Below are 112,079 nucleotides of genomic sequence, written 5' to 3' on the forward strand. Positions count from 1 at the left end.
CCGGCTCGCCAAAGCGGATGAAAAGCTTATCCAGCGGCTTGTTGAATTCGCGCTCAACCACAGCGCGGGCATCCGCAGAGGGAAAGGCAGGAAGCCGGTCCTGCAAACCTTCGAGTTCGGTGGCGACATCAGCCCCGACCAGATCCGGGCGTGTCGCCAGTACCTGCCCCAGCTTGATATGGGCCGGGCCCAAACTCTCCAAGGCACGCGCCAAGCGATAGCCCGGCGTGGTGCCGTCCTTCACCCGGCCTGAACCCAGCACCCGGCGCAGGAAGCGCACGCGCGCGGGCATCAGCGCCATATACTCAGCCGGGAACAGCGCATCGTGGCGCGCCAGCGTGCGCGCGATCTTCCACACCCGGAACAGATTGGAGAGGCTTGAAGGCATAAAACGTCAAATCTTCCAGGCCGAATGCATGGCCGAAATGCCGCCGGAGAGATTGCGTACCTTCACCTGGGACAGCCCCGCCTCTTCGATCATGCGGGCAAATCTGGCCTGGTTCGGGAAACGGCGGATACTCTCCACGAGGTATTGATAGGACTCACGATCCTTGGCCACCCATTCCCCGATCGTAGGCAGGAGGTGGAAGGAGAATTTGTCGTAGAGCACATCGAGGCCGGGGACCACGACCTGGCTGAACTCGAGGCAGAGGAACCGCCCGCCCGGCTTTAAGACCCGCCGCGCCTCGGCAAGCGCGTTCTCGATATGGGTCACATTCCGGATACCGAAAGCGATGGTGTAGCTGTCGAAGCTGTTATCGGCGAAGGGCAGATGCTCGGCATTGCCTTCGACCCAGGTCAGCGCCGTCTCGCCCTTTTTCTCGGCCCGCACCTGGCCCTCGGCCAGCATGTCAGGGTTGATGTCGCAGACCGTTACATCCGGCTCGCCGCCGCGCTTACGGACAGCCCCCGCGATGCGGAAGGCGATGTCGCCCGTCCCGCCCGCCACATCCAGGCATTTCCAGCCCGGCTGGGGGTTCAGCCAGCCGACGAAAACGTCCTTCCAGAGCCGGTGGACGCCACCGCTCATCAGGTCGTTCATCAGGTCATAATTCTTGGCCACGGAGGAAAACACCCCGCGCACCAGCTTTTCCTTTTCGGCCTCGGGAACATCGCGGAAGCCAAAAGAGGCGGTATGATCGGTCAGAGATTCAGTCGACATGACCAGACCATAATGCCTGAGCTTCCCGAAGTCGAAACTGTTCGTACAGGACTGGCCCCCGCTTTTGAGGGGCGCAAACTGGTTAAGGTGGAGACCCGCCGGGGCGATCTGCGTCGCCCCTTCCCGAAGGATTTCGCCAAAAGGCTGACAGGGCGGCGGGTCATAGCCCTCAAGCGGCGGGCGAAATACATTCTGGCCGAGCTGGATAACGGGGAAACCCTGGTCATCCATCTCGGCATGAGCGGGCGTATGGCGGTCTATGCGGAGGGGCGGACGCGAAAACTGGGGGAGTTCGTCTATGAGGCCGCGCCGCCCGAGGCGGGGACCGGTAAGCACGATCACGTGATCTTCGAGACCGATGCCCCTGCCCGCATCGTCTTCACCGATCATCGCCGTTTCGGGCTGATGGATCTGATTTCCACAGAGCATCTGGAGGAAAGCGATCTCTTCCATGGGATGGGGGTGGAGCCGCTCTCCAACAGTTTTCACGAAGAGTATCTGGCCGCCGCGCTGAAAGGCAAAAAGACGCCAATCAAATCCGCCCTGCTCGACCAGCGGCTGATCGCGGGACTGGGCAATATCTATGTCTGCGAGGCGCTCTTCAGGGCGCATATCTCGCCCAAGCGGCTCGCGGGCAAGGTGACAGCGGCGTCCATTCCCCTTCTGACACGGGCTATCAAAGATGTTTTGACGGAAGCCATCGCGGCGGGCGGTTCTACCTTGCGCGATTACAAGAAGGCCGATGGCAATCTCGGCTATTTTCAGCACGCCTTCAAAGTCTATGGCCGCGAAGGCGAGGCTTGTGCTGATTGCGGAGGAACCATCAAGCGCATCGTGCAGGCGGGGCGCTCCACCTTCTATTGCCCGAAATGCCAAAAGTGAAAAGCTAAGCGGTCATACCCGCATGTCATCCCGGCCAAGCGCTGCGCATTGGCGGAAAAGTTGATGCACAGGAGATGGGACAGCGCGCAGAGCCGGGATCCACTCCAACATCGTCCAGATTTCCAAGTGGTTCCCGGATCGCGCCCTCATCCCAAACTTAAAAATCATCGCGGGCGCGTCCGGGATGACAATTTAAAGAAAAAGCCTGCCTAAAAGCGTTTTTGCGCGGAGGGTAGACTCCTCCCGTCTCGCTTTTGCAGGCGCGCTTTGAATATCACCGGCGAAAGAAAAGAAGGGGCCGGCCCTATCAAGGGTGAGGCGAAGAGGACCGGCCCATTCGACAGCTACGGTGATCTTTTAGAGATGGTGGCTACTTCGCCAGCTTCAAGGGTGGCGCTGCAAATTTCATCTTGCGAGAGAGCTCGCCTTAACGCGGAAATTTTGAAATAGACTGTCCCCATCATGGCTGGAATTCGTATCACCGATGAAATTGCCCTCGACGAACGCGAGGTTGAAGAGAGCTTTGTGCTCGCCTCGGGTCCCGGCGGGCAGAACGTCAACAAGGTCTCGAGCGCGGTGCAGCTGCGCTTTAATGTAGCGCTGTCCCTCAGCCTGCCCGAACCCGTCCGCTACCGGCTGATGACACAGTTAAAAAGCCGCCTGACCAATGGTGGCGAGCTGATCCTGGTGGGGCGCAAATTCCGCGACCAGAACCGCAACCGGGAGGATGTTCGGGCCCGGCTGGTGGAAATCATCAAGGCTGCGACCGTAGAGCCCAAGAAGCGCTTTAAGACTCGCCCGCCCCGGGGCGCGGTGGAAGACCGCCTGAAGGATAAGAAAAAGCAGGCCGCCAGGAAGCAAGGCCGGGGTAGATTTCGGGACGAATAGCCCCAAAAGGCCAGGAATCCCGCCACAGGACACGGAAACTGCCCGAGAAGGACAAATAGCCCCGTCTTCTGAATTGACCCGGGGCCCAGCACGGGCTATACGCCCCGCCTCTTGAATTCACGGAAGTGACCAATGCCGAATATCGCCTCTGCCAAGAAGCGCACCCGTACCACGGAGAAGCGCCAGGCCATCAACCACTCGCGCAAGACCCGCATCCGCAGCTTTGTGCGCAAGGTTGAGGAAGCGATCCTGTCCGGTGACTCCGCTGCCGCCCTCGCCGCCCTCAAGGCTGCCGAGCCAGAAATCATGCGCGGCGTCTCCAAGGGCGTGGTGCACAAAAATACCGGTGCACGGAAGGTTTCGCGCCTTTCCAAGCGCGTCGCCAAACTGTCAAAGTAATCTCGGCCCCGGCCTTCCGCCGCGCGAGATGAAATTTTTATGAAGACGGGCCCATGCTTGTTTTGGGCCCGTTTTTATTTGTCTTCGCCGCAATGGTGACACAATCTGCCGCAGTTTCTCCGATTGTTCCGTAACGTGTGTCAGAGCGTGACAGTTTGGTTTCGTTAACCCCCTGATTCGACAAAATTAACCACCTCACCCGCTTAATTCCGTATAAAGAACATATAGTTAGGAATGGGTCGTGGAATTTCTTCCGTCATAGAATCTTCGCATGTTCAACCTCCGTTCCCTTGAGTCGCGTCGGGGATTTTGCTTAAGGTTCTCCCTGCTCAAGGCGAGAGAACACAACAATGCCTAAGACAAAAAAAGAAAAGAGAAAGGCGTTGTGTGAGGCCCGAAGTCCAGTTCGGGTCCTTTCTCAGTAAACTTAAGTAAAAGCGTCTCCTATTATTTGAACCCGCGAGAACTTTCTCGCGCGTAAAGTCGTCTCTGCTTTGGAAGTTCTGTGATGGTTTTCCCCTCCTCCACCTCTGACTATGCCGGTGACGTGAGTGTCACGGAGGCTTGGGAGCTGATCTCCCAGGGGGCCGTGCTGGTGGATGTGCGCACCGCAGCGGAATGGGCCTTTGTCGGCCTGCCGGACCTTTCCTCTTTGGGGCGGACGGTCGCGCGCGTGGAATGGCAGAGCTTTCCGAGCGGGCAGCCGAACCCAGGTTTCCTTCCAGAGGTGGTGGCCGCGGTCGGCGAAGACAAGGACGCAAAGATACTTTTCCTCTGCCGGTCCGGCGCCCGGTCTCGGGCTGCGGCAATCGCCCTGACGGCGGCAGGCTATGAAAACTGTTTCAACGTGGCTGGCGGCTTTGAGGGGGACCTCGATCAGCACCGCCAGCGCGGCAAGATTAATGGCTGGAAGGCAGAAGGCCTTCCCTGGGCCCAAACATAAAGGGAGGACAACATGCTTAGGGGAGATGCGCTGCGGCGCGTTGGAGGGGTTTAGAGCCCAAGACCGGGTTCTTCGCAGGTTTGTACGAGTAAATGACGGATGGGGGCGCGCCGCCTGCTGCGGTGAGCCTAAGATGCGGGTGTGGGATATGGGACAAGTGACAAATAAGCCGACATCGAGGGATTGGCCTGCGCGCTGGGCATGCGTGCGTGAGCGCCTTCGCAAGGAACTGGGCGATCCGATTTTCGAGGCGTGGATTGCGCCTCTGACCCTGGAAAGCTGGGACAAGGACGAGCTGAAGATCGGCGCGGCCAAGCCCTTCGTGCGCAACTGGGTCATCAATCATTACGTCGCCCGTATCGAGCGCGCCTTCCGCGCCGAGCAGGCCGAACCCGCCGCCCTCAACGTCGTTGTGACCCAGGCCCAGCCCCAGGTCGCCGCTGCCGTCTCCAAGGCGCCGGTGGAGATCGTTCCGGCTGCCCCGCTTTCGCCGCCGCCCTCCAACGTCGCCTATATGCCGCATGTCTCTCCCGACGCTGCGGCGGGCGCCATGCAGGGGCTGTGGAGCCGCATGCTGCATCCGCAGCAGACCTTCGACAGCTTCATCGCCGGCCAAGCCAATGAATTCGGCCTGGGCGCCGCCAAGGCCTTCAGCGAAGGCGCGGGCGACATGCCCCTGCTCTTCATCCATGGCGGCTTCGGCTATGGCAAAACCCATCTTCTCAACGCCGCGGCGCTCGAGTTCCGCAAGCGCGGCAAGAAGGTGCTGTTCCTGCGCGCCGAAGACTTCATGCGCCACTTCCTGGGCGCGCTCTACCGCAAGGACACGCTCGCCTTCAAAGACGAGCTGCGCACCGCTGATGTGCTGATCATCGACGATCTGCAGCATATCTGCCGCTCCACCGCGACGGCCTCGGAGTTCCTCTACACCGTCAACGCGCTGGCCGATCTGCGCCGCCGCGTGGTGATCGCCGCCGACCGCGCCCCCTCTGCCCTCGAAGGCCTGGGCGCCGACGTGAAGAGCCGCATCTCGGGCGGCCTTGTCGTCCAGCTCGGCAAGCCGGATCGTGACACCCGCCTCGCCATCCTGAAGGCGCGCGCCGCCGACTTCGCCCGCCTGCGCCCCGAAGTGCGCATTCCCGAAGAGGTGCTGGACCGCATCGCCGATCTGGAAGATGCCTCCCCGCGCGATACCATCGCCATCTTCACCAAGCTTGCCACCTATGCCGACCTCACCAAGAAACCGGTGACGGCGGAGATGGCCGAGGAAGCCGTCGGCATGCGCGCCAGCGGCAGCCTTTCGCCCAAGACCTCCATCGAGGACATCCAGAAGAAGACCGCCGAGTTCTATAAGCTCGACGTGCGCGACTTCCATTCGCCCCAGCGCGCCCGCCGCGTCGCCCGCCCCCGTCAGGTGGCGATGTATCTGGCGCGCAAGCTGACGACCCGCTCACTGCCCGAGATCGGCCGCCGCTTCGGAGGCCGCGACCACACCACCGTGCTGCATGCCTGCCGCCGGGTGGAAGCGCTCTGCAATGAGGACGCCCTCTTCAAGCAAGAGGTCGATTTCTTGAGCCAGATGCTGTCGAAACTGAACTAGGACTTGGGAAAACTGCACTAAATCTTGGGGAGTACGGGTCTTTCCCCGGTTTAGCCAAGTAAAGGTGAATACTGCGAAGTAAAAGACGAAACAGTATTTGACCCCAACGGACCCAAGACCCGGGGTTGGTCATTAGACGGATCAAGTCATCCGTAAGCTGATAAACCTTCGGGCGAACCGCCCGCTCTTCGAGATCCGGAGAGCGGGCGTTTCTTTTACGGCCAAGCCCCCCCCTTCCCGCGCCCCACGCCCCGGCTTAAGCTTGGGCAAAGAGGCGCGCCATGCCCAACACCCTGCTGCACAAGGCCCAAGCGCTGCACCGCGCCGGAAATATCGCTGCGGCGCTTGAGGCCTATCGCGACGCGGCCCTCAGCGGCGATGCGGCCTGCCGGGCCCACTGCCTGCGCCACATCGGCGATCTTGCCCTAACGCTTGGCCTTGCCGCCGAGGCCGAGGCGGCGCTCAGCGAGGCCGAAACTCTTTACCGCAACACCGTGCCCAATAGCCTTGCTTTGGCCAATACACTGCGCCTGCGCGCCCTTCTGACCGGCGCCCCCGCGCAGTGGCGCGCGGCCAAAGCGGCCTATCACAGCGCCGCCGCGCAAACGGGTTTGGATTTGCGCGCCGCGTTCGACGAATGCGACGCCCATCTGGCGCCGGACGGGCAAGCCTCGAAAGACTAGCGCCGGGACGCCGGGGGAAGCCGAACGGACTGGCTGTAACCGGACAGATTATGTCCACACACGCACCGCCCCAGACCGATAATTGTTATGCCGCGCAGAGGGAGGGGGGAGTATCCTGCCCGTTCCTTTCACCTCCCCCTCGCTTGCCACGCCAAAGCCGAAGGCGACGGCGGGCGGGGAGGTCGGAAAACGCAGAGCGTTTTCCGGGTGGGGGGCTCCCCTTGAAAACCCCAAAACGCAAAACGCGAATTTAAATCCCGATTTTTCCGCGTAACCCTCTGGCGAGCAGCAACAATCGCCTTGCTACCAGCCTGCACCAGGCCGCCCAGAGCTGCGCGGACCATCACACCACCACACCCTGTCAAACAGCCCGGCGCGCGAAGCGCCAACTCCTAGAGATGGGAACCCAGCCCTCGCCCCACAAGCGGTGGCGGCGAGATGTAATGGCGCGGACAGAAAACGATCAGGCGGCGATGAGGCGCTTCAACTCGGTCTCGAAATCAAGACAGAGCTGCACGGCTTCCTCTTCCGGCAGCCAACGCGACATCTGGGTTCAACGTCCGATTTGCGGCGCAGCCCAGCCATTCTGGTTAGGGCCGTGATGCGCCAACACACGACATTCGACTGCAACGGCTAGGCGCGCCAGTCCACTGGCATTCCGTCGATGCTCGATCCGAAGAAGCGCTCTGCATATGCGACGACGGCTTCAGTCGGTGAAGCGAAGTTTTGAACCCCTATTACCTCAGATCTCATTACGCCGGATTCGGCTTTCCATGTAATTGAGCATGATCCGTCGGGGTTAGCCTCGATCAAGCCTCCGTCATAAGGGGCATCTCGGCCCCATTTGGGCGGAAACGTGCCTCGCTCTATTAGAACTGAAAGAATAGCCGAGCGAAGCAAACTTCCCGGCACCGGGTCGGCGCCAAAGGCTGCCCGCTCCGGCATGCTCAGGTGAAACGTGGACACTAACTTGCGTGCAAGTTCTTTGAGGTCGGAATTGTCAGTCACACGCCACGCCCTTTGCAGTCCATCGCGTCAATTTCAGTCATTATGAAAGAAGTTTACCCCCGATGCGGCGCGGCGTGAACTTCCGCTATTGGCGCATTCTGGGCGACTGGCCTACGTCCAAAGTTACACCGATTCCAGACTCTGCCCTGAAGGCTATCTTGCGCCAAAACCCACCATTTGGTCATTGCAAAACCGGAACCAGTTGAGGCCGTTATGCGCGGGCGTTAGTCTTCCATTCTGGAACGGGGAGCAAATATGGGGCAGAGGAACGAAGATGATCGAGCGCAAGCGTACAAGCTTGGGCTTTGGATGTTCACCCTGATCGGTGCCTTGATGATCGTTGTTACTGCTATTCCGGCGTACATCATGTTCGGGATGGCAATTGGCCCATCTATCTCTGCGCATCAGTTTTTTCCGCAGAATTGGTTCCAGATTCCAGCGTGGCTGCTCGAGATAGGAGGCATAACGATGCCGTTTGTGTTGCCTGCCGTGATTTTTGCTGCGTGGTCGTTCTACACGGAGCGAAAATACATGGCGCAGCGATGTACAATGGGAATCGGACTGCTGTGGCTAGCTCCGGGTGCTTTCGTCCTATTCGCTTTCATGAAGTGAATGAGCACGTCGCCTGTCGCTATGTCCGGATCTGGCGCAATCCGGGCGGCGCTTGGAGGGGATGACTATCTTGGGAGGTCGTCGAACTTCGGAGTATCTACCAATAGATCTTCCCAGGCTGCTCGACTGGAGAAGCAGATGTGTGCATTCGGGGAAATAACAATCTCGTCATCCAGGCTTCCCGCAGGCACTACGAGCAAAGTGCCCTCCATCTGCACACTCGGCAAAGCCGATCCGCATTCAGAACAGAAACTCTTCGCATGCCGCGTTGCAGGGATTTGATAGTGCCTGATTTTGTCTTGACCCGAGTGCCACACTACGGTCGCCGTTGATGAAAACAGGTTCGACGCATGCACGGACCCTGTATCCTTTCGACAGCGGCGGCAGTGGCAAAGGAAAAAGCTTTCGAAGTTTCCCCGGATTTCAAACCGAACTGCACCGCATTGACAGGAACCGGATGTCACGACCGTCATCTCTATGGACTCGCTTGGTTGGGTTTTGAATGGCGCGCGGGCCGGTTGCGGAACATGGGAATACGATAAAACCTCACCGCCCAAAAGGCGAACCCGGAAGGACCGCTTTTGGCGCAAGGTCGCCGTCAGGGCAAAGTCTGGAAACGGTGTAACTTCGGATCTAGGCGGGTTGCCCGGATTGCGCCAAATTTGGCCATGGCTCGCGACAGGTCTGCAATGAGTTTGTATGCTCTGTTCGCTGGTTGGTGGGGGTAAAGTGGATGGGGAACATTTGCTGGCGCAGGCTTGCCGTGCTCGCGATATGCATCGGCATGATGTCGGGTCCAAGCATGGCTTCGGATTGCGATCCGGATTCTTGGATGGCTCCCCCTCCTTTACCCGAAAATGGCCAGGAGGTTACCCCTTTACCGGCTTACCACGAATTCCAGATTCCGATCCAAAATGAGGGGCGTGCACTTGCACTTCTGTCTGCGCAATCAATAGTTTCCTTGGACAGAGAGACGCTCAGCCAACTGCTTCCGGATACGAAGTTCCCAGACGCGGGAGGAGTTCAGCCGTATCTAGTACGCGCGGTGGCGCTAGATGAGCCGCTGGGGAGTGTCCACGCGGGATTACTCGGTCAGGCACTCTTGATGGAATACAACGGTCCCATTGTTCGTGCGCGGTCCATTCATCGGGCCTTTGTGCTCTTCCTACGGGTGCCGCCCACCAAGGTGTACGTGATGATCAGACTATACGGATAACCACTGGATAGCCGTTTAGTACTGCCTGCAATGTCCGCAGGTGGCGCAACCTGGACTGATGCCACGGGCTTGAAACGACTGGAACGGAGGCAAAGCGGACCTCTGGAGCCGTGTCAAAGCGCCATCTCCTAGAGAGGGGTATCCAGCCCCTGCCCCACAGCGGCAACATGTTGTAATGGCGCGGACAGGAAATGATCCGGCGGCGTTTCAACTCGGTCTCAAAATCAAGGCGGTGCTGCGCGGCTTCGTCTCACGATGCGCCAAAGCTGAATATCGCTCACCCATGCTATTTACTTGAATGGAATTTTCTTGGGGGTGGGAGTGCACGCAAATTGGAAAGGAAATTTTGTCCGTCGCGATGGATTTCTTGAGGCGCCAGCGGCGGACCGCTCGCTTTTGCGCCTCATCCTATTCGTAGCGTTGTTCGTGGTGCTCGCGACCGCTGCCGGCTGGATTGCCATCCGCGCAGGCGCTCTGTTGGGAGCATTGTTGGATGCGCAGTTCACCGCGCCAAAAGGGCAGCTCGATTTCAAGCTCCTCTACGAGTCGCGACTGCACGGCTGGATGGTTTGGGGATCGGATTTGGGAGTGGTTGCCGATAACCTTCCAACATTTGCGTGGTATTTTGCCATCTCTGCTGTCTTTGCGCTCCTGCTCAGACGCCTTTACCGGCGCCCCCTCAAGACATGGATCACAGCATCGGCATCATTCCGCTGGCGGCTATTCTGGGCGGGGCTGATACTCTTTGGCGTGGTCTATTCGGCGGGACTTGCTTTGCAAGGAACACTAGCCCCCGCGGGGTATAAGCCTGCTTTAGGATGGCTCCGGGGCGAGCCTTGGAACGTCGCCATCTTTCTGGTCGCGATGTTTTTCATGGTGTCGTTTATGGCGGCGGCGGAAGAATTCCTCTTCCGGGGCTGGCTACTCAAGGAGCTGACCGCATTCGTTCCGAACTATTACTTTGTCTTTCTCGTAAGTAGTGCGGCGTTTGCCTTGGCTCACCGTCAATTCGAGTTCTATCGGATGGCGCAACTTTTCTTGGGCGGTATAGCCCTTGCCTGGGCCGCGGCGCGCCTGGAGGGGCTCGAGTTTGGCATCGGGCTGCACACCGCATGGAACATGTCGTTTGCACTCGTCGGGCAGGACCGGTCGGTTAAAATCGATTGGCATCCAGGTGAGCGATTTCTGCCAAAGATGATGGGTTCACCGCTATCTGCAGCCGAGTGGGCCGTGCTCATCGCGCTTTCATTAGCCGCGCTGGCCTTGGTCGAACTCGTGTTTCGTTGGCGCTTATTGCGCAGCTTACTTCGGTTGGATGCACAATAACTGCAGGCTGGCTGATTGCTGCTGAAGTGCTCAAAGCACGCAAGAGTGATCGAGACAGTAATAACACCTCAGCCTGCCCCCCTTCGTCTGGCATCGCTCGCGCGTCGCCAGACACTTCCCCCGCAAGCGGGGGCAGAAAAGAGGGGCGATGTGGGCGTTGAGGATTGAGGATCATCTCGAGCGCTTCCCCCTCACCCGGTCCGCCTAAGACTTAGCTGCGCTAAGCCTAAGGCGAACCTCCCTCTCCCCCGTTGGGGCGAGGGGAAATTCCGACGAGGCTGCGCGCCCGGCCTATCTTCGTCCCACATACTTAAACCTACTCTTCGCCCCCTAACCCCCTGTGGCCGCTGGATTCTTCGGGGGGCGGGTGCTATGGTACCGCACTTGAGTCTGGTTTTACCGATCTCAACAGAATCAAGGCCTTAACGGCGTCCTGGGGGCGGCTTGTGAAGGCGAATCGATAGTCCAATGCGAGGCGCCGAGGGGGGACCGTGTGACGCGGCCCATCGCCGTCCCGCCAATTCGCCCTAGAGGGGCCCTCGCGATCACCGCTTTAGCGGCCAGCGAGCCCAGGCGGGCCATAAGGGTGTGATACGGGCCATGAAGATCAACGTCGAACGCGGCGCCTTCCTCAAAGCACTGAGCCACGTCCAGAGCGTCGTCGAACGGCGCAATACCATTCCAATTCTCTCCAACGTCATGCTGGACGCCGCCAAGGGCCAGGTGAAGCTGACCGCGACCGATCTGGATATCGAGATCGTGGAGGCCCTGCCCGCCGATGTGCTGCGCAACGGCGCCGCCACCGCGCCCGCCCATATGCTGTATGACATCGTGCGCAAGCTCCCCGATGGCGCCATGGTGCAGGTCGAGCTGACGCCCGGCGATGCGGCGCGGCTGCAGGTCTCTGCCGGATCGGTGCGCTTCGAACTCGCCTGCCTGCCGAAGGAAGACTTCCCGCAGATGGCCGCGGGCGCCCTGCCCCACCGCTTCCGTCTGGCGGCGAATGATCTGAAGCGCATCATCGACAAGACCCGCTTCGCCATCTCCACCGAGGAGACGCGCTTCTATCTCAACGGTATTTACCTGCACGCCTTCAAGGACGGCAAAACCGCTGCCCTGCGCGCCGTGGCGACGGACGGGCATCGCCTCGCCCGCTATGAGCTGGAGCTGCCCGATGGCGCGGGCGATATCCCCGGCGTGATCGTGCCGCGCAAAACCGTGGCCGAGCTCCGCCGCCTTCTGGACGATAGCGATGGCGCCATCGAAATCGCGCTCTCGGACACCAAGGTGCAGTTCGCTTTCGGCGGCATCGATCTGACCTCCAAACTGATCGACGGCACCTTCCCCGATTATCAGCGCGTCATCCCGGCGGGCAACGACAAGGCCCTCAGCCTGGAAGCCAAGGAATTCGGCTTGGCGGTCGATCGCGTTTCCACCATCTCGGCGGATAAGACCCGCGCGGTGAAGCTGATGCTGGGCAAGGATATGGTGACGCTCTCGGTGGTGAACCCTGAAAGCGGCACGGCGACGGAAGAAGTCGGCGCCAATTACGCGGCGACGCCGATCGAGATCGGTTTCAACGCCAAATACCTCCTCGATGTGATGGGCCAGATGGAAGGCAAGCAAGTGCGCTTCCTGCTGTCGGATGCGGGCTCGCCCACCGTGATCGAAGACACCGACGATAACCGCACGCTGTACGTGCTCATGCCGATGCGGGTTTGAGGAAATACCCTGTCATCCCGGACGCGCCCGAGACGATGCGAAATTCTGGCACGCGGGCGCGATCCGGGACCCACTCGGAAATCTGACAGGTGCGCAAGTGGGTCCCGGCTCTGCGTCCTTCTTCGCGCGGCGCGCTTTGAAGGACTTGGCCGGGATGACAGTTAGGACGTGAATGGAAACTGAGCGTCAACCCGACGAAAGCGCGAAGGCCACCGCCCGGCTCGCCGTCACGCGGCTGCAGCTCACCAATTTCCGCTCTTATGCGAGTGCCGCGCTGAATGTCAGCGGCCGTCCCGTGGTGCTGGCGGGGCCCAATGGCGCGGGCAAAACCAATGTGCTGGATGCGCTCTCCCTGCTCTCCCCTGGGCGCGGGCTGCGTGGCGCCAAACTCTCCGACCATGTGCGGCGCGGGCCTTCTGCGCCGTCTGAAGCCTTGTGGGCGGTGGCGGCCAGCGTGACGCGCACGGGCGAAAGCTATGATATCGGCACCGGGCTGGCGGTGGGCCCTGGCGGCGGCGAAAAACGCATCGTGCGCCTGAACGGCGTGACCCAGACCAGCGCGGACCTCGGCGATGTCGTGCAGATGACCTGGCTGACGCCCGCCATGGACCGGCTTTTCACCGAAGCCGCATCCGGGCGGCGGCGCTTCATCGACCGGCTGGTGCTGGGCTTCGATCCCGCCCATGGGCGACGGGCGCTGCGCTATGAGACCGCCATGCGCGAACGGGCGCGCCTGCTCAAATACGGCCCGCGCGATCCGATGTGGCTGGACAGTCTGGAAGCGCAACTTGCCGAGAGCGGCACAGCGATGATGGCGGCGCGGGCCGAAACCGTGACGCGTCTGAACAGGATGCTGGCCGAGCGCGGCGAGAAAGGTGCCTTCCCTTGTGCGGAACTCGCCATGACCGGCGATGCCGATACCCTCTTCCTCGAATATGGCGCCGAAACCGAAGCCCGGCTGAAAGAGGCTTTCGCGCGCGCCCGCGTGATCGATGCAGAAGCGGGACAAACGACCTTCGGGCCGCATCGCTCTGACCTCGCCGTGCGCCATACCGTCAAGCGCGCCGACGCCAAGGAATGTTCCACCGGGGAACAGAAAGCGCTGCTGGTCTCGATCATCCTGGCCGATGCCTGGGAGCTGTCGCGGGCCCGTGATGGCCATGCCCCTTTGCTGCTCTTGGATGAGATCGCGGCGCATCTGGATGAGCGCCGCAGAGCCGCCCTTTTCGACGAAATCGTGGCCTTGGGCGCGCAAGCCTGGATGACCGGAACCGACCTTTCCCTGTTCGAACATCTGATCGGCCGGGCCGATATTTTCGCCGTTGACAATGGCCGTTTCGAGCTTAGGGAATAGCTATGCTTTCGGCCCATTCCTACCTCATCTACTGCACGCTTTACGCGATCTGCATTGCCGTGCCCGGGCCGGGCGTGGTGGCGATTGTGGCACGTGCGCTGGGCTCTGGATTCCGCTCCTCCATCGCGGCGGTTTTGGGCACGCTGGTGGGCGATTTGGTGTGGATGACGCTGTCTGCCTATGGCCTCGCGGCCGTCGCCACAGCAATGGGTGGATATTTCCTCCTCGTGAAATATGCGGGCGCGCTTTATCTCTGCTTTATGGGCTATAAGTACTGGCGCGCCGAGGTGAGCGAGATGCCGGAGCTGGTGCCCGCCTCGTCGCGGCAGAGTTTCTTTTCGCAGCTTTCGGTGACACTCGGTAATCCCAAGGCCATGGCCTTCTTTCTCGCCATCCTTCCCACGGTGGTGGATTTGAAAAAACTTTCGATCTTCGGCTATGGCCAGCTCGTGCTCGCCACCGCCGTTTTGATCCCCTCTATCATGCTCGCCTATGCCGCGCTGGCGGCGCAGGTGCGCATGTTCCTGACGAGCCGAAAGGCACGCAAAACTATTAATCGAACCGCAGCGGTCGTCATGTTCGGCGCCGGTGCAGGAGTTGCGGTAAGCTGATGAGCGAAGCGGAAAAACAGAACGACGCCGAGCGGCAGTTGGATGCCGATAAGGCCAGCGGCAATGCCGAGTATGGCGCAGACAGCATCAAGGTCCTCAAAGGCCTCGACGCGGTGCGCAAGCGCCCGGGCATGTATATCGGCGACACCGATGACGGTTCGGGCCTGCACCACATGGTCTATGAAGTCGTCGATAACGGTATCGACGAAGTGCTGGCGGGCTATGCCGACCGCGTGGATGTGATCCTGAATGCGGATGGCTCCTGCACGGTGCGCGACAATGGCCGCGGCATCCCCACCGCGATCCATCCCGAAGAAGGCGTCTCGGCGGCCGAGGTCATCATGACCCAGCTGCATGCGGGCGGTAAGTTCGAGAACAACGCCTATAAGGTTTCCGGCGGTCTGCACGGCGTCGGCGTGTCGGTGGTGAACGCGCTGTCGGAATGGCTGGATTTGCGCATCTGGCGCGACGACAAGGAACACTACATGCAGTTCCGCCATGGCGATGCCGTGGCCCCGCTGGCCGTTGTCGGCGATGCACCGGGCCGTCGCGGCACGGAAGTCACCTTCCTGCCCTCCTCCGCCACCTTCACCAAGACCGAATTCGATTTCGCCACGCTGGAACATCGCTTGCGCGAACTCGCCTTCCTCAACTCCGGCGTGGTGATCCATTTCACCGACAAGCGCGGCGTGGAGCCGAAGGAAATCAAGCTGCATTACGAAGGCGGGCTCGAGCAGTTCGTGAAGTTCCTCGATCGCGCCAAGAATTCGCTGATCTCTGCCCCGATCTGCACCAGCGGCGAGCGCGAAGGCATCAGCGTGGAAGTGGCCCTCACCTGGAACGACAGCTATCACGAAACGATGCTGTGCTTCACCAATAACATCCCGCAGCGCGATGGCGGCACGCATCTGGCCGGTTTCCGCGCCGCGCTGACCCGCGTGGTGACCAAATACGCCGACGAGATGGCATCGAAGAAAGACAAGGTGGCGTTGACCGGCGATGATTGCCGCGAAGGCCTCACCTGCGTGCTGTCGGTGAAGGTGCCGGACCCGAAATTCTCCTCGCAGACCAAAGACAAGCTCGTCTCCTCCGAAGTGCGCCCGGTGGTGGAAAGCATTGTGCTGGAAAAGCTCGGCCAATGGCTGGAAGAGCATCCAGCCGAAGCCAAGAACATCGTCGGCAAGGTGGTGGAAGCCGCCGCCGCGCGCGAAGCCGCCCGCAAGGCGCGCGAACTGACCCGCCGCAAAAGCGCGCTCGATGGCGCCTCCCTCCCCGGCAAGCTCGCCGATTGCCAGGAACGCGATCCCACCAAATGCGAACTCTTCATCGTCGAGGGTGAAAGCGCTGGCGGCTCTGCCAAACAGGGCCGCAACCGTTCCAATCAGGCGGTGCTGCCTTTGCGCGGCAAGATCTTGAATGTGGAGCGCGTGCGCTTCGACAAGATGCTGTCGAGCCAGGAAATCGCAACCCTGATCACGGTGCTCGGCACCGGCATCGGACGCGAGGAATTCAACCCCGACAAGCTGCGCTATCACAAGATCATCATCATGACCGATGCTGACGTGGACGGCGCGCATATCCGTACCCTGCTTCTGACCTTCTTCTATCGCCAGATGCCGCAGCTGATCGAACGCGGCCATATCTATATCGCCCAGCCGCCGCTCTATAAGGCGACGCGCGGCAAATCCGAGCGCTATCTGAAGGACGAGCGCGCGCTGGAAGATTATCTGATTGGCGAAGGCACCGCGAACGCCTCGCTCACCCTGCATGACGGCCAAGTGCTTACCGGTGCCGATCTGATCGCGATTGTCGACAAGGCGCGCTCCACCGTGAACACGCTGACCAGCTTCCCGCAACATTATCCGCGCTTCATGCTGGAACAGGCCGCGATCGCGGGCGCCATGGACCCCGATGCTATGGTCAACCCCGAACAGGCCGCGGCCCTTGCCGCGACCATCGCGGCCCGCCTCGACACGCTGTCGGAAGAGACCGAACGCGGCTGGCATGGCGAGACCACATCCGATGGCGGGCTCAAATTCTGGCGCGAAGTGCGTGGCGTGCGCGAGGCCATCGCGCTTGATGGCGGGCTGATCGGCTCGACCGATGCGCGCAAACTGCACCGCATGACGGAAGACCTGAAGACCATCTATCAAGAAGCCGCCGCCCTGACGCGCAAGGACGAAACCAAGGAAGTGCGTTCGGCGAGCGAACTTTTGAGCGCGGTCTATGAATGGGGCCGCAAGGGCCTTGCCCTGCAGCGCTACAAAGGCCTTGGCGAGATGAATGCCGAGCAGCTTTATGAGACGACGCTGGACGAAAACGCCCGCACCCTGCTGCGCGTGAAGGTCGAACATGCCGACAACGCCGACGATCTTTTCACCAAGCTTATGGGCGAAGTGGTGGAACCCCGCCGCGAGTTCATCCAGGACAACGCACTGAGTGCGAGCTTGGATGTGTGAGAGCGGGTGATATTGAAACGACGAAAAGCCGGGGCATACGCTCCGGCTTTTTTGTTGTGTTTAGAGCCCTTGGTGACGCGGCTAGGGGGTTTCCCTTAAGTTCAGCCTTCTCGCGACCGCAATGGCGCAACTATACGGTCTGAAATAGTAGTAGTTGAGCCATAAACACTGTACGTCCCACCCCGAACAAATGTGAGCGAAGAATAATAAGGGTTTAGCGTCCTCACGATGAGGTGCCCATCACCTTCCGATGCCATACGCGCAAATAAACCGTTTAGCTGCTCAGACCAGGAATACACCTCAACATCCCAACCCCGGCGCAGAGCGCGTCTAATTTGATTTGGAAAACTCGCATCTCGGTTATTTTCGCGACCATCGCCAGATGCGATTATGAGTGTTTGTGGCGCTTCGTAATCAAGGAGAGCATTTGCTATCCGAAAATGGAGCATCTCATCCACGGCCTGTTCAACAAGACGACCGTCGTCGGCCTCCACCCTCTTAAGAAGGTCTGTACTGTAATGCTGACGCCGAGCATATTCCCATAACTCATCATTGCCGGGCGGAACGGACCCGCCAAGGACTCGAGTTTCGACCTTGCGCCCCGCCTCTAAGAGGCTGAACAGATTTCGATAGTAAACCCTGATTGCGCACCATGGGATGCCTGGCTCAATTGTGGCTGCGGCGCGCTGCGCACCACCAAAAATATTACTGTTGTCGATAAAAACGTGAACAGCCATTCTCCCCTCCCCATTCCAGTAGGAATGCAGATTACCACATTTCGCAGAATAACCCCGAGCAGGATACACGCGAACGAAGCCCTCCCCCGTAGTTCCCCCTCGCCCCTTGTGGGAGAGGGCGCAAAATCTTGCGCTTAGCGGCGCACAAGATTGGCAGTGCGGCACGCCTCGCCGCTAAGCGTTAGATTTTGCGGGTGAGGGGTAATGTGCGCGAGGCCCCTCACCTGAAAAATCATCGGAGTTAGCGGCGCGCCATTCTTGCCCGCTTCACCAGCTTTGCGGCGCGCCACTAACCCCGTGATTTTTCTTCCTCTCCCACGTTGGGGAGAGGGATGAAATGCACAGATCTCGTTTCAAATAATGCTTGTCATCCCGGACGCGCCCAAACAGGTTTTGCCGTTTGGCATGAGGGCGTGATCCGGGATCTACTTGGAAGTTTGCACAGGCGTTGAAGTGGTTCCCGGATCGCGCCGCCGTGCCAGACGACGCGATCGCCGAGGCGCGTCCGGGATGACAGCGTTTGGATCGGAGAGGGATTCGTACGCCTCGACGCGCGGCCCCACTCCCCGCTAGAATGGCGCGTCACTTTACCGATGGCTTTGCCTTGCGCCGTAAATTCTCGCCCTTTCTTCTGATCGCCCTCCTTATCAGCGCCGTGGCCGGTGCTGTGGCGGTGTATCTGTTCCGCAAGACAGGGCGGCGCCGCAAAGACGAGAGCCTGATCGCGGAGACCTCGCTGGGGAAGGTGGAATATGCCGTGGCGGGCAAAGGCGCGCCGGTGCTGGTGCTGCATGGCGCGGGCGGCGGCTATGACCAAGCCCTGCACATGACCGCGGCGCTGGCGGAAAAAGGCTTCAAGCTGATCGCGCCGTCGCGCTTTGGCTATCTCTCCTCGCCCGCCCCCAAAGGCGCAACGCCGGGGATGCAAGCCGAAGCTTATGCGCGCCTCCTCGATCATCTCGGCATCAAGCAGGTGGCCGTGGTGGCGATCTCGGCGGGCGCGTGGTCGGGCTTACATTTCGCGCTGCGCTATCCTGAGCGTTGCCGCGCCCTGGTGCTGATGGTGCCCGCGACCGGATTGCCGCAAAGCGTGCGCCTCTATGGCTGGCTGATGGCGCAGACCATCTTCCGCTCCAATCTTCTCGGCGGGCTGGCACTGCGGATCGCGATGCTGTTCCCCCGCCTGGGCGCGGCGCTGATCGGCACGCCCACAGGCGCCCTGCCGCGCGAAGAAAAGCAGCGCATCCGTCAAATCCTGCGCGACGGGCTGCCGGTGCGCGAGCATCGCAAAGGCATGGTGCTGGATTTGACCACCGCCCATCCGCATGTCGGCTTTCCGATGCGCGGCATCACCGCGCCGGTCTTGACCATCAGCGCGGCCAATGACGGCTTCAAGACCGATACCCGCGCCAAGGAAATCGCCCGCACGGTGGCCAAAGGCCAAGCGCTGATCTTCCCCGATGGCGGACATCTTCTCGCCGGCCGCCATGAGGATGCGGTGCGCGAAGTGGCGGCGTTTTTGAAGGGGTAGCTATTCCCCTTCTTCCCCCTTCACCGCATTGGCGGGGGCGGCGCGCCAGAGGCGATCCAGCAGGGCTTTCACTTGCGGGGCCTGTTCGCCACGGCGCGAAATCACGAGAAGATCGGAAAATTCGGTAACGTCTTTGAGCGGGCGATAGACCACCGAACTTGTCTGCAGCGAACGCGCGCTTGAGGGCAAGAGCGCCATGCCCAAACCGCCGCCGACAAGGCCCATCCAGGAGGTCATTTCCGTCACCGCGATGGAGCGGCGCGGCAGAAAGCCATGGCGGGCGAAAATCTGCGCGATGGTGTGGGTGAGACCAGAGCCCGGCGGGTCTTCCGGCAAGAGCAGCGTCTCATCTTTCAGATCATCAAGCCCGATCATCTGACGATCGGCCAAAGCATGGCGCGCGGGCACCGCGATGAGGATCGGCCAGCGCGAGAAAAGCTTCACATCATAACCATCCGGGATGCCGGGTGCGGGGCCGCGCGCCACCGCGAGATCCTGATCCTCTTCCTGCATCGCCTCGATCTGCTCCGAGGTGGTGCGCAGAAGCAAATCCACCACCACATCAGGATGGGAGCGGCGGAAGGCGGCCAGCGCGGCAAGGAACTGCTCCTCGGCCAAAGCCGAAGACACATAGCCGATGCGCACCCGGCCGGTTTCGCCGCGCGCGGCGCGTTTGGCGGCGTGGCCCGCCATCTCGGCATGCTGGAGGGCGAGCTTCGCCTCGGTCAGGAAGGCGAGCCCCGCCGCCGTCAGGGTGATGCGACGGTTGGCGCGCTGGAAAAGCCGGGCGCCAACACGTTCTTCTATGGTTCGGATCATCTGGCTCAAGGCCGGTTGGGCGATGCCCAAACGCTCCGCCGCCCGCGCGACATGCAATTCCTCGGCGGTGACGACGAAATAGCGGAAGTGCCGGAAGTCCATAAAACCACATTCATAATAGAAATCTTATCAATTTTGCGCCTTTCATTGAATTGATTCAATGCGGCCAAAAGACGAGATTGTCCGGGCTGTACATGGTCCCATTTTTCTCTCCCCGGGACTTGTTGCGCAGACCGCGAGGCTTCCGCCCGGTCTGCCTGCTCCCAACTTGGCGGGCCGGTAACCCCGGTCCGCCAATTTTTTTGCCCTTTTCGGCGTTTTTTTGCCCCTGAGCCCGGCTGGAACAGCCCCTCGCCCCCGGCATTTCACCCCCGGAGGGTTTCCATGATCCAAAAGCTTTTGCCGCTGAGTCTGGCGATGATTCTGCTGTGCGGCTGCACCACGGTGCGGGCGACCAACCCGGCACGCACCGCGGCCGAGGAGTTGTTGATTTCCACTGCCGCCGACCGCGCTGCCGAAAAGTTGGCGCAAAGCGTGCCGGTGGGGCTGACCGCCTATTTCGACGGGCAATATATCGCGGGGACCGATGCGCCTTATGCCGCCGCCACCATGCGCGATCAGCTGTTGCGTCACGGGGTCAATCTGATCGACGACAAGAGCAAAGCCGAAGCGGTGATCACGCCGCGCATGGGCGCACTGGCATCGAATGAGATTTCCACCGTGCTGGGCCTGCCCGGCCTGCCGGTGCCTTCGCTGCTGATGCCGGGCGCCTCACTGACCACGCCCGAACTCAACCTCTTCAAACAGGAGGAGACCGACGGGCTCGCCAAATTCGCCGCCACAGTCACCGATACCAAAACTGGCAAGCTGATCGTGGCGACCGATCCGGCCTATGGCTATTCGCGACGCTCAAGCTGGGTGCTGCTGTTCTTCATCACCTGGCACGAAAGCGACCTCGGCAAGGGCGAGAAAAACCCCGATTACAGGATACTGCCTTAAGCGCGCGCTTCCACCAGCCAGATCGCGACTTTCGGCGTGTAGCCCTCTTCGCTGCGAAAGCTCTTCACCACCGGCGTGATGGCTTCGCGCACGCGCGCTTTGGCGGCGGGATCGAGTTCGCGGGTCTGGCGTGCGAGCGGTCCGAGATTGAGGGTTTGATCCAGCGCTTCTTCCAGCGTGGTGCCGAGCAGCGAAGTGGGCATCGCCTTTTCGATGCGGATATCGCGCCAGCCGGAATCGGAAAGGATTTTGCGGGTGCGGTCGCTATCGGCAAGACCGAAAGGCCCCGGCGCATTCGGCGGTGTGGGCTCAGCAGGCGGCAGGAAGGGCTCAGCGGCACGATAAGGCTCGATCAGCGAGGGCACCTCCACCATCGGGCACCAGCACGTAAAGGCGAGACGCCCGCCCGGCTTCAGCGCCTTGCGGATATTGGCAAAAGCCCGCCAGGGATCAGCAAAGAACATCAGCCCAAAGCGCGAGGTGACAAGATCGTACTCCGGCGTGAAGGGCGCATCGGCGGCATCGGCTTCGTGAAATTCAGCAAACGCGCCATAGCGTGCGCGGGCGGCTTCGATGAAAAGCGACGAGATGTCGAGCCCCACCGCTTTGCCAGGCGCGACACGTTTCGCGAGGACCGCCGTCAAAGCTCCTGCCCCGCAGCCGATATCGAGCACGTTCATGTCCGGTTCAGGCGCGACGAAGTCTAGTAGCGTTTCCGTAATTCCGGTGAAGCCACGTTCGAAATGATCGGCACGCGCGACCCAGCTTTCCGCCACGGGTCCGTTCCAGAATTCGCGCTGGGCGTCGTTTTCTGTGCTGGGTTCGGACATGACATCACCGGTTGAAAGGCGCCTGACCCTAGCCCCATCCACGATCGCGAGACAACAATGCAGCACCCTTTTGCGGAACAAAAATCGCCTTTATCATCGCAGGCCGTGAACTACACCCTGATCACCGCGAACCGCAATTATTCAAGCTGGTCCTTGCGCCCCTGGCTGCTGATGAAAGGCCTCGGCATCGCTTTCGAGGATCGCTTGGAACCTTTCACCAAACCGGTGAATTATGCGGAATTCCGCTCGTTTTCACCAACCGGCCAAGTGCCCGCGCTGATCGATGGCGAGCGCACGATCTGGGATTCCCTTGGCATTGCGATGTATCTCGCCGACCGGCATGAAGGTGTTTGGCCAAAGGATGAAGCGGCGCGTGCCTTTGCTCAATGCGCAACGGCGGAAATGCATGCGGGCTTTGCCACGCTGCGCAATGACTGCACCATGAATGTCGGCGTGCGGGTGCGCCCCAAGCCCATGTCCGAGGCGCTGCAAAAGAATGTGGCGCGGATCCAAGAGATTTTCGAATTCGGCCTTTCACGTTTCGGCGGGCCGTATCTGGCGGGCGCGGAATTCTCAGCGGTGGATGCGTTCTATGCGCCGGTGGCGTTTCGCATCCGCACCTATGGGCTGGATGTCGGTGACGGGCAGAAGTGGGTGGAGACGATGCTGAACCATCCAGCGATGCTGGAATGGGAAGCGGCCGCGCTGAAAGAGACATGGCGCGAAAAAAGCCACGAGGCAGAGCTTAAAGCGTGCGGCGATGTGATCGCGGATTATCGCGGCTAAAATAATTCCAGGAGATTTCCATGTATCGACGCACGTTTCTGACGGGCGCTGCCTTGCTGTGCGCCAGTGCTCAAGCTGGGATCGTCAGCGGCAAGCCACGCGAGGAGCTGATTGACAGCTTTGCCAGAAAAGAGAATTTCCAAGGCGTGGTGCTAATCGGCAAGGCGGGCAAACCCATCTATCTGCGGACGGTGGGGTTCGCCGATATCGAAGCGCAAAAACCGGCAAAACTTGAAACGCCCTATCCTATCGCGTCGATTTCGAAATGGCTGACCTCGCTGGCGCTGTTGAAGCTGCAAGAGGCCGGCCGCATCGATCTTGAAGCGCCGCTGACGCGCTATTTGAAGACCTATCGCGCCGATACGGGCGACAAGGTGCGCTTGCGCCATTTGATGACGAATATCTCAGGCATTCCCAACGGCTTTGCGCCGCTGCTGAAGACCAATCCGGGCGCCATGCAAATCGACATCAGCACCGGCGAAGCCGTGCAGCGCTATTGCTCGGGTGACCTGAAATTCGCGCCCGGTACCGCCTTCGATTACACCCCCACCAATTGGATGCTTTTGATTGCGGTGATCGAAGCGGTCACCGGTAAACCCTATGCCGCGGTGATGGCTGAGATGGTGAGCGGCCCTCTTGGCCTCAAGCACACAACCACAGTTCTGCCTGCGGACGCAGCGATTGGCTATCGCAGCATCTCCCCGCTCCAGCGACAAACGATGGAAGAGATAGCCCCCTATTTTATGGCGAGCGGCGGCTTTATCAGCACGGCGGGCGATCTCTTAAGCGCGGCGCATCAGGTCTTCGATGGCGGCTTTCTTGCGCCTGCGAGCAAGCGCGCGCTTATCACCGTCGGCTGGGCGGAGGAAAGCTATGCCTTGGGCGGGCGGGTGAAGAGCTTGTTCGTGGATGGCATGCCGCGGGTTTTTGCCTGGGAAACAGGGCGGACTTTTGGCTATCGCTCGGTGGTCGGCCACCGCTTCGACGATCAGACCACCGTGGTGGTGCTCAACAACACCTCGGTTTCGCAACGCGCGATGGACGAGTTCGCGTATAGTTTGTTTGGGCAGATGTGAGAGAGGGTGCGTGCATAGCTGTCATCCCGGGCGATCAGCCGTCGCGAAGCGATGGATGAGAGACCCGGGACCCACCCAGACAAAAGTCAGATTTCGAAGTGGGTCCCGGATCGCGCCAACGTGCCAGTTGATGAGATCACCGTGGCGCGTCCGGGATGACAGATAGTTTTACTTCCCCAGCTTCCTCTTGCGCATGGCGAGGGTGCGCAGGCGCAGGGCGTTGAGTTTGATGAAGCCTTGCGCATCCTTCTGATCATACGCGCCCATATCGTCTTCGAAGGTCACGAGGTCCTGCGAATAGAGCGAGGCGGGCGACGAGCGGCCGATGACGATGACATTGCCCTTATAGAGCTTGAGGCGGACGGTACCGCAGACATGCTCCTGGCTCTTGTCGATGGCGGCCTGCAGCATTTCACGCTCGGGCGAATACCAGAAGCCGTAATAGACGAGCTCGGCATATTTCGGCATCAGCTCATCTTTGAGATGGCCTGCGCCGCGATCCAGCGTGATGGATTCAATCGCGCGATGGGCAGCATAAAGAATGGTGCCGCCGGGCGTTTCATAGATGCCGCGCGACTTCATGCCGACGAAGCGGTTTTCGACGAGATCGACGCGGCCAATGCCGTTTTCCTTGCCGAGCGCGTTGAGCTTGGTGAGGATCGTCGCCGGGCTCATCGCCACGCCATCGATGGAGACCGCATCACCCTTCTCGAAACCGACTTCGATGATGGTGGGCTTATCGGGGGCGTCTTCCGGGGATACGGTACGCTGGAACACGTCGGTATGCGGTTCGATTGCGGGGTCTTCCAGAACCTTGCCTTCCGAGGAGGAGTGCAGAAGGTTGGCGTCGACCGAGAACGGCGCCTCGCCGCGCTTATCCTTGGCGATCGGAATCTGATGCTTTTCGGCGAACTCGATCAGCTTGGTGCGGCTGGTGAGCGACCATTCACGCCAGGGCGCGATCACTTTGATATCGGGCTTCAACGCATAATAGGTGAGCTCGAAACGGACCTGGTCGTTACCCTTGCCGGTGGCGCCATGGCAGACCGCATCGGCCCCGACGGCCTCGGCGATTTCAATCTGTCGCTTGCCGATCAAGGGGCGCGCGATGGAGGTGCCGAGGAGATAGATGCCCTCATACAGCGCATTGGCCCGGAACATCGGGAAGACGTAATCGCGGACGAATTCTTCGCGCAGATCCTCGATGAAGATGTTCTCGGGCTTGATGCCGAGGAGTTCGGCCTTCTTGCGGGCGGGTCCGAGTTCCTCACCCTGGCCGAGATCGGCGGTGAAGGTAACAACTTCCGCGCCATATTCCGTCTGTAGCCATTTCAGGATGACCGAGGTGTCCAGACCGCCCGAATAGGCCAGCACAACCTTCTTCACTGATTTTGGCTTTACCGAATGATCCGTCACAGTTCCTGTCCTTGAAAATAGAGGCCGGAATATACGGCCCACGCCCCAAATTGCCAGATGTTAACCCGTTAATCTAATAGGGTCTCGCGCCCCCTCCCCAGCCAATAGGCTTGTGCTAAGGTTATTGCGGGTGGGGGAATTTGGCATGTGTTTGAGTCAAATGCAGGCGAGAACAGGCTTGTTTCTGGCGGCGTTTCTGATGCTTGCGGCCCCCGCCGGGGCGGCACAGACCACCTGCGAAGAGCTGAGCGACGGGGTTGAATACCGCGCCTTTTTGCCCGACCAGAACCGCTACATCTATGCGGATATCAAAGCCCTGCCCGGCGTCTTCCCCTCGATTTTTGTGATCGTGGACAAGAACTATCTTTCCGGCGCCGGGGCCAATGATCCGGCCAATAAATGGTGGCTGGACCGATCGCGCCCGATGCAGTTCTCAACCGACAAGGTCAAAATAAGCTGGCCGAAAGAGAGCGGGATTTATGCCGTGGCCGGATGGTTCGGCAGTGCTGATCCGACTGAGATTACCCAGCCGATCCGAGGCCTCGCCAAATCGCCCACCGGCTTCGAGGGCAAGGGTTCGCGCGACACCAATGGCTTTGCCTTCCAGACCCGCCTGGAGATGCCCGGCTTCACCGGCGAGGAGTTCACCGTCGCCCTGCCGCAAATCTCGTTCGACGGGGTGACGCTGACGCCGCCTTTGGTGCGCTTCACCAAGGATGACAAGACCGCCACCGCGAAATGCGCCCCCTGACGGTCAGCAAGCTTTGCACAATCTTCACGGTAGCGACTGGAACACTTCGCGGAATGATGCGTAGTATAGGCGTCTCACGCTTCGGCGTGGACCTTAAGACGGTGAGCCCCCCTCCAGCCGTCTTAACGCCCCGCTCCGGCCGGCCCAGCCCCAGACCCCAACGGCCGGAGCGGGCCTTGCTTTCCCTGTCAGGAACGTTGACAGCTCCTGCTACGGAACCTGAAGAGGCGGGCCTAAGCTCCCGGTATAAAACAATATTTTCAGCGCACCTTTAAGGGCACGGATATTGCTGATCCCTCTCCCGAACACATAGGGAGAGGTTTGATGCGTCTTCTCATTGCGATTGCGCTGATCTTTGGCCTTGGCGCCGCACCGGCCCAAGCCACGCAACTTACGTTCGGATTATTCCTCAATGGCGCCAACGAGGCCACGCCCAATGCCTCGGCGGGCTTTGGCAATGGCTGGGCGTTCTACGACAGCGACCTGCACAGCCTCGACCTGCTCATATCCTTCGCGGATCTCACTGGCGACACGGTGGCGGCGCATATCCATTGCTGCACAACGACGTCATGGACCGGCACAGCGATGGTGGCAACCGAACTGCCGAGCTTCAGCAACCTGCCCTTGGGCGTCACCGATGGCACCTTCTCGCAGAGCTACGACCTGACCAATCCGGCGAGCTTCAATCAGGCCTTTATAACGGCTTCGGGCGGTTTAGCGGCGGCGGAGACCGCCCTCGTGATGGGTATGGAGAGCGGCCAAGCCTATCTCAATATCCACACCACCGCCTATCCGGGCGGCGAAATCCGCGACTTCTTCCACGAACTGATCGTGGACCCCGTGCCGGAACCGGCGAGCTTCGCCGTGCTGGGCACGGGCCTTCTTTTGGCGGGGTGGTCGATGCGGCGGAAAAGGCGCGTGAACGCCTGATCCGCGTAAAGGCTGGCGGTTAGTGGCGGGTCTTTTTGCGGGGCGCGGTTTCGACCGCCCCGGCAAGGCCCAAATCCACCGCCAGCTCGTCGGCCTCGATCATCTTGGCCATCAGCTCGCGTTCGAGCTTGGTGAAGACGTTTTCGCTGGGCTTCTTGGCCGCTTTCTTCACCGCCGTCTTCTTGGTGGGTTTCTTCGCGGCGGTCTTCTTCGCCACCGTCTTGATGGCTTTCTTCGCGGCAGGCTTCTTGGCAGCGCGCGTCACCTTGGTCGCGATCTTCTTGGCCGCGGGCTTCTTCTTGGCAGCCTTCTTCAGCGCCTTTTTGGTCGCCGCCACCGCCTTCACGTTCTTCGCCTTCTTGAGCGCCATCGCGGCCTCCTGGATTGATGTGTCGACTGATTTGCGGGCGAGAATAGCGGAAAGCGGGAATTTTCAATAACACTGAAAATCCGTCACCGCCTTGTCGAAGCGCAAGGCAGCGATCTCATCGGGGCGCATCGAGATGTAAAGGCAGCCGAGATCGCCCCACATCATGCCCACCTCTTCGACACTGCCGATCTGCAGCACCAGTCTTTCGCCCTCAGTTCCGCCCGATTGGATCACACTGCGATCCCCGCCCAGCTGCACGCCCTCTTCCGGCACCACCCACTCGCTCACCACATCCAAGATTTCTTCATCCTCGAAAACCGGAATGTCGGCGCGGTCGACATCCAGAGTGAGCACCACAGAGGGGCGAAGCGCGCGCTGCGCAAAAAGGACAATGCCCTCGGCCGCTTCCCGCCGTGTCAGCACAGCCGAAGGCGGGGTGTAGAGCAGCGCAGCGGGGTTATCCCAATCCTCGTCATTGCGGAAACAGGAGATGAGGCCTTCGCGCGGCAAGGCGATGTCGAGCGCGCCGTCGGGCACATCTGCCAAATTGATCTGCACCAGAAAGGCGGTGTCCTCCGGCCAGGGTGTGTCCTCGGCGAGATCAGGACGCCCGCCGATCTTGGAAGCACCGAGCGGAATGTCGTCTTCAAAGCGCGCCACAGCGGGGCGGAAGAAACAGGCGGGGCGCACAAGCTTCAGAATCTTATCCGCATCCGCGCCGAACCCTGCCGCCGCCAAAGCTTGACGCGCCGCGTTCACATCCGCCGCCATAGTGTGTGTCCTTAAGGTGATGGCGAAGAGTAGCAGATGGGAATGGAGCGAAGGAAGGGTTGAGGGGCTTTGTTGGAGTTATTGACAACAGCCAAGAAGTGTTGTAATTTTCTCCAACATGCGGGCAGAGCTGCTTCTGGATGAGCGCCATATCCTTGGCGAAGACGTCTTCGTCGAGTTGGTGGTGTGGCGCCTGCCCCGCGCGGCTAAAGGCTCGGCGCATATATTTAAATACCGGCTGGCCCTCGTCATCAACGGCATTTGCGTGATGCGCTATGACAACGAGCCGGGCAAAGGCGATCATCGCCATATCGGTGCGGCTGAAGAAGCTTATGACTTCACGACACCGGAGGCATTGCTGGAAGATTTCTGGTCGGAGGTAGAGCGATGGACGCACAAATAAAGACCGTGACCTTGGGCGTTGCTGACCGCAAAGAGGTGTCCCGCCGCGCGGTGGAGGCGTTGAAAGGCCGTCCGCAAGGCGCCTTCATCAGCTTCGCCACCCCCGAATTGCTGTTCTCGCTTTTGACCGCAAAGCGCTGGGAGATTTTGCGCGCCATGACCAGCGCCGGAGCGCTCTCGATCCGCGAAACTGCTCGCCGCGTGAGCCGCGATGTCAAAGCCGTGCATGGCGATGTAACGGCGCTGCTCAATGCAGGACTGCTTCAGAAAACGGAAAGCGGACAGGTCGAGTTTCCGTTCGACGCGATCAAAGTGGATGTGATGTTGCGGGGGGAGTGAGGGAAATGGCAACAAAGACGCAAATTCGTACGCAGCTTCTGAAAGATGCTTTTGCAGGGCGGTTCTCTACCTACAAAGATTTTGGTTCGAGCGTAGGGATGATCGCAAGAGGCCCCTGGGATGTACTAAACGACATTGCCAGGGAAGAGATGAATTGCGGTTATCCTGACATTACGGTCCTGATTTTCCTGCAAGAGACAGGTTATCCGGCCCAGCTGGATTTTGTGAAAACCTCGTCACCTCCCGGGCCGCAAGAACGCGCGACCGCTCGCACGAAAGCGCAGGAGGTTATCGATTTATATTGCCCGGGAGCGGTGAACCCCTACTAGCTCGCTCTTCGCTCGTGAAGGTCGTTCCCCCTCACCAGCGAAATCTAGCGCTTAGCGGCGGAGGGTGCGGGTTCGGGCGATGGTGCACGCCGCTAAGTGCAAGATTTCGCGTCCTCTCCCACTAAGGGGGAGAGGGAAAACAAACAGGATGTCATCCCGGACGCGCCCACCACGGTTCTGCCGTTTGGCACGCGGGCGCGAGCCGGGATCTACTTCGAAATTTGTGCAGGCGTTGAAGTGGGTCCCGGCTCTGCACGCACACTGCTTCGCAGCATGCGCTCCGGCCGGGATGACATTTGAGGAAGCGCGAAGACCTACTTCCCGACGTGGGCTGACGCCAGTTCGGCGTAGCGGTCGGAGGCGCGGGCTTTCAGGCTTTCGCTTTTGAGCTGGCCGCAGGCGGCCATGATGTCTCGGCCGCGCGGGGTGCGCACCGGCGAGGCGTAGCCGGCGCGATTGACGACCTCGGCGAATTTTTCGATCTGCGCCCAATCGGAGCATTCATAAGGGCTGCCGGGCCAGGCATTGAACGGCAAGAGGTTCACCTTGGCCGGAATGCCCTTGATGATCTGCACCAGCTCGCGGGCATCGGCGAGGCTGTCGTTGACGCCCTTCAACATCACATATTCGAAGGTGATGCGGCGGGCATTGGAGACGCCGGGATAGGTGCGGCAGGCCTCGAGCAATTCGGCAATGGGATATTTCTTGTTCAGCGGTACCAGCACATCGCGGATTTCATCGCGCACGGCATGGAGCGAAATGGCGAGCGCGGAGCCGATCTCCTCGCCTGCCTTCTTGATCATGGGCACGACGCCGGAGGTCGAAAGCGTGATGCGGCGCTTGGAGAAGGCCAGCGCGTCGCCATCCGACACGATGGAAAGCGCCTGCTTCACATTGTCGAAATTATAGAGCGGCTCGCCCATGCCCATCATCACCACATTGGTGACGCGGCGGTTCTCGCCGGTGGAGGGCCAATCGCCCAGGCTGTCGCGGGCGGCCATCACCTGCCCTACGATCTCGCCGGGGGTGAGGTTCCTCACCAGCTTCTGGGTGCCGGTATGGCAGAAGCGGCAGGTCAGCGTGCAGCCGACCTGGGAGGAGACGCACAGCGTGCCGCGATCGGGCTCGGGGATGTAGACGGTTTCGAATTCCTGCCCGCCCGCGCGCAGCAGCCATTTGCGGGTGCCATCGGCGGAGATTTGTTCCGTGACGACCTCGGGGCGCGGCAGAGTGAAATTCTGCTCCAAGAGGGCGCGGAAATCCTTGGCCAGATTGGTCATCGCCGAAAAATCGCGGGTGCCGTGGACGTAAACCCAGTTCCACAACTGGCGCGTGCGCATAGGCGCCGCCTTTTCCGGAACACCGGCAGCGATCAAGGCGGATTTCAGCTCCGCCGGGGTAAGGCCAATCAGAGAGGTCGTCATATTGGGTAATTAGGGGCTCAGCCCGGACAAATCAAATCCGGGAGAGCCCCGCCCCTGCCGGGGGCTTAGTTCCCGCAGGCCTGGTGGGCGCGATCGAGGGCCGTGGCGATGCCGGAAAGGGAATAGGTGTCGGTCGTGGTAGAGCCCTTCTTGGAGGTGCCCGTGACCACCAGCTTGGAGCCGCCGCGCATGGACTTCACCAGGGCAGCCTCGTCGTTCACCTCTTTCACCCAGGCCGAGCCGGATTTGGCGTCGTTCTTGGCGAAGAATTCGGTCTTGCGGTTGCCGACCAGGGCGGTGATCGGCTCGCCCTCCTTATACTGGTAGCCCGGAACGATCTGCAGCTCGTCCTTCACGTTGCGGCCCGGCCAGGTCGAAATGATGATGTAGACCTGATCGCGCCCGCCCTTGATCACCGGCGAGGTGGTTTTGGGCGAAGACAGCGCGTAGCAGGTTTTGCCTTCCGGCGTGGAGGCCTGATAGGCGGTCCAGTCCTTCGAGGTGCCGAGCAACGTGGGGGCTTCGGACGCAGCGCTCACGGCAGGCTTGGCGGCAGGCTTCTTCGCGGCCTTGCGCGCCGCGGAAGCTGGCAAGCAAACAAAGGCGGCGGCAAGCACAAGCGCGAGCGTGGCACGAGCGGGCAATGACATGGAAATCCCTCGACGAAAACGGCGCGGAGAATAAGCGCGGGAAACGCGCGCGTCCATGCTAACGATGCTTAAATTAGCAAAGAAAAGCCGCGTCTATTCGCTGCTGCCCTATTCGCGCAGGCCATAGCCCTTCGAAAAAAGCCGCCAAACCCCAAGCGAAAGCACAGCTAGCATCACCAGCGACAGGATCGCGCCCAAAGGTTCCGGCGCCTCGTTGAAGCCGATCATCGAATGGCGAAGGCCGTTGATGAAATAAAAGAAAGGATTCCCCCAGGCGAGCCAACGCAAAAACGGCGGCAGCATCTCTACCGTGTTGAAAACGCCACCGACAAAACTGAGGGGCGTGATGAAGAAGATATTGAGCACGGTGAGCTGCTCGAAATTCTTCGCCCAGAGCCCTACCGCCATGCCGAGAAGGCCGAAAATGCCTGAAACAATCACCACCCAGAAGATGAATTCCGGTATCGACACCACCCTCACCCCGCCAAACAGGGCGGCGATGATGAGAATGCCAAAAGCTGTCGAGGCGGTGCGGAAGACCACGGCTGCGAGCGTGCCCGCGATCATCTCCGCATAAGAAAGCGGGGCGACCAGCGCTTCTTCGACATATTTCATAAAACGCTGGAAATAGACCTGCGAGGTCGATTGCAAAAACGCGGCGTTGACGATGTTCATCATCAAGATGCCGGGCAGCACGAATTCGAGATATTTATGCCCGCCAATGGTGGAGATGCGCGGGCCCACGACATAGCCGAATATGAAGATGAACATCAGCGCCGAAATCCAGGGCGCTACAAAGGCCTGAATCGGAACCCGCAAGAGGCGCTGAATTTCGCGCCGGATGATGGTCCAAAGGCCGATCCAATTCACCGACATCTTTTCGGGCAGTTTTTCAGAGATTTTTTCAGCGGGTTGCGAAGACATGTTCAAGCTCCCGCCGCGACGTGATCAGGCGTGGCGCCGGTGGCGCTGAGATAGGCCGCTTCCAGCCCCTCGCCCGCGAGAAACTCTTCTTTGGGGCCTTCGCGCACGATCTTGCCTTTATTGACGATGGCGATGTTGCGACAGAGACGCTCCACCTCTTCGAGATAATGGGTGGTGAGCAGGATCGAGGTACCATCGCGATTAAGCTCGGCGAGATACTGCCACAGCGCGAGACGCGTCTCGACATCAACGCCTGCGGTCGGCTCATCAAGGATGAGAAGCCGCGGCTTGTGGATCAACGCGCGGGCCAGGATCACGCGGCGCTTCAGACCGCCGGAGAGCGCGCGAAACGGTTTCTTCAAATGCTCGGTCAGCTCGAAACGCTGCATCAGCTCATCGATGCGCACTTTGCGTTCCGCTTTTGGGATGCCGAAATAGCCGCCCACCCAATCGACGATCTGCACCGGGGTGGCGAAAACATCGACGTTGAATTCCTGCGGGCTGAGGCCCACCAGCCGCCGCGCCTCGCGATAGTCCTTCACCGCGTCGATCCCGAACACCTCGATGGTGCCGCTCGTCACCGTGGCAATGCCGGTGGTGCAATGAATGGTGGTGGATTTACCCGCGCCATTGGGCCCCAAGAAGCCGAAGAAATCGCCCTCTTCCACCGTCAGGCTGAGACCGTCCACGGCGACGTTGCCCTGGCGATAGACTTTGCGAAGGTCGCGAATTTGCAGGGCGGGGATCATGAGGACCAAGCGGGAAAGGGAGGATGAGCGGCTAATATAGTCACGATTTCCCGCTTGTCAGCCTTGGGAAGCTTTTTATACGGGCGGCTCGGCAAGGAAATCGCCGAGTTGCGCCGACAAGGCCCGGGCAAAGGCAGGACGAGCTTCCAGTCTCGCCAGATAAGGCCCAAGCACCGTATCGCCAAAGACGAGATCGGTGTCACGCAGGCTGCGCAGGACAAAGCCCATCATGAGATCGCCGACGGTGAAGCGGTCTTCCAGATACTCTTTGTTCTTGAGCACCGCCGCCAGCGCGGCGAGGCGCGATTTCAAGAGCCCCGAGACTTTCTCGCGCGCGGCGGGCGCCTCCTCCACCAGATGAAAGCCGCGGATCACCGGATCGATGGTGCTGAGGGCGGCAAACAGCCAGCTTATGGCGCGGCGGCGCTGAAAAGGGTCATCAGGCAGTAAGACCGGTGACTGCTCGGCGATGTAAAGGACAATGGCGCCAGATTCGAAAAAGCGCAGCTTACCGTCGTCAAAAGCGGGAACTTGCCCGAAGGGCTGCCAATCGCGATAGGTCGCCGTGTCCTTATCCGGGTGGCCGATGAGCTTGGCACTGTAGGAGAGCCCCGCCTCCTCCAAGGCCCAGCGGACCGGCAAATCCCGCACCAGTCCTTTGGCGAAATCGGGAACCCAATTGAATGCGCTGACCGTGATCATCTCTCGCCTCCTCTTATGGTGCGAGGACGCTATCCGGACAAATAGGTTGAGGTCAACTCATTTAACGCGGGTGCCGGGCTTAACCTTGTAGCCGCGGATAAATCAACTAGAAATCGTAATTACAGGTGTAATATCAAGAGATTGCAATTGCATAGAATGATTTCAATTACAGGACGTTGTTAACGCTCAGCCGTTAATCTGGAATCTCTCGCATGTATTCCGGGTGCCCGCGCGTGTTTGTGGACAAGGCGAAAAACCAGTTCTGGCAATCGATTGCCGCAATTTGTGTAACCGCCTTGGCGGTAGCGCTGTGGGGATTCGCACACCGGCTTTACACCACCCTTCTGCCTGATCTGGCGATGGCCCAAGCCCTCAGCTCTTTTGAGATGGACCTGTCGCGCGCGGGGCTGGCGGTCGGCTATGCGCTGATGACCCTTCCCACCGCCTTCATCATCCGCAATTTCGGCTACAAGATCGGGCTCATCGCGGGGCTGGGCTTCCTCGCCATCGGCCTTTTCATTTTCTATCCGGCGGTCGAGCACCGTTCCTTCGCCTATTTCCTCTTCGCGGCGGTGATGACGGGATCGGGGCTTGCGCTGATGGAGGTGGTGACGGTGGCGCTCGCCGTATTCCTGGGCCCGCGCGACACAGCGATGATCCGCTCCAACCTGACCCAGGCCATGGCGCCCTTAGGCGCGCTTGGCGGCTATATCATCGGGGAACGCATTCTTCAGGATTCCATCAACCTCTCCAACATGGCGCATATGCTGGTGCTGCCGCTCTTCACCCTCGGCGGGTTGATCGTAGCACTGATGTTCCTCATCGATCTGGTCGAATTTCCCAGCGTGGCGGGTGAGCGCGTGAGCCAAGACGACAGCACCTGGAAAAGCTTCTCCCCGCCCTTTCACGACAAGAATTTTCGCGGCTCCGCCGCCGCGCTTTTCCTTTGCCTGGGCGCCATGCTTATCCTTTCCGGCGCGGCGATGCATTACGCGCATAAGCTCCAACCCGGCGCGGCACAGCAAAACGTGCTGATGACGGGCTTTGCCGTGTTCGCCCTGGGGCGGCTGGTGGGGCCGTTGTTCATGTTGCGCTTCCGGGCGATGACTGTGCTCGCCGCCTTCAGTGGCGCCACGGTCTTGTGCTGCGCCGCCATGACGGTGCTGAGCGGCAGAGCTGCGCTGTGGGCCTTGTGGGGCGCGTGTTTCTTCGCCTCCATCCAGTTTCCCACCATCTTCGCCATGGCCTTGCGCGACATGAAAGAGATGGCAAAGACAGGTGCGGCGGTGCTGGTATTCGTCGCCTTTTGCGGCAGCGCCGTGCTCGGCCTCACCGTCATCATGATCAAGCCCTTGACCGAGGCCATGCTGATGACCCTGCCCGGCATCTGCTCGGCCGGCATCATGCTCTATGCCATCCGTATGCGGACAGTTGAGCGCAAACCCGTCATCGTTCCCGGTGCGCTCGAAGTGCAGCGCTGGTAGCTAGCGTTTGTCGCGCACCAGCGGCGCACCCCATTGATGCGGTGGCGGCAGATCGGCTTGTTTTCCCCCCGTCATCACCGGGCGCGGCGGATACCCGCCCAAGCTGATCAAGCGGTCATAAAGCACAATGGCGCCCGCCATGCCGACATTGATGGAGAATTTCATCGGGATCTTCACGACGTAATCGGCGCGCTTCAGCATCTCCTTGGAAATCGACAGCCGCTCGGCCCCGAAGACATAGGCAGCGCGCTGGGGATGGCGAAAACGCGGCAACTCTACCGCGTCTTCGGTGATCTCCACCGCCACAAGCTTGCAGCCCGTCGGCAGGCGGAACTCGTCGGTGGTAGCGAATTGGTAATAGGGCATCGCCTTTTGCGCACGCGAAGTATCCGATTCCGCATCCGAGAGTTTTACCAGCGCATTGACCGAGAAAAAGAAACTTGCGTCAAAAGCATTGGCAATGCGTGACAGATTGCCGAGATTCATCGGTTTCGAGATACCGTCCACTCCGACGCCAAAATAGCCGCGCATCGCGCATCATTTCCCTGTATTGCGGGTCCCGCCCGGGTCTATCCCCGCGCGCGGCCTCAGCATAGATGAGTCTTCCATGACCAACCCCATTCTTGTCGAAGTCACCCGCAACCTCACCGTCGAGAGCCTCCATCGCGGCGCCGTGGCGGTGGTGGATGGTGACGGCAAGACCCTCTTCGCGCTGGGGGATGTCACAAGCCCCGCCTATACCCGCTCTTCGCTGAAACCGATACAGGCCCTGCCCTTGGTGGAGAGCGGCGCGGCTGACGCATTTGGCCTCAGCGAGGCGGAACTGGCGCTGGCCTGCGCCTCCCATTCCGGTGAGATGATGCACACGGCACCCGTGCAGGCTTGGCTGACGCGGCTTGGTCTTTCCGAGAGCGATCTTGCCTGCGGGCCGCAAACCCCGCGCTATGAACCTGCCGCTGTGGCGCTGGCTGCTGCGGGAGAGAGGCCCTGCCGCTTGCATAACAACTGCTCCGGCAAGCATGCGGGATTTCTCACCCTGGCCAAACATCTAGGGGTGCCGACGCAAGGTTATCAGCGGCTGGATCATCCGGTGCAGCAGGCGGTGCTGGCGGCAGTGGAGCGGCTTTCGGGCGAGACCAATCTGGCCTGGGGTATTGATGGCTGCGCCGCTCCCAATTTCGCTCTGCCCTTGACGGCATTCGCACGGGCACTGGCCCAATTGGCCGCCGGAAAAACGGCTGGCGGCATGCGGCTGGTGAAAGCCATGATGGCCCATCCCGAACTTGTCGGCGGAACCGGACGCTTCTGCACCCGCGCCATGCAAGCGATGGAAGGACGCGCCGCGGTGAAGGTGGGCGCGGAAGGCGTTTATGCCGCCATGTTGCCGGGCACAGGTTTGGGCGTCGCGATCAAGATCGATGACGGCGCGGTGCGCGGCGCGGAAGTCGCCGTCGCGGTGGTGCTAGAAAAGCTGGGCGTGCTGGCGGCGGAAAAAGGCCTTGCCACCCACCCCATTCTCAACACCGCGGGCGAGAGCGTGGGCGAAGTGCGCCCATCTCAGGAATTGCGCGCCATCACGATCGGCTAAGCGATCTGTTTTAGGGCCGCGATCAGTGCGTCGATCTCGCTTTCCCGCGTGAACATAGCGGGGGTGACGCGCACACAGGCGCCTTTGGCGGGACCTGCGCGATCCACCGTGAATATATTGAAGCGCTTGAGAAGATCGGCCGTGACAGCGCGGTTCTCTTCCACGCTGGTCTTGCCATTGAGACGGAAGCTGGTGATGCCGCAAGTGAGCCGCTGGTCCGACGGGGTGAGGATTTCGAGGCCGGGGTGACCGCGCAAAGCTTCTGCCCAGCGATCACGCAGAGAGCGCAGCCGCGATTCCTTGGTGGAAGCGCCAATGCTGGTGTGAAGATCGAGCGCCGCACCAACCGCCAGCGCCGCCGCGAAATTGGTGGTGCCGGTGTGCAGGCGATGATCGATGCCCTGCCCGCTTTCGCCGGGATAGAGCGCGATATCGCCAAGCCGTGAGGCCCGGATGTATGCGATGCCGACGCCGAGCGGCGCGCCGATCCATTTGTGGCAGGTGAAGCCAACAAAATCGGCGCCGAGGTCGTCGATCTTGAAATCGAGCTGACCCCAGGAATGGGCCGCATCGACAATCACATCGACGCCGTGCGTGCGCGCCATCGCGACGATCTCTTTCACCGGCATCACAAGTCCGGTGCGATGGCTGACATGGGTGAGCAGCATCAGCCGGATAGACGGGTTCTGTTTCAGCGCCGCTTCATAAGCATCGATCAGGCCTTGATGCGTCGCCGGTTCCGGCATGGCGGTGGTGAAGAGTTTCACGCCGCGCCGCGCCACCAGGGCCGCAAAGGCTTCCTGCATGGAATCGTAATCGAGATCGGCGGTGAGGACGCCATCATTTGGCTTTAGGCGATCATAACCCGCGATGAGGGTCTGCAAGCTTTCGGTGGCGCCGCGGGTGAAGACGATTTCCGTGGGGCTCACGCCCAGCACTGAAGCCGCCTTGGCCCGCACCGCCATCAAATCCGGTCCCGCCTGACGGCGCGCATAATAAGAGCCATAGCGGTTGATATGATCGAGATGACCGCGATAGGCCTCGAACACCGGCCGCGCCATGGTGCCAAAATTGCCGTTTTCGAGCTGAATGAAATCCCGCGCCACGTCGTATTGCGCGATGATCTTTTCCCATTGATTGCCGGTTTCGGCGCTGGCCTTGGTCATCAATCCTGCCGTGGTGGCGGTGGCAGCGGCGAGAATATCACGGCGGCGCAGCATAAGAGCCCTTTCGCGAAAAAGAAAAGGAGCGGCGTTTGCGGCACCGCCCCCTTGCGTGATTTAGAACTTCAGATCGTAGCGCAGGTAGTAATTGCCGCCATTCACGTCGTAAGGCGCGTTGCGCGAGTAATCGATGCCGCGGCTGGCCTGGAAGATCGCCTTTTCAGGATAGAAGTTACCGACATTCTCCGCACCCAGGCGGATCGAAGCCTTGTCGGTGAGGTTGTAGGTGACGGCGAGATCAACAAATTCCATCGAACCGAAGCGCTGGAAAATGAGACCCGAGGTGTTGCCGGTCGAATCCGTCCAGGGGCCATAGAAACGCAGGCGGCTCATGAACTCGAAATCGCCGATGGCATAGGTCGCCGTGGCCGAGGCGTTGTGCTGTGGTACGCCCTGCTCGAAGACCTTCTTCTGCGAGGTGTTGGTCGCCGCCGCCGTCGTGCCCCCGGTTACCTTGGTGGCGGTGTAGCTATAGGCGCCGGAAAGACGCAGATGGCCAGCGCCAAGATCGGTGCCGTAATTGCCCGTGACTTCCACACCGCGGGTCATGGTGTTGAAGTCGTTGGTGAAGAAGTTGATCGAGGTGAAGCTCGTCGCCCCCGGCACATTCTGCGCCACCAGGTTTGCACGCGTGGCAGCGTCAATGGTGATGGTGCTGGAGGTGGAGAAGCGGCTGCGCAGGTCGGTCTTGAACGCATCAATCGAACCGGTGAAGCCATTGCCCGCATCGAACACCATGCCAAGCGTCGCGGTCTTGGAGGTTTCCGGCTTCAGCTGATGCGCACCGAAGGCCATTGCGACCGGGTTGGTCGTACCCAAACGGCCGTTGGTGTAGAGCAGCAGCGTCTTGGTATCGAGGCCCTGACTGGTCGAGGTCGCGTTGTTCTGGCCCGGCGACGGCGCCTTGAAGCCTGTCGAATAAGAGCCACGGAAGGCAAGACCCGGCATGACTTCGTAACGGGCGCCGAATTTGTAGTTAAAGGTATTGCCGAAGTCGGAATACTCTTCGTCACGCAACGCCACTTCGAGCTGCAGCGCCTTCGTCACTTGCGCTTGCAGATCGATGTAGCCGGCATAGCTCGTCTGCCCCCAGCTTCCGGCTTGCGTATCGGCAATGCCCGGAAAGCCGTTCGAGGCCGCGGCCAAGCCGTAATTGGCGCCAGGACCGACCTGATAGGAAGCCTTATCGCCCGCCTTCATCTGGAAGGTCTCGTCGCGATATTCCGCACCGAAAGCGACGTTCAACGGCTCAGCGAAGAACGGCAGAGCCCAGCGATAGACGGCATCGGCGTTGAGATTGAGTTCGGATTCGATCATGTGGCCGAGATTGAAATTATGCGGGCTGTTCGGACCGAGCGAGGCGTTGATCGAATTGTTGAGGAAGAAGCGGCTGTTGTTGATGCCATAGGAAACCGAGGTGTCCCAGGTGAAATCATCGGAGCTTGTGTGGCGCAGACCCGCCGCCATCTGGGAATCGAGCGCGTTGACGCCCTCATCCGGGGTGAAGCCGGTCGGCCAGATGGTCTTGAGGTCAAAACCCGGAAACGCCGCCGTGGTCTTATAGACTGAGGTCTGCGTATCGGGATTGCGCCAGTTGATGTCGTTATGCTGGCGCGAAGCGGCCAGCGTCGCGAAAGCATAGGCTTCGACGTAATCGGTCAGATTCTCGCTAGCATCGAAAGCGGCCTTGATGCCCTGCATATCGGGGTTACCCCAGCGCTGCACCGGATTGGGCACGGAAAGCGAGGGATGCGCCGCCTGGAACGCCACCGCGTCATCGCGCTGATGGGTGCGCGAGGTTTCATTGGCCTTCTGATATTCGACCGTCAGCACGGCGTGGCCGCCATTGGGCAGCTCCACACCGCCACGCGCGCCCACCTGCAAGGTCAGGCCGTCACCATAGTAATATTGCGAGAGCTGGCCATAGGTGGCGACATCAGTGTCCTTGTTGAGCAGGATGTTGACCACACCGGCGATGGCGTCGGAGCCGTATTGCGCCGAAGCGCCGTCGCGCAGCACTTCGATATGGCCGGTGGCGTAATTGGAAATCATCGCGAGGTCGGAAGCCTGCGCGCCATTGGCGCCCAAAAAGGCCGAGCGATGGAAGCGCTTGCCGTTGACCAGCACCAGCGTCATGTCGGGCGACAGGTTGTTCAGCGAGGCCGGGCGGATGAACTGCGTGCCATCCGAAGATGGCAGACGCTTGACGTTGAAGGACGGCACCAAGGTCGCCAGCGTCTGGTCGATGCTCGGCGATGCGGTAGAGCGCACAAAGTCGGTGTTCAGAACGTCAATCGGCGAGAGCGAGGTGAATTGCGTCTGGCCGCGATCGCGCGTTCCCGTGACGATCACTTCTTCGGTCTGGTCGAAGGCCAAATCGGCGGCCTGAGCCGCAGCCGTCATGGCGAACAAGGATGCGCCGAGCAAGGCAAGGCGGCGCGTCGGGACGTTGGTCATTTACCCCTCCAAATGGAATGAGGGGCGTATGGCTGCGTTACATGTCAGCGCCGTAACGTTGTCATGACGGTTAAGCTCAAAAAATGTGTTTTAAAACAGGCGTCTGCATAGATTGCAGAAGGCGCGCGGGCACGCCAGGAGAGAACACCCCCGCGTGCCCCGCTACCTTTATAAGGCCTAGTACTCGGCCAAGGGCTGCTTATTGGCGCGGGCAACTTTGTCTGCCTGCTCCATATCCTTGGTGTAGGGCTGAACTTTCGTCACCCAGCAGGCGTCATTCGCGACCTGACTGACCCCGCCGCCGCGCATGATGAGACGATCACCGCGATCGACGCAGGAGCCGGGAATATTCCCGCCGATGCCGCGGAACCCCGCGCCAAACGCCCAGTTCAGATCACTGCAAAGCCCTGCCAGACTGACAAGGTATTTGCGCCCGAAGCGATCATTAACAACCATGGATTTCTTGTCACGTGATCCCCAGCCATCGACATCGCTATGGCGCAGGCACACACTTGTCCGGGCTGGTGCTGGCGCGTCTTCGGCCAAGGCGGGGACCGCCGTGCCGGCCAAGACCACAGCCGCGAGGAAAAGCCTCTTCGTCATGGCATACTCCTCCTAGAAGATTTCGCCCCGAATGAAATCAAACCCTCGATGAACAGCGGATGAACCGTGGCTGGTCTTCGCCGCACATTGGGATAGTTTATGACACCATCACAGGAGCTGATGTCCATGGCCCCTCCCCCTGTCAAATGTGCCATCTGCGGGCAAACCAAACCGGCCAGCGAAACCATTCCGGGCATACTGGTGCGCCCGGCCATCGACGCTTTGATCCGTAAGAAACATCCCGAGTGGAGCCTGAGCGACACTATATGCACTACCTGCCACAACGCCTTCCGGATGCAATATGTCCAGGAGCAGGTGCAGAAGGACCGGGGCGAGCTTTCCAATCTGGAAAATGAAGTGGTGGAGAGCATCCGCCAGAACCAGATCGTCACCGACAATATCAATAGCGAATTCGAGACCCATCAGACGCTGGGCGCGCGGGTCGCCGACAAGGTGGCCGAGTTCGGCGGCTCGTGGAAGTTCATCTTTATCTTCTTCGGCGTGATGGCGGTTTGGATCCTGTGCAATACCGTGCCGCTTCTGTGGCGGCCATTCGATCCCTATCCCTTCATCCTCTTCAACCTGGTGCTCTCCATGCTGGCGGCCATCCAGGCGCCCATCATCATGATGAGCCAGAACCGCCAGGAGACGCGCGACCGGATGCGGGCCGAAAACGACTATCAGGTCAATCTGAAGGCCGAGATCGAAATCCGGGTGCTGACCGAGAAAATGGACCAGCTTCTGCACCATCAATGGCAGCGCCTGCTTGAAATTCAGCGCCTGCAGACCGAAATGATAGAGGATCTGGCGAACCGCACGGCCTCGCCGAAATAACAGGGGGTAGCATGTCCATTCTGGGCTGGATTTTCTTTGGCCTCATCACCGGCTTTATCGCTTCCAAGGTCGTCAACGCGCATGGCCAGGGCTGCATTCTCAACATCGTGCTCGGCATTGTCGGCGCGGTGGTAGGCGGGGCGCTGTTCAACTTTCTGGGCGAACCGGTCTTCTATCATTTCAGCTTCAAATCGATGCTGATCGCCATTCTGGGCGCCATCGTCGTGCTGCTGGTATGGAACGCCCTCACCGGCCGTAAAGGCCTTCGCTGATGCGCGCCAGATGGCTGGCCGTGGCGGTGCTGATGTGGAGCAGCGCCCAGGCCCAGCCGATCGAGCTTTCCGGCAGTATCGGCGGGCGGCAGGTCGTGGCCGATCTCAACCGCAATGGCGATACCGTCTCGGGCTGGCTTTACAGCTTGAAAAATGGCACCCAGCTTCGCCTCGAAGGCCAGCTTGTGCCGCAAGGTCTTTTCGACATCACCGCCTTCAACGCCGCCAGCAATACGCGCGCCGGGCGCTTCACCGGCCGCATCAAGAACGGGCATTGGACGGGAAACTGGCGCGATAACGGTGCCAAGGCAAAGAAACCTGTCGCGCTCGATAATCTGAGCAATGTCTCCCCGCCGGATGGGCGTTACCGCTGCACCACGCGCCGCCATGACGAGAGTTTCGGATTTTCCTTGCGCCACAGCCTCGATTTGACGCTTTCCGGCGGCAAGGTGAAAGGACTGACGCTGACCCGCCAAACCAAATCCGATGGCGAAAACGCCCAAAGCTGCCGCCTTACCGCGGGCGATCTGAAACAGGCCCCCGGCAAAGGTACCATCATCTTGCGTGCTAAGGCCGATCCCGCCCGCTGCACCTTACGCATTTTATCGGCGGGCGATTACCTTCTCATCCGCCCCGGACGTACCGATCAGGCGGGCGATGACTGCCGGGCTGCGGCAAGCTCACAGTTCTGCAGCGCCAACGCGTTTTGGTCCGATCTCGTGATCAACAAGAAGAGCCAAAGCTGCAAAAGCGTGGAGTGAGGCTGCTAGCATCCTTCCGCGCATCCCTTGGCTGTCATCCCGGACGCGCCGCGAAGATTTCTCCAATGGCACATTGGCGCGATCCGGGATCTACCTGGAAATCTGACCTGCGATGGGGTGGGTCCCGGCTCTACGCATTGCGCTGGCGCGCAAGCTGCGGCCGGGATGACAAATTAGGAAAGGCACTCTCCCTACTTCTTCAGCGGCAGGTCGTCTTTTTGCGGTGCGTAGGGTTCGATTTTTGTCACGCGGCAGGATTGGCGATCTGAGCCGATGGTGGCGATGACCATGTCGCCCTGGCTGATGCAATGGAACTCTGCCGAGAGGCCGAAGCCATCCGCCGATTGCAGATGATGGCAGCTTGTGGTGAGCCGGACCGGCGGCTTCTTCGGCCCGATGCTGCTTTCGACATAGACCTGAATATTGTTGAGCGGCTTGGCGATGTAGGACGAGCCGGGATCGATGCACGCCGCCTTCTCCGCCGCAAACGCCGGAACGGAAACTAGCAAGGCCGCCAATCCATAGAGAATCTTCATGAGCTCTCCCTCGGGGTTCGCGTGCATTCTACACCCTCTCCCGCCAAGAGGGCACGTTACGACTGAACGAGAAATGAACGCCGGCCTTGCCTTCCGGTTCAGGCCCATGCGCTAATATGGCCTTCCTGAAGCCGCCCTTCCTAAGGCAAGACCATGCAGAAAACCGCCGCTTTGGCCACCGCAGCCGCCCTTCTTTTCTCCGCCACCGCAGGGGCCACGCCCATTACCGACTGGAAAGAGGTGAGCAAAGTCGCCGGAGCCATTCCCACGGCCGCAGGCGCGCCACTGCTCAAGCGCATGGAAAGCTGCAAGATGAAGATCCACAAGGACACGTCTTGGATCGAGACCCGCAATGTGGCCTGGCGCGATTACGGCGCCAAACCCGGCGATACCGTTCTGAAGCTGGTCTTCGATGTGCCGCCCGTGCCCAAGCAGCCTGGCCCCACCGCTCCCAACCTGCCGCAACTGAATGTGGTCGCCGTCTGGGTGATATCGAAGGGCAAAGCCTCGCCGCTGTCGACCTGGGCCAACGCCTTGCAGAACCGCCCGGTGCCGCTGGGCTATGACGACAGCAACAACTGCTGAGCCTTTTTACGCAGATGCGCGAAGTATAGAAGCGCGGCGGCAGCAGCCAGAATACCAGAGGCGGCCGCCACGCCCATCGCCCAGCGCGGGCCCCACATATCGGCCACCCACCCCACCAGCGGCGCGCCCAAAGGCGTTCCGCCCAAGGCCAGCGCGAGATAAATCGCCAGCACCCGCCCACGCATTTCGGGCGCGGTGGTCAATTGCAGAAGACCATTGCAAGAGGTGTTGAAGGTCTGCGCCGCGAGCCCGATCACCACAAGCATCGCCGCGAAGAGGCCATAGCTCGGCGCCACCGCAGCCGCGATGCAGCCAATTCCGAACACGCCTGCGCCGAGCAAGAGCTGGCGCATGGAAGGGTTCGCGCGCGAGGCCGCGATCAGCGCCCCCATCAAGGTGCCCACCGCCATAATCGACACCGAGACACCATATTGCCCGGCGCCAGCATGGAACTCGCGCACCGACATGGTGGAGATGAAAATCGGAAAGTTGAGCCCGAAGGTGCAGATGAGGAAAGCCATCACCAGCGCGGTGATGAGATCATTGCGCCCTGCGATATAGCGCAAGCCCTCCATCAGCCCGCCATTGGTTTTGCTGCGTCTCGGTTTGGTGATGCAGGCCGTCTTCAGCCGCCACAGCGTGGCAAGCACCACTGCAAAAGACGCCGCGTTGATGATGAAGACCCAGCCCGTACCAACCGCGGCGATCACCGCGCCCGCCACCGCAGGGCCAATCATGCGCGCGGCATTGAACGAGGTGGAGTTAAGGCCCACCGCGTTGACGAGATCGCCCTCGCCCACCAGATCAGAGACAAAGGCCTGGCGCGCGGGCAAATCCAGCGCGGCGGCACAGCCGAACAGAAAGGCGAGCACATAGACCTGCCACAGCTCGGCGACGCCGAGTATGACGAGCAAGCCTTGCACCAGCGTGACCAAGCCGAGCGCGCTTTGGGTGAAGATGAGGAATTTGCGCCGGTCAAAGCGATCCGCCGCCCAGCCGCTCCAGGGAAGAAGCAAGAGCTGCGGCACGAATTGCAGCGACATGACAATGCCGACCGCGCTGGCGTTGTTATGGGTGAGTTCCGTCAGCACCAGCCAATCCTGGGCGATGCGCTGCATCCAGGTGCCGATATTGGAGACCAGTGCGCCGGCAGCCCAAATGCGATAATTGCGATTGGCCAGCGAGCGGAAGGTGGTGAAAAACATACGCTACCGATCAAGCGGCGCGTTGCCGCCGTAAAAACGCCCAAACAACCGTGCCGACACCACCCCCATCACGAGCAGACCAAGACCTGCGGCCAAGACCTGGTCAGCAGCACGCAGATCAAACCGGCCTACATGGAGGATGAGAAGATAGGCGATAACCACGTTCGCAAATCCCCAAAGCACATTCACCGTTGACGACGAGAGACCGACGCCATGCGGTTTGGCGAAGGGCGTTTGAAATGGCCGCCCCATCATGCCACTGACGAAATGCGGGATCGCATTGGCGAAAAAGGCACCGCCGAACAGATAGGCCAGATCGTGAAGTCCCTCCATCATGCAGAGGCCCCTTTCAGAACATCCAATATTTCCTGCACCGTCCCGGTCTCGCCGAGCCGCGGGAAAATGCGCGTCAGGCTGTTGTCGTGTGCCGCGGGAACAAGATCCGCCATCGCGTCGATGGCGAAGGCGATGTCGAAGCCCGCTTCGAAGGCCTGGCGCGCGGTGGTCTCCACCCCGATGGAAGTCGAAACCCCGCAGAGCACGATCTGCGTGACGCCGTTTGCGCGGAGCCATTCTTCAAGGCCGGTCTTGGTGAAGGCGCCCCAGCTATGTTTTTCGATTTGATGGTCGCCGGGTTGCGGGTTCAGCGCGGGCAGAATCTCGGCGAAATCGGGCGGCAGCTGCGGAATGGCGCGAGACTGATCGGCGCGGCGCGGCGTGGATGACGGCACCACATGCACCAGCACCACAGGCAGATTCTTAGCGCGAAAAGCTTCGGCGAGACGCGCGGCACGGGCGACGACCGGTGCGGTAACCTCCTGCTGCGCCATGGCGACAATGCCCTTTTGCAGATCGATGACCACCAGCGCGGTCTTGGGGTCGATGGCGGTGATGGGCATGGCTAATCCTTCTCGGCGAGGCGGCGCAGAAGCGCCAGCGCGTCGCAAAGCTGTTTTTGTTCGGGTGCGGAGAATTTCTGCTTGATCCTACGCATCAGCCAATCCTCGCGCGCGGCTCTGCGGGCGCGAACAAGATCGCGCGCGGACGGCGTGAGGGACAGAAGCGTGCGGCGGCCATCATTGGGATCGGGCTGGCCCTGGACGAAGCCCGCTTTTTGCAGCGCCGCCACCGTCTCGCCCATGGACTGCGGACGCACGCTTTCGGCGCGGGCAAGCTCACTGACCGTGCAAGGCCCGGCGCGATCAAGCTGACCCAGGACGCTGAGCTGGCCCCAAGACATATCATTGGGCGGCGCTTCTTCGCGAATGCGGCGCTTTAAGAGCACCATCACCTCACGCAACTCCCCCGCCACTCCGGCGGCACTATCCTGCGGCTTTGCCATAATCGAGGTCTAGCATATAGGAAGGTAACCTGTAAAGGTCACCTGAAAAGGTTACCTTCCTTTCTAGGGTACGGCTAAGATGACGCCAACGCCGCAATATCCCTCTATTACAAGACAATTACTGCTTGCATGTAGGGTGTAATACATACAATTATAAATTGGGGTTTGAGATCGGGGGCCGTCATGCGCCGCCATGCAAGTGTTTTCGTCCTGATGATTTTCCTTTCAGGATGTACGAGCCTTTTCGCGCCGCCGCCCAACCTTCAGATCATCGACAAGCTGAGCGAAGCTTCGACCACGGTGCACAAAATCGCAGCGGCCGCAGATCTCGGCGCGACGGATGCCGCCTCCTACAGCAAATATGAACCAGATTATGTGGCGACCTTGGGCGATCTTCGTGCCGCGGAAGCCATCGCCGACAGCCGCGCCAAGATCTACAGCGGGCGACCGGCGGGCGATGCCGGATCGGCGATCTCAGCCATGATCAAAAACTGCGAAACGAAGGTAAAAGTCGTCGCCGACCAGCACAAGAAGTCCGGCCTCACCTCCGACCAGCTCGCGCAATGGCTGGTCGAGCAGGATTGCGATCTGGCCCTGAAGGCCGAGACCCAGCTGAAATCCCTTTCCAAGGAATAGGCCATGAGCATCGATCTCAGCACATTCCGGCCCGCCAATGCCGGGGAATTGCTTCAAGGCATTCTCGATTACGTCGCACCCATTGCAGGCGGCGAATGGGAAAAAGCCGTGCCGGAGGTGAAGGGCTATCTCGAGACGGTGGCCCAGGCCGCCTTTCTCACCACCACACAATTGGCAGCAGGCAAGATCACCCAGGAACAGGCCGACCTCGCCTTTCACATGCAGGAGCTATCGCTCAATCAGATCCTGCTCTATTCGAAGGTGCTGACTTATGTGACCGCACAAAAGGTGCTGAACGGCGTCTTTCAAGTCCTTCTCAGCGCGGTTAAAAACACCACGGGCGTCGAGCTTTCCTGGCTTATCACCTGAACTTCCGGCTAATGGGAGAGGAAATCGACTACCAGCTTGGTGGTGGCGTCCGGGTTTTCTTCCATCACCCAATGACCGGAGGCCGGGATCACCCCGCCCTTCACATTCGTCGCGACAAAATTGAGCTCACCCGCCATGGCAGTGCCGTAAGACTTCTCCCCGCCAAGCGCGAGCACCGGCATGGTGAGCTTACCCTTGGCACTTAGAGCCTTGTTGTCGAGGCTGTCCTGCCTGAAGGCCTTGAACTGCTCGAACGCATCGTGGATGGCGTGCGGCTTGGCGTAATAGGCGGTGTAGTGAACGCGCGTCGCCTCATCGATCTTCTTGGGATCGGCGGAAAGCTCATTCCAGAAGCGATCAAGATAGATGCGCTCACGCCCCGCCACCAAACGCTCTTCATCGGGGCCATAGAAATTGAAATGCCAGGTCTTGGGATTGGAAAGCTGCGCCTCCCAATGACCGATGCCGGGCAGCGGCGCATCGATCACCACCCACTTGGTGATGCGGCCCGGATAGCTCGCCGCCAAGGCATAGCCGACCATATTGCCGATATCATGGGTGACGAGATCGGCTTTCGTCACATGCAGCCCATCCATCACGCCCGCGATGTCGGCGGCCTGGTTCTTCTTGGTGTAGCCGGTTTCGGGATGCTCCGAATTTCCCATGCCGCGCAAATCCGGCACGATGACGGTGTGGTTCGCCGCGAGCTTGGCCGCAATCGGGGCCCACATATCGCTGGTATCGCCAAAGCCATGCAGCAGCACGACGGCAGGCCCGGTGCCCCCGACGCGCACGGAAAGCTTGGTGCCGTTGGTGGCGATGGATTGGGTTTTGAAACTCGCCGGGAACGGCACAACCGCTGCACCAGCACTCGAAAGGCTGGCCAGAAAGAAGGCCACCGCAAAAGCTCGTCTCATATCCACACCCCGCCGGTAAGTATGCATACAGCATGCACATTTCCGGACGGATATACAATGTTTGTAGAACAGACGACTTTCCGCAGCGACACCTAAAGCAACAGCGCCGCTCATCGCGGCGCTGTCTTTCAGAACAAGGCTTTCGGCCAACTTAATCCGTGAACGGATCGATCATCGGGATCGTGCCATCCGGGTTGAACTTCAGCTCCGTCACCTTGACGCAGCGCAGGTGGTTCTTATCCGAGAGCTGGACGTCGTGATAGAAGAGCCACCACTTGCCTTTGAACTCCACCACGGAGTGATGGCTGGTCCAACCCTGCACCGGCAGCAGGAACTGGCCTTTCACGGTGAAGGGGCCGTAAGGATTGTCGCCGATCGCATAGCACAGGAAGTGCGTGTCGCCGGTCGAATAGGTGAAATAGTATTTGCCGTCCTTCTTGAAGAGCCAGGAGGCTTCGAAGAAGCGGCGGTCGTGATCGCCAGCCAGGATCGGCTTGCCTTCCTCGTCCAGCAGCACGACATCGCGCGCTTCATGGGCGAATTCCTTCATGTCCGGCGTCAACTTGGCGACTTTGGCGCAAAGCGCGGGCTTGTCGTCCTGATGCAGATCGGTATCCGAGCCGTTGGGATCGAATTTGCCGGTGGCCCAGCGCTGCAGCTGACCGCCCCAGATGCCGCCGAAATACATATAGGCTTCGCCGTCATCATCGACGAACACGGCAGGATCGATGGAGAAGCTGCCCTTGATGGCTTCCGGCTCGGGCTTGAAGGGGCCGACCGGCGATGTCGACGAGGCCACGCCGATGCGGAAGATGCCTTGCGGGTCGCGCGCCGGGAAATAGAGGTAATAGGTGCCGTTCTTGTAGGCCGCATCCGGGGCCCACATCTGCTTATCGGCCCAGGGGACATCCTCGACCTTAAGGCCGACCGGATGGGCGGTGGTGGGCGCGCCCGGCTCGTCCATGGAGAGGACGATATAGTCGTTCATGGCATATTGGTTGCCGAGATCGTCGTCGGGGATGCCCGCATCGATGTCATGGCTGGGGTAGACGTAAATCTTGCCGTCGAACACATGCGCCGAGGGATCGGCGGTGTAGATGTGCTTTACCAGCGGTTGCGACAGGTAGCGCCGGCCATTGGGTGCGCGCGTATCTGAATTATCTGCCATGTTTGTCTCCCGTTCTGGCTGCACAGGGGCCCGCCATGTCTGTGATTATGGGCATCATGCCTACACAAGTTAGCGCTACCAGCCAACTCACCTTTGCGAGACAGTTTGCGGCAGGGGAATAGGACAAACAGCCGGCTGGCGCGGCTTCGCGCCCATATTACCCTCTCCCCTCTCTTGGGAGAGGACGCGAAATCTTGCGTTTAGCGGCGCGCAAGATTGATCGGGCCGCACCCGTCGCCGCTAAGCGCTAGATTATGCTGGTGAGGGGACAGTGCGCGGGTCCCCCCTCACCTGAAAAATCATCGGAGTTAGCAGCGCGCCATTCCTTCCACTCGACGATCTTCGCGGCGCCCCGCTAACCCCGTGATTTTTCTTCCTCTCCCACGGAGGGGAGAGGGAATTTTGTGCTATTCTCACGGTGCTTTGTGAAGCGAGGGGATCATGAAGCATAGTTTTGCGCGAAAGCTACGCCGCGAGCAGACCGATGTTGAGCGCAAGCTATGGTATGCGTTGCGGGACCGGCGTTTTCAGGGTTTCAAATTCCGGCGGCAACAGCCGGTGGGTACTTATATCGTCGATTTCGTCTGCTTCGATGCCAAGCTGATCATCGAACTTGATGGCGGGCAGCATGGCGATGATGCGCACCTAGTTTACGACGGAGCACGCAGCGAAAGACTGAAAGCAGATGGCTTTCGTGTGCTCAGGTTTTGGAACTACGAGGTGATTGAGAATTTTGACGGGGTACTGGAGGGGATAGAGCGGGTACTCCCCCAAACCTGCAAAACGTGACATTTTTCGTCGCATCTCCCTCTCCCCTTTTGTGGGAGAGGACGCAAAATCTTGCGTTTAGCGGCGCGCAAGATTGCGGGAGCGGCACGCTTCGCCGCTAAGCGCTAGATTTTGCTGGTGAGGGGGACGGTGCGCAGGTTCCCCCTCACCTGAAAAATCACGGGGTTAGCAGCACGCTGGCGACGATGCGGAAACACCGTGGATGCGCGCCACTAACCCCGTGATTTTTCTTTCTCTCCCACAGGGGGAGAGGGATTATTCCGCCGCGGGCTTGGTCCAGTAGATTTCGCTGCCGTGTTTTTTGAACTCTTCGGACTTCATTTCCATCGCCGCGCGGATGTCTTCGGTGGAGAGACCGTCGGAGGGGTTCCAGTCGTTCTTGCCGCGCGCGGCGTCGCGCACTTCCTGGCTGATCTTCATGGAGCAGAATTTCGGCCCGCACATGGAGCAGAAATGGGCGACCTTGGCACCGTCCGCCGGAAGGGTTTCGTCGTGATAGGTTTCCGCCGTTTCGGGATCGAGCGCGAGGGCGAACTGATCGCGCCAGCGGAATTCGAAACGCGCCTTACTCATGGCGTCGTCCCAAATGCGCGCGGCTGGATGGCCCTTGGCGAGGTCGGCGGCATGGGCGGCGATCTTATAAGCGATCACCCCCGCCTTCACGTCATCACGATCCGGCAAGCCGAGGTGCTCTTTTGGCGTGACGTAGCAAAGCATCGCGGTGCCGAACCAGCCGATCATCGCCGCGCCAATCGCAGAGGTGATGTGGTCATAGCCCGGCGCGACGTCGGTCGTTAACGGCCCAAGCGTATAGAAGGGAGCTTCATCGCAAGCGGTGAGCTGGCGATCCATATTCTCCTTGATCTTATGCATCGGCACATGGCCGGGGCCTTCGATCATCACCTGCACGTCGTGGCGCTGGGCAATGCGGTTGAGCTCACCCAACGTGTCGAGCTCGGCAAACTGCGCCGGGTCGTTGGCATCGGCGGTGGAACCCGGACGCAGGCCATCCCCCAAGGAGAAGCCGACATCGTATTGCTTCAAGATTTCGCAGATGTCTTCGAAGTGCGTGTAGAGGAAGTTTTCCTTGTGATGCGCGAGGCACCATTTGGCGAGGATCGAACCGCCGCGGCTGACAATGCCGGTGACGCGCGAAGCCGTCAGCGGAATATGGGCGAGACGCACGCCGGCATGGACGGTGAAGTAATCCACGCCCTGCTCGCATTGTTCAATCAGCGTGTCGCGATAAAGCTCCCAGGTCAGTTCCTCGGCAATGCCGCCGACCTTTTCCAGCGCCTGATAGATCGGCACCGTGCCAATCGGAACCGGGCTGTTGCGGATGATCCATTCGCGGATAGTGTGAATGTGACGGCCGGTGGAAAGGTCCATCACGGTGTCCGCGCCCCAGCGGATCGACCACACCATCTTCTCGACTTCTTCCGACACGCCAGAGGTGACAATCGAATTGCCGATATTGGCATTCACCTTGGTGAGGAAGTTGCGGCCGATGATCATCGGCTCGGTTTCGGGATGGTTGATGTTGTTCGGAATGATGGCGCGACCGCGGGCGATCTCATCGCGGACGAATTCCGGCGTGATCTCGCGCGGGATATTGGCGCCGAAGGAATGGCCATCGGCCAGCTTCGACACGCCGAGGTTTTCGCGCGCGGCAATGAACTTCATCTCTTCAGTGATGATGCCTTGGCGGGCGTAGTGAAGCTGGGTGACATTCTTGCCCGGCTTGGCGCGAAGGGGCTTCAGGCCCGCGCGATCAAACTGCGGCACCGACAAAAGCTCGCCGGGTTTCAGGCCGTCATCTTCGGGCTTCCTGGCGCGCTCGTCATATTCTTCCACATCGCCGCGAGCCAGAATCCACTCCTGGCGCAGGCGCTTTAGGCCCTTCTCGATATCGATCTCGGCGGATTGATCCGTATACGGACCGGATGTGTCATAGAGGCGGACCGGCGCCTCGCCGCCCGACAGCTTCACCTCGCGGAACGGCACCCCGTTCTCGATAAGCTTGTTCGAGCCGGGCAACGGACCACGGGTAATGGTCAAATGAGGATTACGGACGGGCTGGTTCATGACTGGCCTCTCCCTACGCCGGTGTTAGCCGGATCAGGTTCAAAGGGACCCGCACAATTGCGATCTCAGCCGCCCTGGCCGGGCCCGCACGATGCTTACGGCCCGACTCGCCAAGGTGGCGCCCCTGGGATTTGTGACAGATGATGTTGGGTGCGGCGGGCTGTCAAGACCGCATCCCAACCCAGACTAAGGCCCAGGCGCGAATTTTACCCCAAAGCGGGTATACCCGCGCGATCACTGTGTCTTTTGCGCCCTATTGCGCCTTGCGGAACCGGATTAAGAACGGCGCAGTTTTGAGTCCGAGCTGCCCATGTCCCTGCGTCTGAATTTGCTGCTTCTGTGCCTGGCCCTGTTCGTGGGCGGGGCGACGCTGGTGTTCCAGAGCATCGACATGGCCGATTGGACCGATCCGGCCGCCGCCGAAGCGGTGCAGACCTGGGACCCGCCGGCCGAAAATCATGGGCCCGCCTATGACGCCTATAACAAGCGCTGGTTCAAGGCGATGGACGCGCTGCGCACGCCCAAATGGCCGACCCATGACGCGGGCGCGGCCCTGATGGCGCTGGGCGTCTCGATAGCGGCGGGCCTGTTCATGCTCCGCATCAAGACGGCGAGCGATGTCGCGACCTTAATGACCCCGCAATCGGGCGTGGCAATCTATTTCACCGCCGCCGCGGGCTGGTTCGGCTATGCGGGCGCCTCCATCCTGGCGCTGCTCGAAGGTTTCGACCGCTTTCAGTTCCCGCCCTGGGACGACACGCTGGTCGTGCCGATCATCGCGATTTCCGTCTTCGCCGTGGTCGGCTGGCTGGCGGCGAGCGTGGTGATGTTTTTGATTTTGCGCCACGCGCCCCTGCCCGCCCCGCTCTGGGTCTGGCGCAAAGACATGCCGATGCATGATTGGCTGTATACGGGCTTTGCGGGCGTTGCCGTGCTGCTCGGCGCCGAAATCCTGCGCGAGACTTATCTCTATGGCCACTGGCTGGCAGTGCCTTGCGTGCTGCAATGCGTCTACGCCGCGCTGTGCATCCGCGCCGTCGGCATCGCGCGAGGGAAGTAAGCTTCAAATTGGCCCCAGCGCGCGTAACCTCCCCCTCGTGGGGATATATTTCGCATGTGAGCCACAGACACCCAAAATTGTCTTGGCCCGCGACTGCGGGCCATCCAGGTCTCGCGGTACCATTCTTTAGTTTCAACGTCTAGGATTGAGCAACACCACCTGGGTCGCCCGCAGTTGCGGGCGATGACACATAGGTGAGGCAAACACCCGGTACCCTCCCCACCAGGGGAGGTCATTAGGCTAAGCGCCCGCGAAATTCCGAAACTCGCGCACCAGGGAATGGACGGCGGTTTCGACCAGACGTTTGCCGGCGGCGGGGTTGGCCAGCGTCGGGTCAGAGCCGATACGGCCATCGGGATAACGGCGGCGAAAATCCTCTGCATCGAAGATCGGACCCGATGGCGCGATTCGCACCGGGAAGTCGGCGTATTTGACCGCTTGCGGGAAAAGATACTGCGTCACCGAAATCTCGGACGGGGTGGCGTGATTGCCCTCGCCCACCGGGAAAAGCTCGCGGATGGTTTCGGAGACGCCCGCCAGCTCCCACCAATTGCGCAAGCTGCAGCGCAAGGTCGGGCTGTTCTCATGCCCGGGATTGATGCTGGAGCCGTGCTGAATTTCGGCGAAGGCCGCGTTCATCGTGGCGACATTGCCGCCATGGCCATTCAGCCAATAAATCCGCTCAAAACCATGACGGCGCAGCGAATTGGCCCAATCGGTCATGGCCGCGATCATGGTCGAGGGGCGAAGCGTCAGCGTGCCGGGAAAGGCCAAATGATGCTGGGCCTGGCCGACATTGAAGGTCGGCGCCACCAGAAACCCGCCCTCCTCGCCCGCGCGCCGGGCGATCTCTTCGGAGCAGAGCGCGTCGGTGCCCAGAAGCCCGATGGGGCCGTGCTGTTCGGTGGAGCCGATGGGAACGAGAATGGCCTTGGAATGCTGAAGGTAGGATTCGATTTCAGGCCAAGTCGAGAGGTGAAGCTGCATGGAAGGTTAGCTTCTTGAAAGGTTACCGGTTTCGGCCGCTATCAAACCGCGAAGACCGAAAATTACCACTAAGGATTAGAGCCTACTCCCGGCGTCATCCCGGCGCTTTGCCCTTGAAGGGGGCGCGGCGAAAGGACACAATAGAATTATAACAAATCAAGTATTTAGGGAGCACGAAATGCACGAGACGGTCATTCCCGTATCGCCGGATTGGGCCGAGGGCGCACTGATAAACCGCGCGCGCTATGAGGAAATGTATGCGCAGTCTATCGCCGATCCGGAAGGGTTCTGGCGCGATGTGGCCAAGCGCATCGACTGGATCAAGCCTTTCACCAAGGTGAAAGACGTCTCCTATGACCCCGCCGATTTTCGCATCCGCTGGTTCGAGGACGGCACGCTGAACGTCTCAGCCAATTGCATCGACCGCCACCTCGCCAAGCATGCGGATAAGACCGCCATCTTCTGGGAAGGCGACAGCCCGACCGAGATGCGCAACATCACCTATCAGCAGCTGCATGATGAGGTCTGCCGCTTCGCCAATACGCTGCTGGCACACGGGGTAAAGAAAGGCGACCGCGTCACCATCTATATGCCGATGATCCCCGAAGCGGCCTTCGCGATGCTCGCCTGCACGCGCATCGGCGCGGTGCATTCGGTGGTGTTCGGCGGCTTCTCTCCCGACAGCCTTGCCGGACGCATTCAGGATTGCGGCTCCACCGTCGTCATTACCGCCGATCAAGGTATTCGCGGCGGCAAGACCGTGCCCTTGAAAGCCAATACCGATCTCGCCCTCACCCAATGCCCGGATGTGAAGCATGTGCTGGTGGTCAAGCGCACAGGCGCCAAGGTGCCGATGATGGCGGGGCGCGATGTCGATTACTTCGAATTCGCCGCCACCATGCCGACCACATGCAAGCCGGTGGAAATGGGCGCGGAAGATCCGCTTTTCATCCTCTACACCTCCGGCTCGACCGGTAAGCCCAAAGGCGTGCTGCACACGACGGGCGGTTATCTCGTCTATACCGCATTCACCCATGAGGTGGTGTTCGATTATCGCCCTGGTGATGTCTATTGGTGCACCGCCGATGTCGGCTGGGTGACCGGGCACAGCTATCTTCTCTATGGCCCGCTCGCCAATGCGGCCACCACGGTGATGTTCGAAGGCATTCCGAACTATCCGAACGTCTCGCGCTTCTGGGAAGTGATCGACAAATACAAGGTCAGCATCTTCTACACCGCCCCGACCGCGATCCGCGCGCTGATGCGCGATGGCGAAGAGCCGGTGAAATCCACCAGCCGCGCCTCTCTGCGCCTTCTCGGAACGGTGGGTGAGCCGATCAATCCGGAAGCTTGGCTTTGGTATCACCGCGTCGTCGGTGAAGAGCGCTGCCCGATTGTCGACACCTGGTGGCAGACCGAAACCGGCGGCATTCTGATTTCACCCCTGCCCGGCGCCACCGATCTGAAACCGGGTTCGGCGACCAAGCCGCTCTTCGGCATCAAGCCCGAGCTGGTGGACAGCAATGGCAACATCCTGGAAGGCGCGGTGAGCGGCAATCTGGTGCTCGCCGATTCCTGGCCAGGACAGATGCGCAGCGTCTATGGCGACCATCAGCGCTTCATCAATACCTATTTCCGCACCTATAAGGGCAAATACTTCACCGGCGACGGCTGCCGCCGCGATGAGGATGGCTATTACTGGATCACCGGCCGCGTCGATGACGTGATCAATGTCGCCGGGCATCGCTTAGGCACGGCGGAAGTGGAATCCGCACTGGTGGAAAACACCAAGGTCGCCGAAGCCGCGGTGGTCGCCTATCCCCATGAGGTCAAAGGTCAGGCGATCTACGCCTATGTCACCTTGAAAGCCGGGCAGCCGGTGACCGACACCCTCGCCGACGAGCTGAAGAAATTCGTCGCCGAGCATCTGTCGCCCATCGCCAAGCCGGACGTGATTCTCTTTACGCCCGCGCTGCCAAAGACCCGGTCCGGTAAGATCATGCGCCGCATCCTGCGCAAGATCGCCGAGGGCGATACCTCCAATCTCGGCGATACCTCGACCTTAGCCGACCCATCGGTGGTCAGCGAATTGATCGAGCGCGCCAAACAAACCTCCTGATCCCTACTGGTTTCTGTTGGGATTGTTGCTTGCGCGTGTCAGTACTTCACAATACTGACACGCGCCTACCCTAGCGATTGGGGGTATGTAACCGAGGGGGTTTTTCATGCCGATCCGTTTTCATGCGGTGTCGCTGGCCGTTCTGGCGGCCGCCATGCTGCCTGCTGCTGCTGAGATGGCCGACAGCCAAAATAGCTTCATCGAGACCGTGACGGTCACGGCACAAAAACGCGTCCAGAACCCGATCGAAGTGCCGATGGCGCTGACCGCCTATTCCGGCGACTTCCTGAAGAAAATCGACGCGCAGGAATTCGACAAGCTCTCGCTCTATACGCCGGGCTTCGTGGTGCAGAACCAATCGCCGAATAATCCCGGCCTGGTGCTGCGCGGCCTGACGCTGGATAGCGGCGACTCCAGCCAGGAACCACGCGTCTCGGTGTTCGAGGACGACGTTTCGATCTCCACCACCCGCGCCACCTATATCGAACTCTTCGATATCGAACGCGTCGAAGTGGCGCGCGGACCGCAAACCACCCTGTTCGGTCGCGCGGCGCTGATGGGCGGCGTCAATGTCATCCAGAACAAGGCCGATCCTTCCGCCAAGAGTTTCGCCCTTGGCGCCGAAGCGGGCGACTACGGCTACTGGATGGCCGAAGGCATGGCCAATATCCCGCTTTCGGATGATTTCGCGGTGCGCGTCTCCGGCCGCGCCAAGACCCGTCAGGGCTATGTGAAGAACCTTCTGGGCGGCGCCGATTACAACTCGGTCGGCACCATCGCGGGGCGCCTCGCCTTCAATTACAAGCCGACGGACGCCCTGAATGTCGATGTGATCTTCAACTATGAATCCGACAAGCCCTCGGGCACCTCATTCAAATCCGGCACCTTCGCGCCCTTCGATCCCAATACCGGCGCGGTGCTGGGCAACCTCGACCATAATAGTGGCGCGGCGCTCACCACCGTCCCTGGCTTCGAGAACAACAAGCAGCTCGGCCTTGACCGCAAGGTGTGGGATGCCAAAGCGCTTGTCAGCTACACTCTCACTCCGGCGGTGAAGCTCTCCTCGGTCACGGCCTATCGCCGCTTCGACAGCGAAGAAGTGTTCGATCCGGATGGCTTCAGCCAACCGCTCCTGGTTTCCGCCGAAGACGCGCGCGGCGATCAGTTCAGCCAGGAGCTGCGCGTCAATTACGATGACGGCGGACGCTTCAGCGCATTTGGGGGTGTGGACTATTTCTATTCCAATGTCTCGCAGCGCGTGCCGCTGCAATTCGACGAACGCCTGGCCCTGACGCTTCTGACCGGCCAGAACCCCATGCTCGCCCAGCCGACCGCTTTCTTCTCGACCCCAACCTTTGTCGGCGGTTATGCCCCCGCGCTCGTGCAGGGCTTGGCGCAAGGCCTCTATTTCAAGAATTTCGGCACCCTTTACGCCATGCCGGCTGCCACCGCGGCGGGCATCGCCAAAAATCTAAAAGCCAATCACTGGGAACAGTCGGAAAATTTCGGCAAGACCAAATCGGTCGACCTTTATGCCGATGTGACCGTGAAGGTAACGGAAGCGTTCGAACTCGAAGGTGGCGTGCGATACACCACCGACGACAAGGTTACCTCCTATGCGGCGACCACGGCGGACCGCTCGGTATTGGGCGGGCTGATCGGAGCGATGAGCCTTCCAGCCCCCATGCGTGATGCCGTGATCGGCGGCCTTGCCACGCCGGGTGCGGGGTCTACCTCAGCCATCCCGGCGAGCCTCTTGCCCGCCTTTGCGCTCTTTTATCAACCGACGGCGAATAACGGCGACAAGATCGCCAAGGGCTTCTCCGATGACGGCCTGACCTGGCGCTTCTCGGCGCGCTACGCGCTCGACAAGGATTTGAGCCTTTACGCCAACTACGCGCGCGGGCGCCGCCCCAAGGTGCTGACGGCCCTTACCCCGTCTCAGCCCTTCGGTCCGCCGAACTTCTCACCGGCCGACGCCGAAACGGTCGACTCCTACGAAGTCGGCGCCAAAACGGAAGCTCTGGACGGTAAGCTGCACGCCGACATCGCCGTCTACACCTACCAATACGCCAACTTCCAAACCGTGATGATGCTCAACAACACGCCCATCACCACCAATGCCGGTCACGCCAATGCCTGGGGCATTGAGAGCCAGCTCGAATGGGCCATCACCGACTGGGCGGATTTCTTCGGCACCTACGCCTATAACCGCGCCCGCTTCGCCGGGACGAGCATGTATAAGGGCAACCAATTCCGCCTCAATCCCGACCACAAGCTCTCCGCCGGACTGGCGCTGCATACCGAGATGTTCGGCGGCACGGTGACGCTGCTTCCGACCTATACCTTCCAGTCGAAGATCTATTTCGACGACGACAACGACATCGCAGCGCTGCAGACCGGTCACCTTCTGCCCGATACCAAGCAGGACGAATTGCAGAAGTCCTATGGCCTATTTAACGCGCGGCTGAGTTACGCACCCGAAAACGCGATCTGGTCGGCCTCAGTATTTGTGAACAACGTCTTCAACCGGAAATACATCAAGGATGCGGGCAATGCGGGCGATAATCTCGGCATCCCGACCTTCATCGCTGGCGAGCCGCGTTTCTTCGGAGTCGCGGTGGCGTTGAAGACCCACTAATTTCGCATCACAGCCATCTCAAACGGCTCGCCCAGAAATGAGGCGGGCCGTTTTTGTTTGCGTAATATTCCTTACTCGAAAAATTCCAAACAAATCATAGATTTCTCAGGTCACTTTAGCGGCACGCAGAAAGGCTTGAGCAATGACAATCATGGGCGGCCTCGTCGCGAACGAACGTCACGATCTCCAACCGGAACAGCGCGGGACGCTTGGCCGTTGGGCGGATAGAAACAGCTGGGCAGTGTTTATCGCACTCAACCTGGCCTTCTGGCTGTGTGTCGCGGCACTGTTCGCACTCGCGTAAGTGGGCCTTACGGATTGCTACAGTTCGCTAACCGTCAGGAGAACACCTCATTGGATTTTGTGTGACGCTTCTGTAAAACGGACAAGTCGCAGGAAGGACCAAGATAATGGCCACCATCGATTTCGAGGAAACACCGCACGGATTTGAAGCCTGGATGATGCATCACGGCGCCGCGAAGGCGCTGATCGGATGCCTCGTATTCTGGGTACTCTTCGGCATCGGCATCTACTCCGCCGTTCAGTATCTGTAGATTACCCTATACACTCCATGTCTCGCATAGGGGGCGAGCATGGCGGTGCGCCTATCCGTTAAAAGTCGATGACGATCGAGTCGATTTTGAGCGCCCGTCCCTCTGATGCTGAGTTCGGCTTCGGCTCGCACTCTTGGGTTTGCAGAGGTGGTGACTAAATGGGCGGCGCGGAATTTTGGGGCAAGGCCCCTAGCCTGGACGATCTCCAAACCATAGCCGCCAACGCTTTCCGGTCTCTGCCGGAGGAATTCCGCAGCCTTTGCGGAGATGTGCCGCTGGTGGTGCAGGATTTTCCCGACGACGATGTGGTACTCGAAATGGAGCTCGACAGCCCGTTCGAAATCCTAGGGCTGTTTCAAGGCCCCACTCTCGCCGAGCGGGACGTCATCACCATCCCCTATCAGACGATGATTTTTCTCTATCGCCGCCCCATCCTGGATTACTGGGCGGAAAACGATGAGACCCTGCCCACCGTGATCCGCCATGTGCTGATCCATGAGATCGGCCACCATTTCGGCCTCTCCGACGCGGATATGGACCGCATCGAGCGCGCATAGAATTTGGGCGTGCTTAGAAATACAGCGGGTATTCTTTTTCAATCCGGTAGATGCTGCCGTCCGTCGTCAGCTTGGACGAATAGAGGCAGAAACTGTCCGCCTCGAATTCAGGGCTCGCGTAAAGCCCATACTGGGTCAGCCAACTTCCCACCGCTCCGAACGGCGCATGCTTCAGCCGCGCCAGGGTGACATGCGGGGTGAAGCGGCGACCATCCGATTCCAGCCCGATGCGCTGGCAGGCGCTTTCGATCTTCTTTTGCAGATGGCTGAGCTTTTCATTCGGCGCCACCCCCGCCCAGAGATCGCGCGGCGTGTTGCCGCCGAAACTGCCCGTCGCCTTGAGCTGCAGGGTGAAACCCGGCGCCATGATGCCCGCCAGCGCATCATCGATCAGCCCCATCTCATGACCGTCCACCTCGCCGATGAAGCGCAAGGTGAGATGAAGCTGCTCGCGTTTCTGCCAGCGCGCGCCCGGCACACCGCCCTGCAACGGCCAAAGCGTCGAAGCGACCTCATCGGGTATGGGAAGCGCCACAAACAGCCGCATCGGATGCCTCGTTTCCGGTTCGGTTAAGAACGCCGCAAAGGCAGATACCGGCGGAAAGCCAGCACCGCCGCGCCATAACAGATCGCGCTGAGCAGCATGGCGAGGCCCAGGGTGGCTAGATCGCGCCAGAACTTGGCGAGATGCGCGAGGCCAAGCGGCTCCACCAGCATGACGCCGAGATAAGCGCCCGCCCCTGCCAGCACGGCAGCCAAAATGCAGGGCCCCACCGCACGGCGGAGCTGCGGCAGGATATGCAGATATTCGGCGCGGCGGCTGAACCAGAGGAGCAAGCCGACATTCACCCAAGCGCCGATGGCGGTCCCGAGCGCCAACCCCGCCACGCCCCAGCCGAGCCCCATCACGGTGATGAACTTCACCGCCATGTTCGCGGCGATAGAGGTCATGGTCGCCTTGGCGGGGGTGCCGGTTTCGCCGCGGGCATAGAAACTCGCCGCCACGATGCGGATCAGCACCATCGCCGGAAGCCCAAGCCCATAGGCCGCCAGCACCAACGCGGTTTGCGCCGCCGCTTTGGCGTCAAAGGCGCCATGGGAAAGGATGGCGCGGACAATCGGCTCTGGAATGAGCAGGAACACCGCTACGAAAGGCAAGGTCAGCAACAGCGCCATGGCGGCGGAGCGATTCTGCGCCGCATCCGAGCCCGTGACATCGCCGATGGCGAGGCGCTTGGACATATCGGGCAACAGCACCGTGCCGAGCGCGATACCGAGCACCCCGAGCGGTAGCTGGTTAATGCGGTCGGCATAGTAAAGCGCCGTCACACTACCAGCCGGCAGAAAGCTCGCCAGAATCGTATCGACAAAAGGCAGCGCCGTGATCGAGAGCGTGCCAAAGGTCACCGCCCCCACCGCTTTGAAGAATTCCTTGATCTCCGGCGTCCAGCGCGGCCGGACCAAGCGCAACCGCAGCCCGTCGCGACTCGCCGCCCAGATCATGAAGGCAAACTGCGCCACGCCGCCGATGGTGACACCCCAGGCCGCAGCGTAAGCGGCATTGGGAAACAAGAAGGCCAGCAACAAGCAGGCGATCATGCTGAGATTGAGGAAATTCGGCCAAGCCGCCGCCGCCCAGAACTTGTCGATGGCGTTCAGCATGCCGGAAAGCTGGACTACCACCACGGTCATGATCAAATACGGAAAAGTGATCCGCGACAGCGTTGTCGCAAGGTCCATCTGGCCGGGATGCTCACCAAAGCCGGGCGCCGTCGCCGCGATCACCCACGGCATGGCCAAGAGCGCCACGACCAGCAAAACCGCCTGAATCAGTATCTGCCAGGAGAAGACCTGATCGCCGAAGCGCGCCGCCGCCTCAAGCTCGCCCTTGCCATGCAGGGCGGCGTAACGCGGCACAAAAGCCGGGGTCAGCGTACCTTCGCCGAAAATCGCCCGAAACCAGTTCGGGAAGCGAAAAGCGACCACGAAAGTGTCGGACAGCACTCCATGGCCCAGAATGGCCGCTTGGAGAACGTCGCGAATAAGTCCGGTTATCCGGGACAGGAGCGTGAAGCCGCTGACCGATAAAAGTTTTTTGAACATGAATTTCCGGTAAGGAACCCGCGCAGATGGATGCGCTTTCTTACTCTTGTTCGGGCCCTTGGTCGATGCACTGGGTTTAAGGATACCGGGCTTGAATGCGAGCCCCCGGAACACGATATTATGCCGGTGTAACGGCTCTCCAAGCCGGTAAGGAAGGAAATTATGGCGGACTACGACTCCAATCGGCTCTACCGCGCCCCGGCAGATGTTGCTGGCGCGATTGATCAAGGGCTGCGCAAGTACATGCTGCGCGTCTACAACTATATGGCCCTGGCGCTGATCGTGACTGGATTGACGGCCTATGGCGTCTTTTCGGCATCCACCGTAACGGACCCTGAGACGGGCCGTCTGGCTCTCACCGGCCTCGGCGCAACGCTTTTCACCTCGCCCATCAAATGGGTGGTGATGTTCGCCCCGCTGGCGATGGTTCTGTTCCTGAACGCGCGCTTCGAGCGCATGAGCGTTGCCGGCGCGCAATCGGCGTTCTGGGTTTTCTCGGGCCTTCTCGGCTTGTCGATGGCCATGATCTTCATGGTCTACACCGCAAGCTCGATCGCGCAGGTCTTCTTCATCACGGCGGCGGCGTTCGGCGGGCTTAGCCTTTACGGCTACACCACGCGCACCGATCTCACGGCGATGGGCTCGTTCCTCATCATGGGCGTGTGGGGTTTGCTGATCGCAGGCATCGTGAACATCTTCCTGCACTCTTCGATGATGGCGTGGGTCACGAGCGTGGCGGGCGTCGGCATCTTCGCCGGTCTCACCGCCTACGACACGCAGAAGATCAAGGAAATGTACTACGAAGGCGATGGCGAAGTGGTCGCTGGCAAGAAGGCCATTCTCGGCGCGCTCAGCCTCTACCTCGATTTCATCAACATGTTCCAATACCTGCTCTTCCTGCTTGGCAACCGCCGCTAAACACGGCGCGCAAATTGAGCGTCATAGAGCGTAAGTTGAAAGGGCCCCGAAAATCGGGGCCCTTTTTGTTTCGCCCACTGAGAATCAAATCTCGCAAAGTCGGCTGAACGACATCACCACGCATTGGTAAGCGGAACAGACTATTACAATCTGAACAACTTGCCGCACCCCAAACGGCAAACCGCCTTCAAATCGTCATGTTTGGACCAAACCCCCGCCTTGTTGGGGGGCGATAACCTCACCTGTCGGTTGGCTCGAACGCGGTTGCCTTCGAGACTTTCAAGCCCCCCAGCCCCCCAGTCCGGGGTGATCAGCCTGAGCCAACCGGCTTCTCTCATCGAATTTGGAAGACTTCATAGAGCGCGGTTTCCCCGCGCTTCTTTTTTGCTGAACGGATCAGTAGCCAAGCTTCTTAAGGATGGCGCCCATCTGACCGAAGGCACCACCCACCGCGCCGGTGCCAATCGCGATCGCGGTCAGCGTGACTGCCGAAATCCCATCCGAATCGCCGAGCAGCAGCGAGAGGCCATAGGCGGGCACTACCGAAAGCCCGCCCGCGATCGCTCCGCCCAGCGCCCCGCGCGCATAGCCCTGCCCCAGGATTAAGCCGTAGAGATAGCCCGCCGTCGCGGCGAGCATCATATGGCCGTAAAGCACTGTCACGGGCGTCAGCGATGTCACGAAGTGGCGAAGCCCCGATAAGGCGAGCTGGAGTACAGAGCCCACCAGGGCGGCGCGAGTGACAAGGCTGGGGGCAAGGATCATCGAAAGACCTTTGCGGGATGGGGCATGTCACATTCGTAACCCACCAAAGCTTGCGGGATAAAGCCGATTTCTCTAAGGACTTTGGCTCGCCGGAAATTGTCGCAGCCACCATGATCGAGATCGAGGGACTGACCAAGCGTTTCGGGCCGGTGACTGCGGTCGCAGGCCTCTCCCTCCGCGTGGGCAAAGGCGAAGTCTTAGGCTTTTTGGGCCCCAACGGCGCGGGCAAATCCACCACCATGAAGATGGTGACCGGCTATCTGACGCCGGATGCGGGCCGCGTCTCGATCTGCGGGCATGACATCGAAACCGACACCACCGCGGCACAGGCTTGCATTGGCTATCTGCCTGAAGGCGCGCCAGCCTATGGCGATATGACGGCGCGCCAATTCCTGCTCTTCATCGCCGAGGTGCGCGGCTTCAAAGGTGCAGCCGCCAAAGCACGCGTGGCCGAAGTGGTCGAGAAGACCGATCTTGGCCCCGTCCTGGAACAGCCCATCGAAACTTTGTCCAAAGGCTTCAAACGGCGCGTCGGCTTGGCCCAGGCGATCCTGCATGATCCGGCCGTACTGATCATGGACGAGCCGACCGATGGCCTCGATCCCAATCAGAAACATGCGGTGCGCGAACTCATCAAGGCCATGGCGGCCGAGAAGGCGATCATCATCTCGACTCACCTGCTTGAGGAAGTAGATGCCATCTGCACCCGCGCGGTGATCATCGACCGCGGTAGCATTGTCGCCGATGGCACGCCGGGCGAGCTTCTGGCCCGCTCGCGCTATCACAATGCCGTGACGCTGACCTTGGCCGTGGCGGATGCAGACGCTGTGACGGCGAAACTGAAGACCCTGGCGAGCGTGGCACAGATCGAACGCAAGGTGACGGGCGCAGACGTCCGCCTCACCCTCTTTCCCAAAAGCGGGGCCCTTCTAGTGGAAGCAGTGAGCCAGCTCGCCAGCCGCGAAAACTGGGCCCTGAAAGAACTTTACGCCGAACCCGGACGGCTCGACGAAGTCTTCCGCGCCATCACCACCTCTGATGCCGCGCGAGCGAAGGCAGCACGCGGATGAGGAACGCAGGATTATTTAACCTCCCCCTCGCGGGGAGGTCGGAGAGCGAAGCGATCCGGGTGGGGGGCTCCCCCCTATCGCTTCCCCCCACCCGAAATGCTGACGCATTTCGACCTCCCCGCAAGGGGGAGGTTAAAGTGTGGATCATCAGCCCATGAACAACGCTCTTGGCCATATTCGGAAAAATGCGGGCTTTGTTCTGCCGATCTTCAAGCGGGAGTTTTCCGGCTATTTCGCGACGCCCCTCGCTTACGTTTTCATCGTGATATTCCTCTTCACGATGGGTGCCTTCACCTTTTACGTCGGCCATTTCTACGAAAACGGGATCGCCGATCTTTCAGTCTTCTTCGGCTTTCATCCCTGGCTCTACCTCTTCCTGGTGCCCGCCATCTCAATGCGGCTTTGGGCGGATGAGCGGCGTAGCGGCACCATGGAGTTGCTCCTCACTTTGCCTGTGCCGCTATGGGCCACCGTGGTTGGCAAATACCTCGCCGCCTGGGCTTTCACCGGCATTGCCCTGCTCCTTACCTTCCCGATCTGGCTGACGGTCAATTATCTTGGCGAGCCCGACAACGGCGTGATCCTGGCGAGCTATATCGGCTCCTTCCTGATGGCGGGCGGCTATCTTGCCATCGGCTCGGCGATTTCGGCTTCCACCAACAACCAAGTCATCGCCTTTGTGGTGAGCGCGCTGGTGTGTTTCCTCTTCACCGTCTCGGGGGCACCCTTGGTGCTCGACGTGTTTCGCGGCTGGGCGCCGATGGCGCTGACCGAAGCCGTCGCGTCTTTGAGCGTGGTGACTCATTTCACCGCCATCACCCAAGGCGTGCTGGATTTGCGCGATGTGGTGTTCTTTCTCTCGCTGATCGCGCTCTTCCTGGCGCTGAACATCATCACTGTTGATCTGAAGAAGGGAGGCTGAGCTATGAAGCCCCTCTCCCGCCGCAATTACGCGATTGCCGCCGCCGCGCTGGCCGTGGTCGTGTTCTTCGCCTTCAACATCGCGCTCGATGCGGGCGTGACCAATGCCAAGCTCGATCTGACGGAAAACGGCCGCTACACCCTGGCCCAAGGCACCCGCAACATCATCATGAATTTGAAGGAGCCGGTGACGCTGCGCTTCTTCTTCTCCAAGAAGGCGGCGAGCGAATACGCCCAGACCCGCGCCTATGCGGGCCGCGTGCGCGACCTTCTGCACGAATATGCGGCGCGCAGCCATGGCAAGATCATCCTGGAAGAGATCGATCCCGAGCCCTATACGCCCGCAGAAGACCAAGCCACGGCGGCTGGTCTCTCCGGTGCCCCGACCGATAGCGGCGATACGGTCTATTTCGGTCTTGTCGGAACCAACCGCATCGATGGGCGCGAGGTCATTCCTTATTTCACCCCGGATCGCGAGGGTCTGGCCGAATACGACATCTCTTCGCTGATTTATCGCCTCTCCGCCCCCAAGAAACACAAGGTCGCGATCATTTCGGGCCTGCCGCTCGAATCCGGCATGGGCGGGATGCAGGCGATGATGCAGGGCCGCTCGCGTCCCTTCACCATCTATCAGGAACTCTCCCAAGCCTATCAGACCGAAGTCCTGACGCCGGATTTCACGGCCACTCCTTCAGATGCCGACGTCTTGATGATCGTGCATCCGGGCAATCTCAGCGAAGCGCAGAATTACGCCGTCGACCAATTCGTGATGAAGGGCGGACGGGTGCTGGCCTTTGTCGATCCCAATTCCGAGCTTGCCCAAGGCGGCGGCGTTGAACCGGGCTCTGCGGCCTCTGTCTCTACCCTGCCGCGGCTGTTCCAATCCTGGGGCATCTCCTTCGACAGCACCAAGGAAATCGGTGACCTGAAACTCGCCCAGCGGGTGCAGATGTCGCGCGAAGGCCCGCCCTTGAGCTATCCTATCTGGCTGCATCTGACGGATGACAATTTCTCCGAGAACGATCCGGTCACCGCGAATATGAAGGTGATCAATATCGCCAGCGCGGGATCGCTGCGCCCGCTCAAAAGCGCCACCACCAAATTCATCTCGCTGATCGGCTCCTCCAACCAGGCCTCGCTTCTGGATGTGAACCAGGTGCGGACCCAGACCATGACAGCGCCGCAGGATATCGCAGGCACCATCGCGCCTTCGGGCCAGGAATATATCATCGCCGCGCGCCTCACCGGCCCCGCCAAATCGGCCTATGCCGCGGGCGCGCCTGCAGGTGTTGCGGGCCAACCGGTGACTGAAGCCAAGAACATCAATGTCATCGTGATGGCCGATAGCGACATCTTCGATGACCGCTTCTGGGTGCGCGTGGAAAACATGTTCGGCAAACAGGTCGCCGCGCCCTTCGCCAATAACGACGCTTTTGTGCTGAATTCGGTGGAAAACCTGATGGGGTCTTCAGACCTCATCAGCCTTCGCACCCGCGCCACCAACGACCGCCCCTTCATCCGGGTAAAGGAAATCCAGGCCGATGCCGAGCGCGAATTCAAAGAGCAGGAAGACGCGCTGAAGGCCAAGCTCTCCGAAACCGAACAGCAGCTCAAGAACCTGCAAAGCGGCCAAAGTGGCGGGGCAACCTCGGGCAAGATCGTCGGCATCAATGCGCAGCAGCGCGCCGCTATCGAAACCTTCAAGCATCAGCTCGCCGAGATCCGCACCCAGCTTCGCCAAGTGCAGCATAATCTGCGCCAGGATGTGGATGCGCTGGGCAATGTGCTCGCCTTCATCAACATCGTGGCGGTGCCGTTCCTGGTCGCCGTCTTCGCGCTGTTCCTGGCCTGGCTGCGCCGCCGCCGCCGCGCCCGCGCCCTGCCCTTGTAATGCGAAGGGCATGAAGCGATGACATTGCGGGCCTATTTCTATTCAAAGCGGAGTCGCAATCTGGCGCTCCTGGGCGGCATGGCGGTTGTGTTGGGCCTTTGGGCCTTCCTCGCTTTGCATCATCGCGCCGCGCAGATGGCGCCGAAATACGATGAAGCGACATTCCTGCCCGGGCTTGCCCATGCGCTGAGCGCCGGTGAGGTGACGCGCATCCACATCAAATCGCAAAAAGCAGATTTCGTGGTCGCCTTCGTGCCGGTGAAAGGTTGGGTCTTGCCCGGCAGCGGCAATTATCCCGCCTCCTTCGAAGTGGTGAAGGAAACCCTGGTGGCACTGGCCGCGCTCGAAACCATCGAGCCCAAGACTGACGATCCGGCGCTCTATTCCTTTGTCGGGCTCGATACCCCGCCCAAGGGCGATGGCGTGTCGATTGTCCTGCGCAATGACAAGGGCAAGCTGCTGGCCTCGCTGATCCTGGGCAAAAGCGAGATGCGCGGTGAGGATTACACCCTGTTTGTGCGCCGCGCGGGCGAGAAGCAAAGCTGGCTCGTTAAAAGCCCTGCCCCGATCAAGACGGCACCCGCCGATTGGATGGATAAGGCGGTCGTGAGCCTGTCGCGCGAACGCGTCGCTTCGGTGGCGGTGGAGCCTGCGAGCGGCCCCGCCTATAGCCTGACCCGCGACAATGCTCAGGCGGAGAATTTTGCGGTAACGCCGCTGCCTAAGGGGCGCGAGCTGACCTATGCGGGCGCGGGCGACAGCGCGGCCACGGTGCTGGCCGACTTTGCCTTTGACGACATCAAGCCCGCGGCGAGCTTCGATTTTTCGAGCGCCGCGCATATGACGCTGAAGAGCTTTGACGGGCTGTTGGTGAGCCTCGATATCGTCACCAGCGGCAACGATCACTGGGTGCGCGTGAGCGCGAATGGCATGCCCGGCGCGATGGGCGCGATCAAGGAAGCCTACGCCATCAACGCCCGCACCACTGGCTGGGCCTTTAAAATTCCCAGCTTCAAGGCAAGCCTTTATGCTACGCCGCTGGAAACGCTGCTGAAGCCGAAGAAATAAGGCGTGCGCGCGTTTGTGCGTGCTTCCGCCTTCGCTGACGAGGTTCGGGCTGCATCCTAAAGACGCGGAAAACCGCCTCGCAGTTGTGCTAAGGATCGCGACATTGGGGGTATCATGGCACGCGGTTCGGACCGATCCTTAGACTTCACAGATTTCATGGTTTACCTCATCGCGCTTCCCCTTGCGGGGGCCGCGGGGTTGTACACATTGCAGGCACATCTGCAGAGCCGGGCGTGCCCGCAGAACACGTTTCTGCATGGAAGCTTGGGAGGTGATAGCCTCGCCCTCACCGCTGGGCTCTTTTATCTTGTACTCTTTATAATGGTGGCGTTGCTCTTGCTGCGCGCTGCCCCGGACGATTGGAGCTCAGAAAAATACACGTTCCAGCAGGCGCGCCCGCTTCTCAATTATGGCAGTGTTGCGTGTGCCGGGCTTGCCGTGATTTTGGCGGCGTACACGACATGGGAAACCTTCGGCCAATATTGCGCCACACCGCAATTCATCTCCTACCGCGCCAGCCCCATCACGCCATTTAAGCAGCTCGCATGGAGCGAGATCAGCACCATTCGTCCCAGCTGCCATTATAGCGCGGGCCGAAGATACAGCGGCTGGGAAAAGACCTATTTGGTGCAGTTTAAAAACGGCATAACGCTCGACTTTGCGGATGGCGGTGGTTTGAAATACAAGATCAGCACGCTCCGCCAAATCCTTCAGGGGCGCCACATCCGTTTTGATGCTGGTAGGGTGAGCCGCAACTGCCCCGACTTCGATATCTATGGCACAGCCCCCTGACAGGGCTTTGGTGCGCGCTTCCGCCTTGGCAAATGCTGCAGACAGATCGAGGCTCGCCCAAAAGATTCCGATCAGGATCAGAGCCTATCAACCTGGATCGTCATGGCCGGGGCGGAGCCCGGCCATGACGGGGAAATGGAAACGTGGCGGCCCCCCTAACAGGCGGGGTTGTTCGCGTTTGGCAGCACGATGAAGCTGATGGTTTCGGGGGCGAAGGTGGCGGCGCCACTCTTCACCGGCGCGCCAACAAATTCCGGCAGCGTATCGTTTTTGCCCAAAGCCAAGACCTTGCCATTCAGCTTCACTTGCGCGCTGTCGATCTTGTCGGCGGAAAGCGTGTAACGCAGCCCTGCCCCTTTGAGGTCCAAGCTCAGCGGTGCGGTATGGCTGTTGTTGATGACAAGCAGCGTCACCGCGCCGGGCTTACCACGGGTGCATTGGGCATAGACATGACGGCCTTCGCTGGTCGCCATGCCGCTATCAAGTACCGTCGTGCCCATGAAGCGCCGCCACGCCAGCGCGGCCCAATAATTCGGACGCGGGGTATAGGTCTTCTCATCAATCAAGCCGTAATCGGAAATGGCCAGCGTATTATGCGCCACGACCTGCACACCGAGCTTGGCGAGGCGGCCGAGCTGATCGAGATAGCGGAAGCTGTCGGCAAAGGTTTTGGCCCAAGGATTGCCGCCGCAAGCCGCATCGCCAACTTCGGTCAGCCACAAAGGCTTGCCGGGCTCGAAACGATCGCGCAGCGCGGCATAGGTTCTCGCCGCCCCTTCCGTGCCCGCGAGCCAGTTTTCCGAAAGCGCCTTATCCAGCGTCTGATGGCCTTGGCAGCGCTGCGAGACATCGCCGTAATAGTGATAGGAAAAGCCATCCACGCCGGGGCCGGAAGCGCTCAGCATATCACTGGCGGTCATAAAGCCGGGGCTCGATTTGCCGCCCGCTTTATCGCCGACCGAACCAGGGCCGAGGATCAGCGTGTTGGGCGATGCCTCTTTCACAAAGGCGTGCCAGAGTTTGTAGTCCCGCCCCCACTGCGCCGCGTCATAAGTTTTAGGCAGGCCCATCAATTCGACCAGCGAGGGCTCATTGGCGAACTCCGCCGCCGCGATCTCCCCGCCTTGGGCTTTGGTGTAAGCGAGCCATGTCTTGGAGGCACCCGGTGTCCACGCGCCGCTGGCATCATGGCTGCCGGTCGAAATCGGGAAAGAGGAAATGATCTTAGCGTCCACGGCCTTGGCGAAATCGAGCACGCCTTTCCATTGGGCGCGGGTCAAAACCCCTGCGTAGCCCTGTGGCGGGGCGGATGGCGGCGTATCGCTATCGGCGAAATAGGTGGTGTTGGCCCAAGTGCCCGAAACCCGGACATAGGCGGGCGCCAGGGCGGCGGCGAGCTTCACCAGACGCGGGTTGGAAAGGTCCTTCGGCGCCCGATCGGCGTAATTCAAGGGATCGCGGCCCGCAGGGGTGAGCATTTTGGGCTTCACAGGCGCTGCCTCATACGGCCGCCAGAAGGCCCCGCCCGTCACCTCGATCATTTCCACATTATAGGACTGAAAGCGCTCACTGACGGCGCCCAGGCGCGGGAGCTTGCCGGGATCGAGGGGCCCGGCCATCGCGGGCAGCGATACCGATCCGAGCAGCACAACCGCCGTAAGAGCCCTTTTCATGCCGTTACTCCCATTTCTGCCCGCTTGCCGGGGCTTGATGCGCCGATTCTAGCCCATACGCGCCCAGGTTTCAGGACCACGCCCATCAACTCACCGTGCGCCCGTCAACATCATAATCGGCGGCAAAGGGTTGCGCCCTCCCCGACTCCCCTCTAAACGATCCCCTTAACCTGCAACTCGGCCGAACCGGGCGCGGCATTCGCTGCGCCTCGTTTTGCGCGCGCATCGAGAAGACCATGCCCAAACGCGAAGACATTCATACCGTCCTGATCATCGGAGCAGGACCGATTGTTATCGGCCAAGCATGTGAATTCGACTATTCCGGCGCCCAGGCCTGTAAGGCGCTGAAGGCCGAGGGTTATCGCGTGGTGCTGGTGAACTCCAACCCGGCCACGATCATGACCGACCCAGGTCTGGCAGACGCGACCTATATCGAGCCGATCACGGCGACCTTTCTGGAAAAGATCATCAAGCGCGAGCGCGAGAACGTGCCCGCCGGGCGCACCTTCGCCCTGCTGCCCACCATGGGTGGCCAGACGGCGCTGAACGCGGCCCTCACCCTTCGTAAGCGCGGCATCCTTGAAAAATACAATGTCGAGCTGATCGGCGCCTCCGCGGCCGCTATCGACAAGGCCGAAGACCGCGAGCAGTTCCGCCAAGCGATGATCAAAATCGGCCTGGATGTGCCGCGCGGCATCACCCTGAAAGGCTATCTGCGCCACAAGAAGGATTCGGCGGGCAACTTCCTCTATGACGAGCAGAACAACCCTATCATGGAGCTGTCGCCGGAAGCCTTCACCCATGCGCTTGAAGCGCTGGAGCTTGTCGGCCTTCCCGCCGTGATCCGTCCCTCCTTCACCATGGGCGGCACCGGCGGCGGCATTGCCTATAACCGCGAAGAATTCTTTGAGATCGTGGAAGCGGGCCTCGATGCCTCGCCGGTCAATGAAGTGCTGATCGAAGAATCCGTGCTCGGCTGGAAAGAGTTCGAGATGGAGGTGGTGCGCGACAAGGCCGACAACGCCATCATCGTTTGCTCCATCGAGAACATCGATCCGATGGGCGTGCATACCGGTGATAGCATCACCATCGCCCCGGCGCTGACCCTGACCGACAAAGAATTCCAGCGCATGCGTTCGGCTTCCATCGCCGTGCTGCGCGAAATCGGCGTCGAAACCGGTGGCTCCAACGTGCAGTTCGCCGTGAACCCAAAAGACGGGCGCATGGTGGTGATCGAGATGAACCCGCGCGTGTCGCGCTCGTCTGCTTTGGCGTCGAAAGCCACCGGCTTTCCGATTGCCAAAGTCGCGGCCAAGCTCGCAGTCGGCTACACGCTGGATGAACTGCAGAACGACATCACCAAAGTCACCCCGGCCTCCTTCGAGCCGACCATCGACTATGTGGTGACCAAGATCCCGCGTTTTGCCTTCGAGAAATTTCCTGGCGCCGAACCCAACCTCACCACCGCGATGAAATCGGTGGGCGAAGCCATGGCGATTGGCAGAACCTTTGCGGAGTCGCTGCAAAAGGCGCTGCGGTCGCTCGAAACCGGCCTGACAGGGCTCGATGAAATCGCCCTGCCCGACGATCCGGAATCCATCATCGAAGTGCTGGCGAAGCCGACGCCGGATCGTCTGCGCCAGACCGCGCAAGCGCTGCGCCAAGGCATGCCTATCGATGAGGTGCAGGAGATCACCAAATACGATCCCTGGTTCTTGGGCGAGATTGCCGCCATCGTGGCGACCGAAAACGAAGTGCGTGTCGACGGCCTGCCGCGCGATGCAGCGGGCCTGCGCCGCCTGAAATCCATGGGCTTCTCGGATAAGCGCCTCGCCGCGCTCACCGGCAAGACCGAAAAGGACGTGCAGAAGATCCGCCGCGATGCGGGCGTGCGCCCGGTCTATAAGCGCATCGATACCTGCGCCGCCGAATTCGCTGCCGATACGCCTTATATGTACTCGACCTATGAGACGGGCGTGGCGCCGGAATGCGAAAGTCGCCCGACCGAAGCCAAGAAGGTCGTCATTCTGGGCGGCGGGCCGAACCGTATCGGCCAAGGCATCGAGTTCGACTACTGCTGCTGCCACGCGGCCTTCTCGCTCTCGGCGCAGGGCTATGAGACCATCATGGTCAACTGCAATCCCGAAACCGTCTCGACCGATTACGACACTTCGGACCGGCTCTATTTCGAACCGCTGACCGCAGAAGACGTGCTCGAAATCATCGAGAAGGAAAAATCCAAAGGCACGCTGGCGGGTGTGATCGTGCAGTTCGGCGGCCAGACACCGCTGAAGCTCGCCAATCGCCTGGTCGAGGAAGGGGTTCCGATCCTCGGTACTTCGGCGGATGCAATTGACCTTGCCGAAGACCGCAAGCGCTTCCAGGTGCTGCTGCAAGAGCTGAACCTGAAACAGCCGCGCAACTCCACTGCCATGACGGCAGAAGAGACCATCGCCGCAGCCAAGGAAATCGGCTTCCCCGTGATCCTGCGCCCCTCTTACGTGCTGGGCGGGCGCGGCATGGTGATCGTGACCAACGAAGCCCAGGTGAAGGCGGCGGTGGAGTCCGGCGAGCTCTTCGCCATCTCGGGCTCCAATCCGGTCCTGATCGACGGCTTCCTCAACCGCGCCACGGAAGTGGACGTGGACGCGATCTGCGACAAGGACGGGGAAGTCTTCATCTCCGGCATCATGGAGCATATCGAAGAAGCCGGTGTGCATTCGGGCGACAGCGCCTGCTGCATCCCACCCCACTCCCTGCCCCGCGCCGTGATCAAGGAAATCGAGCGCCAGACCATCGCCATGGCGCGCGCGCTCAAGGTGCGCGGCCTGATGAATGTGCAATATGCCGTTCAGGGCGAAGACATCTATGTGCTCGAGGTCAATCCGCGCGCCAGCCGCACGGTTCCCTTCGTGGCCAAGGCCATCAACCTCCCGATCGCGGCGATCGCCGCGCGCGTGATGGCGGGCGAAACCCTGGCCGAAATCCCGCATTCGCGGGTCAAATCCAACCGCTATTGCGTGAAAGAGGCGGTACTGCCCTTCGCGCGCTTCCCGGGCGTCGACACGCTTCTGGGACCGGAAATGAAGTCGACCGGCGAAGTGATGGGCCGCGACTCCAATTTCGGCCGCGCCTTTGCCAAGAGCCAGCTCGGCGCGGGCGCCAAGCTGCCGCAATCGGGCACGGTGTTCATCTCCCTGCGCGAAGCCGACAAGCATGAGGTGGTGGAAACCGCCCGCACGCTGCACGATATGGGCTTCAAGCTAATGGCAACCCGCGGCACCGCGAAAGGTATCGAAGCGGCCGGCGTGCCGGTGAAGATCGTCAACAAGGTGCGCGAAGGCCGCCCGCATGTGGTCGATGCCATCAAGAACGGCGAAGTCCAGCTCGTCTTCAACACCACCGAAGGCAACAAGGCGATCGCCGACTCAATGTCGATCCGCCGGACCGCCCTGGTGATGAAGGTGCCCTATTACACCACCCTGGCGGGCGCCATGGCGGCAACCGAAGCGATCGCAGCTTTGCGTGCCGGAACCTTGGATGTGCGCCCCTTGCAGGAAGTCCCCGCCAAGGACGACTTCCTAGAGGATTGAGGGCTTTGCGCCGGGGCTAAGGCACTGTCCCGGCTCAAAGATTTCTTTGTACGTTAACAAGGGGTTAATGGCCCAATTCCAAAGGACCGGCCCCCCTCACCCTTGCAGTCGCCGCACACCCGCCTTACATTATTTGCCCCGCTTTGGTCTGGAATGCTCCAGACCGGATGGTTAACAGCGGAATTCCTTTCACTACCGCATCCGGCCACATGGCCTGCATGGGGCGGGAGGGAAAGGCTTTGCCGATATTGGGATAAGTGACGCCATGGAACGCATTCCGATGACCGCCTCGGGCTATAAGGCCCTCGAAGTGGAACTCGATAAGTTGAGAAACGTGGAACGCCACGAAGTCATTAAGGCTATCGCCGAGGCGCGTGCGCATGGAGACCTCTCCGAAAACGCCGAGTACCACGCCGCGAAAGAACGCCAGTCCTTCATCGAAGGCCGGGTGATCGAGCTGGAAGACCAGATCGGTCGCGCAGATGTGATCGATGTGTCGCGGCTGTCGGGCTCAGCCGTGAAGTTCGGCGCGACCGTGACCATCGTGGATGAAGACACCGATGAGGAACGCAAGTTCCAGATCGTCGGCGACCTTGAAGCCGATGCGAAAAACGGCCGCATCTCGATCTCCTCCCCCATCGCCCGCGCCATCATTGGCAAAAACAAGGGCGACACGGTGGAAGTCGCCACCCCCGGCGGCGCACGCTCCTATGAGATCTTGAAGGTCGAGTGGATCTGATCCGCGCACCTTAGCTAAATAAAAAAGCGCCTCGAGTATCTCGGGGCGCTTTTGTTTTGAGATGACGTGAAAAGGCTTATTTCGACGGGTCGAACTTGATCGGAACCTTAATGGACCCGGTCTTGGAACCGACTGGCAGCGCTTCAGCGACGCAGAGCGCGGCCTTATCAGCATTGGCGGCGCCATCGGCGGTCACCACCTTGCAGTCGTTCAATTTGCCGTCTGCGGCATTGCATTCCAGCATCACGCTCGCCGTCGATTTCACGGAGAATTTCGCGGCGCAGCTCGAGAATTGTTCCGCGAGACTGCCTGCGGCACATGGCGCTGCGATCATCACGGCACCCGCCAAGAAAACTGCGACTTTCATCATTTCGATGTGCTCCCACCCTTTGTGATTATTCCCGGATCTTCGCCGGACTTTTCTCAACCTAGGAGGCAGTGATTAAAAATACGTCGCTTTGCCAGTTCGCCGCGCGAAGCTCTCGAAGACGCTTAACAAATCCTTTCCCAATGCATCCACTGGCGGCACTCCGCTGCAACGCCCGTGACACTTGTAGAATCCTGTTAATCGCGTGGTGAGCTTCTCATGCGCAAACTACGGATAACTCGGGGACGCCCCGTTCAGGGGATACAAGATAAGGAATGGCTGTAATGGGTTTCCGGCTGGCGGACATGCCGCTTATGGTGAAGATGGCGTTTGCGCCAACGCTTGCGTTGGTGGCGCTTGCAGGGGTGGCGTGGGTTTCTATCGGCGCGCAAAAGCATAGTGCCGAAGAGCTCAACAACGTCGTGCATGTCGAAATGGTCAAAAGTCTCGAGATGAAGAACATCTCGGAGAAGATCCAGATCGCGCATGGCGACCTTTATATGCTGCTCACCCATGCCGCGGCGAAGATCGACGCGGGTAAGATCGATACGCAGACCAAGGATCTCATCGCCAGCCTCAACGCATTGCAGACCCGCTTGAAGGCACTTGAGCCAAAGATGAACGCGCAGCAAAAGCCGCTCATCACCAAACTCGAAAAGCAGCTTGATGAAACCAAGAGCGCCGTCGACCTCGTAGGTTCGATGGTGAGCGCGGACTTCTCAGCGGCGGCCAGCTTTGTCGATCCCTTCGAAAAAAGCTACCAGCAGATGGGCGCAACGCTCGATCAGCTTGTGAAAGTGACGCAAGAAGGCACCAACGTCCAAGCTGAAGCTTCCGCCAAGCGCGCCGCGGACACGCAGAATTCGATCACGACCATTGCGATCATCACACTGCTTCTGGTGGCAGGCCTTGGGGTGGCCGGTGTGCTGGTTCTGCGCCGCGATGTGAAGAAGATTGCCGAAGCGACCGAAGCGCTCGCCAATGGCAACACCAACGTCGATATCCAGGCGATGCAGCGCGGCGACGAATTCGGCGCCATTGTCCGGTCGCTTGAAGTCTTCCGCACCAATGAAGCCAAGCTTGCCGAAGTACGCATCGAGCAGGAAGAAAACGCCAAGGCAGTGGACCTCGTCGTCACCTCGCTGGCCGATGCGCTCAACCGCCTTGCCGATGGCGACCTCACCTTCCGCATCCGCACCGAGTTCAAGGGCGGCTACAGCAAGGTGCGCGACGACTTCAACGCCGCCATGCACAAGCTGGAAGAAACCCTGCGCACGATCTGGCAGGTGATGTTCAATGTGCAGTCGGGTTCCAACGAAATCAGCCGTGCCGCGGACGATATGTCGCGCCGCACCGAGCATCAGGCTGCCACGCTGGAAGAAACCGCCGCCACCATCGACAACATCACCACCACCGTGAAAAAGACGGCGGAAGGCGCCCTCAACGCCCGCGAAGCCGTCAAGACCGCGAAGGAAGACGCGACCCGCACGGGCGCTGTCGTCACCGATGCGGTGTCGGCGATGCATGAAATCGAAAAGAGCGCGGCGCAGATCGGCCAGATCGTTGGCGTGATCGACGAAATCGCCTTCCAGACCAACCTCCTCGCCCTCAACGCCGGTATCGAAGCGGCGCGCGCGGGTGATGCGGGCCGCGGCTTCGCGGTGGTCGCGAGCGAAGTGCGTGCCCTGTCGCATCGCTCCGCCGATGCCGCCAAGCAGATCAAGTCCTTGATCGGTACCTCGACCACCAAGATCAACCAAGGCGTCGGCCTGGTGGTGGAAGCCGGCAAGGCGCTGGACCGCATCGTCAATCAGGTCACCGAAATCAACTCGGTGGTCAGCGACATCACGGACTCGGCACAGGAAGAATCCAACAGCCTGGCGCAGGTGAACACGGCGGTCGCCGAACTCGACGGCGTGACGCAAGGCAACGCCGCGATGGTCGAAGAAGCCACTGCCTCCAGCCATTCGCTGGCAACGGAGACCCAAAACCTCGCCAGCCTCCTCGGCCGCTTCAAGGTCAATGGCGTGGAAGGTCAGGTCATCAAAAACGAAGCTCCCGCGGTCAAGCGCGAACGCGCCAAGCCCGCCGCGGCTGCTCCGGCGGCCGCCCCGGCACGCCCCAAGCGCGAGAAGGTCGCCGTCAATGCCGCTCCGGCCCCGGCTGCCCCCGCCCCGTCGGATGACTGGGAAGAGTTTTAAAAAAAGGGGGGCGTCAAAGCCCCCCTTTGAGTTTGGATGCATCGCATCCCTGGAAGGGCCTCGCCACAAGCGGGGCCTTTTCGTTTGCAGGACGTGTTATTCGGCCCCGCAATAGACCATGACGCCAGCGCTCTCGGGCGCCGCTTTCGTATCCCCCAGAAAACCAACCATCGCCACTGTGCCGCGCAGGGCTGAGACTTGCGCCGCCGGGGCCTCGACGATGGTTGCACCGGCCTTTTTCAAGGGATCGAGCACGGCAGGCGCGAAAGCGCCTTCCGCCACGAGCAAAGGCCGGCGTGCGAGCGGCAGCGCGTAGCTTGCAGGATCGGGATTGATGAGCAGCGGCGGCGCCGCCGCTGCTTTGGCGAGTGGCTGATGCTGGCCAATGTGCGACAGAACCAGGCGCAACACTTCGGGATGCAGCGAGGTGCCGATGGAACCACCCGCCAGCACGGGTTTCCTTTTGGCATCCAGGACCAAGAAATCCGCAATCTCATTAGGTAGCCGCGCGCCCGGCTTCAGCATTGCCATGCGCATCTGCTGAAAGCCCGCCGAATCTGGAAGCGGTATGCCGCCGACCACCATGCCGGTATCGCCCCAGACCACCGTATTGATGGTGTGGGTGACGATCGCGATGTTTCCGTTTTTATCGGCCACCACAATCGCATTGGAGTGATGGCTACCGCTATCAGACAGACCGAACAGCTCCGGCAACGCCGCTGCCAGAATCTGCCCATAGGCCTTGGTCTCTTGTCCGGCGCGCGAGGTGTCGGCGCCTTTCGATTTCAGCAGCGCCTCATCGGCGGGCAAAAGCTGCGGGGCGCTCGCCACCACCTGCCCTATCCGGCCGAGGGCTTTAAGTGTTTCACCATCTTCCCAGTACGGCCCGCGCTGATCGAGCTTCAAGGCCTCGGCGACATGCAGTGCGGTGAAGAATTGATAGCGGGCCAAGCTCGTGCCGCCATTGGTGTAGACGTGGTGGCCAAAGACATCGGTCGCCGCGGCCTCACTCCACAGCGGGCGATAGGCTGCGAGCTCCGCAGCGTCGGCCTTGCCGCCTTCACGGCGAACCTCTTTGACAAATTCCGCGGCCCATTGCCCGCTATACATCTCTGCCGCGCCGTTGCGTGCCACGGCTTTCAGCGTGCGCGCCAAGACAAGCTGGCGGAAGATATCGCCCGGGAGCGGCACATCACGGCCCGATTGCGCCAGAAACCCGCGCCCCGCTTCGGTGCGGTTGAAATAGGCTTTGCGCATCTGAAACAGCCCCGCCAGAGTCGGCGAGATCGCGATGCCATTCTCCGCATAATAGGTGGCGGGAGCCAAAGCCTCACGCAGCCCATAGCGGCCGAAACGTTTTTGCATCGCCTCGATACCGGCCATGAAGCCGGGCACGAGCACTTGGCGGCCGAGATCCTTTCCGAGGGCTGGGGCCGGGCCGCCGGTCAGGGCGGATATATCGCCAGGCGTGATCGAGGCGGGATCACTTTCACCGCGCCAGGTTCCATAACCGGCATCCAGCGCATAGACCTTGCCGGTCTTGGCCTCGTAATAAACCACCATCGCGATACCAGCATAAGAGACCACTGATCCGAGCTGGGTGGCGACTTGTGTCAGCGCAACGCTGGCAGCGGCGTCGGCGGCGCTTCCGCCTTGGCGCAGCATGGCAAGCCCTGCTTCAACCGCGAGGGGCGAGACGGTGGCAGAGATCATCCCCGCCTTGCCTTCCACCACCCGGCTTTGCAGCGGCGCCCAGCTCGCTTCCTGCGCTTCGGCCCGTAAGCGGATTTCCTTGGGCCATGCCGCGGGAGAAAAGTCAGCCGCCCCTACGGACCCCGCGCAAGCTGCCAGGGCCAAGATGAAAACGTGCTTCATCGGATTAGTCCTTCGGCTTGCCGCCTATAGCTTTGGCGGCAGAAGTTTTTCGATGGCGTCGAGATAGGCGATGAAAGCGGCACGCCCGGCTTCAGTGAGCGCGATCCGTGTGAGAGGCTTGCGGCCCGCATAGGTTTTCTCGATCGCGACATAGCCCGCCTCTTCGAGCTTACGAAGCTGCACCGAAAGATTGCCGTCGGAGGCCTGAAGCTTGGCTTTGAGGGCGTTGAAATCCGCGACCCCACTGCCGGAGAGATAGGCCATGACGCCGAGCCGCAAGCGGCTATGGATGATGTCGTCGATGGCCGCGATGTCGAAATCCTCACTCATGCGCGTGCTTCATCCGCCACGAGCTTGAGCCCCGGTAAAGTGAGAAGCACAATGAGTGCTCCGCCCATCACCAGCTCCTGCAGCGGGTTTTGCGTGAGATAGGCCAAAGCCAGCGCGAAGAGATAAGAAGCCCCGCCCGCCAGCGCCATCCATCCGCGCCGGGAAAGGGCCGCACTGGCGAACCATGCCGTGCCATAGAAGGCGAAGATCACCGGGATATAAGCGGTCAGCACGATTTGCGTATGGGTAACGCCGGCGACGATAAGGGTCGAGACCCAGGCTACCATCACACCGGCGCCACACGCACCCCACACCGTCCCGAAAGCGGCAGTGGAGGCATTGCCCGCGCCTTTGGGCGTGGCACGCAAACGCTGAAACATCAAAAACCAATAGAGGGCGAAAACCACAAAGGCGCCGATCCAGAGCCAGGTTTGCGCGCCTTGCGGCAGTGGCACATATCCCGCCGAACTCGCCCAATCCAGGATCGCGGCAAGGCCGAACACCACCCCAGCCCCGGCGAGAAAAGCGCCGCCGAGAATGGGGCCATGGCGGCCACTCTCCGCGACCTTGCGTAGATAGGAGATGTCTTGGCGTAACGTCTCGTCGTTCATGGCATGTCTCCCTTAGTGATGACTGGTTGTACGTGCGGCATCCCGCTCCGCCTGACGCGACTTCTCGAAACACCGCTGCGGCAAATCCACAGGAAGATGGTGGCGCGCGTCAGTTGCGCCCCATTTCGAAACAACCCTGAACGCGCCCTCCAGCCCGACCGCCCCGAAAGGCTCGCGCAGTGAAACACTCCTCGGACCGGCAATATTTGGCAGAGTATTGCGGAGCATGGCGCCCTCACTCCGGTATTGTTGCGCCCGTTATATCATAAGTACTTTATTTTTTAAAGCACTTCTTTTTGGCACATACCATCACCGCCTTTTCGCTAGGCAAGTCTTTGATAGGAAGGCTCTTTTCAAAGCCCCCTGGCATGCGCACTGTGCGGTTCCAGACAATGAGGCGGGTAGAGTCGTGAGCGGTGTGAGCAAGCGCGTAGCGGAATTGACGCTGCGCGGAGTTATTCTCGGTGTACTGATTACTTTCGTGTTCACCGCGGCCAATGTGTATATCGGCCTCAAGGTCGGCCTGACCTTCGCCACCTCGATCCCGGCAGCGGTGATCTCGATGGTGGTGCTATCCGCCTTCAAGAATTCCTCGATCCTGGAAAACAACATCGTGCAGACCGTGGCCTCAGCCGCGGGCACCTTGTCCGGCATTATTTTCGTTCTGCCCGGCCTTGTGATCATCGGCTGGTGGACGGGCTTTCCGTTCTGGACCTCGTTCTGGATCTGCGCCGGTGGCGGCGTGCTGGGCGTGCTGTTCACAATCCCCTTGCGCCGCGCCATGGTGACCAATTCCGACCTGCCCTATCCCGAAGGCGTGGCCGCAGCCGAAGTCTTGGAAGTGGGCAGCGCCGCGCGCGGTGAAGTGACCGCCGAAACCAAAGAAGGCCTTATCGCCCTGCTCTATGGCGCGTTTGGCGCGACGATCCTTTCCGTGCTCACCGCAACGCGGGTGGCGGCGGGCGAAGCCATGGGCTTTTTCAAAGTAGGCAATGGCGTCTCGGGCTATCACATGTCCTTCTCGATGGCCCTGCTTGGGGCAGGCTATCTCGTCGGCCTCTCCGTCGGCATGGCGATGCTGGTCGGCGTCTTGATCGCCTGGGCTGGCGCGGTTCCGATCCTCACCTCCATGATCCCGTCAGGCGGAGCAGCCCCGGCCGATTTCGCCGCCTCCGTGTGGCTGCATCAGGTGCGTTTCATCGGCGCGGGCTGCATCGCGGTCGCCGCGGTATGGACGCTGACCAAGCTCGCGGGCCCCGTCGTCAGCGGCGTGATCGCCACCATGACCGCCTCGAAGAAGGCCAAGGTCACCGGCGACATGACCGATGTCGACCTCTCGCCCATTTGGATCACCGTCATCGGCATCGCCTCGCTGATCGTGATCGGCTGGCTGGTGAAGATGTTCGTGGTGGGCACCCCGCTCGCCGGGCTGGTTGACCTCTTATTGCTGACCGCAGTGCCATTCATTTTCTTCGGGGGCCTCATTGTGGCGGCCATCACCGGCTACATGGCGGGACTGATCGGCGCCTCCAACAGCCCGCTTTCCGGTGTCGGCATCCTTGCCATCCTGGTTTGCGCCACCTTACTCGTCTCGGTGGTACAGCCCGAGCCAAATGCCCGCGCTGCGCTGGTCGCCTTCTGTCTTTTCACCACGGCAGTGGTCTTCGCCATCGGCACCATCTCCAACAATAACCTGCAAGACCTGAAAACCGGCCAGCTTGTCGGCGCTACGCCGCGCGCGCAGCAATGGGCCCTTATCATCGGTGTCGGCGCAGGCTCACTGGTGATCCCGCCGGTGCTGAACCTGCTCAACAATGCCAGCGGCTTTGCGGGCGCGGTGCATCCGGCCACCGCCCATGGAGCTCCGCTCGGCGCGCCTCAGGCCAATCTCATCTCGGCCCTCGCCCAAGGCGTGATCGAGCAGCATATGGACTGGAAAATGATCGGTATCGGCGCCGTGATCGGTGTGGTGGTGATCCTGATCGACGCCCTGCTCGGCTGGAAGAAATGGCTGCGTCTGCCGCCGCTCTGCATCGGTATGGGCATCTATCTGCCGATGGAAATCACCCTGCCGGTCGTGCTCGGCGCGGTGCTGGGCTATTGCTATGACCGCTTCTGGGCCGCGCGTACCCGCGATCCGGAACATTCCCAGCGCCTGGGCGTGCTGGTCGCCTCGGGCATGATCGTGGGCGAGAGCCTCTTCGGCGTGCTCCTGGCGGGTCTTATCGTGACGTTCAATACCGGCGCGCCGCTCGCCCTGGTGTCGGACAATTTCGGACCCGCCCCGTATGTCGGCTGGATCATGTTCCTGGTCCTCATCTCCGAGCTCTATGGCTGGAAGATCCGCCGCTCACGCAACTCCAAACCGCGCACGCCGTAACCGGGTGCGGAGCGAATCGCCTGAGGGGGGCTGCACCGCCCCCCTGGGCAAGCGGGGCTTCGGAGCGGCCGCCGAGGGCCAAAAACGAGGCGAAAACGCGCAGGACCGGCCTTAGCCCCCACGAAAACGACCGTTGCGGAATTCCCGGACATTTTGATTTGGCGCGTCACCCTCTATAGTGCCTTAGCCAAATCGGGCTGAGATTGCGGACAGAGATTCATGGCGAACATCGCTCTTGTTGACGACGACAAAAACATCCTCGCCTCCGTCCAGATGCTGTTGGAGCAGGAAGGCTATCACGTGCGCACCTTCAGTGACGGCGCCGCCGCGCTGACCGGGCTGACGGGCACGCCCCCTGACCTCGCCATCCTCGACATCAAGATGCCGCGCATGGACGGGCTGGAGCTCTTGCGCCGCCTGCGTCAAGTGCAGGAAAGCATCCCGGTGATCTTCCTTACCTCCAAGGACGAGGAAATCGACGAGCTGATGGGCCTGAACGCGGGTGCCGACGATTACATCAGGAAGCCCTTCTCCCAGCGTCTCCTCCTGGAACGGGTGAAAGCGGTGCTGCGCCGGGCCGATGCCCAGAAGGTGCTGCCCAACGCCGCTCCCGAGACCAAGAAGGAAGCGCTGATCCGCGGCAAGCTTGCCCTCGATCCGCAGCGCCATGAATGCACCTGGGACGGGCGTCCGGTCCGCCTGACGGTCACCGAATTCCTCATCCTGCAATGCCTTGCCCAGCGCCCCGGCTTTGTGAAAAGCCGCGATAGCCTGATGGATGCCGCTTACGATGATCAGGTCTATGTCGACGACCGCACCATCGACAGCCACATCAAGCGCCTGCGCAAGAAGTTCAAGCAGGTGGATGACAGCTTCGAAGCCATCGAGACCCTCTATGGCGTGGGCTACCGTTATCGCGAAATCTAGTTTTGCCGCGAATGACCGCAAACTGGTGAAGCGCTCCAACCGGCGCGCAGGCCGAAAGATCGGATGAAATTCTTCGCCAGCGTCAGCAAAAGCCGCCACTCGGTTCTGAGGTGGCGCATTATTCTCCTCAACACCGTGGTCTTCGCGGTGCTGATCGCCGGTGTGACCTGGGTGCAGACATCCCGTGTCGGCCTGGTGGATGAGCGGCTCACCGGCGTTGAGGAAGAAGCACGGGTGGTGGCCGCAACGCTGGCCGAATACGCCACCATCACCGAAGGCCGAGGCATCAACGTCCAAAGTGCCAGCGAGCTGTTGCGCGACCTTCTTGGCCCTACCCGCCTGCGCGCCCGGCTCTATGACACCGACGGGATGCTGATTGTCGATACCCGCTATCTGCTCTCGCGCAATGTGGTGCAGACGCTGGAACTCGCCCCCATCGACCGCTGGAGCCGTTTCGAACGCTGGGCGACGGGGCTCTACGATTCCATCATGGGCGTACGCCCCAACGCCCATTACGAGCCCTATTTCGAAGGCGGCCAGGACGGCAAGGTCTATGTCGAAGTGCAAACCGCACTGCAGGGCGTGACCGCCTCCACCAAACGTGTCGACGAGCATAACAAGCTGGTGCTCTCTACCGCCGCGCCGGTGCAGCGCTTCAAAGCCATTTACGGCGTGCTCTATGTCTCGACCGAAGGCGGCGATATCGACGACATTCTACGCCTGGAACGTACCAAGCTGATCGAAGTGTTCCTCCTGGCGACCCTTCTGATGATCACCGCCTCGCTCTATCTTTCCTGGAACATCGCCGAACCGATGCGCCATCTCGCCGAAGCCGCCGAGCGCGTGCGCCGGGGCCGTTCAGGGCGCGAGACCATTCCGGATATGAGCCGCCGCGGCGACGAAATCGGCGACCTTGCCGAGGCCATGAGTACCATGACCAAGGCGCTTTATGACCGCATCGACGCCATCGAAAGCTTTGCCGCCGATGTGGCGCATGAGATCAAGAACCCCCTCACCTCTCTGCGCAGTGCCGTCGACATGCTGGTGCGCTCCAGCGATGAGGAATCCAGAAAGCGCCTCCTCAATATCGTACGTGCCGACGTTAAACGCGTAGACCGGTTGATCACCGACATTTCCGATGCCTCGCGCCTCGATGCCGAGCTGTCCCGCGAAACCGCAACCCCGGTCGATATCGCCAAGCTGCTCGAGACCATTGTCGAGATATACAAAATGATGGAGCTGCCGCGCGGGGTGCAGATCGCGCTCGACATCCATCTGCCCCATGATGCCGCCGTGATGGGCCGTGACGAACGCCTGGGACAGGTCATTCGCAATCTGATCGACAACGCCGTGTCATTCAGCCCGAAGGACGGCACCGTGACCATCACAGCGCATACCGACCCAGGTACTGTGGTCATCACGGTGGATGATCAAGGCCCTGGCATTCCACCCGACAATCTCGAGACCATCTTCAACCGCTTCTATACGGAGCGGCCGCAGGAGCATGATTTCGGCAAGAATTCAGGCCTCGGCCTTTCCATCGCACGCCAGATCACCGAAGGCGTCGGTGGGCGTATTTGGGCCGAGAACCGCACCAATGGCGGCGCGCGTTTCATCGTGGAACTGCCCTTGGCGGTCGCATGGCAGCATTGACAGTCAACATCCACGCTACAGCGCTGAGGCTCGCAAAAGCCGCGCAGATCTTCGGCGCGCCCAAGAATTTCGGTGTGCTCTTGATCGGCAAAAGCGGTTCAGGAAAATCCGACCTCGCCCTCCGGTTGATCGCGCGCGGAGCCGAGCTGATCGCGGATGATCGCACCGATCTTTTGGTCACGCGCGGAAAATTGATTGCCAAATGTCCGCGTCAACTTACAGGGCTTCTAGAAGTGCGTGGCGTCGGGATCATCGCGTTATCCCCAGCAGCAAAATCCCCTACATCGGCTCCTATCGGTCTTGTGATCCGGCTTGGCGCCCGGCCCCCGAGGCTGCCGGAACCCGAATTCTGGCGCCCCCCTGCGGCTTTGGCGCTAAAGCCCAAGTCCTTTCCGCCGGTTATAAGTCTTGCTGCGTTTGAGGCCTCGGCCCCAGAAAAGGTACTTGTAGCGGCAGCAGCGCTCGCCAAGGGCTTGTACCGCGAGGAAATCAACCCAAATTAATACTTCAACGCCTTACGATGGTCGCTTATCGTTCGGCCATCACACGGACAGAGACATGATCGGTATTGTTCTGGTTACACACGGCCGTCTAGCCCATGAGTTCATTTCGGCCATGGAGCATATGGTCGGCCCGCAGAGTCATTTGCGCGCCGTCTGTATCGGCCCTGAAGACGACATCGAACGCCGCCAGCGTGAAATCGCCGCCGCCGTGAAATCGGTGGATCTGGGCGATGGCGTTGTCATCGCCACCGATATGTTCGGCGGCACTCCTTGCAATCTCGCGCTCACGCTTTTGGAAAAAGGCAAGGTAGAAGTGCTGGCCGGTGTGAACCTGCCGAGCCTCATCAAGCTTTGCGATGCGCGCACTAAGCAACCTTTGGAAATCGCCGTGCAGGACGCCATCGAAGCGGGGCGCAAATATATGCGAGCCGGTTCAGCAGACCTGTTCGCCACGCCCTGACGAAACGAGACCAATGACAGCTTCCTGCCTTAGCGCCACTGCAAAGATCGTCAACAAGCGCGGCCTGCACGCCAGGGCCTCTGCGAAGCTCGTCGAGGCGGCCTCACGCTTCAAAGCACATGTAACGGTGTCAAAAGATGGAGCGACGGTGGATGCCCGCTCCATCATGGGGCTGATGCTGCTCGCCGCCCCTATCGGGACCGAGATCGAAATCTCGGCCGCGGGCGAAGATGCGCAAGAAGCCCTCACCGCCATCCTCGCGTTGGTCGAGGCCAAGTTCGGCGAGGATTGATTTTCTCTCCGAGCTTTTTTGTTAAGCCGCGGCAAGCCGGTAGAACGGGAATTGCCGGGTCACCGCAAAGCCGAGACTCTGAGCCAAATGGAAAGAGCCTGCATTCTCCTTGCGGCAGGCCCAAACGGGCTCCAAGCCTTGTGAAAGGCATTTCTCAATCATTGCGACCGCCACGGCGCGCGCCAAGCCTTGGCCGCGATAGGCGCTGAGGGTTTCGATGCCGATTTCGAGCCAACCCTCCCCGCGCGTGGCGGTGAAAGCCATGGCGCCAGGCTCTCCGTTCTCGCTCACAGCCAGCATCCCGCCGCCATGCGCGGTAAAGCTCGCATAATCGTTCCAGAAGAAGTGCGGGCTGACGGTGACGCCTTCAAGCGCGTAGCCATGCTGGGGCAGCGGCACAATCCGCCATCCATTGGGCACAGCAGACGCGCGATGGCGCGCTGCGAAAACCGCTTCATCAAAGCGGAAATTCACCCGCGTGAACCGTTCTGTGTCAGGCAAGGCATCATCCCAGGGAAGATGATCAAAGCGCGGGTCAATCTGCAGCCATTCATCCCTTTGGCGATAGTGGCCGTCGCGGAGATGGGCCGTGACCACCTCAAAAGCGGCCTCCAATCCGTCGCCCCATAGAAGCGACATGCCATAGCTGTGCAGGACATGGGCGGCCCGAGGCTCCGCCGCGCGATCAAGCCAAGCCCGGCCCGGGACCAAGCCCTTGCTCACCATCGGGATGAAGCCGGTGAAAATGGGAACAGCGGACAAAGCGGGGGCGGAGCAAGGCGGCGAAATCTCGATCATGGCGTTCATCAAAAGGGCGCGGCGGAGTAACGGAACCTATTTGCGTTCGCCCGCCAGCTCCATTCACAGTTAGTGACCAGTTGTGCCAATACGGTGCCCGAGCCCGCGAGGAGCGGCCTTGCTGCCCCCAGCCGGAGCGCTTGCGCAACTCTAGATCGATGACCTTGGGCTAGTTTTCGAGCTAAAACGCCGCAATGTGCCCGCTAATCGATTGCGCCGGGGGCCAAGGCGGGGCCAAAATGCAAAAGTCCGAGAAATCGAGGGGACGATGACGGTCAAATCGGCACGGGGGGCGGGCAAAAAACGCACGAGCGCGGCCACTATTTACGATGTGGCGCGGCGGGTTGGCGTTTCGCCCATGACAGTAAGCCGAGTCGTAAATGGCGAATCAAATGTGCGCGAGGCCACCCGCGATGCCGTCCAAAAGGCGATGCGGGAGCTGCAATTCCGGCCCAACAAGGCGGCACGCAGCCTGGCGGGTGCCCAGGAGATTCGTATCGGCCTGCTCTATAACAACCCTTCGGTTGCATATTTCACCGCCCTGCTGCTGGGTGCGCTGGACGGCTCCAGCCGCAATGCCGCGCAACTGGTGGTGGATAAGTCTGAAGTCGGCGATGCCGTGGCGGCGACCCAAGCTGTCCGTACACTGATTAAAGGCGGGATCAACGGCATTCTCCTCACCGCGCCCTTAAGCGAGCGTTCGGACCTCATTGCCGAGCTGAAGGAGCAGGAAGTCTCCATCGTGGGCATGGCGACGAGTTCTTTCACCGGCGAGATCACCTGTGTCGGCATCGATGATTTCAAAGCCGGCTATGACCTGACGAAATACCTGATCGGCCTGGGCCACAGCCGGATCGCCTTCATCTCGGGCCACCCCTCTCATTCCTCATCGCGCCAGCGCCGCGCAGGCTTCGAAGCCGCCATCAAGGAAGCTGGAGCCAAGGTCGAGAAACCGCGCGTTGCGCAGGGCGATTACAGCTATCGCTCCGGCATGGAAGCCGCGGAGGAATTGCTCTCTGGCAAAACCGCGCCGACCGCGATCTTCGCCTCCAACGACGATATGGCCTCGGGCGCGATGAGTGTGGCGCATCGAAAAGGGCTCGAAGTCCCCAAAGACCTTTCCGTGGTGGGCTTTGACGATACCATTGCCTCATCACTGTGGCCCGCGCTGACGACCATCCGCCAACCGGTAGGCGAAATCGCCGCCACAGCGATAAATCTGATTGCACAGGAAGTTCGCGACCGGCGTAATGACCGCCCGGTGGAGATCCAGAACATCACCGTGCCCCATCTTCTGGTGGAGCGTGAATCCGCGGTCCCGCCCCGCAAGCGGTGACAAATCAAGGGCAGCCCCTAGGTTGGCATAAAGATAAGCCGTCCCGACGATCCCCAATGCGATAGTCGCACCTGCAGACCGCGTTCTCTTGAAGGACGCAAGGCTGCTAGGCCGCTCTTCGCATCATGGAGTGATCGATGCGCAATCTGTCCAAAGTTCGATTCCTTGTGAGCACGCTGGCGCTTCTTCCCGCAGCCACCCTGCCCTTCATCAGTCCCGCAAAGGCCCAATTCGCGGCCTCTATCAGCTTCGATAGTTTTCACGACGAACTTTCCCATTACGGCTCATGGCTCTACAGCGACCGCTGGGGCATGGTCTGGCAGCCTGCCGATATGCCTGACGATTTCAGGCCCTATTACACCTCCGGCCATTGGGTCTTCACCGAAGACTATGGCTGGTATTGGACGTCCAATTACCCATGGGGCGACATCGCCTTTCATTACGGGCGCTGGGTCGCCGATCCCGATGACGGATGGCTATGGGTGCCTGGTTATACCTGGAGCCCGGGCTGGGTGGTGTGGCGGCAGAACCCAACTTATGTCGGCTGGATGCCGATGCCGCCTGATCCTTATTTCCTCGACCGGCACAGCGGCTCTTCCTTCGAGTTTTCCTATTCGAGCGGCGTCGAGCATATTTCCTTCGGCTGGAGCGATGCCACCTTCGGATACCGGCGCTGGTATGGCCCCGATTACGATGACCGACGTTTCGCCGCGAACTGGGTTTTCCTCTCCCCAGGGCATATGGCTGATCACGATTACAGGCCGGTGATCGTAAACGATCCGGTGCGGGTCACCACCATCATTCATCAGACCCAGAACATCACCAACTACACTGTGGTGAACAATTACGTGGTCAATAAAAGCGTCGATGTGCATGTGGTGGAGCGCGGCGGTGGGCGGCCCGTGGAAGTAATGCGCGCGCGCGATGTGATCCGCCGCCCGGCCTTGATCGCGTCTCTTGACGCCGGACGGCAGGCACGCATGGCAGCCCGCGAGATGGCGCCCATCGGCAACGGCATTGCCCATAGTGCCCCGCCTCCGCCGCCGCGCGTGGTGGAACGGCTTTCAGCTGAGCCCGCGATGTTTCATGGCCGCCCGCCGGCGCATCTCTTCACGCGGGCCAATATCGTCACCCCAGCGGCCCAAGCCAAATTTCAAGGCGCACCAGAACAAGGTCATCCCGAGCAAGGCCATCCGCCACCAAATCATCCGCCCGCAGACTTCCGCCCACCGGATCGCCGTCCGCAGGATGTTCAGCAACCCGAGCATCGGCCGGAGGCTATGCAGGACCGGCACCAGCCGGACGCCATGCGGGGAGAGCCGCCGCGCGATCGTGAGATGACGCCGCCTCAACGCGACAGGAACAGATTTTCACCGCCCGAACGCCAACACCCCATCGATACGCCCATGGTGCGCACGCCACCGCCCACACGGGATGATATGATGCGCCCACCGCATGAGCGCCCGGCGGCGCGACCTGAAGGTCAGATGGAGCATCACCGGGAAGGACCGCCGCCGCAAAACCATGTTGCGCCACATCCCTCCCCCAAGCCAGAAGCGCATCGCCCCCCTCCAGAACGCCCGCGCGAGGAGCGCGACCGTGAGGAGCGCGGCAAAGACAAAGAACACCGCCCCGAATAAGTCTGCGGCCCCATCTCATCTTCGTCATGGCCGGGCTCCGACCCGGCCATCCACGCACGCGTAACACCACACGCTCAAACGAGCATGGGAGCAAGGTTCTGTGCGTTAAGACTGGATGGCCGGGTCAAGCCCGGCCATGACGGGATGTGGAGTTCCCGAGCCTACACCGTCTTGAGGCCGTGGGAGACGAAGATCTCCTTCACATGCGCGGTCAGTTCTGGCTCGGGCGGCTCAACCGCCTTGAGCGCGTAAGGCAGCTTCATCGCTTCCCATTTGTGCTCGCCCATTTTGTGGAAAGGCAGCACCTCGACCTTGGCCATCTTCAGCTTGGCGGCATAGGCGGCCAGCTCGGCGATGGAGTTGAGATCATCGGTATAGCCCGGCACCAGCACATAGCGCAGCCAGGTGGTCTTGCCCATTTCCGACAGTTTTTCGGCAAAGCGCAGGGTGGGCGCGAGTTCGACGCCGGTGAGTTTCTTATAGGGCTCCGGGCGGAAATCCTTGATGTCCAGCATCACCAGATCGGTGGCGTCGAGCAATTCCTGGGAGGCGTTCTCGCCGAGATAGCCATTGGTATCGAGCGCGGTGTGCAGGCCAAGCTCTTTGCAGCCCTGAAACAGCGCGGTGACGAATTCCGGCTGGCTGAGCGGCTCGCCACCCGTCGCCGTGACGCCGCCGCCGGTGCGCTTCAGGTAGTTGGCGTAGAGATTGATCTCGCTGACAAGGTGCGCCACATCGGTCTTCTTGGCGTCCTTCATGTGCCAGGTATCAGGGTTGTGGCAGTAGAGGCAGCGCAGATGGCAGCCAGACAGGAACACCACAAAACGCAGGCCCGGACCATCCACCGCTCCGCAGGATTCAACGGAGTGGACATAGCCTTCGACATTCACACCCGTAGACACGGCATTGTTCCCTTCAGATAGCAAACAGGCGGGACCCTTTTGAAAAGGCCCCGCCCGCCTGAGGTGTCACTTCACTTCAAATCTGTCAATCAGACGCTCTTGTGGAACGTGCGGTTGATGACGTCGAGCTGCTGCTCGCGGGTCAGCTTGATGAAGTTCACAGCATAGCCCGACACGCGGATCGTCAGCTGCGGGTACTGTTCCGGATGTTCCATCGCATCCAGCAGGGTCTCGCGGTCAAAGACGTTGACGTTGAGGTGGTGACCGCCGGAGGTGAAGTAGCCGTCGATCAGGCCCGCCAGATTGTCCTTGCGGCCGTGGTTGGTTTTGCCAAGCGCACCCGGGATGATGGAGAAGGTGTTGGAGATGCCATCCTGCGAATATTCGTAGGGCAGCTTCGCGACCGAGGAGAGCGACGCGAGCGCGCCCTTCTTGTCGCGGCCGTGCATCGGGTTCGCACCCGGGGCAAACGGCTCACCAGCCTTACGGCCATCCGGGGTCGAGCCGGTGTTCTTGCCATACACCACGTTGGAGGTGATGGTCAGGATCGACTGGGTCGGGACGGCATTGCGATAGGTCTTGAGGTTCTTCAGCTTCTTCATGAAGCGTTCCACGAGGTCAACGGCGATCGAGTCAACGCGGTCGTCATTGTTGCCGTAGCACGGGAAGTCGCCTTCGATGTCGAAGCCGACGGCCAGGCCACGCTCGTCACGCTGCACCTTCACCTTGGCGAACTTGATGGCCGAGAGGCTGTCCGCGACGATGGACAGACCGGCGATGCCGCAGGCCATGGTGCGCAGGATATCACGGTCATGCAGCGCCATTTCGATGCGCTCGTAGCAATACTTGTCGTGCATGTAGTGGATGATGTTGAGGGCATCCATGTACACGCCGGCCAGGTAGGTCATCATGTCGTCAAAGCGCGGCATGACTTCATCATAGGAGAGCACATCAGCGGTGATCGGCTTCAGGGCCGGACCGACCTGCTTGCCGCTCTTCTCGTCCTTGCCGCCGTTGATCGCGTAAAGCAGAGCCTTGGCGAGGTTGGCGCGGGCGCCGAAGAACTGCATCTGCTTGCCGATACGCATGGCGGAGACGCAGCAGGCGATGCCGTAGTCGTCGCCCCAATAGGCGCGCATCAGGTCGTCATTCTCGTACTGGATCGACGAGGTCGTGATCGACATATGAGCGCAATACTTCTTGAAGCCTTCCGGCAGACGCTCGGACCACAGGACCGTCAGGTTCGGCTCCGGCGCCGGGCCGAGGTTGGTCAGGGTGTGCAGGAAGCGGAAGGAGGTCTTGGTGACCAGCGGACGGCCGTCAACGCCCATGCCGCCGATGGATTCGGTCACCCAGGTCGGGTCGCCCGAGAACAGATCGTTGTATTCCGGGGTACGGGCGAAGCGGACCATGCGCAGCTTCATGACCAGATGGTCGATCAGCTCCTGGGCCTCTTCTTCCGTGAGGATGCCGGCCTTGATGTCACGTTCGATATAGATGTCGAGGAAGGTCGAGGTGCGGCCGAGCGACATGGCGGCGCCGTTCTGTTCCTTCACCGCGGCGAGGTAGCCGAGATAGACCGCCTGCACCGCTTCCTTGGCATTGGAAGCCGGCTTGGAAATGTCGAGGCCATAAGAAGCAGCCATCGCCTTCAACTCGCCGAGGGCGCGGATCTGTTCGCCGAGCTCTTCGCGCAGGCGGATGGTGTCTTCGTTGATGTTGTGTTCGAGCGTGGCGGCCTGGAGCTTGCGGTCGGCAACCAGGGCATCAATGCCGTAGAGGGCAACGCGGCGATAGTCGCCGATGATACGGCCACGGCCATAGCCGTCCGGCAGACCGGTCAAGATGTGGGCCGAACGAGCCTTACGGATGGCATCGGTGTAACCGTCGAAGACGCCGTCGTTATGGGTCTTGCGATAGTGGGTGAAGATGTCGTGGACGGTCTTGGAGACCTTGTAGCCATAGGCTTCGCAGGCCTTCTCGGCGATCTTGATGCCGCCGAACACCATCAGGGCGCGCTTCAGGGGCTTATCGGTCTGCAAACCAACGATCTTTTCCAGATCTTTGATGATGTAGCCGGGCTCGTGCGAGGTGATCGTGGAAACGATCTCGGTGTCCATATCGAGCGTGCCGTTCTTGGCGCGCTCTTCCTTCATCAGACGGGAGACTTCTTCCCACAGCTTGGTGGTGGCGGCGGTCGGGCCGGCCAGGAACGACTCATCACCGTAGTAAGGCGTGACGTTGTTCTGAATGAAGTCGCGGACGTTCACTTCACGCTTCCAGGTATGTCCTGCGAAAGCGGGACCGACGAACTTCACATCCTTGTCTTCTACTGCGGCTACAACGCGATCCACTCTAATTCTCCTATCCTGCTAACGTCCTTGGCAGCGTAACTCGCGCCGCGCATTGGTGTTAGTCTAATTCCACAAAGTTCTACGCCGATTGATGCCCAAAGAAAGCTTCTTTGCAGCGGCAATTTGATGCGCGCGATGCGCATTTTTCGGGGAGGTCTTCGCGGAGGTCTGGCACATCATTCGTGCGGTTCCGGCTTAACGATCACGCTGAGAGAATGCGCGATCTAGGATTTACGGAGTATGCGCATTTATGCTGATGCGCCATCCAATTGACCTTATGAATTCAATAAGCTGGCCTTATCGATCCGGGGCATAGTTCCAGAATTGCCGTTCAGGCGCCCTGCCCCACATATTCGAACAATCATGTCCCAGTGAGAGATGATTTCCGCCTAACGCCAGCGTCATTACGGCAACACATCCTTAAGCATGCGACAAAGATACTTCTTTGTGCGGAACATTTCCGCCAAACACCTGCCGCAATAGCTGCCTTATTGGGTGCGCTTAAGAGGCGTTATGATCTGATGCTGCAACGCAGCGCAAAAAAGCGCGCGACTCAGCCCTCCCAGACACGCAAAACCGACTGCGCAGCGATGGCATCGAAATCGCGATCTGCGGTCAGCAGCTCCAAATCCTGCCGGATACAAAGTTGCGCGATCAGCACATCCCCCCGCTCCCATCTAGCATTGTCTTGGCCCGGGACTGCGGTCCACCCAGGTGGTGTTGCTCCGTCGGCTGCAATGGAGCCCTTCGAGGAAGGCCGGTGCCGCGAGACCTGGATCGCCCGCAGTTGCGGGCGATGACAAGTGGGGCTGCGGGCAATGCCCCCTCCCCTGAGCGCCCCCCAAAAGTTAACACCCCGGAAATCAGCATATGCAGATTTCTTTATATGCTCCTTGTGGCCGGTCCGGGGGGCTGGTATAGGGCGCCAACGCTTTCCCCAAGACCCTGCGAAAGGACCGCCCATGGCTGCCGCTCCCGATTACGTCATTAAAGACATTGCCCTCGCCGAGTGGGGCCGCAAGGAACTGAACATCGCCGAGACCGAAATGCCCGGCCTGATGGCGACCCGCGAAGAATATGGCGCCAGCCAGCCCCTCAAGGGCGCGCGCATCGCCGGCTCCTTGCACATGACCATCCAGACCGCCGCGCTGATCGAGACCCTGAAGCATTTGGGCGCCGACATCCGCTGGGCCTCGTGCAACATCTATTCGACCCAGGACCATGCCGCCGCCGCGATCGCCGCCGCCGGTATCCCGGTCTTCGCCATCAAGGGTGAGAGCCTGGTCGATTATTGGGAATACACCCACCGCATCTTCGAATGGGCTGACGGCGGCACGCCGAACATGATCCTGGACGATGGCGGCGACGCCACCCTCCTCATCCATCTCGGCGTGCGCGCCGAGGCTGGCGATGTCGCTTTCCTCGAAAAGCCGACCTGCGAGGAAGAAGAAGTGCTCTTCGCCTCGATCAAGACGCGCCTCAAGACCAAGCCGGGCTTCTACACGGCCATCGCCAAGAACATTAAGGGCGTGACCGAAGAGACCACCACCGGCGTGCATCGCCTCTATCAGATGGAAAAGGACGGCAAGCTCCTCTTCCCGGCGATCAACGTGAATGACAGCGTCACCAAGTCGAAGTTCGACAACCTGTATGGCTGCCGTGAATCGCTGGTCGACGGCATCCGCCGCGGCACCGACGTCATGCTGTCAGGCAAGGTCGCCATGGTCGCCGGCTTCGGCGATGTCGGCAAAGGCTCCGCCGCCTCGCTGCGCAATGCCGGCTGCCGCGTGATGATCTCCGAAATCGATCCGATCTGCGCCCTGCAGGCGGCGATGGAAGGCTATGAAGTCACCACCATGGAAGACGCGGCCCCCCGCGCCGACGTGTTCGTGACCACCACGGGCAATGTCGATGTGATCACCGTCGATCACATGCGCGCCATGAAGGACCGCGCCATCGTCTGCAACATCGGCCATTTCGACTCGGAAATTCAGGTCGCGGGCCTGCGCAACTTCAAGTGGGACAACATCAAGCCGCAGGTCGACGAGATCGAGTTCCCCGATGGCCACCGCATCATCCTTCTCTCGGAAGGGCGCCTCGTGAACCTCGGCAACGCGATGGGGCACCCCTCCTTCGTGATGAGCGCCTCCTTCACCAACCAGACGCTGGCCCAGATCGAGCTCTACTGCAATCCGGGCAAGTATGAGAACAAGGTCTATGTCCTGCCGAAGGTGCTGGACGAAAAGGTTGCCCGCCTGCATCTGGCCAAGGTCGGCGCCAAGCTGACCGAACTGAACAAGACCCAGGCCGATTACATCGGCGTGGCCCAGTCCGGTCCGTTCAAGGCCGATACTTATCGCTATTAAGCGGTTCTGCTTCTCCTGAAGCGCAAAGGCGCCTCCCCTTCACCGGGGAGGCGTTTTTGTTTGGGGATTAGAAAGGTTCGATGAAACCTCCACACAGCCTCGATGGTTTCGCGCGTCCGTGTTTTGCCAGCTTCATGGAATGGCTCTAAACAGCGCTGGTTTGCAGAGGTAAGAGCCATGGTCGAGAAATATGCGCGCGACATGCGCGTGGTGCATTGGGCACGGGCGCTGGTGGTGCTGGGCGTGCTGGCGCTGGGGGTGACCATGGTCAATCTCCCCGACGACATCGCCACGAAATATGAAGGGCTTTATCCCAACCACAAGCAGTTCGGCCTGCTCGCTCTCCTCCTCACTTTGCTGCAATTGGGCTTGCGCCAGACGCGCCGCGTGCCGGAAGAACCGCAGGCCTTGAAAGCCTGGGAGCGCAAGCTGTCGAGCGCTGTGCATCACCTTCTTTATGTGCTGCTGCTGGTGGTGCCGGTGATGGGCTATTGCATGTCGTCGAGCTTCAGCCAGAGCGATGGCGTACCGTTCTTCTTCTTTGGCAAGCTGCCGGAACTCTTGGCAAAGAACGACGCCGCCTTTGAAGTCTTCCGCCTGCTACATAGAGTGCTGGCCTACACCCTCCTCGCCCTGGTCGCGCTTCATATCGCGGGCGCGCTGAAGCATCGCCTGATCGACAAAGACCCTGAAGCCGATGTGCTGAAACGGATGCTGTGAGAGCGCAAAGTGCGGCCCCGTTAATCGCGAGGCCGCACCGTTTTTACGCGCTTACCTCGGCATCAACGCGAAAACGCCCCAGCCGAGATAGTCGCGGCCATAGCGGGCGTAACGCTCAGGCGCCGTGTCGAGTTCGGCGCGAACTTCGCCCGCGAAGGCATCTGCGGGATTTTCCGCAAGCCAGCGGCGCATGGTCAGCCATTTGGCGGCCTCGTAGCGATCCCAGCTATCCTGATCTGCCAGCATCATTTCCACGACGTCGTAACCAAGCGTCGCGAAAAAGCCGATCAAATCCGGCAGCAGAAGGAAATCCGCGATGGAACCCGCGCGGCAACCTTGTGCCACTTCCTCCGTTGGCGGCAACTTTCTCCAAAAAGGCTCCCCGATGAGAAGGAGACCGCCTTCGCCCAGGCTTTGGGAAAGAAGCGCGATGGTTCCGGCGATACCACCGCCGATCCAAGTGGCGCCAACACAAGCGGCGACATCAGCCTTTTCCGGCGCGACATAGCCGGTAGCGTCGGCATGGAGAAACTGAACGCGATCACTAACGCCCAGCTCTTCCGCGCGGGCCTGCGCTTGGGCGGAGAACAGCGCGCTCATATCTATGCCCGTGCCGGTGATGGCGTGATCGCGGGCCCAGCTACAAAGCATTTCCCCTGAACCGCTGCCGAGATCGAGCAGATGCGCGCCGGGTTTCAGGCGCAAGGCCGCACCAAGCATGGCGAGCTTTTCGGGGGTGAAGGGGTTGTGGATGCGATGAGCGCTTTCACTGATGTTGAAGATGCGTGGAATATCCACGGCAGAACCTCCGTTTCAGACAAGACGGTGCAGCCCCTTTGAGGTGCAACGATCTGTGTTTGGATAAGATTTCGAGGGAGACCGTCTCGAGCGGCGTGCTGACGTCATTGCAGGACAGGCGCGACAACACGCCGGGAGACAATGCCTCCAGGCTAGATCACACGGCTCTCGTCAGAGAGCCCTGTCAGACAAGATCTAACATCCACGCTCCAAATGCGCAGGCCACCGCCCAACGCGGCGCCATCATAGAAAGGCGTTACCGGCAGCGCAACCAGGGCCTCTTCGCGGGACGCATTTGCTCGAATGCACCTGAAAGGCAGCGTTGTTATTGCGCAGAACCTCTGCGGTTTCGGCATCCAACCGGCTGATGACTACAGCGCGGCGATCAGGGAACCAGTTCGAGCGAGGCCGGATCGCGCAGCTCAACATGGGTCTGGTAGAAAAACCTGTCGATCAGATGGCCGTGATAGAAGAAGGTAATCTTCTTTCTCTGCGCCGCGCCGCGGACATGGATGTGTTTGCCATAAAAGAATTCCTGCGGGGGCATGCCGTATTTGGTCTGAAGCGCTGCCGCCAGTACCGGCGAAATCTCGATCGTGAGATTGCTCTTATCGCGGTAATCCACATCGGAATAGAGATAGACGAAGCCGTCCTGCTTCCAGGTGGAACGGACCTGCAGGTCGAAAATGCCCGGCACCGCGCTTGGCGCCGCATCGGCGGCCTTTTCGATCGCCTGGCTGGGTGTCATGAGCGCCGCCTGATCGGCCAGAGCCACATTCGCCATGCTCAAGGCGCCAGCGATCATTATCCCCGCAAACACCGGCCGCATTCGACATCCCCCCAGCAAAACCAAACGCTTCAATGGGGCCTAGATTACATGTAGAGACGGCAAAGCAAAGCCATTCCCGCGCTCAATTGTCTTTCGCGAATGCGCGAGGTGCTGGGAAGCCCCTCTAAGGCACAAGCGTGATCTGAGTGGGCGCTCCGGCCGTTAAATGGGTCAGGTAATAGTATTTCTCCGTCACGCGGCCGTTGCTGATGAAGGAAATCTTCACCCGCCGCGCCATGCCCCGCACATGGATGTGCTTGCCTTTGAAGAAGTCCTCAGGCGCAGCGCCGAACCTCTCCTTGAAGGCAGCAACCGCCTGGGGCGGAATGGCGATGGAGAGATTGCGCTGATCGCGATAATCCTCTTCGGAGTTGAGATAGACGTAGCCATCATCGATCCCCGTCCCGCGCACCGTCATATCGACAATGCCGAGCACGCCGGAAGGCGCCGCATCCGCAGCCATCTCGACAACCCGGCGCGGCGTAGCGAATTGCTGTTTCGGCGGCGGTGTCACGGCAGGCTCCGTGGCGCAGCCCGCGCATAACAGCCCAATCAGCATCACCCCAGCAAACGCCCGCACCATATTACTTCCCCGCGCACTACAAAAAACTTCAACGAGGCGTAGATTCACATGACTTTACGACGGTGAAAAGACATCACGCGCCACCTCTGCCATGTAACGGCGCGGCAAATGCGATAGGCGCGACAGGATGCACTCCGTAGTCCACCCAGTGGGTATCGGCCGGGAAGATTTGGTAAGCGCGCCTTAACCTCGTCACGCCAGATTTTTCTCGCAAGGATTCGATCCGTAATCGGAAGAGTTAGAGGACTGTTTTGACTCAAGTTTCGGACATGACCCCAAAGAACTCGGTCAAATCCACATCTTGGTCTTTACAGTTTTTTAACCACCTTCTATTGCGTGTATCCTTACCGTCCGTATCATGTTGATTCCACAGTGATTCGCCGCATGGGGTGGGAATCGGTGGCAACCGGGAAGTCCCGCATGGGACAGAAAAATAAACCGGATAGATGGGTAATGCTGAGGAGAGATTTCCTCTCCGCCGCGGCCACTGCTGCCGTTTTGGCATCTCCGGCTTATGCCGGAATGGCCGGGATGGCTGAAAGCGAACTGGTGCTGACCGGGGTTACGACCGGCGCGGTGGCACTGGCAGTCGCAGCAGGGCTTTGGGCGCTCGCCGAACAGAAAGTGTCGGCAAAACTGCGCCGCCTCTTGAAAGGGGCGAGTGCGCGGTTGCGCGCAGCCGTAGGCGAACGCGACGCCCTGATCGCTGCCTCCCGCGATCCTTTGATTGTCTGGGGCCGCGAAAACCTTGCCCCCACTTTCTACAATGGCGGCGAAGCGATTTTGGATTCCTGTCTGCAGGGCCCGGACGCAACCGAACTTTCCACCGCACTTGACGCGCTTTCCAACCAAGGCACCGCCTTCACCATGGCCGTGCGCGATGTCAGCGGCCGCCCCCTCACCGTGCGCGGCAAGGCCGTTGGCGGGTTGGCGGCGGTATGGATCGAATCCGGATCGGAAAGCCACAGCCTTGATTTTCGCGGCGTGCTCAACGCCCTGCCCTTGCCGGTCTGGCTGCGCGATCGCGCGCTGTCGCTGGTCTGGGCCAATGACGCCTATCTTTCGGCCGCCGGCGCGCCCGACCTCGAGACCATCCAGAAAAATCAGACCGCCATCGACAAGAGCGAGCGTGATCTCGCCGCCACGGCCAAAACCCATGAAGAGCCGATGGAGGCCAAGCGCTATGCCGTGATCGGTGGCCAGCGACGCGCCCTGCTGATCACCGAAATCCCCACCGAGACCGGCATTGTCGGCACCGCCGCCGATATCACCGAAGTCGCCGCGGGCGAAGCCAAGCTGCAGCAGCATATCGATGCCCATACCGATACGCTGGATAAGCTCGCCACCGCCGTGGCGATCTTCGGGCCCGATCAGAAGCTGCATTTCTATAACCGCGCCTTTGTGAAGCTGTGGGACCTGCCCGAAAAGTGGCTGGATAAGCACCCCAAGGATTCCGAAGTGCTCGACCGGCTGCGCGATGAACGCAAATTGCCGGAGCAGCGCGATTACCAAGGCTGGAAACGCGAGCGCATCGCTCTTTACGAGACCGCGCGCGAATATCCGTCGGAAGATCTGTGGCATGTGCCGGGCGGCAAGACCTTGCGCGTCGTCGCCCAGCCTCACCCCTTCGGCGGCCTCACCTTCCTTTATGAAGATGTCACCGAAAAGCTGAGCCTTGAAAGCTCGTACAACACCCTCATCAAGGTGCAATCGGCGACGCTGAATACCCTACAGGAAGCCGTGGCGGTGTTCGGCCCCGATGGCCGCCTGAAGCTTTACAATGCTGCTTTCTCGCGGCTGTGGCTGCTCACCGCGAAGGACCTCGCCGATGAACCGCATGTGCGCCAGATCGCCGAGCAATGCAGCGCCAAATTCGGCGACGCGCCGGTATGGGATCGCGTTATCCAGGCCATTGTGGCGGGCACCGAGCCCGACCGGCACATGGAAGATATCGAGCGCAACGACCGCACTATTCTGCAGCCCTCGCTTTCGCCGCTGCCGGATGGGGCGACGCTGGTCACCTTCACCGATGTCACTGATCGCTTCCGCATTGAGCATGTCTTGCGCGAACGCGCCGAAGCGCTGGAAGCCGCCGACCGCCTGAAATCCGAATTCATCAAGCATGTCTCTTACGAGCTGCGCACCCCGCTCAATACGATTGTGGGCTTTGCGGAACTCCTCTCGAGCCAGGAATTCGGGCCGCTGAATGATCGCCAAGCGGCCTATATGAAAGACATCGTTTCGGCCTCGAACACGCTGACGAGCTTGGTTTCCGATATTCTCGATCTCGCCTTGATCGAATCCGGTGCGCTGCGCCTGGAGCTGGAAAAGATCGACCTCTCCCAGATGCTGCATGATGTGGCGAGCCACGCGCGCGAATGGGGCGGCAAGGTTGGCCTCACGCTGGAAGTCGATTGCCCCGAAGACGAAGGCATTTTCCTCGCCGATGCGCGCCGCGTGCGTCAGGTGGTGTTCAACCTTCTCTCCAACGCCTTCAAGTTCACCCCCAAAGGCGGCGTGATCGTGCTGGGCGGACGCATTCAGGGGGAGAACGTGCAGATCTATGTGCGCGACAATGGCCCGGGCATTGCGCCGGAGCTGCGCGCCACCGTGTTCGAACGCTTTTCCGCCAAAGCTGCTGCTGGACAACGTGGCGGCGCAGGGCTGGGCCTTGCCCTCGTCAATCGCTTTGTCGAATTGCATGACGGCTGGGTGGAGATCGACAGCTCCACCAAAGGCACGCTGGTGCGTTGCCACTTCCCGCGCCGCATCCAAGATCACTCCTTACCCGAACGCGAAGCCCTGCCGACCCCGGCGGAGTGAAGGCGTTAGCAGAGCTTCACGCCGGTCAGGCCACCTTCGGCACGATGTGGAACAGAAGATTGAACAGGTTGTGCACCACGACCGGCAGCACAAGACTGCGGCTGCGGCAGCGTAGCCAGACCAGCAAGAAGCCCCCTATCGCTGCCGAGATGCCGTGGGCGATATTCAAATGGGCGAAGTTCGCATCGTGCGGCAGTGCATGCAGCAGCCCAAACGCCAGCGATGTCACGATAGCGCCATAGCTCAACTCCGCACCCAAGATACGGAAACGGGCTGCGAACATCCGGTCGAACAGTGCCAGAAGCAAACCTCGGAACAGGAGCTCCTCTGAAAGGCCTGGCATCGTCGCCTGAAACAACAACGTCTCCAGGGAATGATCCCGGCTGCCGCCATGCAGAGCAAAAAGCGTCGCCTGCAGCAGGAAAATTGGCAGTATTACAGTCAATACCGCCCGGCCCGTTCCCGGTGCTTGCACGAACGTCAGGCCAAGCTCGCGGGCGCGGAATTTGCCCATTGCAATCAGCGTGATTGCGATGACCAAATTGAGGGCAACACTGAAGCCTTTGTAAAACCAGGTATAATGCAGTGCGCCACCGCTCAGCATGCGCTGGATAAAACTGCCCATGACGATGGCGTCGAAATCACCGAGCAACACGATCAGCAACACGAAGACCCAGCCGCGCGTCTGTTTGCGAAACAGCGCTGGCGATGCACATAGCGCTAAACTGAGATACGTCCCGAGCAACGCGATCATCGCCCCCCCCCGCATGACCAGCAGAGTATTGCAACCCACCCTTGAACACGCCAGAAGCCGAGACGCGCGCGTGCGCATTCGCCGCGACGCATCCCACCTGCGGCGTGAGTTAGGCCTCTACCGCCACCAGCTTCTTGGCGAATTCACGCCGCAGCAGGAAAAAGCTGAATACGGCCTGCAAGGTGATCGAGCCCACCGAACCCGGCTTGCGCCCCCACACTTCCAGAAGCGGCCACCAGCTCGATGGCCGATATGCAAGAAATGCTGCACGCGCGGGAAAACCACGATCAGCGCGATAAACCCGACAACGACCGCGATCGAACGCTCAAGGCCCGCCCCGAACACGCCGAGCGGATGCCCGATTTGGAGGAAATTCGGGGCTGGCCGAAGAGGGACGCTTAAGGCGTCTCAGTGCAGGCTTTCCAGGCTGGTCCGGCAAACGGGATGACCGCGACCTCGCCAGTGACGACGTTGATCAGCGCGATACTCCGCCCGAAATGCACGGTCGCAGTTTTCCCATCGGCGCTGAGGCGCGGCCAGGAAAGTGGCGCCCCATTCAGGTTGAAATGCGTGATCTGCCGCTCGACACCGTTTTCCGAATAAAAAACCTCATAATGGTAGGCGGTATTGGGCGGATTGATTTGTTTAAGGTGGACGAACCGCCTGCAATCGGCAGCGCAAGACCTCGCACTGCCGTAATCACCGGGAATGGTTGGCGTCCAGTCTTTCGAATTGCTGTCAGCCGCCATCTGCGCCCGTGTGAAGGGCGCTTGCCGCCATTGGCCATCACGGCGCGCATAGACAATCGCCTTGACCTCCTCGAACGCGCCGCGCGGCGTATGGGGCGTCCATTGCGGTGCGCGGCACAAGAGCGGCAGCGTGATCTCGCTTCCATCCGCGGAAATGATTTGCGAGCTGACGGAGACACGACAGGTGAAATCCGTGCAGCCACCGATGGAGATCGGGTCGATCAACATGCATCCACTCAGGATCGTAAGCGATAGACAACCAAGTGGCAGCGCACGCCTGAACATGCTCAGCCCCTCCAGCATCGGCACGGCCAGCCTACGCGCTGTAGGGGCGGGTTTCCATCTGCATGGAAGCAGGAAGATAACTAAAACCGCACAACTAAATCGCAGCCGCAGCTTTTCGATACACCGCTACTGAAAGCGCCACCATCATCATCGCCAGAATGGTCGACTCCACACCATCGCCCATCGTCGCCACGAGCTTGAGGCGTAAAGAAAGCTCTGTCTTCATCAGATAAGCCGTCGCGCCGAGATGTAGAAGGTGAAGTGGAAATGCCAGCATCAGATACGCGCCAAACGCAGGCCCCATCAGCGGCACCATGCGGCGGAACAACGAGGACGGCGTCTCGCGTACACTGAGCGCGACACTCCAGGCCATGAACGGCAAGAGGATGAGCACGGATAGCACCGACGAAAAGGCCAATCCGGCATAAAGCCAAACAGGCGCGAGTGCTGTGCCACTGGCAAGGTTCGGGATCAAAGTGAAAAGCCGCGCCAGAAGCGCACCGACCGCGAGGCCAACAATCCCCCAGAAAGTACAAAAGAGAAGCCCGCGATCAAGGCCCCAAGGCTTTGCCCGGCTCTCCGCCATCACCCGCAAGGCGGCACAGCCAATCCAGCTCACACCTAACAAACGCACCAGCAGCGAAACGATCAGCAAGGGCGGAACGTGGCCGGGCTTGGGGTTTGCATAGACAAGGTCACATACATTCGTGGCAGCGGCCACCACCAGGAATATCGCCCAAATCGCGGGCATGGACCGGAAGGATTTCTTGAAAATCGCCCATGTCGACGCGCTGACAGACGCCATACCCAAAACCTCCCGCCTTCCGGTAGAAGATAGTGGCGCGATATGGGATTTCAACGGGAGGCGAGCGGGCCTGTTTTGCAAGCCCGCTCTGTGCATAAGAAATTAGAACGCGATATCGTTCACCGCGGCCGAGAGGCTTTCGGCGGAGAGGATGGTCACCATGCGGCCATCGAGGATCGCAATACCGTCGACATTGCGCTCGGCACTTTGGCCCATCACATCCGGCGGCGGCTGGATCTCAGATTCCGTGAGCGTAATGATATCGGAGACCGCATCCACCAGAATGCCGGTGGTGCGCTCACCTTCCGTGATCACGATGATGACGTTCTTGGCCGAGGCTTCGGTCATACCCAAACCAAGCTTAGCCTTCAGATCCATCACCGGCAGAACCGCGCCGCGCAGATTAATCACGCCGCGAATGTAATCAGGGACATGCGGCACGGCAGTGGTATCGGTCCAGCCGCGAATCTCGCGAATGGCCATGATGTTAGAGGCGAATTCCTGACCATTAGCCATGAAGGTGATGAACTGGCGGGTCTGGCCGCTGCGTTCGGTGTTTTCCATTTTTATACCTCCTCAGCCTTCAAAACTCGGCCCACTCATCTTTGGATGGCTTGGTGTCGAGCGCGACCGCAGCGGCGGCTTGGCCCCGGCGCCCCGCGGCACGCGGTGCCGGATTATGCGCGGGCAGAACGGCGCCACGGGCTTGCGGCGTGGTGCGCGGCCCGGCGATATTCGTCTTCGCCCCAACATTGAAGAAGGACATCAGCTCGTTGAGCGTGCGACCTTCCTGGGCGAGGCTGCGGGCAGCAGCAGTGGATTCCTCCACCATCGCGGCATTCTGCTGCGTGGAGCGGTCCATCTGCGTGACTGCGGCGTTGACCTGCTCGATACCGGTCGATTGCTGCTCGGCGGCTTGCGCCATCTCGCCAACCAGCGAGTTGATCTGCACCACCTGTTCGACAATGCGCTTCAAGGCTGTGCCGGACTCGCCGACGAACTTCACGCCCTGACCGACTTGATCGCTGGAGGTGTTGATCAGCCCCTTGATCTGCTTGGCCGCTTCCGAAGAGCGCTGCGCAAGCGCGCGCACTTCCGAGGCGACGACGGCAAAGCCCTTGCCTGCATCACCCGCGCGGGCCGCTTCGACGCCGGCGTTCAAAGCCAGAAGATTGGTCTGGAAGGCGATCTCATCGATCACGCCAATAATGTCGGTGATCTGCTTGGAGGACTGCGAAATTGCGTCCATCGCCTTGACGGCGGTTTCCACAACCTGGCCGCCGGTTTCGGCCACCTGTTTCGCGGTGGAGACGCTCTGCGAGGCTTCGCGCGCATTGGCAGCGGTCTTCTTCACCGTGGCGGTGATTTCTTCCAGCGCGGCAGCGGTTTCCTCGAGGCTGGCGGCCTGTTGTTCCGTGCGGCGCGACAGATCATCGGCAGCCTTGGAGATTTCATCCGAGCCGGTGGTGATCTGCGACGTGGTGGAGACCACGTTCGTCATCGTGTCCTGAAGGCGATCGAGGGCAAGATTGAAGTCTTCCTTCAGCTTGGCGAAAGACCCGCTCATGTCAGCGGTGACGCGATGGGTGAGATTGCCCTTGGCAAGCTGATCGAGACCTTCACCGATGCTCTTGATGGTCAGCTCGGTTTGCTGAGCCTGAACGAATTGGTCCACCACCACCGCAACATCGGTGAAGATAGAGAACATCAGGCTGCTGACATATTCACGGCGGCGGGGATCGTAAAGCGGCGCGTGATCGAGCAAGGAATTGACAAGACCCGCGGCCCAGTTGGGATAGACATTGGCGAGATAGTTGGTGAGATCGGTGCGGCCGCTGATCTCTTCGATGATCTTCGCCTGGACCTTGAAGTATTCGGAAGACAAATCGCCGGTGGCGACATGACGGAATTTCACGCGCTCGATCGCGAGCACATCCGGCGGCATCGCGGTGAGAGAGGAATCGGCAGCCCTATAGGCATCCAGCAGCGCTTTATCGACGCCACTGCCAACCCGGCGATGGACGATCTCGCCCACTTCGCGCCGCGCACTCGACCAGGACGGCAATTTTTCTTGCAAAGAACTCATCAGGCGCTCCCTATCTCCCCGTGGGCCACATTGGCCCGTTCGCTGCATCTGTTGCGTACATTGCAGACGACCGTACGGGCGGAGCATTATGGAAAGGCGTCTCAAACCCCGGCTGCAAAACAGCCGTAAACGTTTGATCTTACGCGCTTGCGCATCCTGCCGCTCGTTTGGCAGGCATACGTTAGAGATGTGTCCCTTGAAAATTAGTCAACGTGAATATACCGCATGTAACGGCTGAGCCGCATTTTAAGCGGTTTACCACCGTTTCTTGGAGCGAGATGCGCGAGACACGTACAAATACTTGGTCGGTATAAATACTAACGCTGATCTTTCGGCACCGTGACCACAAGACCGTCGAGCTCGGCGGTGACTTTGATCTGACAGGAGAGACGGCTCCGCGGTGTGACCTCTTGGGCGAAGTCGAGCATGGTCTCTTCCATCTCTTCCTTGGGCGGAAGTTTTCCTTTGAAGGCCGGATCGACATAGACATGGCAGGTGGCGCAAGCGCAGGCCCCGCCGCAATCGGCATCGATCCCCGCGACGTCGTTCTTCACGGCGGCTTCCATCACCGACCAGCCTTCGGGGGCCTCCACCTCGCGGCGCACGCCCTTGGCATCGATAAAAGTGACCTTCGCCATCACGCCACCACGTTCTTGATTGCGATAGAGGTATCGGCCAGACGCGCCACGTCGACCTTCACGCCCTCGCCGATGAGCTTGCGGCCCATGAGATATTCCGCCGGCTGGTTGACCGATTCTACCGCTGCGAGAATCCCGTCGCGCAAATGGAAGACAGAGAATTTGCGCGCCGCCGGATCGCCGCGCAGCACCACCTCGTCGCCCGGCTTGGTGAGCCCCGCGATCTGAAGCTTTAAATCATACTGGTCGGACCAGAACCACGGCACTTCGTTGTACGCCTTGGGCTTGCCGACCATAGCCAGTGCGGCGTGCTTGGCCTGATCGATGGCGTTCTGCACGCTTTCGAGCCGCATCCAATCGCCGTCGCGGTTCTCATGCCAGGTGCAATCGCCCGCCGCGAAGATCGCCGGGTCATTGGTGGCGCAAAACTTGTCGACCACGATGCCGTTCTTGCATTCGATCCCCGCATCGCGCGCGATTTCCATATTGGGCAACACGCCAATGCCAATGAGGACTAGATCGGCGGGATAAAGCTGGCCGCCCGCGCGTACGCCACTGACACTGCCCTCGCCTTCAAAGCCTTCCACGCCGGTGGAGGTGATGAGCTTCACGCCCGCCGCGCGATGAGCGCCCTCAAAGAAATCCGAAACCTGCTTGGAGACGGCCCGGGCCATCACCCGTTCCATTGCCTCGAAAACGGTGACATCAAGCCCATGCTTGGCGGCAACCGCGGCCACTTCCAGCCCGATAAAACCGCCGCCAATCACCACCAGCTTCTTGCCGGGATGGAAGGCGGTCTGCAGCGCGTCCACATCAGCGATGCTGCGCAAATAAAAGAGGCCGCCAAGCTCGGCGCCGGGGCACGGAATGGGGCGAATACGCGTGCCGGTGGCAATCAGGATCTGGCCGTAAGGCAGCACCCGCCCATCCGAGAGCGTGACGGTCTTGGCGGCGCGGTCGATCGCGGTGGCCGAGGCATTGAGGATGAGATTACAGCCCGCTTCCTCATAAAAACTATCCGACTTCAGAAACAGCCGGGCGCGCTCGAACTTGCCCATCAAATAGGCCTTGGACAGCGGCGGGCGCTGATAAGGCGCGTATGCCTCGTCGCCGATCATGGTGATCGGGCCTAAAAACCCTTCAGCGCGAAGGCTTATTACCGCTTGCGCGCCCGCTTGACCGGCGCCGATGATGATAATGGGGGGGATGTTTTCGTTGAGCATGGCGGTGGGGCTATCATGGTTGCCCCAGGGGCCGCAACAGATCCGCTAGGGTCGTTGAGGCGGCTGGGTACGAAGGCTACAACATTGGAAATGAAAGACGATTCGGAACGTTTCCGGCATTCTATCGCGCTTGAGAGCCTCGAAGATACCGCTCATCTGGGCGCGTTAATTGCGCGCGCACTGAAAAAAGGGAATACCCTGGCACTGCGCGGCGATCTTGGCGCGGGCAAAACCGCGCTGGCCCGCTCCATTCTGCAAGCCTTGGGTGTGACTGGCCCCATCGCCAGCCCGACCTTTACCCTGGTGCAAGCCTATGAGACGGCGCGCCTGCCTATTCGCCATTTCGACCTCTATCGCATCGAAGACCCGAGCGAACTCGAAGAACTCGGCCTGGATGAGGCCCTGAGCGAAGGTGCCGCCTTGATCGAATGGCCCGACCGGGCCGAGATGCCTGAGGACGCGATTAACCTCACTTTGACCATAACAGGCGCCCAATCGCGGCAGGCAGAGATCGACGCCCCTGCCGCCTGGGCCGCAATTTTCGCCGGCAAGGATTTCTGACGTGGCATTCAAGACATCTTCGTTTCTGAACGATGCAGGTTGGGGTCAGGCCGAGCGCGAGAAGCTGCCCGGCGATGCTTCCACGCGGCGCTATGAGCGGCTGTTCAAACCCGGCGCCAGCGCTTTGTTAATGATCCAGCCGCAAGGTGCCGAAACTCCGACCGCAGGCAAGGACGCCACTCCCGAAGAGCGCAAAGCGCTGGGCTATAACGCGGTGGCGCGACTTGCCGGTGCTGATTGCGGACGCTTCGTGGCGGCGGCGGAATATCTCTCCAGCCTTGGACTCTCGGCGCCGAAAATCTATGCTGCCGATCCGGCGCACGGGCTGGTGCTGCTTGAGGATCTGGGCGCCGACCTCTTCACGGATTCCTTGGCCAAGGGCGTTGCGGAAGCCGAGCTCTATAAAGGCGCCGCCGAGGTCCTCGCCAAGCTGCACGCGCAAGGCGCCCCTGCACAACTGCCGCCCGACAAAGATCTTTATGCCTATGACGAGACCGCGCTACTCGCGGAAGTCGATCTCTTGCCCGAGTGGTTCTTCCCTGTCGCGCTCAAGCGGCCCGCGACCGAGATGGAGCTTTCCGATTTTCGCGGTGCATGGCGTGAGGCCTTGACGCCCGTGCTTTCCGCACCCGCCTATTTCGTGCATCGCGACTTCCATGCGCAAAACCTGATGTGGCTGCCGGAACGTGAAGGCGCGGCACGCGTTGGGCTGATCGACTTCCAGGACGCGGTGGCGGGATCAGCAGCCTATGATGTCATTTCCTTGACAGAAGATGCCCGCCGCGATGTCTCGCCGGAAGCCTCGGCGCTGACGGTGTCGCATTACCTTAACAAAATGCGTGAACAAGGAACGCCGGTCGATGAAACGGCTTTCCGCTTGGAGATGGCCCTCTTCGCGGCCCAGCGCAACACCAAGATCGTCGGGATCTTCGCCCGGCTTTATCGCCGGGACGGCAAGCCGCGCTATCTCGACCTTCTGCCCAGAGTGTGGTCGTATTTGAGTGCCGATTTGAACCACCCTGCTCTTACAAAGCTGAAAGCGTGGTATGATCGGGCCATTCCGTTCGAGACGCGTGGTGTCCCGAACATTTAGGAGCTTGTGATGCGTTATCCTAAGCGCGCGATGATCATGGCGGCGGGTCTTGGCACCCGTATGCGTCCCCTGACGGAGACGCGGCCGAAGCCGCTGGTGCAGGTTCAAGGTAAGGCGCTGATCGATCATGCCATAGACCGGCTGAAAGATGCCGGCGTCACCACCTTCGTGGTCAATCTCTATTACAAGGGCGAGATGATCCGCGAGCATCTTGCTGGCCGCAAGGATGTGGAAATTCTCTACTCGGACGAAAGCGACGGGCTCTTGGGCACGGGCGGCGGCGTCTTGAAGGCGATGCAGCTTCTCGGCGATGAGCCCTTCTATGTCCACAACTCGGATTCCATCTGGGTCGAAGGCTATGGCAAGGCCCTGGAGCAGATGAAGGTGCAGTGGGATGCAGAGCGCATGGACGCCCTTCTCCTGATGGTGCCGCTGCTGAACTCCATCGGCTATGAAGGCCGTGGCGATTTCATGATGGATGGCGTCGGCCATCTTTCGCGCGTGCCGCCGGGACGTGTCTCACCTTTCGCTTATCCTGGCGTGCAGATCGTGCATCCCCGCCTGTTCGACAATCCGCCCGAAGGCGTGTTCTCGACCAATATCTTGTGGGATCGCTCCATCGAGAAAGAGCGTCTGTTCGGCGTCCGCATGGACGGCGTTTGGATTCATGTGGGCACGCCGCAAGCTGTGGCCGATGCCGAAGAATTTTTGAACGATCTTGCCCCAGCCGCCTGAACACCCACGCGCAAACGTCTTCACCATTCCGGCGAGTGCTGCCTTTTCCGAAGCGCTCGCCAAGGGGCTGGCCGAAAGGCTAAAGCCCGCAGCGGACAATCCCCTCGCGCTTGCTGATGTCACCATCTATTTGCCGACACAGCGCGCGGCGCGCAGCTTTCGGGAGATTTTCGCACGCCTCTGCGGCGGGGCAACGCTGCTGCCCGAGTTCCGCCCATTAGGCGAAGTCGACGAGGACGAGCTTTTATTCGCGACGGATAGCGAGGTATTGGATCTGCCGCCGCGCATTGCCCCTTTGCGCCAACGCTTGCTCCTCGCCACGCTGATCCGGCGCTGGAGCCATGCGCGCGATGGCGGCACCATGACCTTCGGCCAAGCGGTGGCGTTGTCGAAAAGCCTTGCCGGGGTGATGGACGAAGTCGAAACCCAAGGCGCCGATCTTGCCAAGCTGAAAGACCTTGCACCCGCCAATCTCGCCGAGCATTGGGCGGAGGTGCGGGAGTTTTTATCGCTGATCGACACCGCCTGGCCGGGATTGTTGGAAGCGGAAGGCGCAATCAATCCCGCCGCCCATCGCGATATGTCGATACGGGCGCTGGCGGCACGGCTGGAAAACCATCCCCCTGAGCGTTTCATTCTGGCGGCGGGTTCCACGGGCTCCATTCCCGCGACGGCGGAGCTTTTGCGCGTGATCGCG

The 112,079-nt window shown here is 60.5% G+C and carries 109 protein-coding genes and 1 riboswitch (2 of these 110 only partly in view); of the genes, 60 read left to right on the top strand and 49 right to left on the bottom strand.

The features are described from left to right. Both ubiB and ubiE read right to left on the bottom strand, forming a co-directional pair. A protein-coding gene (ubiB, locus tag FHS83_RS18535) for a 2-polyprenylphenol 6-hydroxylase (RefSeq protein ID WP_167084885.1) crosses the window boundary here: on the bottom strand, window positions 1–388 show its 5' end (the start). 1,163 nt of this gene lie to the left of the window's left edge; 388 of the gene's 1,551 nt are visible here — the first part of the coding sequence; its start codon is at window positions 386–388; the stop codon falls past the left edge of the window. A gap of 6 nt (window positions 389–394) precedes the next feature. Further along, complete coding sequence (gene ubiE / locus FHS83_RS18540; RefSeq protein WP_167084887.1) at window positions 395–1,162, bottom strand: bifunctional demethylmenaquinone methyltransferase/2-methoxy-6-polyprenyl-1,4-benzoquinol methylase UbiE; 768 nt, start codon at window positions 1,160–1,162, stop codon at window positions 395–397. Between the two features lie 12 nt (window positions 1,163–1,174). Between ubiE and mutM the strand changes: the two genes are divergently transcribed. The 7 genes from mutM (at window position 1,175) to FHS83_RS18575 (ending at window position 8,177) form a co-directional block, all read left to right on the top strand. Next, on the top strand, window positions 1,175–2,044 hold the full coding sequence (mutM, locus tag FHS83_RS18545) for a bifunctional DNA-formamidopyrimidine glycosylase/DNA-(apurinic or apyrimidinic site) lyase (RefSeq protein WP_167084888.1): 870 nt from the start codon (window positions 1,175–1,177) through the stop codon (window positions 2,042–2,044). Between the two features lie 462 nt (window positions 2,045–2,506). Beyond that, complete coding sequence (gene arfB / locus FHS83_RS18550) at window positions 2,507–2,932, top strand: alternative ribosome rescue aminoacyl-tRNA hydrolase ArfB (RefSeq protein WP_167084891.1); 426 nt, start codon at window positions 2,507–2,509, stop codon at window positions 2,930–2,932. A 132-nt stretch (window positions 2,933–3,064) separates the two neighbouring features. Next, complete coding sequence (gene rpsT / locus FHS83_RS18555; RefSeq protein ID WP_167084893.1) at window positions 3,065–3,331, top strand: 30S ribosomal protein S20; 267 nt, start codon at window positions 3,065–3,067, stop codon at window positions 3,329–3,331. 508 nt (window positions 3,332–3,839) lie between these two features. Then, the gene (locus tag FHS83_RS18560; protein WP_167084895.1) at window positions 3,840–4,274 is read left to right on the top strand and encodes a rhodanese-like domain-containing protein; all 435 of its coding nucleotides are present in this window, start codon (window positions 3,840–3,842) and stop codon (window positions 4,272–4,274) included. A 205-nt stretch (window positions 4,275–4,479) separates the two neighbouring features. Next, a complete protein-coding gene (dnaA, locus tag FHS83_RS18565) occupies window positions 4,480–5,874 on the top strand; it encodes a chromosomal replication initiator protein DnaA (protein WP_167084897.1) in 1,395 nt (464 codons plus the stop codon). Window positions 5,875–6,155: 281 nt separating this feature from the next. Further along, entirely contained in the window at window positions 6,156–6,557 is a 402-nt protein-coding gene (locus FHS83_RS18570) for a hypothetical protein (RefSeq protein ID WP_167084899.1), read from the top strand. A gap of 1,317 nt (window positions 6,558–7,874) precedes the next feature. Next, window positions 7,875–8,177, top strand: coding sequence for a hypothetical protein (locus tag FHS83_RS18575; protein WP_167084901.1), 303 nt, complete (start codon window positions 7,875–7,877; stop codon window positions 8,175–8,177). Window positions 8,178–8,242: 65 nt separating this feature from the next. On the opposite strand, the gene FHS83_RS19945 is transcribed toward FHS83_RS18575, so the two are convergent. Beyond that, on the bottom strand, window positions 8,243–8,650 hold the full coding sequence (locus FHS83_RS19945) for a GFA family protein (RefSeq protein ID WP_167084903.1): 408 nt from the start codon (window positions 8,648–8,650) through the stop codon (window positions 8,243–8,245). A 1,064-nt stretch (window positions 8,651–9,714) separates the two neighbouring features. Here FHS83_RS19945 and FHS83_RS19860 point away from each other — a divergent pair. The 5 genes from FHS83_RS19860 (at window position 9,715) to gyrB (ending at window position 16,865) form a co-directional block, all read left to right on the top strand. After that, window positions 9,715–10,719: a CPBP family glutamic-type intramembrane protease gene (locus FHS83_RS19860; protein WP_167084905.1), complete on the top strand. Its 1,005-nt coding sequence runs from the start codon at window positions 9,715–9,717 to the stop codon at window positions 10,717–10,719. Between the two features lie 600 nt (window positions 10,720–11,319). After that, entirely contained in the window at window positions 11,320–12,441 is a 1,122-nt protein-coding gene (dnaN, locus tag FHS83_RS18590; RefSeq protein WP_167084907.1) for a DNA polymerase III subunit beta, read from the top strand. Window positions 12,442–12,613: 172 nt separating this feature from the next. Beyond that, on the top strand, window positions 12,614–13,795 hold the full coding sequence (gene recF, locus FHS83_RS18595) for a DNA replication/repair protein RecF (RefSeq protein ID WP_167084909.1): 1,182 nt from the start codon (window positions 12,614–12,616) through the stop codon (window positions 13,793–13,795). Between the two features lie 2 nt (window positions 13,796–13,797). Next, the gene (locus FHS83_RS18600) at window positions 13,798–14,406 is read left to right on the top strand and encodes a LysE family translocator (RefSeq protein ID WP_167084911.1); all 609 of its coding nucleotides are present in this window, start codon (window positions 13,798–13,800) and stop codon (window positions 14,404–14,406) included. Further along, window positions 14,406–16,865 carry a DNA topoisomerase (ATP-hydrolyzing) subunit B gene (gene gyrB / locus FHS83_RS18605; RefSeq protein ID WP_167084913.1) on the top strand — a complete coding sequence of 820 codons (2,460 nt, stop codon included), beginning with the start codon at window positions 14,406–14,408 and terminating at the stop codon, window positions 16,863–16,865. The genes FHS83_RS18600 and gyrB overlap by 1 nt, the downstream gene beginning before the upstream one ends. Before the next feature lie 101 nt (window positions 16,866–16,966). On the opposite strand, the gene FHS83_RS18610 is transcribed toward gyrB, so the two are convergent. Then, window positions 16,967–17,602, bottom strand: a complete 636-nt coding sequence (locus FHS83_RS18610) for an NYN domain-containing protein (protein ID WP_167084915.1) — start codon at window positions 17,600–17,602, stop codon at window positions 16,967–16,969. Window positions 17,603–18,176: 574 nt separating this feature from the next. Here FHS83_RS18610 and FHS83_RS18615 point away from each other — a divergent pair. Beyond that, complete coding sequence (locus tag FHS83_RS18615; protein WP_167084917.1) at window positions 18,177–19,133, top strand: alpha/beta fold hydrolase; 957 nt, start codon at window positions 18,177–18,179, stop codon at window positions 19,131–19,133. On the opposite strand, the gene FHS83_RS18620 is transcribed toward FHS83_RS18615, so the two are convergent. Then, window positions 19,134–20,054: a LysR substrate-binding domain-containing protein gene (locus tag FHS83_RS18620; RefSeq protein WP_167084919.1), complete on the bottom strand. Its 921-nt coding sequence runs from the start codon at window positions 20,052–20,054 to the stop codon at window positions 19,134–19,136. It abuts the gene before it with no gap. 282 nt (window positions 20,055–20,336) lie between these two features. Between FHS83_RS18620 and FHS83_RS18625 the strand changes: the two genes are divergently transcribed. Next, window positions 20,337–20,951 carry a DUF6655 family protein gene (locus FHS83_RS18625; protein WP_167084921.1) on the top strand — a complete coding sequence of 205 codons (615 nt, stop codon included), beginning with the start codon at window positions 20,337–20,339 and terminating at the stop codon, window positions 20,949–20,951. Here FHS83_RS18625 and FHS83_RS18630 read toward each other — a convergent pair. Continuing rightward, a complete protein-coding gene (locus FHS83_RS18630) occupies window positions 20,948–21,781 on the bottom strand; it encodes a class I SAM-dependent methyltransferase (protein WP_167084923.1) in 834 nt (277 codons plus the stop codon). The genes FHS83_RS18625 and FHS83_RS18630 overlap by 4 nt on opposite strands. A gap of 105 nt (window positions 21,782–21,886) precedes the next feature. Between FHS83_RS18630 and FHS83_RS18635 the strand changes: the two genes are divergently transcribed. Further along, window positions 21,887–22,567 carry a glutathione S-transferase N-terminal domain-containing protein gene (locus FHS83_RS18635; RefSeq protein WP_167085637.1) on the top strand — a complete coding sequence of 227 codons (681 nt, stop codon included), beginning with the start codon at window positions 21,887–21,889 and terminating at the stop codon, window positions 22,565–22,567. Window positions 22,568–22,587: 20 nt separating this feature from the next. Continuing rightward, on the top strand, window positions 22,588–23,643 hold the full coding sequence (locus tag FHS83_RS18640) for a serine hydrolase domain-containing protein (RefSeq protein WP_167084925.1): 1,056 nt from the start codon (window positions 22,588–22,590) through the stop codon (window positions 23,641–23,643). Window positions 23,644–23,811: 168 nt separating this feature from the next. Here the strand turns inward: FHS83_RS18640 and FHS83_RS18645 are convergent, their stop codons facing one another. Then, on the bottom strand, window positions 23,812–25,059 hold the full coding sequence (locus FHS83_RS18645; RefSeq protein WP_167084927.1) for an argininosuccinate synthase: 1,248 nt from the start codon (window positions 25,057–25,059) through the stop codon (window positions 23,812–23,814). A 199-nt stretch (window positions 25,060–25,258) separates the two neighbouring features. Between FHS83_RS18645 and FHS83_RS18650 the strand changes: the two genes are divergently transcribed. Then, window positions 25,259–25,810, top strand: a complete 552-nt coding sequence (locus FHS83_RS18650; protein WP_167084929.1) for a hypothetical protein — start codon at window positions 25,259–25,261, stop codon at window positions 25,808–25,810. A 324-nt stretch (window positions 25,811–26,134) separates the two neighbouring features. Beyond that, entirely contained in the window at window positions 26,135–26,740 is a 606-nt protein-coding gene (locus FHS83_RS18655) for a CHRD domain-containing protein (protein ID WP_167084931.1), read from the top strand. Between the two features lie 19 nt (window positions 26,741–26,759). Here FHS83_RS18655 and FHS83_RS19290 read toward each other — a convergent pair whose 3' ends face one another. Together FHS83_RS19290 and FHS83_RS18665 are read right to left on the bottom strand one after the other, a co-directional pair. Further along, the gene (locus FHS83_RS19290) at window positions 26,760–27,110 is read right to left on the bottom strand and encodes a hypothetical protein (protein ID WP_208414957.1); all 351 of its coding nucleotides are present in this window, start codon (window positions 27,108–27,110) and stop codon (window positions 26,760–26,762) included. Between the two features lie 63 nt (window positions 27,111–27,173). After that, a complete protein-coding gene (locus FHS83_RS18665; protein WP_167084933.1) occupies window positions 27,174–27,881 on the bottom strand; it encodes a DUF1963 domain-containing protein in 708 nt (235 codons plus the stop codon). 118 nt (window positions 27,882–27,999) lie between these two features. Between FHS83_RS18665 and FHS83_RS18670 the strand changes: the two genes are divergently transcribed. From FHS83_RS18670 to FHS83_RS18680, 3 genes are read left to right on the top strand one after another with little or no spacing between them, the layout of a single operon-like run. Then, on the top strand, window positions 28,000–28,284 hold the full coding sequence (locus FHS83_RS18670) for a toxin-antitoxin system TumE family protein (RefSeq protein ID WP_167084935.1): 285 nt from the start codon (window positions 28,000–28,002) through the stop codon (window positions 28,282–28,284). Continuing rightward, window positions 28,281–28,622, top strand: coding sequence for an HVO_A0114 family putative DNA-binding protein (locus FHS83_RS18675; RefSeq protein WP_167085639.1), 342 nt, complete (start codon window positions 28,281–28,283; stop codon window positions 28,620–28,622). The genes FHS83_RS18670 and FHS83_RS18675 overlap by 4 nt, the downstream gene beginning before the upstream one ends. A gap of 5 nt (window positions 28,623–28,627) precedes the next feature. Further along, window positions 28,628–28,951, top strand: a complete 324-nt coding sequence (locus tag FHS83_RS18680) for a hypothetical protein (RefSeq protein WP_167084937.1) — start codon at window positions 28,628–28,630, stop codon at window positions 28,949–28,951. A 314-nt stretch (window positions 28,952–29,265) separates the two neighbouring features. Here FHS83_RS18680 and rlmN read toward each other — a convergent pair whose 3' ends face one another. The 5 genes from rlmN to FHS83_RS18705 form a co-directional block, all read right to left on the bottom strand. Continuing rightward, window positions 29,266–30,375 carry a dual-specificity RNA methyltransferase RlmN gene (rlmN, locus tag FHS83_RS18685; RefSeq protein WP_167084939.1) on the bottom strand — a complete coding sequence of 370 codons (1,110 nt, stop codon included), beginning with the start codon at window positions 30,373–30,375 and terminating at the stop codon, window positions 29,266–29,268. A gap of 65 nt (window positions 30,376–30,440) precedes the next feature. After that, on the bottom strand, window positions 30,441–31,025 hold the full coding sequence (locus FHS83_RS18690; RefSeq protein WP_167084941.1) for an invasion associated locus B family protein: 585 nt from the start codon (window positions 31,023–31,025) through the stop codon (window positions 30,441–30,443). A 108-nt stretch (window positions 31,026–31,133) separates the two neighbouring features. Then, window positions 31,134–31,949 (bottom strand): ABC transporter permease, encoded by an 816-nt coding sequence (locus FHS83_RS18695; protein WP_167084943.1) that lies wholly within the window; start codon window positions 31,947–31,949, stop codon window positions 31,134–31,136. A gap of 2 nt (window positions 31,950–31,951) precedes the next feature. Further along, a complete protein-coding gene (locus FHS83_RS18700; RefSeq protein WP_167084945.1) occupies window positions 31,952–32,698 on the bottom strand; it encodes an ABC transporter ATP-binding protein in 747 nt (248 codons plus the stop codon). A gap of 75 nt (window positions 32,699–32,773) precedes the next feature. Then, window positions 32,774–33,400 carry a glutathione S-transferase family protein gene (locus FHS83_RS18705; RefSeq protein WP_167084947.1) on the bottom strand — a complete coding sequence of 209 codons (627 nt, stop codon included), beginning with the start codon at window positions 33,398–33,400 and terminating at the stop codon, window positions 32,774–32,776. 212 nt (window positions 33,401–33,612) lie between these two features. On the opposite strand from FHS83_RS18705, the gene FHS83_RS18710 reads away from it, so the two are divergent. Continuing rightward, a complete protein-coding gene (locus FHS83_RS18710) occupies window positions 33,613–34,884 on the top strand; it encodes an MFS transporter (RefSeq protein WP_167084949.1) in 1,272 nt (423 codons plus the stop codon). On the opposite strand, the gene FHS83_RS18715 is transcribed toward FHS83_RS18710, so the two are convergent. After that, a complete protein-coding gene (locus tag FHS83_RS18715) occupies window positions 34,885–35,415 on the bottom strand; it encodes an RNA methyltransferase (RefSeq protein WP_167084951.1) in 531 nt (176 codons plus the stop codon). Between the two features lie 76 nt (window positions 35,416–35,491). On the opposite strand from FHS83_RS18715, the gene FHS83_RS18720 reads away from it, so the two are divergent. Then, entirely contained in the window at window positions 35,492–36,472 is a 981-nt protein-coding gene (locus FHS83_RS18720) for an asparaginase (protein ID WP_167084953.1), read from the top strand. Here FHS83_RS18720 and FHS83_RS18725 read toward each other — a convergent pair. From FHS83_RS18725 to FHS83_RS18735, 3 genes are all read right to left on the bottom strand, one after another. Then, window positions 36,469–37,692: an aminotransferase class V-fold PLP-dependent enzyme gene (locus tag FHS83_RS18725; protein ID WP_167084955.1), complete on the bottom strand. Its 1,224-nt coding sequence runs from the start codon at window positions 37,690–37,692 to the stop codon at window positions 36,469–36,471. The two genes, FHS83_RS18720 and FHS83_RS18725, sit on opposite strands and share 4 nt — an antisense overlap. Window positions 37,693–37,752: 60 nt before the next feature. Further along, the gene (locus tag FHS83_RS18730; RefSeq protein ID WP_167084957.1) at window positions 37,753–40,152 is read right to left on the bottom strand and encodes a TonB-dependent receptor plug domain-containing protein; all 2,400 of its coding nucleotides are present in this window, start codon (window positions 40,150–40,152) and stop codon (window positions 37,753–37,755) included. Between the two features lie 177 nt (window positions 40,153–40,329). Beyond that, entirely contained in the window at window positions 40,330–40,755 is a 426-nt protein-coding gene (locus tag FHS83_RS18735; protein ID WP_167084959.1) for a DUF6491 family protein, read from the bottom strand. A 126-nt stretch (window positions 40,756–40,881) separates the two neighbouring features. Between FHS83_RS18735 and FHS83_RS18740 the strand changes: the two genes are divergently transcribed. From FHS83_RS18740 to FHS83_RS18750, 3 genes are read left to right on the top strand one after another with little or no spacing between them, the layout of a single operon-like run. Further along, window positions 40,882–41,589 (top strand): DUF1003 domain-containing protein, encoded by a 708-nt coding sequence (locus FHS83_RS18740; protein ID WP_208414959.1) that lies wholly within the window; start codon window positions 40,882–40,884, stop codon window positions 41,587–41,589. A gap of 11 nt (window positions 41,590–41,600) precedes the next feature. Then, window positions 41,601–41,861, top strand: a complete 261-nt coding sequence (locus FHS83_RS18745; RefSeq protein ID WP_167084961.1) for a GlsB/YeaQ/YmgE family stress response membrane protein — start codon at window positions 41,601–41,603, stop codon at window positions 41,859–41,861. Then, the gene (locus tag FHS83_RS18750; protein ID WP_167084963.1) at window positions 41,861–42,622 is read left to right on the top strand and encodes a hypothetical protein; all 762 of its coding nucleotides are present in this window, start codon (window positions 41,861–41,863) and stop codon (window positions 42,620–42,622) included. Before FHS83_RS18745 ends, FHS83_RS18750 begins: the two co-directional genes overlap by 1 nt. 191 nt (window positions 42,623–42,813) lie before the next feature. Here FHS83_RS18750 and FHS83_RS18755 read toward each other — a convergent pair whose 3' ends face one another. Then, window positions 42,814–43,158, bottom strand: a complete 345-nt coding sequence (locus tag FHS83_RS18755; RefSeq protein WP_167084965.1) for a hypothetical protein — start codon at window positions 43,156–43,158, stop codon at window positions 42,814–42,816. Between the two features lie 153 nt (window positions 43,159–43,311). On the opposite strand from FHS83_RS18755, the gene FHS83_RS18760 reads away from it, so the two are divergent. Continuing rightward, window positions 43,312–43,743 (top strand): hypothetical protein, encoded by a 432-nt coding sequence (locus FHS83_RS18760; RefSeq protein ID WP_167084967.1) that lies wholly within the window; start codon window positions 43,312–43,314, stop codon window positions 43,741–43,743. Here the strand turns inward: FHS83_RS18760 and FHS83_RS18765 are convergent. The 4 genes from FHS83_RS18765 to FHS83_RS18780 are packed head-to-tail and all read right to left on the bottom strand — an operon-like array spanning window position 43,719 to window position 46,290. After that, window positions 43,719–44,948 carry an MFS transporter gene (locus FHS83_RS18765; RefSeq protein WP_167084969.1) on the bottom strand — a complete coding sequence of 410 codons (1,230 nt, stop codon included), beginning with the start codon at window positions 44,946–44,948 and terminating at the stop codon, window positions 43,719–43,721. The two genes, FHS83_RS18760 and FHS83_RS18765, sit on opposite strands and share 25 nt — an antisense overlap. A gap of 3 nt (window positions 44,949–44,951) precedes the next feature. Further along, window positions 44,952–45,281: a hypothetical protein gene (locus FHS83_RS18770; protein WP_167085643.1), complete on the bottom strand. Its 330-nt coding sequence runs from the start codon at window positions 45,279–45,281 to the stop codon at window positions 44,952–44,954. Then, window positions 45,281–45,847, bottom strand: coding sequence for an isochorismatase family protein (locus FHS83_RS18775; RefSeq protein ID WP_167084971.1), 567 nt, complete (start codon window positions 45,845–45,847; stop codon window positions 45,281–45,283). The genes FHS83_RS18770 and FHS83_RS18775 overlap by 1 nt, the downstream gene beginning before the upstream one ends. Window positions 45,848–45,849: 2 nt before the next feature. Then, window positions 45,850–46,290 carry a MarR family winged helix-turn-helix transcriptional regulator gene (locus FHS83_RS18780; RefSeq protein ID WP_167084973.1) on the bottom strand — a complete coding sequence of 147 codons (441 nt, stop codon included), beginning with the start codon at window positions 46,288–46,290 and terminating at the stop codon, window positions 45,850–45,852. Between the two features lie 183 nt (window positions 46,291–46,473). Between FHS83_RS18780 and FHS83_RS18785 the strand changes: the two genes are divergently transcribed. Both FHS83_RS18785 and FHS83_RS18790 read left to right on the top strand, forming a co-directional pair. Then, window positions 46,474–46,926 (top strand): hypothetical protein, encoded by a 453-nt coding sequence (locus FHS83_RS18785; RefSeq protein ID WP_167084976.1) that lies wholly within the window; start codon window positions 46,474–46,476, stop codon window positions 46,924–46,926. A 3-nt stretch (window positions 46,927–46,929) separates the two neighbouring features. Then, complete coding sequence (locus FHS83_RS18790) at window positions 46,930–47,295, top strand: hypothetical protein (RefSeq protein WP_167084978.1); 366 nt, start codon at window positions 46,930–46,932, stop codon at window positions 47,293–47,295. 8 nt (window positions 47,296–47,303) lie between these two features. On the opposite strand, the gene FHS83_RS18795 is transcribed toward FHS83_RS18790, so the two are convergent. Both FHS83_RS18795 and FHS83_RS18800 read right to left on the bottom strand, forming a co-directional pair. Further along, on the bottom strand, window positions 47,304–48,212 hold the full coding sequence (locus FHS83_RS18795; RefSeq protein ID WP_167084980.1) for an alpha/beta fold hydrolase: 909 nt from the start codon (window positions 48,210–48,212) through the stop codon (window positions 47,304–47,306). Window positions 48,213–48,363: 151 nt separating this feature from the next. Further along, the gene (locus tag FHS83_RS18800) at window positions 48,364–49,380 is read right to left on the bottom strand and encodes a glycoside hydrolase family 43 protein (RefSeq protein ID WP_167084982.1); all 1,017 of its coding nucleotides are present in this window, start codon (window positions 49,378–49,380) and stop codon (window positions 48,364–48,366) included. A 441-nt stretch (window positions 49,381–49,821) separates the two neighbouring features. On the opposite strand from FHS83_RS18800, the gene FHS83_RS18805 reads away from it, so the two are divergent. Then, the gene (locus FHS83_RS18805; protein WP_208414961.1) at window positions 49,822–50,169 is read left to right on the top strand and encodes an endonuclease domain-containing protein; all 348 of its coding nucleotides are present in this window, start codon (window positions 49,822–49,824) and stop codon (window positions 50,167–50,169) included. 255 nt (window positions 50,170–50,424) lie between these two features. Here FHS83_RS18805 and thiC read toward each other — a convergent pair whose 3' ends face one another. Continuing rightward, window positions 50,425–52,254, bottom strand: coding sequence for a phosphomethylpyrimidine synthase ThiC (gene thiC, locus FHS83_RS18810; RefSeq protein WP_167084984.1), 1,830 nt, complete (start codon window positions 52,252–52,254; stop codon window positions 50,425–50,427). Continuing rightward, window positions 52,248–52,390: riboswitch (TPP riboswitch) on the bottom strand. (Overlaps the previous gene by 7 nt.) Window positions 52,391–52,564: 174 nt before the next feature. Between thiC and FHS83_RS18815 the strand changes: the two genes are divergently transcribed. Then, complete coding sequence (locus tag FHS83_RS18815) at window positions 52,565–53,314, top strand: hypothetical protein (RefSeq protein ID WP_167084986.1); 750 nt, start codon at window positions 52,565–52,567, stop codon at window positions 53,312–53,314. Window positions 53,315–53,554: 240 nt separating this feature from the next. On the opposite strand, the gene FHS83_RS18820 is transcribed toward FHS83_RS18815, so the two are convergent. Beyond that, window positions 53,555–54,301 (bottom strand): creatininase family protein, encoded by a 747-nt coding sequence (locus tag FHS83_RS18820; RefSeq protein WP_167084988.1) that lies wholly within the window; start codon window positions 54,299–54,301, stop codon window positions 53,555–53,557. 178 nt (window positions 54,302–54,479) lie between these two features. Here FHS83_RS18820 and acs point away from each other — a divergent pair, with 178 nt between their 5' ends. From acs to FHS83_RS18840, 4 genes are all read left to right on the top strand, one after another. After that, entirely contained in the window at window positions 54,480–56,420 is a 1,941-nt protein-coding gene (gene acs, locus FHS83_RS18825; RefSeq protein WP_167084990.1) for an acetate--CoA ligase, read from the top strand. A gap of 106 nt (window positions 56,421–56,526) precedes the next feature. Then, window positions 56,527–59,061 carry a TonB-dependent receptor gene (locus FHS83_RS18830; RefSeq protein WP_167084992.1) on the top strand — a complete coding sequence of 845 codons (2,535 nt, stop codon included), beginning with the start codon at window positions 56,527–56,529 and terminating at the stop codon, window positions 59,059–59,061. Between the two features lie 410 nt (window positions 59,062–59,471). Further along, complete coding sequence (locus FHS83_RS18835; protein ID WP_167084994.1) at window positions 59,472–59,615, top strand: hypothetical protein; 144 nt, start codon at window positions 59,472–59,474, stop codon at window positions 59,613–59,615. Window positions 59,616–59,773: 158 nt separating this feature from the next. Further along, on the top strand, window positions 59,774–60,172 hold the full coding sequence (locus FHS83_RS18840) for a metallopeptidase family protein (protein WP_167084996.1): 399 nt from the start codon (window positions 59,774–59,776) through the stop codon (window positions 60,170–60,172). A gap of 13 nt (window positions 60,173–60,185) precedes the next feature. Here the strand turns inward: FHS83_RS18840 and thpR are convergent, their stop codons facing one another. Both thpR and murJ read right to left on the bottom strand, forming a co-directional pair. Further along, window positions 60,186–60,719, bottom strand: coding sequence for an RNA 2',3'-cyclic phosphodiesterase (thpR, locus tag FHS83_RS18845; protein ID WP_167084998.1), 534 nt, complete (start codon window positions 60,717–60,719; stop codon window positions 60,186–60,188). Window positions 60,720–60,742: 23 nt separating this feature from the next. Then, a complete protein-coding gene (murJ, locus tag FHS83_RS18850) occupies window positions 60,743–62,275 on the bottom strand; it encodes a murein biosynthesis integral membrane protein MurJ (RefSeq protein ID WP_167085002.1) in 1,533 nt (510 codons plus the stop codon). Window positions 62,276–62,437: 162 nt separating this feature from the next. Here murJ and FHS83_RS18855 point away from each other — a divergent pair, with 162 nt between their 5' ends. Beyond that, a complete protein-coding gene (locus FHS83_RS18855; RefSeq protein WP_167085004.1) occupies window positions 62,438–63,193 on the top strand; it encodes a Bax inhibitor-1/YccA family protein in 756 nt (251 codons plus the stop codon). Between the two features lie 396 nt (window positions 63,194–63,589). On the opposite strand, the gene FHS83_RS18860 is transcribed toward FHS83_RS18855, so the two are convergent. Then, the gene (locus tag FHS83_RS18860; protein ID WP_167085006.1) at window positions 63,590–63,958 is read right to left on the bottom strand and encodes a hypothetical protein; all 369 of its coding nucleotides are present in this window, start codon (window positions 63,956–63,958) and stop codon (window positions 63,590–63,592) included. A 110-nt stretch (window positions 63,959–64,068) separates the two neighbouring features. On the opposite strand from FHS83_RS18860, the gene FHS83_RS18865 reads away from it, so the two are divergent. The 5 genes from FHS83_RS18865 to FHS83_RS18885 all read left to right on the top strand — a co-directional run bounded on the left by FHS83_RS18865 (window position 64,069) and on the right by FHS83_RS18885 (window position 69,700). Beyond that, window positions 64,069–65,028: an ATP-binding cassette domain-containing protein gene (locus FHS83_RS18865; protein WP_167085647.1), complete on the top strand. Its 960-nt coding sequence runs from the start codon at window positions 64,069–64,071 to the stop codon at window positions 65,026–65,028. A gap of 154 nt (window positions 65,029–65,182) precedes the next feature. Continuing rightward, window positions 65,183–65,950 (top strand): ABC transporter permease, encoded by a 768-nt coding sequence (locus FHS83_RS18870; RefSeq protein ID WP_167085008.1) that lies wholly within the window; start codon window positions 65,183–65,185, stop codon window positions 65,948–65,950. Window positions 65,951–65,953: 3 nt separating this feature from the next. Continuing rightward, window positions 65,954–67,840: a GldG family protein gene (locus FHS83_RS18875; protein WP_167085010.1), complete on the top strand. Its 1,887-nt coding sequence runs from the start codon at window positions 65,954–65,956 to the stop codon at window positions 67,838–67,840. Between the two features lie 18 nt (window positions 67,841–67,858). Beyond that, window positions 67,859–68,908 carry a DUF4340 domain-containing protein gene (locus FHS83_RS18880; protein ID WP_167085012.1) on the top strand — a complete coding sequence of 350 codons (1,050 nt, stop codon included), beginning with the start codon at window positions 67,859–67,861 and terminating at the stop codon, window positions 68,906–68,908. A gap of 114 nt (window positions 68,909–69,022) precedes the next feature. After that, the gene (locus FHS83_RS18885) at window positions 69,023–69,700 is read left to right on the top strand and encodes a hypothetical protein (RefSeq protein WP_167085014.1); all 678 of its coding nucleotides are present in this window, start codon (window positions 69,023–69,025) and stop codon (window positions 69,698–69,700) included. 155 nt (window positions 69,701–69,855) lie between these two features. Here FHS83_RS18885 and FHS83_RS18890 read toward each other — a convergent pair whose 3' ends face one another. Beyond that, window positions 69,856–71,373 carry a glycosyl hydrolase family 79 N-terminal domain-containing protein gene (locus FHS83_RS18890; RefSeq protein ID WP_167085017.1) on the bottom strand — a complete coding sequence of 506 codons (1,518 nt, stop codon included), beginning with the start codon at window positions 71,371–71,373 and terminating at the stop codon, window positions 69,856–69,858. A 236-nt stretch (window positions 71,374–71,609) separates the two neighbouring features. Here FHS83_RS18890 and carB point away from each other — a divergent pair, with 236 nt between their 5' ends. Further along, window positions 71,610–74,966, top strand: coding sequence for a carbamoyl-phosphate synthase large subunit (gene carB / locus FHS83_RS18895; protein WP_167085019.1), 3,357 nt, complete (start codon window positions 71,610–71,612; stop codon window positions 74,964–74,966). Window positions 74,967–75,231: 265 nt separating this feature from the next. Then, window positions 75,232–75,705, top strand: coding sequence for a transcription elongation factor GreA (gene greA / locus FHS83_RS18900; protein WP_167085021.1), 474 nt, complete (start codon window positions 75,232–75,234; stop codon window positions 75,703–75,705). A 76-nt stretch (window positions 75,706–75,781) separates the two neighbouring features. On the opposite strand, the gene FHS83_RS18905 is transcribed toward greA, so the two are convergent. Continuing rightward, window positions 75,782–76,075 (bottom strand): energy transducer TonB, encoded by a 294-nt coding sequence (locus FHS83_RS18905; protein WP_208414963.1) that lies wholly within the window; start codon window positions 76,073–76,075, stop codon window positions 75,782–75,784. Between the two features lie 272 nt (window positions 76,076–76,347). Between FHS83_RS18905 and FHS83_RS18910 the strand changes: the two genes are divergently transcribed. Continuing rightward, complete coding sequence (locus tag FHS83_RS18910) at window positions 76,348–78,273, top strand: methyl-accepting chemotaxis protein (protein WP_167085023.1); 1,926 nt, start codon at window positions 76,348–76,350, stop codon at window positions 78,271–78,273. 96 nt (window positions 78,274–78,369) lie between these two features. On the opposite strand, the gene FHS83_RS18915 is transcribed toward FHS83_RS18910, so the two are convergent. Genes FHS83_RS18915 through FHS83_RS18925 form a run of 3 tightly spaced genes read right to left on the bottom strand, consistent with a single transcriptional unit; the run spans window position 78,370 to window position 81,089 of the window. After that, window positions 78,370–80,148: a gamma-glutamyltransferase gene (locus FHS83_RS18915; protein WP_167085025.1), complete on the bottom strand. Its 1,779-nt coding sequence runs from the start codon at window positions 80,146–80,148 to the stop codon at window positions 78,370–78,372. 24 nt (window positions 80,149–80,172) lie between these two features. Further along, complete coding sequence (locus tag FHS83_RS18920) at window positions 80,173–80,478, bottom strand: winged helix-turn-helix domain-containing protein (protein WP_167085028.1); 306 nt, start codon at window positions 80,476–80,478, stop codon at window positions 80,173–80,175. Then, a complete protein-coding gene (locus tag FHS83_RS18925) occupies window positions 80,475–81,089 on the bottom strand; it encodes a hypothetical protein (RefSeq protein WP_167085030.1) in 615 nt (204 codons plus the stop codon). The genes FHS83_RS18920 and FHS83_RS18925 overlap by 4 nt, the downstream gene beginning before the upstream one ends. A 409-nt stretch (window positions 81,090–81,498) precedes the next feature. Here FHS83_RS18925 and FHS83_RS18930 point away from each other — a divergent pair, with 409 nt between their 5' ends. The 6 genes from FHS83_RS18930 to FHS83_RS18955 all read left to right on the top strand — a co-directional run bounded on the left by FHS83_RS18930 (window position 81,499) and on the right by FHS83_RS18955 (window position 87,304). Continuing rightward, window positions 81,499–83,469, top strand: a complete 1,971-nt coding sequence (locus FHS83_RS18930) for an OPT family oligopeptide transporter (protein ID WP_208414964.1) — start codon at window positions 81,499–81,501, stop codon at window positions 83,467–83,469. A 219-nt stretch (window positions 83,470–83,688) separates the two neighbouring features. Then, window positions 83,689–84,396, top strand: a complete 708-nt coding sequence (locus tag FHS83_RS18935; RefSeq protein ID WP_167085034.1) for a response regulator transcription factor — start codon at window positions 83,689–83,691, stop codon at window positions 84,394–84,396. 63 nt (window positions 84,397–84,459) lie between these two features. Next, window positions 84,460–86,049 (top strand): stimulus-sensing domain-containing protein, encoded by a 1,590-nt coding sequence (locus tag FHS83_RS18940; RefSeq protein WP_167085037.1) that lies wholly within the window; start codon window positions 84,460–84,462, stop codon window positions 86,047–86,049. After that, on the top strand, window positions 86,037–86,552 hold the full coding sequence (locus tag FHS83_RS18945) for an HPr kinase/phosphorylase (protein WP_167085039.1): 516 nt from the start codon (window positions 86,037–86,039) through the stop codon (window positions 86,550–86,552). The genes FHS83_RS18940 and FHS83_RS18945 overlap by 13 nt, the downstream gene beginning before the upstream one ends. 55 nt (window positions 86,553–86,607) lie before the next feature. Next, a complete protein-coding gene (locus FHS83_RS18950; RefSeq protein ID WP_167085041.1) occupies window positions 86,608–87,012 on the top strand; it encodes a PTS sugar transporter subunit IIA in 405 nt (134 codons plus the stop codon). Between the two features lie 13 nt (window positions 87,013–87,025). Further along, window positions 87,026–87,304 carry an HPr family phosphocarrier protein gene (locus FHS83_RS18955; RefSeq protein WP_167085043.1) on the top strand — a complete coding sequence of 93 codons (279 nt, stop codon included), beginning with the start codon at window positions 87,026–87,028 and terminating at the stop codon, window positions 87,302–87,304. A 21-nt stretch (window positions 87,305–87,325) separates the two neighbouring features. On the opposite strand, the gene FHS83_RS18960 is transcribed toward FHS83_RS18955, so the two are convergent. Then, window positions 87,326–88,102 carry a GNAT family N-acetyltransferase gene (locus FHS83_RS18960; protein ID WP_167085045.1) on the bottom strand — a complete coding sequence of 259 codons (777 nt, stop codon included), beginning with the start codon at window positions 88,100–88,102 and terminating at the stop codon, window positions 87,326–87,328. Between the two features lie 268 nt (window positions 88,103–88,370). Here FHS83_RS18960 and FHS83_RS18965 point away from each other — a divergent pair, with 268 nt between their 5' ends. Then, entirely contained in the window at window positions 88,371–89,438 is a 1,068-nt protein-coding gene (locus FHS83_RS18965) for a LacI family DNA-binding transcriptional regulator (protein WP_167085047.1), read from the top strand. 137 nt (window positions 89,439–89,575) lie between these two features. Next, window positions 89,576–91,078, top strand: a complete 1,503-nt coding sequence (locus tag FHS83_RS18970) for a DUF6600 domain-containing protein (RefSeq protein WP_167085049.1) — start codon at window positions 89,576–89,578, stop codon at window positions 91,076–91,078. A 161-nt stretch (window positions 91,079–91,239) separates the two neighbouring features. Here FHS83_RS18970 and pflA read toward each other — a convergent pair whose 3' ends face one another. From pflA to FHS83_RS19710, 3 genes are all read right to left on the bottom strand, one after another. Further along, window positions 91,240–91,980: a pyruvate formate-lyase-activating protein gene (gene pflA, locus FHS83_RS18975; RefSeq protein WP_167085052.1), complete on the bottom strand. Its 741-nt coding sequence runs from the start codon at window positions 91,978–91,980 to the stop codon at window positions 91,240–91,242. Between the two features lie 89 nt (window positions 91,981–92,069). Continuing rightward, a complete protein-coding gene (gene pflB, locus FHS83_RS18980; RefSeq protein ID WP_167085650.1) occupies window positions 92,070–94,298 on the bottom strand; it encodes a formate C-acetyltransferase in 2,229 nt (742 codons plus the stop codon). Window positions 94,299–94,887: 589 nt separating this feature from the next. Continuing rightward, entirely contained in the window at window positions 94,888–94,995 is a 108-nt protein-coding gene (locus FHS83_RS19710) for a PIN domain nuclease (protein WP_167085054.1), read from the bottom strand. A 301-nt stretch (window positions 94,996–95,296) separates the two neighbouring features. Here FHS83_RS19710 and ahcY point away from each other — a divergent pair, with 301 nt between their 5' ends. Together ahcY and FHS83_RS18995 are read left to right on the top strand one after the other, a co-directional pair. Next, complete coding sequence (gene ahcY, locus FHS83_RS18990; RefSeq protein WP_167085056.1) at window positions 95,297–96,700, top strand: adenosylhomocysteinase; 1,404 nt, start codon at window positions 95,297–95,299, stop codon at window positions 96,698–96,700. Window positions 96,701–96,877: 177 nt separating this feature from the next. Continuing rightward, complete coding sequence (locus FHS83_RS18995; protein WP_167085058.1) at window positions 96,878–97,420, top strand: cytochrome b; 543 nt, start codon at window positions 96,878–96,880, stop codon at window positions 97,418–97,420. Between the two features lie 51 nt (window positions 97,421–97,471). Here the strand turns inward: FHS83_RS18995 and FHS83_RS19000 are convergent, their stop codons facing one another. The 3 genes from FHS83_RS19000 to FHS83_RS19010 all read right to left on the bottom strand — a co-directional run bounded on the left by FHS83_RS19000 (window position 97,472) and on the right by FHS83_RS19010 (window position 99,630). Next, window positions 97,472–98,218 carry a methyltransferase domain-containing protein gene (locus tag FHS83_RS19000; RefSeq protein WP_167085060.1) on the bottom strand — a complete coding sequence of 249 codons (747 nt, stop codon included), beginning with the start codon at window positions 98,216–98,218 and terminating at the stop codon, window positions 97,472–97,474. A 385-nt stretch (window positions 98,219–98,603) separates the two neighbouring features. Next, window positions 98,604–99,047 (bottom strand): hypothetical protein, encoded by a 444-nt coding sequence (locus FHS83_RS19005; RefSeq protein ID WP_167085062.1) that lies wholly within the window; start codon window positions 99,045–99,047, stop codon window positions 98,604–98,606. A gap of 124 nt (window positions 99,048–99,171) precedes the next feature. Next, window positions 99,172–99,630: a hypothetical protein gene (locus FHS83_RS19010; protein ID WP_167085064.1), complete on the bottom strand. Its 459-nt coding sequence runs from the start codon at window positions 99,628–99,630 to the stop codon at window positions 99,172–99,174. Window positions 99,631–100,083: 453 nt separating this feature from the next. Here FHS83_RS19010 and FHS83_RS19015 point away from each other — a divergent pair, with 453 nt between their 5' ends. After that, entirely contained in the window at window positions 100,084–102,453 is a 2,370-nt protein-coding gene (locus FHS83_RS19015) for a PAS domain-containing sensor histidine kinase (RefSeq protein WP_167085066.1), read from the top strand. A gap of 25 nt (window positions 102,454–102,478) precedes the next feature. On the opposite strand, the gene FHS83_RS19020 is transcribed toward FHS83_RS19015, so the two are convergent. Beyond that, complete coding sequence (locus tag FHS83_RS19020; protein WP_167085068.1) at window positions 102,479–103,207, bottom strand: CPBP family intramembrane glutamic endopeptidase; 729 nt, start codon at window positions 103,205–103,207, stop codon at window positions 102,479–102,481. A 243-nt stretch (window positions 103,208–103,450) separates the two neighbouring features. Between FHS83_RS19020 and FHS83_RS19025 the strand changes: the two genes are divergently transcribed. Continuing rightward, the gene (locus FHS83_RS19025; RefSeq protein ID WP_167085070.1) at window positions 103,451–103,609 is read left to right on the top strand and encodes a hypothetical protein; all 159 of its coding nucleotides are present in this window, start codon (window positions 103,451–103,453) and stop codon (window positions 103,607–103,609) included. Here FHS83_RS19025 and FHS83_RS19030 read toward each other — a convergent pair. From FHS83_RS19030 to FHS83_RS19055, 6 genes are all read right to left on the bottom strand, one after another. Next, on the bottom strand, window positions 103,606–104,259 hold the full coding sequence (locus FHS83_RS19030) for a hypothetical protein (RefSeq protein WP_167085072.1): 654 nt from the start codon (window positions 104,257–104,259) through the stop codon (window positions 103,606–103,608). The genes FHS83_RS19025 and FHS83_RS19030 overlap by 4 nt on opposite strands. 76 nt (window positions 104,260–104,335) lie before the next feature. After that, a complete protein-coding gene (locus FHS83_RS19035; RefSeq protein ID WP_167085074.1) occupies window positions 104,336–105,046 on the bottom strand; it encodes a hypothetical protein in 711 nt (236 codons plus the stop codon). Between the two features lie 102 nt (window positions 105,047–105,148). Next, window positions 105,149–105,610, bottom strand: coding sequence for a chemotaxis protein CheW (locus FHS83_RS19040; RefSeq protein ID WP_167085076.1), 462 nt, complete (start codon window positions 105,608–105,610; stop codon window positions 105,149–105,151). 19 nt (window positions 105,611–105,629) lie between these two features. Beyond that, window positions 105,630–107,132, bottom strand: a complete 1,503-nt coding sequence (locus tag FHS83_RS19045; RefSeq protein ID WP_208414965.1) for a methyl-accepting chemotaxis protein — start codon at window positions 107,130–107,132, stop codon at window positions 105,630–105,632. A 317-nt stretch (window positions 107,133–107,449) separates the two neighbouring features. Further along, complete coding sequence (locus FHS83_RS19050; RefSeq protein ID WP_167085080.1) at window positions 107,450–107,770, bottom strand: 2Fe-2S iron-sulfur cluster-binding protein; 321 nt, start codon at window positions 107,768–107,770, stop codon at window positions 107,450–107,452. Next, on the bottom strand, window positions 107,770–108,993 hold the full coding sequence (locus FHS83_RS19055) for an NAD(P)/FAD-dependent oxidoreductase (protein ID WP_167085082.1): 1,224 nt from the start codon (window positions 108,991–108,993) through the stop codon (window positions 107,770–107,772). Before FHS83_RS19055 ends, FHS83_RS19050 begins: the two co-directional genes overlap by 1 nt. Window positions 108,994–109,083: 90 nt before the next feature. On the opposite strand from FHS83_RS19055, the gene tsaE reads away from it, so the two are divergent. The 4 genes in view from tsaE to addB are tightly spaced (at most 9 nt apart) and all read left to right on the top strand, a layout consistent with a single transcriptional unit that may run on beyond the window. Next, entirely contained in the window at window positions 109,084–109,554 is a 471-nt protein-coding gene (tsaE, locus tag FHS83_RS19060) for a tRNA (adenosine(37)-N6)-threonylcarbamoyltransferase complex ATPase subunit type 1 TsaE (RefSeq protein ID WP_167085091.1), read from the top strand. A gap of 1 nt (window position 109,555) precedes the next feature. Then, complete coding sequence (locus FHS83_RS19065) at window positions 109,556–110,647, top strand: phosphotransferase (RefSeq protein ID WP_208414966.1); 1,092 nt, start codon at window positions 109,556–109,558, stop codon at window positions 110,645–110,647. Window positions 110,648–110,656: 9 nt separating this feature from the next. Continuing rightward, window positions 110,657–111,382 (top strand): nucleotidyltransferase family protein, encoded by a 726-nt coding sequence (locus FHS83_RS19070; RefSeq protein WP_208414967.1) that lies wholly within the window; start codon window positions 110,657–110,659, stop codon window positions 111,380–111,382. Then, window positions 111,366–112,079 carry the 5' end (the start) of a double-strand break repair protein AddB gene (gene addB, locus FHS83_RS19075; RefSeq protein WP_167085093.1) on the top strand. Its footprint extends 2,229 nt past the window's final position, so the window shows 714 of its 2,943 coding nt (coding positions 1–714); it begins with the start codon at window positions 111,366–111,368; the stop codon falls past the right edge of the window. The genes FHS83_RS19070 and addB overlap by 17 nt, the downstream gene beginning before the upstream one ends.

This window comes from Rhizomicrobium palustre, from assembly GCF_011761565.1.
Classification (GTDB): domain Bacteria; phylum Pseudomonadota; class Alphaproteobacteria; order Micropepsales; family Micropepsaceae; genus Rhizomicrobium; species Rhizomicrobium palustre.

Excerpts from the sequence above, each read along its gene's own strand:
- ubiE (WP_167084887.1), bottom strand. The coding sequence starts at position 1,162 with ATGTCGACTGAATCTCTGACCGATCATACCGCCTCTTTTGGCTTCCGC.
- mutM (WP_167084888.1), top strand. The coding sequence starts at position 1,175 with ATGCCTGAGCTTCCCGAAGTCGAAACTGTTCGTACAGGACTGGCCCCC.
- arfB (WP_167084891.1), top strand. The coding sequence starts at position 2,507 with ATGGCTGGAATTCGTATCACCGATGAAATTGCCCTCGACGAACGCGAG.
- rpsT (WP_167084893.1), top strand. The coding sequence starts at position 3,065 with ATGCCGAATATCGCCTCTGCCAAGAAGCGCACCCGTACCACGGAGAAG.
- FHS83_RS18560 (WP_167084895.1), top strand. The coding sequence starts at position 3,840 with ATGGTTTTCCCCTCCTCCACCTCTGACTATGCCGGTGACGTGAGTGTC.
- FHS83_RS18570 (WP_167084899.1), top strand. The coding sequence starts at position 6,156 with ATGCCCAACACCCTGCTGCACAAGGCCCAAGCGCTGCACCGCGCCGGA.
- FHS83_RS18575 (WP_167084901.1), top strand. The coding sequence starts at position 7,875 with ATGTTCACCCTGATCGGTGCCTTGATGATCGTTGTTACTGCTATTCCG.
- FHS83_RS19945 (WP_167084903.1), bottom strand. The coding sequence starts at position 8,650 with ATGACGGTCGTGACATCCGGTTCCTGTCAATGCGGTGCAGTTCGGTTT.
- dnaN (WP_167084907.1), top strand. The coding sequence starts at position 11,320 with ATGAAGATCAACGTCGAACGCGGCGCCTTCCTCAAAGCACTGAGCCAC.
- recF (WP_167084909.1), top strand. The coding sequence starts at position 12,614 with ATGGAAACTGAGCGTCAACCCGACGAAAGCGCGAAGGCCACCGCCCGG.
- FHS83_RS18600 (WP_167084911.1), top strand. The coding sequence starts at position 13,798 with ATGCTTTCGGCCCATTCCTACCTCATCTACTGCACGCTTTACGCGATC.
- gyrB (WP_167084913.1), top strand. The coding sequence starts at position 14,406 with ATGAGCGAAGCGGAAAAACAGAACGACGCCGAGCGGCAGTTGGATGCC.
- FHS83_RS18610 (WP_167084915.1), bottom strand. The coding sequence starts at position 17,602 with ATGGCTGTTCACGTTTTTATCGACAACAGTAATATTTTTGGTGGTGCG.
- FHS83_RS18615 (WP_167084917.1), top strand. The coding sequence starts at position 18,177 with ATGGCGCGTCACTTTACCGATGGCTTTGCCTTGCGCCGTAAATTCTCG.
- FHS83_RS18620 (WP_167084919.1), bottom strand. The coding sequence starts at position 20,054 with ATGGACTTCCGGCACTTCCGCTATTTCGTCGTCACCGCCGAGGAATTG.
- FHS83_RS18625 (WP_167084921.1), top strand. The coding sequence starts at position 20,337 with ATGATCCAAAAGCTTTTGCCGCTGAGTCTGGCGATGATTCTGCTGTGC.
- FHS83_RS18630 (WP_167084923.1), bottom strand. The coding sequence starts at position 21,781 with ATGTCCGAACCCAGCACAGAAAACGACGCCCAGCGCGAATTCTGGAAC.
- FHS83_RS18640 (WP_167084925.1), top strand. The coding sequence starts at position 22,588 with ATGTATCGACGCACGTTTCTGACGGGCGCTGCCTTGCTGTGCGCCAGT.
- FHS83_RS18650 (WP_167084929.1), top strand. The coding sequence starts at position 25,259 with ATGCTTGCGGCCCCCGCCGGGGCGGCACAGACCACCTGCGAAGAGCTG.
- FHS83_RS18655 (WP_167084931.1), top strand. The coding sequence starts at position 26,135 with ATGCGTCTTCTCATTGCGATTGCGCTGATCTTTGGCCTTGGCGCCGCA.
- FHS83_RS19290 (WP_208414957.1), bottom strand. The coding sequence starts at position 27,110 with ATGGCGCTCAAGAAGGCGAAGAACGTGAAGGCGGTGGCGGCGACCAAA.
- FHS83_RS18665 (WP_167084933.1), bottom strand. The coding sequence starts at position 27,881 with ATGGCGGCGGATGTGAACGCGGCGCGTCAAGCTTTGGCGGCGGCAGGG.
- FHS83_RS18670 (WP_167084935.1), top strand. The coding sequence starts at position 28,000 with ATGCGGGCAGAGCTGCTTCTGGATGAGCGCCATATCCTTGGCGAAGAC.
- FHS83_RS18680 (WP_167084937.1), top strand. The coding sequence starts at position 28,628 with ATGGCAACAAAGACGCAAATTCGTACGCAGCTTCTGAAAGATGCTTTT.
- rlmN (WP_167084939.1), bottom strand. The coding sequence starts at position 30,375 with ATGACGACCTCTCTGATTGGCCTTACCCCGGCGGAGCTGAAATCCGCC.
- FHS83_RS18690 (WP_167084941.1), bottom strand. The coding sequence starts at position 31,025 with ATGTCATTGCCCGCTCGTGCCACGCTCGCGCTTGTGCTTGCCGCCGCC.
- FHS83_RS18695 (WP_167084943.1), bottom strand. The coding sequence starts at position 31,949 with ATGTCTTCGCAACCCGCTGAAAAAATCTCTGAAAAACTGCCCGAAAAG.
- FHS83_RS18700 (WP_167084945.1), bottom strand. The coding sequence starts at position 32,698 with ATGATCCCCGCCCTGCAAATTCGCGACCTTCGCAAAGTCTATCGCCAG.
- FHS83_RS18705 (WP_167084947.1), bottom strand. The coding sequence starts at position 33,400 with ATGATCACGGTCAGCGCATTCAATTGGGTTCCCGATTTCGCCAAAGGA.
- FHS83_RS18710 (WP_167084949.1), top strand. The coding sequence starts at position 33,613 with ATGTATTCCGGGTGCCCGCGCGTGTTTGTGGACAAGGCGAAAAACCAG.
- FHS83_RS18715 (WP_167084951.1), bottom strand. The coding sequence starts at position 35,415 with ATGCGCGGCTATTTTGGCGTCGGAGTGGACGGTATCTCGAAACCGATG.
- FHS83_RS18720 (WP_167084953.1), top strand. The coding sequence starts at position 35,492 with ATGACCAACCCCATTCTTGTCGAAGTCACCCGCAACCTCACCGTCGAG.
- FHS83_RS18725 (WP_167084955.1), bottom strand. The coding sequence starts at position 37,692 with ATGCTGCGCCGCCGTGATATTCTCGCCGCTGCCACCGCCACCACGGCA.
- FHS83_RS18730 (WP_167084957.1), bottom strand. The coding sequence starts at position 40,152 with ATGACCAACGTCCCGACGCGCCGCCTTGCCTTGCTCGGCGCATCCTTG.
- FHS83_RS18735 (WP_167084959.1), bottom strand. The coding sequence starts at position 40,755 with ATGACGAAGAGGCTTTTCCTCGCGGCTGTGGTCTTGGCCGGCACGGCG.
- FHS83_RS18740 (WP_208414959.1), top strand. The coding sequence starts at position 40,882 with ATGGCCCCTCCCCCTGTCAAATGTGCCATCTGCGGGCAAACCAAACCG.
- FHS83_RS18745 (WP_167084961.1), top strand. The coding sequence starts at position 41,601 with ATGTCCATTCTGGGCTGGATTTTCTTTGGCCTCATCACCGGCTTTATC.
- FHS83_RS18750 (WP_167084963.1), top strand. The coding sequence starts at position 41,861 with ATGCGCGCCAGATGGCTGGCCGTGGCGGTGCTGATGTGGAGCAGCGCC.
- FHS83_RS18755 (WP_167084965.1), bottom strand. The coding sequence starts at position 43,158 with ATGAAGATTCTCTATGGATTGGCGGCCTTGCTAGTTTCCGTTCCGGCG.
- FHS83_RS18760 (WP_167084967.1), top strand. The coding sequence starts at position 43,312 with ATGCAGAAAACCGCCGCTTTGGCCACCGCAGCCGCCCTTCTTTTCTCC.
- FHS83_RS18765 (WP_167084969.1), bottom strand. The coding sequence starts at position 44,948 with ATGTTTTTCACCACCTTCCGCTCGCTGGCCAATCGCAATTATCGCATT.
- FHS83_RS18770 (WP_167085643.1), bottom strand. The coding sequence starts at position 45,281 with ATGGAGGGACTTCACGATCTGGCCTATCTGTTCGGCGGTGCCTTTTTC.
- FHS83_RS18775 (WP_167084971.1), bottom strand. The coding sequence starts at position 45,847 with ATGCCCATCACCGCCATCGACCCCAAGACCGCGCTGGTGGTCATCGAT.
- FHS83_RS18780 (WP_167084973.1), bottom strand. The coding sequence starts at position 46,290 with ATGGCAAAGCCGCAGGATAGTGCCGCCGGAGTGGCGGGGGAGTTGCGT.
- FHS83_RS18785 (WP_167084976.1), top strand. The coding sequence starts at position 46,474 with ATGCGCCGCCATGCAAGTGTTTTCGTCCTGATGATTTTCCTTTCAGGA.
- FHS83_RS18790 (WP_167084978.1), top strand. The coding sequence starts at position 46,930 with ATGAGCATCGATCTCAGCACATTCCGGCCCGCCAATGCCGGGGAATTG.
- FHS83_RS18795 (WP_167084980.1), bottom strand. The coding sequence starts at position 48,212 with ATGAGACGAGCTTTTGCGGTGGCCTTCTTTCTGGCCAGCCTTTCGAGT.
- FHS83_RS18800 (WP_167084982.1), bottom strand. The coding sequence starts at position 49,380 with ATGGCAGATAATTCAGATACGCGCGCACCCAATGGCCGGCGCTACCTG.
- FHS83_RS18805 (WP_208414961.1), top strand. The coding sequence starts at position 49,822 with ATGAAGCATAGTTTTGCGCGAAAGCTACGCCGCGAGCAGACCGATGTT.
- thiC (WP_167084984.1), bottom strand. The coding sequence starts at position 52,254 with ATGAACCAGCCCGTCCGTAATCCTCATTTGACCATTACCCGTGGTCCG.
- FHS83_RS18815 (WP_167084986.1), top strand. The coding sequence starts at position 52,565 with ATGTCCCTGCGTCTGAATTTGCTGCTTCTGTGCCTGGCCCTGTTCGTG.
- FHS83_RS18820 (WP_167084988.1), bottom strand. The coding sequence starts at position 54,301 with ATGCAGCTTCACCTCTCGACTTGGCCTGAAATCGAATCCTACCTTCAG.
- acs (WP_167084990.1), top strand. The coding sequence starts at position 54,480 with ATGCACGAGACGGTCATTCCCGTATCGCCGGATTGGGCCGAGGGCGCA.
- FHS83_RS18830 (WP_167084992.1), top strand. The coding sequence starts at position 56,527 with ATGCCGATCCGTTTTCATGCGGTGTCGCTGGCCGTTCTGGCGGCCGCC.
- FHS83_RS18835 (WP_167084994.1), top strand. The coding sequence starts at position 59,472 with ATGGCCACCATCGATTTCGAGGAAACACCGCACGGATTTGAAGCCTGG.
- FHS83_RS18840 (WP_167084996.1), top strand. The coding sequence starts at position 59,774 with ATGGGCGGCGCGGAATTTTGGGGCAAGGCCCCTAGCCTGGACGATCTC.
- thpR (WP_167084998.1), bottom strand. The coding sequence starts at position 60,719 with ATGCGGCTGTTTGTGGCGCTTCCCATACCCGATGAGGTCGCTTCGACG.
- murJ (WP_167085002.1), bottom strand. The coding sequence starts at position 62,275 with ATGTTCAAAAAACTTTTATCGGTCAGCGGCTTCACGCTCCTGTCCCGG.
- FHS83_RS18855 (WP_167085004.1), top strand. The coding sequence starts at position 62,438 with ATGGCGGACTACGACTCCAATCGGCTCTACCGCGCCCCGGCAGATGTT.
- FHS83_RS18860 (WP_167085006.1), bottom strand. The coding sequence starts at position 63,958 with ATGATCCTTGCCCCCAGCCTTGTCACTCGCGCCGCCCTGGTGGGCTCT.
- FHS83_RS18865 (WP_167085647.1), top strand. The coding sequence starts at position 64,069 with ATGATCGAGATCGAGGGACTGACCAAGCGTTTCGGGCCGGTGACTGCG.
- FHS83_RS18870 (WP_167085008.1), top strand. The coding sequence starts at position 65,183 with ATGAACAACGCTCTTGGCCATATTCGGAAAAATGCGGGCTTTGTTCTG.
- FHS83_RS18875 (WP_167085010.1), top strand. The coding sequence starts at position 65,954 with ATGAAGCCCCTCTCCCGCCGCAATTACGCGATTGCCGCCGCCGCGCTG.
- FHS83_RS18880 (WP_167085012.1), top strand. The coding sequence starts at position 67,859 with ATGACATTGCGGGCCTATTTCTATTCAAAGCGGAGTCGCAATCTGGCG.
- FHS83_RS18885 (WP_167085014.1), top strand. The coding sequence starts at position 69,023 with ATGGCACGCGGTTCGGACCGATCCTTAGACTTCACAGATTTCATGGTT.
- FHS83_RS18890 (WP_167085017.1), bottom strand. The coding sequence starts at position 71,373 with ATGAAAAGGGCTCTTACGGCGGTTGTGCTGCTCGGATCGGTATCGCTG.
- carB (WP_167085019.1), top strand. The coding sequence starts at position 71,610 with ATGCCCAAACGCGAAGACATTCATACCGTCCTGATCATCGGAGCAGGA.
- greA (WP_167085021.1), top strand. The coding sequence starts at position 75,232 with ATGGAACGCATTCCGATGACCGCCTCGGGCTATAAGGCCCTCGAAGTG.
- FHS83_RS18905 (WP_208414963.1), bottom strand. The coding sequence starts at position 76,075 with ATGATGAAAGTCGCAGTTTTCTTGGCGGGTGCCGTGATGATCGCAGCG.
- FHS83_RS18910 (WP_167085023.1), top strand. The coding sequence starts at position 76,348 with ATGGCTGTAATGGGTTTCCGGCTGGCGGACATGCCGCTTATGGTGAAG.
- FHS83_RS18915 (WP_167085025.1), bottom strand. The coding sequence starts at position 80,148 with ATGAAGCACGTTTTCATCTTGGCCCTGGCAGCTTGCGCGGGGTCCGTA.
- FHS83_RS18920 (WP_167085028.1), bottom strand. The coding sequence starts at position 80,478 with ATGAGTGAGGATTTCGACATCGCGGCCATCGACGACATCATCCATAGC.
- FHS83_RS18925 (WP_167085030.1), bottom strand. The coding sequence starts at position 81,089 with ATGAACGACGAGACGTTACGCCAAGACATCTCCTATCTACGCAAGGTC.
- FHS83_RS18935 (WP_167085034.1), top strand. The coding sequence starts at position 83,689 with ATGGCGAACATCGCTCTTGTTGACGACGACAAAAACATCCTCGCCTCC.
- FHS83_RS18940 (WP_167085037.1), top strand. The coding sequence starts at position 84,460 with ATGAAATTCTTCGCCAGCGTCAGCAAAAGCCGCCACTCGGTTCTGAGG.
- FHS83_RS18945 (WP_167085039.1), top strand. The coding sequence starts at position 86,037 with ATGGCAGCATTGACAGTCAACATCCACGCTACAGCGCTGAGGCTCGCA.
- FHS83_RS18950 (WP_167085041.1), top strand. The coding sequence starts at position 86,608 with ATGATCGGTATTGTTCTGGTTACACACGGCCGTCTAGCCCATGAGTTC.
- FHS83_RS18955 (WP_167085043.1), top strand. The coding sequence starts at position 87,026 with ATGACAGCTTCCTGCCTTAGCGCCACTGCAAAGATCGTCAACAAGCGC.
- FHS83_RS18960 (WP_167085045.1), bottom strand. The coding sequence starts at position 88,102 with ATGATCGAGATTTCGCCGCCTTGCTCCGCCCCCGCTTTGTCCGCTGTT.
- FHS83_RS18965 (WP_167085047.1), top strand. The coding sequence starts at position 88,371 with ATGACGGTCAAATCGGCACGGGGGGCGGGCAAAAAACGCACGAGCGCG.
- FHS83_RS18970 (WP_167085049.1), top strand. The coding sequence starts at position 89,576 with ATGCGCAATCTGTCCAAAGTTCGATTCCTTGTGAGCACGCTGGCGCTT.
- ahcY (WP_167085056.1), top strand. The coding sequence starts at position 95,297 with ATGGCTGCCGCTCCCGATTACGTCATTAAAGACATTGCCCTCGCCGAG.
- FHS83_RS18995 (WP_167085058.1), top strand. The coding sequence starts at position 96,878 with ATGGTCGAGAAATATGCGCGCGACATGCGCGTGGTGCATTGGGCACGG.
- FHS83_RS19005 (WP_167085062.1), bottom strand. The coding sequence starts at position 99,047 with ATGCGGCCGGTGTTTGCGGGGATAATGATCGCTGGCGCCTTGAGCATG.
- FHS83_RS19010 (WP_167085064.1), bottom strand. The coding sequence starts at position 99,630 with ATGGTGCGGGCGTTTGCTGGGGTGATGCTGATTGGGCTGTTATGCGCG.
- FHS83_RS19015 (WP_167085066.1), top strand. The coding sequence starts at position 100,084 with ATGCTGAGGAGAGATTTCCTCTCCGCCGCGGCCACTGCTGCCGTTTTG.
- FHS83_RS19020 (WP_167085068.1), bottom strand. The coding sequence starts at position 103,207 with ATGATCGCGTTGCTCGGGACGTATCTCAGTTTAGCGCTATGTGCATCG.
- FHS83_RS19025 (WP_167085070.1), top strand. The coding sequence starts at position 103,451 with ATGGCCGATATGCAAGAAATGCTGCACGCGCGGGAAAACCACGATCAG.
- FHS83_RS19030 (WP_167085072.1), bottom strand. The coding sequence starts at position 104,259 with ATGCTGGAGGGGCTGAGCATGTTCAGGCGTGCGCTGCCACTTGGTTGT.
- FHS83_RS19035 (WP_167085074.1), bottom strand. The coding sequence starts at position 105,046 with ATGGCGTCTGTCAGCGCGTCGACATGGGCGATTTTCAAGAAATCCTTC.
- FHS83_RS19040 (WP_167085076.1), bottom strand. The coding sequence starts at position 105,610 with ATGGAAAACACCGAACGCAGCGGCCAGACCCGCCAGTTCATCACCTTC.
- FHS83_RS19045 (WP_208414965.1), bottom strand. The coding sequence starts at position 107,132 with ATGAGTTCTTTGCAAGAAAAATTGCCGTCCTGGTCGAGTGCGCGGCGC.
- FHS83_RS19050 (WP_167085080.1), bottom strand. The coding sequence starts at position 107,770 with ATGGCGAAGGTCACTTTTATCGATGCCAAGGGCGTGCGCCGCGAGGTG.
- FHS83_RS19055 (WP_167085082.1), bottom strand. The coding sequence starts at position 108,993 with ATGCTCAACGAAAACATCCCCCCCATTATCATCATCGGCGCCGGTCAA.
- tsaE (WP_167085091.1), top strand. The coding sequence starts at position 109,084 with ATGAAAGACGATTCGGAACGTTTCCGGCATTCTATCGCGCTTGAGAGC.
- FHS83_RS19070 (WP_208414967.1), top strand. The coding sequence starts at position 110,657 with ATGCGTTATCCTAAGCGCGCGATGATCATGGCGGCGGGTCTTGGCACC.